The organism is Kitasatospora purpeofusca, assembly GCF_042691725.1.
Taxonomy (GTDB): domain Bacteria; phylum Actinomycetota; class Actinomycetes; order Streptomycetales; family Streptomycetaceae; genus Kitasatospora; species Kitasatospora purpeofusca_B.
Window position 1 is genome coordinate 1934212 of record NZ_CP170483.1, and the last position, 115343, is coordinate 2049554.

Consider the following 115343-nt stretch of genomic DNA (forward strand, 5'->3'; position numbering starts at 1 on the left):
GCGTTCGGCGCCCGCGGCCGCGGCGGCCGTCTCCAGGGCCCGGACGTTCTCGGCGACGGTCGGGATCCGGTGCGCCTCGGCCGTCGTCTTCACGATCAGCCGGGCCGCGCCGGTGCGCACCGCCAGCCGGGCCGCGTCCTCCAGCAGCAGCCGGGCTCCGCCGGGGGTGCGCGGGAAGACGCCCATGTAGGCGTAGAGCACGAGGTGGCGGTCGACGTCGGGCAGCAGCTCGTCGGCGAGCCGGCCGAGCACGGTCAGCGCCTCCTCGTCCTGGCGCGGGTCGGGCTGCTGGGCGTAGCTGAGCGAGATGCTGCGCAGGCCGTGCTGGCGGAAGAACAGCGCCTCCAGCACGCTCACCGCGATCAGCAGGCTCGGCGGGCAGAGCTGGCCCATCAGGCAGCCGCCGAACGTCTCCAGGTGCGGTTCGGCGCCGAACTCCCGGATGGATGCGAGCAGTTCGCAGCTGCGACGCCAGCTCTCCACCGCCTCGCGCAGCGGCGTGCGGCTGTACGGCAGGCAGTACGAGACCGGGCCGCCCTCGGTGGCGTCCAGGCCGACCGCTAGCAGTGCGCGGACGATGTGCTCGGGCCGCGCCGAGCCGTGCCGGACCTGCACCGGGAAGCCCCCGTCGGCGACCCCGCGCAGCACCGCCCGGGTGACGTCCACCGGGTGGCCCGCGATCGGGTAGCCGTTCAGCCCCACCCCGTCGGCCAGGGCGCGGCGGGCCGCGGCGAGGTCGCCGGTGCGGGTGTAGCTGTCCAGGGTGATGGTGCCGACGGTGACGGCGTCCGCGCCCCGGGTGGCGAGCAGGCCGTCGCGCATCCGCAGCGGGTCGGCCATGCCCATCCGGGGCTGGACCACCAGGGCGCCGGCCGTCCGGGCCCGGGCGACGAAGGCGCCGAAGCCGGATCCGGCGGGCAGCCGGCCGCCCGGTGCGGCGGCGAGGGCGCTCATCGCGAGCCCCGGGCCAGCGCCGCGGCCGGAGCCGGGAGCGAGCCCACGAAGGAGCGGAAGTCGGCGACCGAGCGCCCCTCCTCGAAGACCCCGTCGAACCCGGCGGCCAGCAGCGAGCGCTGCCGGTCCGGATCGCCGCTCCCGGCGATGGTGAGCTTGCCGCCGATCACCGTGGGCGTGCCGGCCAGTTCGGGACAGGCCCGCAGCGCGCGGATCACCCGCAGGCCGTCGTGGTGGCCGTGCCCGTTGACGCTGCTCAGGACGATGAGGTCCGGCCCGATCCGGCGGCACTCGGCGACCAGCAGGTCGTCCGGCACGCAGGCGCCCAGGTTGCTGACCCGGTGGCCGAGCTCCTCCAGCAGCAGTTGCAGGAAGACCAGGTTCCAGGTGTGCGAGTCCGAGGCCGTGGTCGTCACGACGACCTCCAGCCCGGCCGGTCCGGCCTCTTGGCGCTGCTGCTCCAACTGGTCCACGGCGCAAACCCTCTGTGTCGGTGAGTTCGGTGAGTGCTGAACAGAACGTTAGGGAGGATCCGGCGGGCGGACCGGCAGCTCACCCGGCAAGTGACGGGCAGTATCGGCGGGGCGGGAACCGCGGACGGGCCGGGGCCGCCTCAGCTCGCGGTCGCCAGCACCGGGTACGCCCCGGCGGCGCCGAACAGCCGGCGGCAGAGGTTCAGCACGGTGAACCGGACGCCGTCGCGGGCGGGGACGCTGCGGATCAGCCCGCGCGCCAGCAGCTCGTGCACGGCGGCCAGCGACTCCTGCGGGGGCCGGCCGCTCAGCTCGACGGCGTCCTCGCCCGACCAGTCCCCCGGCTCGGCGGCCAGCCGCGCCAGCAGGTCGCGCTGGCCCAGCGTCAGCCGGTCGAGCGCCGCGTCCAGGGCCTCGCCGACCCCGCCGCACCCGCCGAACCCGGCCGGGGGCGGCGCCAGCTGGAACGGCCCCTCGGCCAGCCGGGCCACCAGCTGGCGTGGGGAGAGCACCGTCGACCAGCCGGCGGCCAGCTCCAGCGCGCCGGGCAGGCCGTCCAGCAGGCGGCAGAGCGCGGCCACCGCCGGCGCCTCCTCCGGCTCCAGCCGGTAGCCGGGGCGCAGCCGGCGCAGGTGCGACAGCAGCAGCCGCACGGCGCCCACCTCGGCGAGCGCGGCCGGGTCGTGGTCGAGGTCCGGGCCCGGGGTGGGCAGCGGGGCGAGCGGGATCACCTGGCCGCCGGGCAGCGGCTGCGCGACCCGGGCGGTGATCAGCACCCGCAGGCCGGGGCAGCGCTGGAACAGCTCGTCCAGCAGGGCCGGCTCCACCCCGGTGTCGGCGCCGTCCAGGACCAGCAGGGTGGGGCGGCTGCCGATCGCCCGGACCAGCTCCGCGCGGCGCTCGGGGCCCATGCCGGGCTGGCGGGCCCAGTCCGTCCAGCGCACCGACCAGCGGGCCGTCAGATGCAGCCGGCGGGCGGCTTCCAGCACCAGTCTGGTCTTGCCGACCCCGCCGAGACCGGTCACGGTGACCAGCCGGTCCCCGTGCACGGCGAGGGCGTCGGTCAGCGCGTCCACCTCGGGTTCCCGGCCGACGATCGCGCCGCGGGCCACCGGCGGGGCGGCCGGTTCGTCGCGCGGCTCCTCGGCGAACGCCTGGCGGCGCGCCGCCGCCTCGAACACCGAGCGGCTGCGGCCCTCCAGGCGCAGCGCGTCGGCCAGCAGCCGGACCGTCTCCTGCCGGGGGCGCTGCACCCGTCCGCTCTCCATGTCGCGGATCGCCCGGACGCTCAGGGTCGCGTGATCGGCCAGCACCTGCTGGGTCAGGCCGATGCGCTCGCGCCGGATCCTGAGCAGCTCTCCGAAGCCCGCCGTCGACTGCAGGGTGTGAACGCCGTCCATGCTCCGTCCGCCTTCCGTGGGTTGGCCAACTACCGGGGACCAGGGGCTCGGGGCGTCAGTGCGGCGCACCCGAGGACGGCGCCGGGCGGTGGTGACCGCCGAGCCGGGTTCCCCTGCTCGCAGATGGTCCACGGCCGTGTTCTACGGTCGATCAACGGCCGATCACCACAGGTTCACGACTCCTCCGCATCGTCCACGAACCCTCCCGAGGAGGAGCTGCCGCTCCCGGGGGCGGACCCGGGGCGGGCCTGGGGCCGACGTGCGGCCGACGTGCGGCCGGCGTGCTGCGGACATGGGCCGGCCCGGGCGTACCGCATCGGGGAGCGGTACGGCCGGGCCGGTGATCGGGAGCCGGGGCGTCAGGCGCGCTGCATGCCCGGGTTGTAGGCCTCGGTGACGAAGGAGGCGGCGGTGCTCACGGTGCCGCCCGGGCGGGTGATGTGCGAGATCACCCGGTAGTCGGCCCGCGCGTGCTCCTCGTTGAGCGTGATCGCGGTGTAGCCGCGCCGCCCGTCGTAGAACTTCATGTGCGGGTTGGCGGCCGTCAGGGTGCCCCAGTTGCCCGGGTGCTCCTCGCCGTCGCCGTCGCTGGCGATCGAGGTGCCGACGATCTCGACGCCGACGGTCCGCGAGTCCGGGTCGTCGAAGTTGCGCTTGACGTCCATCGCGTAGGCGACGTGCACATCACCGGTGAGGATGACGAGGTTCTCGACGCCGATGTCCTCGGCGCCGGCCAGGAACCGCTCGCGCGCCGCCGGGTAGCCGTCCCAGGCGTCCATGGACAGCTTGGAGGCGGCCGCGGTGGTGTTCTTCCGGCGGGAGAAGACGACCTGCTGCGGGACGACGTTCCACACCGCCTTGGACTTGCGGAAGCCGTCCATCAGCCAGCGCTCCTGGGTGGCGCCCATCAGGGTGCGGGCCGGGTTCTCCGACTCCGGGGTGGGGAACTGCCAGCCGTCGCCGTTGGCCTGGTCGGAGCGGTACTGACGGGTGTCCAGGATGTCGAACTGCGCCAGCTTGCCGTAGTGGTGGCGGCGGTACAGCTTGAGGTCGGTGGCGTCCGGCTTGGGCATGCGCAGCGGCATGTTCTCCCAGTAGGCGCGGGTGGCGGCGGCGCGGCGGGCGACGAAGGCCTCCACCGACTGGTTCTTCTCGGGGATGCCCGCGGCGTAGTTGTTCTCGACCTCGTGGTCGTCCCAGGTGACGTACCAGGCGTGCGCGGCGTGCGCGGCCTGGAGGTCGGGGTCGGTCTTGTAGAGGGCGTACCGCAGGCGGTAGTCCTCCAGGGTGGTGGTCTCGTGGTTGAACAGCGAGGGCAGGGTGCGGTCGGTGTACTTGCGGTCGCCGCCGACCGCGTCGATGCCGTACTCGTAGATGTAGTCGCCGACGTGGAAGACGGCGTCGAGGTCCTCGTTCGCGAGGTGCTTGTAGGCGGTGAAGTAGCCGTCCTCGTAGGCCTGGCAGGAGACCAGGCCGAAGCGGACCTCCTCGATGTGGCGCCCGCGCGCCGGGGAGGTGCGGGTCCGGCCGACCGGGCTGACCCAGCTGCCGACCTTGAAGCGGTACCAGTGGACGCGGTCGGCGTCGAGGCCGTCGACGTCGACGTGCACCGAGTAGTTGAACTCGGCGTGGGCCTTGGCGGTGCCGCGGCGGGCGACCTTGCGGAACTTCTCGTCGCGGGCGATCTCCCAGTCGACCTTGACCACGCCGGTGGGCGGCAGGCCGTTGCCGGGCTCCAGCGGGCGGGGGGCGAGGCGGGTCCAGAGCACGACGGCGTCGCTGAGCGGGTCGCCGGAGGCGACGCCCAGGGTGAAGGGGTTCTCGGTCAGCGTGCGGGGCGCGATCTCGGCGTCCGCGGCGTGGGCGCTCGGCAGGTTGGTGGTGAACGCCAGCGCGGCGGCGGCCGAGGTGACGGTCAGGAAGCGGCGGCGGCCGATCCCGAGCCGGGTCGCGGCGTCCCGCAACTGCTGGTCGTGCGAGGCCTGGTCGTCTGTGCGGGCCATGGGTCTGGGCTGCCTTCCGTACGCTGGGCTGAACCGGCGGAGGACACCGGCTGTGTACGGAGGGGATTGGACTGGACCGTGCGGTACGGGGGGCATCGCGTTCTCGGCCGACAAGTGATCATCAGGTGATGACACCGGCCGAATCGGGCAATCGGACGATAACGCGCCCTCCCCTCAGCGGGAGAACGCCGCGAGGCTGAGCAGCAGGTGGGCCGACTCCGGGTGCAGGAAGTCCGCGTGCGCGCCCGCCGGCGCCAGGCGGCGCCCCGTCGCACTCCCCCGGAACACCCGGCCCGCGTCGACGTTGACGATCGGATGGTCCAGCGCCCGCCGGGAGTACGGCGTGTCCGTCGCCAGCAGCGCCGTGGAGTACTGCCCGACCGGCGCCGCCCCCACCCCCGAGTGCCCGATCCCGGGCGCGCCCTCGGCCCGCAGGTGCCAGAAGCCGGCGGCCCGGTCCCACCGCGAGTGCGTCAGCACCAGCGGCCCTCGCAGCGGCGCCCCCGGCCGCCCCGGCGCCGGGAACAGCCGCGGGAAGAGCCGGTCGAAGGCGTCCCTCGGCGCGGCCAGCTGGAACACCAGCGCGCTGTCCGCGGTGAACGGCCGCGCCGGGTCCGCCCGCCCGCGCCACCCCGGCAGCCGCGGCTCCGCGGCCGGCCGCTCCGCCGCCCACTGCACCGCCTCGCACAGGAAGCGGCCGCCGAACGAGTGCCCCACCAGGTGCAGGTACCGGCCCGAGCGGTTCGCCGGCGCCCCGGGGGCGTCCGGCCGTCCGCGCGCCGCGTCCAGGTGGCCGAGCAGCTGCCCGATCACCGACTCCGCCTGCCCGCCCCCGGGCCCGCTCATCGCGTGCGCCCGGTCCCGGATCCGCCGGTACCCGGCCGGCGAGGGCGGGCTCGACGACGGCCAGCGCACCACCACGCACCACGGCCGGTAGCCGCGCGCCGCCAGCCCCGGGTACGCCGTCGGCGCCGACCGCCCCAGCCCGACGGCCCGCGCGATCAGCGCGTCCGCCGTCTGTACGGCCGCCCGCGCGCCGGTCTGCCACCCGTGCACGTACACGTACAGGTCGGTGGCCCGCGCCGGCACCTGAAGGTGGCGCGCCAGGTGCTCGGCCACCCGTCCCTCCGGCACCGGCGTGCGGGTACCCGGCACGAGCAGCCGCCCGTGCTCGTCGAGGTCCACCACGGCATGGATCACGGCGTCGGCTCCAGCATGCTGTCGATCCCGCAGTGCAAGATCCCGCCCCCTCGGGTTGTCCGGCTGCCCGATCGACCGTAGCCGCCCGGAGCCGTGTTGTCCCCGACTTCGGCCGATTGCGGGCGGCGGCACGCCGTGCCAACCGAATGGGGCGGCCGGCGCGGACCCGCCCGCCCCACTCGGCCCACTGGTCATGCCCGCTCGAAGGCGGACGAGCGCCGCCCGTCCCTCCACCACGAGCGGGTCGGCCGTCTGCGAGCACGGCCTTCCGGCCTGTACAGACGCCGACCAGCAGGTCTTCGGGCGCCGACGGCCAGTGCCGCCACGCGTCCCTCTCGCCCCCGCCCACCGTAGCGCGCCCCGCCCACCCTGTCAGGGCATCTCACCGCTGTGGCGGGCGAGTTCGGCCGGATCCCGGGGGATGATCACGACAGCAACCGGGCGGCAGCCAATCACGCCGCACCACCCGCCCGCAAATCGGCCGCTCAGACGATCCGACGGACCGTCACGCACCTGAGGTGGCAACGGACTTCGACCGCCCGCGGCAGGGCGACGGCGGTGCGGGCCCCCGGATTGGCCGCCCCGGCTTGCGGCGGTGCACGCCCGCACCGATTCCGCCCGCGTGCGAACACCCGCCCCGGCGGCCGCTTTTCCGGCAAACGGCCGGTATCGTTCCGTTTATTAAAAACGACTTCATACGGCCGCAACAGCACACGCTTTCTTCGCGACCGACCGGGTGCTAGCCTCACTTCAATCTCGCGCCGCTTGAACCGTCCTTTACCCGGGCGATTCTCACCGCCGGAAAATCCCGGACCGCCATGCACGCCACCCCGTTTCGGTAATCCTGAAAGGGTTCAGCATGTCCGCTCCCGCCAGCGCCCCCGCCACCCCCACCGGCCCGGGCCTGCTCACGCCCCGGCCGATCGTCGGGCTGCTCACCGACTTCGGCCTCGTCGACGACGCCGTCGGCATCTGCAAGGGCATGGTGCTCAGCATCGCCCCGCACGCCAACATCGTCGACGTCACGCACGACGTCACGCCGTTCGACATCTACGAGGCCGGCCTGTACATCCGGGACTCGTTCCGCTACTTCCCGGCCGACGCGGTCTTCGCCTGCGTCACCTTCCCGCACACCGGCGTCCAGGACAACGCGATCGGGGTGCGCACGCCCCAGGGGCACACCTACTTCGCCCCCAACAACGGCCTGCTCACCCGGATCGTCCGGGAGGCGGGCGTGGCCGAGGTCCGCCGGATCACCGCCGAAAAGGTCCGCCGGCCCGTCGTCGACCCGACGTTCTACGGACGCGACATCGTGATTTCGGCCGCCGCGCACATCGCCAACGGCGTGCCGTTCAGTGAAATCGGCGAGGAAATCGAGGTCGCCGATATCACCTTGCTGGAGGTCGCCGAACCCGTCGTCGAAGGAGACTGGATAATCGGCGAGGTGGCGATTCTCGACAAGAACTACGGGAACGTCTGGACGAGCATCACCCGGGAATTCCTGGACGCCCGGGGCATCGCCTTCGACGCCGAGCTGGAGATCGAGATCGGCGGCACCCGGATCACCACCCCGCTGCGCCGCACCTTCGGCGAGACCGGCGAGGGCGAGCCGCTCGCCTACATCGCCAGCCGCGACCAGCTCGGACTCGCCCTCAACCAGGGCGACTTCGCCGCCCGGTACGGGGTGGAACGCGGGCACGCGGTCCGCGTGAAGGCGCGCTGAGCCCAGCGTGCGCGCGCAGGGGTACGCATTCGCGCTGCTGACCGCCGCCTTCTTCGGCGCGGGCGCCGTGCTGGCCAACCGGGTCACCCGCGAGATCGACCCGCTGCTGACCACCGAGCTCAACCTGTCGATCGGCGCCGTGCTGCTGGCCGCCCACCTCGCGGTGCGGCGCCGGCCGCTGGTCCCGCGCGGCCTGACCGGGCGGGACCGGCTCCGGCTGGGCTTCGTCTCGGTGGTCGGCACCGGCCTCTCGCTGGTCCTGGTGATCAGCGGGCTGAGCCGGACCAGCCCGGTCAACGGCGGCTTCCTCATGCAGCTCCAGGGGCCGACGGCCGTGCTGGCCTCCGTGCTGCTGCTCGGCGACCGGCTGCGCAGGCGGCAGTCGGCCGGGCTCGCGGTCACCCTGGCCGGCGGGGTGCTGGTGGTGCTGCGCGACCCCGGCGCGGGCTTCACCGCCGTCGGCACCGGTGACCTGCTGGTGCTGGCGGGCGCGGTGCTGGCCGGTCTCGCCTTCCTGCCCGCCAAGACGCTGATGGCCAAGGTGCCGCCGCTGCAGCTGGCCCTGTGGCGGCTGGTCCCGGCGGCGGTCGTCCTGCTGCCGGTCCTGCTGCTCACCCCCGGCCCGCTGCGGTGGCACCCGACGGCCGGCACGCTCGGCCTCCAACTCCTGCTCGCCGTCACCAACTTCTGCCTCGCCTACGTCACCCTGCACCTGGCGCTGGAGCGGCTGCGCCCGTGGGAGACGGCGAGCGTGCTCCAGCTGGAGCCGGCGTTCACGGTGCTCGTCGCCCTGCTGGCGCTCGGCCTCGCGCCGACGCCGCTGCAACTGCTGGGCGGCGCGCTGATGATCCGCGGCGGGCTGCTCGCCAACCGCCCGGCCCCCGAACCGGCGCCGGCACCCGAACCGCCCCCCGAACCGGCACCGACACCCGAACCGGCACCGACGCCGGCGCCGGCCCATGACCCGGGCGGCGGCAACCAGCCGCCGCCCGCTACCACCAACCCCCGACCCGCCTACCAGAACAGCCGAGGTACCACCCCATGAAGGCGATCCGCGTCCACGCCCCCGGCGGCCCCGAGCAGCTCCAGGTCGACGACGTCCCGGTGACCGAGCCCGCGGCCGGCGAGGTCCGCATCCGCACCGAGGTCATCGGCGTCAACTACGTCGACGTCTACCACCGCCAGGGCGTCTTCCCCGTCGCCCTGCCGTTCGTCCCGGGCATGGACGCCGTCGGCACGGTCGACGCCGTCGGCCCCGGCGTCACCGAGCTGGCCGTCGGAGAGCGCGTCGCCTACGGCGAACTCCCGGGCGCCTACGCCGAGTTCGTCACCGTCCCGGTCCGGCTGGCGACCACCGTGCCGGACGGCCTGGACTCCGGGACGGCCGCCGCCGCGATGCTCCAGGGGCTCACCGCCCACTACCTGGCGCACGACTCGCACCCGATCGCCAAGGGCCAGACCGTCGTGGTGCACGCCGCCGCCGGCGGGGTCGGGCAGTTCCTGGTCCAGTTCGCCAAGCGGGCCGGGGCGCACGTCATCGCCACCGTCTCCACCGACGAGAAGGCCGAGCTGGTCTTCGGCCTCGGCGCCGACGCCGTCGTCCGCTACGACCGGGAGAACTTCCGCGAGGCGGTCCGCCGGATCACCGACGGCGCGGGCGCCGACGCCGTCTACGACTCGGTCGGCAAGGACACCTTCCTCGACAGCCTCGACTCGCTGCGCCCGCGCGGCACCCTGGTCGTCTACGGCCGGGCCAGCGGCACGCCCGACCCGATCGACCCGTTCGTGCTGGTCCAGAAGGGCTCGCTGAAGCTCACCTGGCCCAGCCTCACCCAGCACGTGCTCACCCGGGAGGAGTTCACCGCGCGTACCGGCGACCTCTTCGCCGGACTCCTCGACGGCACCCTGCGGGCCCGGATCGACCGCACCTACGACTTCGCCGACGCCCCCGCCGCGCACACCCGGCTGGAGCGCCGCGAGAGCCTCGGCAAGATCCTGCTGCGCCACCCGTAGCCACCTGTAGCCACCCGACCCGCCCGACCCGCCCAGTACCGCCCGACCGACGCCCCGCCGGACTCCGCCTTCGCCGGCGGGGCGTCACCCCCATGACAGGTCCGAACGCCAAGCACGGGAGGACATCACCCATGGCTCCCCACTCCCCCGGCCCGACCGCCGCCCGCCACCGCCGGATCGCCGTGGTCGGCGCCGGCCCGCGCGGTCTGTCCGTCCTCGAACGCCTGCTGGCCAACGAGCGCTCCCGCCCGTCGGCCGCCGCCCTCACCGTCCACCTCGTCGACCCCTATCCGCCCGGCGCCGGCCGGGTCTGGCGCACCAACCAGTCCCGGCTGCTGCTGATGAACACGGTGGCCTCGCAGGTCACCGCCTTCACCGACCCGAGCGTCACCATCGACGGCCCGGTCGAGGAGGGCCCCAGCCTCTACGAGTGGGCCAAGTCGGCCGTCCCGCAGGGCGGTCCGGGCGAGTTCGACGACCAGGTGCGGGCCGAGGCCCGCGCCCTCACGCCCGACACCTACCCGACCCGCGCCTTCTACGGCCGCTACCTGCGCGACGTGCACCGCCGGGTGCGCGCCGCCGCCCCCGCGCACTGCCGGATCGTCGAGCACCGCACCCGCGCCGTCCGGCTGACCGACGCCGACTCACTGCCCGGCGCCGCCCAGGTGCTCGTGCTCGCCAACGGCCGCCGGATCGCCGACCTGGACGCGGTGGTGCTGGCGCTCGGCCACCTGGCGACCGGCCCGACCACCGCCGAGCGCACCCTGACCCGGGCCGCCGCCACGCACGGCCTCGTCCACCTGCCGCCCGCCAACCCCGCCGACCTCGACCTCGCCGCCCTGCTGCCCGGCCGCCCGGTGCTGGTCCGCGGCCTCGGCCTCAACTTCTTCGACCACCTCGCCCTGCTCACCCGCGGCCGCGGCGGCCGGTTCGCCGAACGCGGCGGCCGGCTCGTCTACCACCCCTCCGGGCAGGAGCCGCTGATCCTGGCCGGCTCGCGGCGCGGCGTCCCCCACCACGCGCGCGGCGAGAACGAGAAGGGCGCGCACGGCCGGTACCACCCCCGGCTGCTCACCGAGGCGTACGCGGCCCGGCTGCGCGAACGGGCCGCCGCCGGCGAGCCGGTGCGCTTCGTCCGCGACCTGTGGCCGCTGGTCGCCCGCGAGGTCGAGGCCGTCTACTACGCCACCCTGCTCGCGGCCGCCGGCCGCCCGGAGGACGGCGAGCGGCTCGCCGAGCAGTACCTGGCCGCCCCCGGCCCCGACCGCGCCGCGGCCGTCCTCGACCGGCACGCGATCCCCGCCGGGCAGCGCTGGGACTGGCAGGCACTGGCCCGCCCGTACGCGGGCCGGCGCTTCGCCTCCCGCGCGGAGCACCGCGCCTGGATCGTCGACCGCCTGGAGCACGACGTCCGCGAGGCCCGGGCGGGCAACCTCAGCGGCCCGCTCAAGGCCGCCCTGGACGTGCTGCGCGACCTGCGCAACGAGATCCGGCTGGCCGTCGACCACGGCGGCATCGAGGGCTCCTCCTACCGCGACGACCTGGAGTCCTGGTACACCCCGCTGAACGCCTTCCTGTCCATCGGCCCGCCGGCCTCCCGGATCGACGAACTGCGCGCCCTGGTCGAGGCCGGGGTGGTCGACCTGCTCGGCCCGGACGTGCGGATCACCCTCGACCCGCGCGGCGGCCGGCCCGCCTTCACCGCCCACTCCCCCGCGATCGACGCACCCCCGCTGCGCGCCGCCGTGCTCGTCGAGGCCCGGCTTCCCGAGCCCGACCTGCGGCGCACCGGCGACCGGCTGCTGCGCGGGCTGCTGGACGACGGCCAGGCCGGGGTCTACCGGATCCCCGACGCCACCGGGCCCGGCTACGAGACGGGCGGGCTGGCGGTCACCGAGCGCCCGTCCCGCCTGCTGGACGGGGCGGGGCGGGCGCACCCGCGCCGCTTCGCCTACGGGATCCCCACCGAGGCGGTGCACTGGGTCACCGCGGCCGGCATCCGCCCGGGCGTCAACTCGGTGATCCTGGGCGACTCCGACGCCATCGCCCGCGCCGTCCTCGCCCTGCACCCGCTGCGCCCGGCCGTCGCCGTGGTCCCCGCCCAGCGCCGGCCCGCACCCCGCACCCCCGTCCGCCCCGGCTGACGCCGCACGCCCCCCGGCCCCCTGCGTACCATCGGACGGCAGGGGGCCGGGGCTATCGCCCGTCAGAGCCCGTCAGAGCCCGCTCGTCCCGCTCGTCCCGCCCCGGGCGCCGGGGCGCTCCACCCGCCGCTGACCTCCTTCACCGGCTTGTGCGGGAAGCGGCGCTCGGCGTACTCCTTGGCGCGCGAGCCGGGCAGGACGTAGAGCGTCTCGGGCTTCTCCTGGAGCGGGCGCAGCACGGTGTCCATGAACTGCCGCCGGTCGTCGAGGTAGGGGCCGAGGACGTCCTCGCCGGCCGGGCAGACGGCGAGGCAGTAGGCCGCCTTGTAGCTCGGTTTGAAGGCGAGGCTCTGCCACATGGAGGCGTTCTCGGCGTCGGTGACCCGGCCGCGGAAGTCGGCGGCGTCCTCGCTGTCGGCCACGGTCTGCACCCAGTCGGTGAAGCCGGCCATGAACTCGCGGTAGTTGTGGGTGGCGCAGGCGAGGAAGTCGAAGTCGCCGTCCTTGGTGATCGCGCCCACCGGGCAGGCGGCGACGCAGAGCTTGCAGTCGACGCAGGGGTTGTAGTCGAGCGGTTCTCCGTGCGCGCTCACCTCGGCGTCGAGCAGGAGGGTGGCGAGCAGCACGAAGCTGCCGTAGCGGGGGTGGATGACGTTGCGGTGCAGCCCCATGACGCCGAGGCCGGCGGCCACCGCGACCGTCTTGTGGGCGACCACCCAGATCCGGCCGGGGAAGTGCTCCATCTCCATGGGGAAGGTCGCGGAGGGGTTGACGGCCCGGTGGCCGGCGTCCTCCAGGGCGCGGACCACCGTGCGGGCGGCGTCGTTGACGAGTTCGCCGGCCCGGTGGAACTCCTGGTTGGCGACGCTGCGCGCGGCCGAGCGGACGTCCTCGCGGTTCATCCGGACGACGAGCGAGACCAGCGTCCGCGCGCCGGGCAGGGCGTGCAGCACGTGCTCGCGCTCCCCGGCGAGGTCCGGGTGGTCCAGGCCGACGGCCGCCGCGTCGTCCGCCCCGGCACGCAGGCACAGCTCCCGCAGCCAGTCGGCGTCGATCACCGGCGGCGGGGTGTCGGCGGCCCCGGCCCCGGCCTCGGCGCGAGCGGCCAGGACCGCCCGCACCGAGGGGTGCTCGGCGAGCCTGCGCGGCAGCTTGGATCCCATGGACGGCCTCCGAATGCCTGTTAGTTCGATTTTCCAACCAGCTGGGCGCCCAGTCTACGCAGGGATAGTTTGAAAACAAGACTCACCCCAATGGAAAGGGCCCCCGCCCCTCCGAACGGAGGAGCGGGGGCCCGGGAACCGCAGGTGTCAGGCCATCAGGGCGAGCACCTCACGGTCCGGATCCGCGGCGTCGTACAGCGTCTCGACCGCCGTCCCGTCCAGCGGGAGCGAGCAGACGCGCGTGGCCCTGGGCAGCTCCCCGCCCGAGGGGCCGACCGCGAGCAGCAGCCGGTCCCCCGCCACCGCCGTGTCGGTGACGACCGCACCGGGGGCGTCGGGGAACAGCCCGCGCAGCACGGGCCGCAGGTCCGAGGACGTCCACCGGTGGCTCTTCCGCGGGTAGCGCAGCAGCCGCCCGGCGGCCGAGACGGCGGTGACACCGTCCGGCGTGACCGAGGGACGCCCCGCCAGGCCGTCGTGCGAGAGCCGGAGGAACGACCACGACCGCGCGGCCGTGTCCGCCCCGTAGAGCAGGGAGTGCTCCCACCAGTCGCCGAACTCGGTCACCGCGCACCAGAGGCCCGCCGTGCCGGCCGCCGTGCCGAGCGCGCCGGAGCGCGGATCGACCAGGGCCCCGCCGAGCTTGCGACGCAGGCCGACCGACGGCCGGCCCCACCCGGTGAAGTCCAGCTCACGCCACCCCTCCCCGGCGGGCGCCGGGGTGAGCAGCACGGGCCGCCGACCCGGCTGCTCGCCGGAGCGGTCGGGCGGCGACAGCCTGCCGCCGACCAGCACCAGCGGCTCCTCCGCAGTACTGGTGGCGCCCTGGATCAGGTACTGCTCCGGGACCGTCAGTTCCTCCCAGGCCGTCGCCCCCCAGGGAAGCCGGTGCACACTGCGCAGGTTCCCGAGGGCCGTCTCCCGGTGCGTCGCACCGACCAGCACGGTCGTGCCGTCGCGCAGCACGTGGTACTGGCCCGGCTGCGGATCGGTGGCCGGCGAGGCCGGGAGGGTGGTGAACTCCCCGCCCACACCGTCCGCGACGTGTACGGGGGCACCGCCGTCGGCGGCCGGGGCGACCACGCAGACCCCGCGGTCGTGCCGCACGATCCGCACCGGGTACGCCCGGAGCTCACGGATCTGGCACCCCGGCAGCCGGGACCGCCGGACGAGCGAGCCCTCCCGCAGCTCGGCGACGACCAGGTCGTCGCCCTCCCGGAGCACCGCCGTCGGGGCGGCCCGCATCGGTTCCGTCACTTGAACAGTCCTCCCACCCAGCCGCCGATCTTCCGGCCGACGTAACTGCCGGCCGCCGCGCCGATGACGCCGCCCGCGACCGCCCCGATGGCCGTCCCGGGGCCGGGGAACAAGCTACCAATGGCCGCGCCGACCACGGCACCGCCCTTGGCCCCGGCGATGGCTCCGCCGATGCCGCCCGCCTCCCGGGTCGCGGTGCGGACCTTCTCGCCCTCGGGGGCCGTGGCGACCTCGTAGACCCCGAGGCCGATGTCGACGCCCAGCAGGACCCGTCCGCCGATCTTGGACGCTCTGGCCAGCTGGTTCGCCCGGGGGTTGGTCTTCGCCGCGCTCTCGATGATCTCGACGTCCGACTTGCGCTGTCGCAGCGCGTCGTAGGTGGGGAAGTCCCGCTCGCCGCGCTTGCGCGGCAGGTACCAGTCCTCGAACGGGCTCCGGTAGTACTTTCGCAGCGCGTTGCGCTCGTCGGCCACCCACTGGGCGGCCGCCTTGTCGCCGTAGGCCGACCGCATCTCCTGCGCGGTGTCCCTGGCGATGCGGTCGGAGGCCCGGTACTGGTTGCGGCGGCGGTTGGCGTCCTCGGTGTAGGAGTACGTGTAGGCGCTCGCGGTGTCGGCGCCCGTCCGGCGCCAGTCCACGTCCCAGGTCGACGAGGACGGTGCGGGCGTCGACGGGGCCGGTGCGGTCGCCTCGTGGAAGGTGCCGTTCGAACTGACCCAGGCCTCGCCCGACGCGCAGCTGTCCGCGCACATCTTCTTGCCCGTCGGGTCGCTGAAGGTGACGGGGTTGTTGTTGCCGTACGCGTAGGCGTGCAGCTGCTGGGTGTCCTCGGTGGTCAGCAGCGGGTCGACGCTGACGAACCGGCCGGTGGCCGGGTCGTACTCGCGCGCCCCGATGTGGGTCAGGCCGGTGTCGGCGTCCTGGGTGCCGCCGACGAAGGTCCGCTGTCCGGCCCAGGCCGTGGCCTGCGGGCCGCGCGGGCCGCCGAAGACGGTGGTCTTGCGCCGCGTCACCGCCTGGGTCTGCGCGTCCACCTGGACGGTCGCCGTCCCCTGGCGGTCCGCCAGCAGGAAGGTGAGCGCGCCCCCTGTCCGCACGGCGACCGTCCTGGAGCCGACGGAGTAGTAGCGGGTGCCCACCGCCGGGCCGCTCTTCGGGAGCAGCAGTTCGTTGCCGCCCGGGAGGTAGAGCGTGGTGCCGGTGGAGTCGCGGCGGAGGAAGCGGGCGCCCTCGGCGTCGTACAGGTAGCTGCTGACGGCCGCGCCCTGGGTGACCTTGGCCAGGTGGCCCTCGGCGTCCCACTCCAGGGTCTGGGACCCGCCCGCGGTCTGCCGGGAGGTGGTGTTGCCGGCCGCGTCGTAGCCGTACTGGTCGGTCCTGGTGCCGCCCGGCCCGGTCTCGGAGACCGAGGTCAGCGCGTGCGGACGGGCCGCGCCCGCCGCCGGGGTGGTGTACGTCCTGCTCACGTCACCGGCGGCGCTGTCATGCCGCACCTCGGTCTTCCGGTTGCCCAGCGTGTCGTAGGTGTAGGACGTCCAGTAGGCGTCCGGCCCCGCCACGTTGCCCTGCGGGCCGGCGGTGCAGGCGTCCCGGGCCGTCCAGGCCTCGGTGATCCGCCGCAGCCCGTCGAGCGTGAAGCACTGCCGGTCGGTGACCCGGGCGGCGTCCTGGCCGCTGCCGGTGGTGATCCCGGTGACGTTCCCGGCCGGGTCGTAGCTGTAGCCGGTGTCGTCGATGCGCTGCGGGGCGGTCTCCCGGTCGGTGACCGCCCGGGTCAGCGCCCCGGTGTGCTCGTCGTACTCGTACGAGGCCCAGAGCTGCTTGCCGAACGCGCCGAACTCCTCCCGGGTGGTGCGCCCGTAGTGGTCGTACGTGGCGGAGGAGAGGATCGCGTCACTGCCCGCGTAGACGGTCGCGGCCAGGCCCATGGTCGGCGTGTAGGCGTTGGTGACCCGTTCCTGGGGCAGTCCGCCGGCGGCGGGCTGCTGGGTCCACATCGCCTGGCCGGTGTTGGCGTTGTAGGAGGTGGTCCACTTGTAGGTGCCGGCCAGGGCGCCTTCGGTGGTGGGGACGGTGATCTGGTTGGCGGTCGGCTTGTACAGGCTGTTGTAGGCCGTCACCTCCACCACGTAGTCCGCGCCGTCGACGTGCCGGACGGTCTTCGACAGCTGGCCCTTGGCCACGGTGTCGTAGACCCACTCGGAGAGCGCGGCCGTGCCCTGCTTGAGCGCGGTGCGCCGGCCGAGCGCGTCGTAGTCGGTGCGCAGGGTGGTGTTGCGCGCGTCGGTGGTCTCCACCGGCCGGTCGCCCGCGTCGTAGACGGTGGTCGTCCGCCCCTTGTCGGGGTCGTCGGTCTGCACCACGCGCCCGCGCACGTCGTAGCCGGTGGTCCACCTGTTGCCGGCCGGGTCGCTGACCTCGGTCAGCCGGCCGCGCTTGTCGTAGCCGTACTTCACCGACTGCGCGGTGGTGCGGGCCGGGTCGGTGTACTCCTTGACCTCGGTCTTGCGGCCGCGGCCGTCGGTGTAGGTGGTGGTGGCCACGGCGCCCTGCGGGGGGACGACCGTGGTCGCGTCGCCCTGGTAGGTGGTCGTGGTCCGCTTGGTCTCGTCGCCGAACCGCTTGGCGATGACGGCGGTCGGACGCGCCGCGCCGTCGAACAGGGTGTCGGTGGAGGCCGGGTACTTCAGCTCCTGGCCGAGCACCAGGACGCCCTCGGCGGCGCCGTCGGCGTAGAACTTGCCGGAGTCGCGCCAGGCCAGGCCGCGGGTGTCGTAGAACACCTCGGAGACCAGGCGGCCCGTCCCGCTCGGCGAGGGCTCCTGGGTCTGCCGGGTCCGCAGCAGGCCGTCCAGCAGCACGTACCGGGTGAGGTAGGTGGAGTCGTGCTGGAGGGTGGCGGTGCTGATGACGTTCACACCGTCGTTGCGGACCTGGTAGCCGTAGGAGTAGTTGGGCGAGTCGGGGTAGGTGGTCGCCGAGCGGGTCGGCAGCCACACCTTGGTGACCCGGCCCAGCGCGTCGAACGCGCTGGCGGTGACCTTGTTGTTGGCGTCGGCGACGGCCAGCTCCTGGCCCCGGCGGTCCAGGGTGGTGGTGCTCGTGTGGCCGAGCGGGTTGGTGACCACGCTCTGGGTGGGCACCTCGCCCGCCGCGGGGGTGTAGGCGGTGGTGGTCTGCTTGCCGTAGGCGTCGAAGGACGAGACGGCCCGGCCGTAGGCGTCGTAGCCGGTGCGGGAGACCGTGTCGTAGCCGGTGCCCGCCCCGTTGATCCCCCGGGTCTCGGTCACCAGGCCCTTGGTGGGCGCGGTGTCGGGAGCGGTCGCGCCGTCGTAGAAGGTCTGCTGGTCGGAGATGACGTCGGCCGGGCGGCTGACGGCGCCGCCGCACGCCGCGGCGACGGTCTCGACCCGGGCGACCCGGTCGAGCAGCCAGGCCGCGGTGTTGCGGGCGTACGTCGTCGTGGTGCACGTGTCGTCGTTGCCGTTCGCCTCGTCGCCGAGGTCGGAGACGGTGCTGACCATGCCGTACGCGTCGAAGGTCCGGGACAGCGAGGTGGTGCGCTCGCCGCCGCTCACCACGGTGCGGGTGCGCTCCTTCTCCACGCCGGTGAAGTACGCCTCCAGGGCGGGCAGGCCGGCCCGGCCGCGGGTCGCGCTCGCCGCGGCGGAGCGCCAGGGCGTGTACGAGATGGCGGAGACCAGCGCGCCGCCGTCGCCGTTGTAGGTGCTCTTCTCGCGCGCCTGGCCGGCGAACTGCGGGCGGTCGGTGACCGCGGCGCCGGTGGAGTCGGCGACCTGGGCCCCGTCGATGCCCCGGAAGTAGCGGGTCTCGGTGAGGGTCCGGGCGTCGTACCCGGCACCGGTGCGGGTCTGCACCCGGCCGTAGCCGCGGAACACGGAGTGGACGCGGTCCTCGGCCTTGGTGAACTCGTCCTCGTTCTTGGCCCAGGCGGCGCCGTCGAGGTAGGAGTACTCGGTGACCTTGTCGGGGCTCTCCACGACGTTGTCGCTCTCGACGACCTTGGTCACCACGTAGGTGTTGAACCAGTCGAGTTTGGCGGTGGTGCCCTCGGCGGCCCACTTCACCGGGTAGCAGCGGGTGGTGTTGCTCCCGTCCGAGGGCGGGAGGGTGGTCGGGGTGCAGTCCTGCTCCGAGTAGTACGCCCCGATGGTGCCGCCGGTCTCGGTGGTGACCTGGTTCAGGCGCAGCCGGACGAACGGGGCCAGCCCGTCGCCGGTCTTGTCGACGCGGTTGGCCATCTGCTCGCCCGCGAAGGTGACCGCAGGGAGCGTGATACTGCCGTTGCTCCTGCCCGTGCGGGCGACGGAGGCCAGCCACATCGGCGTGGAGATGCCGTCACCCGAGGGCGGGAAGCTCTGCGCCAGGTTCCAGGTGTCGATGTCCTGGTGGGCGCCGCCGGTGAGCACCCTGGTACTGATGGCGGTCAGCCGCTTGCGGGACCAGAAGGTCGGCGAGGCGTTGGACTTGCAGTCCGCGTTGTCGGCGCAGTACTGGTCGAACGGGACGTCGGGCCAGTTCTTGGCGTGGGCCTCGTCGAAGGTGCCGCAGTCGGCCAGGCAGCGCTCGTCGACGTCGAACTTGACGACGCCCGTCGGCTTGGCGCTGTAGACGGTGTCGGCGCGCAGGCCGTACTCGACGCGGTCGAGCCAGCCGCCGCGCACGTACGGCGTCGCGGTGCCCTTGCCGGTCGTGGAACTCCAGTTGCGGGCGTAGTTGTTGGACTCGGTGTTCCAGTAGTACGCCATCGCGTTGCCGCGCGGGTCCACCACGTAGTCCAGCTGCCAGCGCCAGGCCTGCTGGCACCAGGCGTTGGCGAAGGAGGCGTTGTAGCAGGGCTCGCCGGACTGGTTGCCGAACACCGGGACGGTCCAGGCCGACTTCGTCTCGGCCGAGCCGGCGGTGTGGCCGGGCAGGCGGTTCAGGCCGAAGAAGTACTGGGTGCCGTCGACCGTGGTGATCTTCCAGTACTCGCCGTCGTTGTCACCGTTGACCGCGCCGGTGAGCCTCTCGACCTTCTCGCCGGAGTCGGTCGCCGGGTGCCAGCCCTTGCCGGCCTCGTAGACCAGCTCGGTGTGCTTGTCCCCGAGGGAGAGCACCGCGTTGTCGTTGTACCAGCACAGGTCGCCGACCTTGGCGGTGTTGGTCCCGCCGGACTGGTCGTCGTTGCAGCCCTTGTAGCGGCGCTCGATGAAGCCGGGCTCGTAGGACCAGCCGTCACCCAGCCAGCCGGGCTGGTTGTTGGAGGCCGAGGTGCGGCCGTCCACCGAGGACGAGGAGTACCCGAGCGCCACGGTGGGCTGGAGCGCGCCGGGCACCGAGGGCACGCTGATCGGGTAGGACCAGTCGAAGCTTCCGGTGGAGCCGCCGGCCGTCCAGGCACCCGAGGGCTGGAGCGAGGTCGCCTTGTAGTCCCCGGACGGGCCCGACGCCGCGGCGGTGGCCGCGAGCACCATCGGCGCACCGGCCGCGGCGACGGCCGGGGCGGCGAGCAGGGCGCCCTTCGCCGCGGCGGCCGGGCCGGCCGGCGCGTCCACGGAGGCCGAAACGGTGCCCTTCACGGGCTCGTTGACCGACGCCAACGGCTCCGGCGTCCGGCACTCGGCGTTCTCCGGCGTGGTCAGCACACAGCCGGGAAGCCGCACCAGGGTGAGCCGTGACGCCCAGTCACCGCCGTACGCCCGGGCGAAGGACGAGTAGTCGACGGAAACGTCGACCTTCTCCGCCGTATCCGGTCCGGAGGCGGCCACCGAGAACAGTACGCCGTCGATCCCCGCCGCCCGGGCCTTCTCCCGGTCGGCGACGGTGACGCCGAGCCGTCCGGCCGGTACGTCGTCGGACTGCTTGCGCAGTGAATTCGCTTTCGGTCCCGGCGATTTGTCGGCCGCGCCGCGCACCCGCGCGGAAATGCGGTCGGATCCCGGCCAAACGGCCGCGGGCGCCGGCCCCTCGGTCACCGCGGCCTGGTTCGGCCGCTTCTCCTCGCCGAACCGTACCGGTTCGACCGGTACCGGCTTGGCGTCCTGCAAGGCCGGCAGGTCGGGCCGTGAGCTGCGGGAACCCGCAGCGACGGCCGAACCCGGAAGCGCCCCTATCAATGCGGTGGTGGCGATGGCTGTCGCCAACCAGCGAACAACGGAATGTCTCACTCCGGTCCCCTCCGAAGATTCTGAATGAGCCGGGGAAGGCTAGCAAGGGTTTCCGGCAGATCATTTGCCACCACTCACCTGCGATGCGAGCCGGAATGTCCGGTTGTGCGGCCAATGATCGCCCTCGCGCGCATTGCGGGTGAATGCCACTCAACGTTCGTCCGAATACCGGTTCATGAGGGCCGATCACTCTTACGACCAGTCGGAAACGCCGCCCCGGAGGGGGGTTGACCGGCCGGTATAGTCCTACCGCTTCGTGCAAGGAACCCCATCCCGAAGGAATCAGCGTGACCATCCTTTCCCAAAACGGCCGCAGAGGCTTGCGGCCGAACGGGGCGATAGCCCTGGCACTGGCAGGGGGGCTCGCGGTCGGCCTCGCCGTCGTGCCGCCCACCGTCGCCCGGGCGCTGCCGGCCGCCCCGGCCGTCGCCGGCACCACGCCCGCGGACGACGGCTCGGTCAGCCCCGAGGAGAAGGCCCTCCAGCAGGCCAAGTCCACCGGCGCCCCGGCCGAACTCGTGAACGCCCGCACCGAGTTGTCGGACACCTGGGCCAACCCCGACGGCACCTTCTCGGTGCGCCACTACGGGACCCCGGTGCGCGTGCTGCGCGGCGGCGCCTGGGTGGCCACCGACCCGACGCTGCAGGTCTCGGCCGACGGCTCGGTGCGGCCGAAGGCCGCCTCGGTCACCGTCGCCTTCTCCGGCGGCGGCACCGGTCCGCTGCTGACCGGCGTGAAGGACGGGCGCACGCTCTCGCTCTCCTGGCCGAAGCCGCTGCCCGCGCCCACCCTTTCCGGGAACGTCGCCACGTACGCCGAGGTGCTGCCCGGCGTCGACGTCCAGCTGAAGGCCGAGGTCGAGGGCTTCTCGCAGCTGGTGGTCGTCAAGACGCCCCAGGCGGCGGCCAACCCCGAGCTGGCCACGCTCAAGTACACGATGTCCACGGTCGGTGTGACGGTCGCCACCGACCCGGCCACCGGAGCCGTCCAGGCCACCGACCCGGCCGGGCGCCCGGTGTTCACCAGCCCGCCGCCGATGATGTGGGACTCCACCACGGTCAGCAGCGGCCAGCCCGCGGCCCCGGCCGCGAAGTCCGCGGCGGCCCCCGCCGCCGGAACCGCCCAGACCCTCGGCGGGGCCGCCGACCCCGCGAGCGGGTTCGAGCAGCCGGCCGGCGCCAAGGACGCCGTCATGCCGACCACGGTCAGCGGGAACACCCTGCAGATCACGCCCGACCAGGCGCTGCTCACGGCCACGGACACCCGGTACCCGGTCTACATCGACCCGTCCTGGGCGTGGGGCGGGCGGCAGAACTGGACCCGGGTCTACAAGAAGTACCCGAAGTCGAGCTTCTGGAACGCCAACGAGGTGGCCCGGGTCGGCTACGAGAACGAGACCAACGGCCTCTCCCGGTCCTTCTTCCAGCTGGACACCAGCAACGTCAAGGGCCGCAAGGTGATCTCCTCCACCTTCCGGATCAACAACGTCTGGTCCTGGTCCTGCCAGGCCCGTCCGGTGCAGCTCTGGCACACCACCGGCATCGACAAGAACACCACCTGGGAGCACCAGCCGAACAAGATCGACTGGCTGCGGACCGTCAACGAGTCCAAGGGCTGGAACTCGAGCAGCTGCCCCGGCGGCAACCTCGAGTTCGACCTCACCTGGAAGATGCAGCGGGTCGCCGCGGCCGGGGACCCCAACATCACGCTCGGCCTGTACGCCGAGAACGAGAGCGACACCTACGGCTGGAAGAAGTTCGACTCCAAGTCGGCCTACCTGGAGACGAAGTACAACGACCCGCCGCTGACCCCCTCGGGCCTGGGCACCAACCCGCGCACCGACTGCGCCACCGGCGGCCTGATCGGCAACACCACGGTCAGCCTCTACGCGCTGGTGGACGACCCCAACGCGGGCAACCTCTCGGCGCAGTTCCAGGTCTTCCGCGACGGCGCGCTGGTCGCCGACAAGTGGATCCCGGCGCTCAAGGGCCGGGTCTCCACCCTGGTCGTGCCGGACGCCGAACTGCCCACCGGCGACTACACCTGGCAGGTCCGGGCGTACGACCAGAGCGAGTACTCCGGCTGGAGCACCACCTGCCGCTTCACCGTCGACCGGACCCGCCCGGCCAAGCCGCCCAAGATCGACTCCGCGGCCTTCCCCAACGGCGAGAACGGCTGGCCGGCCGGCACCGGCAAGGCCCGCAACCCCGGCGACTTCACCCTTTCCGCCAACGGCATCGGTGACGTCGTCCGGTACGGCTACTTCACCGACTGGGACCAGTCGGTGAAGTCCAGGGACGTCCCCGCCGGCGGCTCCGCCACCATCTCCCTCACCCCCTCGGGCGTGGGACCGCACTTCGTCCACGCCTTCAGCCAGGACGCCGCCGGAAACCGCTCCGACACCGCGACGTACCTGTTCTACGCCGGCCGCTCGCAGACCAGGGACCTCCCCTACGACCTCAACGGCGACGGCCACAAGGACATCTGGAGCGTCGACTCCAACGGCACCCTGCTGACCTACGCGGGCCAGGGCGACGGCCGGTTCTCCTCCGCCACCAACGGCGGCCTGAGCTTCACCGACCCGCGCATCACCTACTCCGGCGACTGGGGCGAGGACGGCTACAACGACCTCGTCAGCCTGGAGTACGACAGCGTCGACAAGCGCCGCAAGCTCTGGAGCTACCCGAACAACGGCCTCGGCACCGCGAGCGTCAACTTCGGCAAGCGCAAGCAGGAGCTCAAGGTGTTCTGCCCGGTCGCCGACGAGGAGGGCACCTGCCCGTCCGGCAACGACCACTTCCAGAACCCGAACACCCAGATCCTCTCGCCCGGCGACCTGAACGGCGACGGCGTCCCGGACCTGCTGGTGCGCGACGGCAAGCTGCTCTGGGCCTACTACGGCGCACGCAACGACTACCTGGACAACTCCGACCCGGTCCTGGTCGGCGGCAACGACTGGGACAAGTACACCGTGATCGCCCCCGGCGACCTCAACGGCGACGGCGTCCCGGACCTCTGGCTGCGCGACGAGGTCGGCGGCGACATCCTGCGCTCCTACGGCAGCAAGGACGCCAACGGCGTCGTCGACCTGGCGACCTGGGGCACCAAGGACCGCACCAAGGTGGGCTACGGCGTCACCAAGGACCTCTGGCCGACGGTCGGTTCGGTCGGCGACATCAGCGGCGACGGCGTCCCGGACCTGTGGGCGCGCAAGGCCGACAACACCCTGTTCGCCTGGTACGGCCAGGCCTGGAACGGCAGCGTCAACTCCTTCTCCGGCGGCTGGACGATCGACGGCGTCGTCGGGGCCCGGATCCCCTCCGGCACCAACCTGGCCTCCGGCCAGGAGTACGCCACCGGCACCGCCAAGCTCACCATGCAGGCCGACGGCAACCTGGTGCTGACCAAGGCCGGCAAGACCTTCTGGGCCTCCAACACCGCCGGCAACCCGAACGCGTTCGCCCGGATGCAGGCCGACGGCAACCTGGTGGTCTACAGCGCCGACGGCTCCAAGGCACTCTGGAACTCCCACACCAACGGCAAGCCCAACTCCTACGCGATGGTCCTCGAACACGGCGTCCTGGTGATCTACAACCCGGCCGGCCAGGGCCAGTGGACCAGCGGCAGCCAGAGCCGGCCCGACTTCAACGCGGACGGCAGGACCGACATCCTCACCCGGGACGCCAACGGCGACGTCTGGGTCTACCCCGGCACCGGCGGCACCGGCACCGGCACCTTCGGCGGCGGCCGGTACTTCGCCGGCAACGGCTGGTGGCGCGACTACTGGACCAGCATCTACGCCACCGATCTCAACAACGACGGCCACACCGACATCGTCGGCGTCAACCGGCTGGGCGAGATGTGGCTCTACCCCGGCACCGGCCGCACGGACCGGACGGTCGGCGACCCGAGCCTGATCGGCGTCGGCTGGTCCTACACCACGCTGGCGTTCGGTGACGTCACCGCCGACGGCAAGACCGACGTCGTGGCCCGCGACAGCGGCGGCGACCTCTGGATCTACCCGGGCACCGGCGGCACCGGGACCTCCACCTTCGGCGGCCGCAACTTCGCCGGCAACGGCTGGTGGCCGGACGGATGGGTCACCATCCGGATCGCGGACGTCAACGGTGACTTCAAGCCCGACCTCATCGGCCGGCTGAACACCGGCGACCTGCGCGTGTTCCCGAACACCAGCACCTACGGCAGCACCAGCTTCGGTGCGCACTACTTCTGGGGCAACGGCTGGTGGGTCAACGAGTGGAACCCCTTCGTGAGCGACTTCGACAACGACGGCGCGGCGGAACAGGTCGGCGTCTACAACACCGGTGACATGTACGACTACCTTCCGGGCGGCCGCACCCTGGTGGGCACCGGCTGGACGTCGTTCTTCGACGTCGTCCTGTAGCACCACCAGCAGCACCGCTCCCGGTTCCGGACCCGCGCCGGACCCGGCCGGACCCGCAACGGCGTTCGCCGTTGCGGGTCCGGCGTTTTCGCGGGCCCGCCCACCCTCGGGACCCTTGTTCCCCCCGCCCGGGACCTACGGCCCGCAGCGGCGCCGGACCCGGCACGGCAAGCTCTACCGCAGATGAACCGCACCGCGGGGCCTCGCCCGCCGCTGGGCCGCCCTCCCGGTCGTCCGCGACCACGCCTCCCCCGCCGACCCCCCTCCCCCGACAGCCGGGGCCGGTCGCGATCTCCCCCCGCGACCGGCCCCGGCCCCGGAGCCACTGAGAGACTGGCGCCATGTCCAAGAAGCGCCCGCGCGCCGCCACCCTGGCCGAAGTCACCGCCGACCTTCCCCCGGTCGAGCACCCCTACCGCGAGGGCGTCCTGTCGCCCGCCGGCCGCACCGAGTTCGTCGACGACCGGGGGCAGCGCTGGCGCAAGGTCCGCGGGCCGCTCCAACCGCGCCTCGTGAAGCGCCTGCTCACCGCGGCCGACGCGGTGATCATCGGTGTCGGCGCCGGTTTCGAGTACCGGCACATCGCCCCGGAGGACCGCGCCGACACCTGGCAGACCGTCAAGGACCGGCTGAGCGACACGGGCGAGTCCCCGACCTACCGCCCCTTCGAGTTCGCCTCGGCCGACGGCCGGACCCTCCTCTACCTGGACGAGTGCTGCTGAACCGCTCCCCGTCTCCCTCATCTCTCACGGCAGTGCCGTCTCGGCACCTGCGGAACGCATTCGGATTGGCCGATTCCCCTGCGAAGCCGAGGTGGCGCGGCTAGAGTCGCGCCCGTAACGACCGCCGCCCCGACCGCCGGCGGAGCACACGGCGCACCCCGTACCACCGCACGCACCAGCGGCCCGTCCACCACGAACACCTCCGCGACCGGGCCGACTTGCCGCCGAGCAGACAGGGAACCCGTGCCATGACCGTCCGACCCGGCCGACGGGCGGCGACCGCCGTCGTCGCCGCCGCGCTCAGCACCGGAGCGCTCCTGGGCGCCGCCCCCACCGCCTCCGCCGTCTCCACCGCACCCACCATGACCGTGCTGCCCACCGGCGTGCCCGGGAAGTCCTCCAGCGACCCGACCGGGGTCAACAGCGCCGGCGTCGTCGTCGGCTACGCCTACGCCTCGGGGCAGGGCGTCGAGGCCAGCGCGATCCGCTGGGCCGCCGACGGCACCCCCGCCACCCTCCCGCCACTGCCCGGCGCGGCCTACGCGCAGGCCCTGGGGGTGAACGACGCGAACCTCGCCATCGGCATCTCCTGGCCCGCCGCCGGCGGTTCCTGGCAGTCGACCGCCGTCCGCTGGGCCGCCGACGGCACCCCCACCGCCCTGCCCCCGCTGCCCGGCGACCTGTACAGCAGGCCCGCCGCGATCGGCGGCAGCGGCATCGTGGTCGGCACCTCCTACACCAGCTCCGTCGACACCCACGCGGTGGCCTGGCGCCCGGACGGCACCACCGTCACCCTCGCCCCGCTGCCCGGTGACACCACCAGCGAGGTCCTCGGCGTCAACAGCGCCGGCCTCGCCATCGGCCGCTCCTACACCGGCATCGGCGCGTTCCACGGCATCGTCTGGCGCCCCGACGGCATCCCGGTCCGGTTCCAGACCGGCCCGACCGCCGGACGCGGCGACTGGCCGGTGGGGATCAACGACGCCGGCACGGTGATCGGCGTCGCCGACCGGCCGCAGGGGATCGGCAGCAGCCGGCACGGCCTGGTCCGCTCGCCCGGCGGAACCCTGCGCGACCTGGGCGCGTACACCACGCCGACCGCGGTCAACGCCTCCGGCACCGTCGTCGGCCAGTACCAGCCGGACCCGGGCCAACTCGCCACGCACGCCGCCCGCTGGAGCCCGGACGGCACCCTCACCCCGCTGCCCCGGGAGCCCCTGACCGGCGGCAACTCGATCGCCGTCGGCGTCAACGACTCCGGCACCGCGATCGGCTACCAGTGGGACGGCATCCCGGCCCGGCAGTACCAGTCGGGCCGGATCTGGGCCCCCGACGGCACCCTCACCGACCTCGCCCCCCACAGCTCCGACAACACCACCCTGTTCGTCAACAACGCCGGCCTGGTCGTCGGCCTCTGGCTGCTCCGCTCGCCGGGCAGCCTCTACCCCTCCCACCTGACGGCGGTCTGGCGCCCCTGAGGCCCGCCCCGCCGGCTCACACGCTCATCGCCTAGCCGGGTTGGAACGCGGTCTCCTCGGCGACCGCAGCAGCAGCTTCGTCGTCCAGGCCGTCACCCGGGCCGTCGTACGCGGCGGCCTCGGTGGCGGCCGCCGCCTCCGCGCGGGTGAAGCCGCCGACACCGGCCGCCCCGGCCGCTTCCACCAGGACCAGCGTCCCCGTGCTGCCCGGCCGGACGGCGTGCCGGGCACCCGCCGGGACCAGGTACAGCTCGCCCGGGCCGACCGCCACCTCGGCGCCGTCCACCAGCAGTTCGAGCCGGCCGTCGAGCACGAGCAGCAGTTCGGCGTCGTCGTGCGCCTCGGCGGGCAGCGGCCGTCCGTCCATCCGCAGGACCTTCACGGTGGCCGTCCCCACCCGCCCGAGCGCGAGGGAGTTCCACGGCGTCGGCAGCGCGGACGCCGTCGTGTACAGGTCGACCGGGTTCATGGCAGGCCTCCTCGGCGGACCCGCCCGCCGGGGAGGCGGGCGGGACGCGCGGTGGTGTTCGGAAGGGACGGCTCCGGACGCTACCCGAGGACACTGGGCGATTGGTCGACCGTTCGGTAAAACCTCGCCGACTCCGACTCCGACCCCGACGCCTGCTCCGGCTCCGACTCCGCCCCCGGCTCCGGCTCCGGCCCGAGCCGGCGCCGCAGCAGCACGGCGGCCAGCGCCGCCAGCGCGAACGCCGCTCCGGCCCAGGGCAGTTGGCGCGTCCCGGCGGTGGCGACGACGAGTCCGCCGACCGCGGTGCCGAGGGTGATGCCCAGGTTGGAGAAGGAGATGAAGAGGCTGTTGCCGAACTCCGGGGCGTCCCGGGCGTCCCGGGCCAGCCAGGTCTGGCTCACGACCAGCCCTCCCGAGTGCACCGCCCCCCACAGCAGCACCCCGAGGACCATCGGCGCGGGCCACGGGCCGACCACCCGCACCAGCGCGTAGACGAGCACGTAGAGGACCGGGAAGGCGGTCACCGTCCGGACCGGGTGGCGCTCCAGCAGCCGGCCGAAGACGAGGTTGCCGAGCACCATCACGATGCCGAACGCCATCAGCAGGGCGCCGATCGTGGACCCGCCGAGGTGGGTGACCCGCTCCAGGTACTCGGCGAAGTAGCCGTAGACCGAGAACATCGCGGCGAAGACCAGCACCACGGCCACCAGGGCGAGCCGGACCCGGGGGCGGCGCAGGATCCCCAGCTGGCTGCCGTAGGACAGGCGCCGCTCGGCGGGCATCGCCGGGAAGAGCGCCAGGATCCCGATCAGCGCGAGCAGGTTGGCTCCCGCGCCGAACCAGAACGCGGCCGCGAGGGAGAGGTGTTCGGCGAGGTAGGAGGTGATCGGCACACCGAAGGCGAAGCCGAGCGTCACCCCGGCGAAGACGGTGGTGGCGGCCCGGGTCGCCTTCTCCGGGGGCACCAGCCGGGCGGCGGCGGTGAGCGCCACCGCGAAGAACACCGGGTGGAAGACCGCCGGCACAATCCGGAAGACGAGCATCACCGAGAACCGGTCGGTGAGCGCGTAGACCGCGTTGGAGGCGGCGAACACCGCGAGGGCGGTCGCCAGCACGGTCCTGCGCCGGATGCCGGAGGCCAGCAGCGTGGCGAACGGGCCGGCCACGGCCACCACCAACGCGAAGACGCCGACCAGCCAGCCGGCCGTGGACGGCGGCACGCCGAGCTCCTCGGACACCCTGGGCAGGACGCCGACGACGCCCATCTCCGTGGTGATGATCCCGAACACCCCCAGGGAGAGGGTCAGGACGACAGGACCGGTCTTTCCCATGGCAGACCAACCTACAAATCTAGATAGTTAGATGAATTTCCCCGAAAAACGAGGGTGCGCCCACACGGCGCACCCTTGCCCGGGCGTCAGAGCTCGTCGCGGACGTACGCCGCGAAGGCGGCGATCGTCTCCTCGTCACGGCGGTAGAAGGTCCACTTGCCGACCCGCTCCGAGACCAGCAGTCCGGCGTCCCGCAGGATCTGCAGGTAGCCGGAGACCACCGACTGGGCCAGCCCCGAGCGCTCCCGGATCTCCGTCACGCACACGCCGATGTGGAACCCGACGCCGCGCTCGAGGTAGTACTCCTCGTCGAAGTAGCGCTCGGGCGTCTTCAGCCAGTGCAGGAACTCCGCCCGTGCGGGGTTCGCGAGCGCCTTGTGAACGGCCAGCGGATCCACCGTCCACCTCCTTCCGCGAACCCCTCATGACGTATCCAATATTCTCGATACGAAGAAGCGTGTCAAACCCGCCGGGAGATCACCGGGACAGGCCCGCGTGGTGGGCGAGGATCGCGAGCCGGACCCGGTCGCGGGCGGCGAGCTTGTGCAGCAGGCGGCCGATGTGGGTCTTGGTGGTGCCCTCGGTGATGTGCAGGCGGGCGGCGATCTCGGGGTTGGTGAGGCCGTCGCCGACCAGGGCGAGGACTTCGCGCTCGCGGCCGGTCAGGGCGGCGACGGCCGCGCGGGCCCGGGTCCGGGCCGGGTCCTCCGGAGCGGCCGGCGGACCGTCGGCGAGCAGGGCGGCGATCAGCCGGCGGGTGACGCTGGGCGCGAGCGCGGCCTCGCCGGCGGCCACCGCCCGGGTGGCGGCGAGGAGTTCGGCCGGTTCGGCGTCCTTGAGCAGGAAGCCGCCGGCCCCGGCGTGCAGCGCGCCGCGCACGTACTCGTCGAGTTCGAAGGTGGTCAGGATCAGCACCCGGCTGCCGGACGGTCCGGCGGTGATCCGGCGGGTGGCCTCGATGCCGTCCAGCCCGGGCATCCGGACGTCCATGAGGACGACGTCCGGCCGTTCGCGGTGGGCGAGTTCGACGGCCTGGGCGCCGTCGGCCGCCTCGCCGGCCACCGTGAAGCCGGGGGCGAGGCGCAGGATTCCGGCGAACCCGGCGCGCACCAGGGCCTGGTCGTCGGCGACCACGACGCGGATCGTCACGGCCGGACCACCTCCGCCGCACGCCGCGGGACGGCCGCCGCCTCCAGCGGCAGGCCGGCCGTGACCCGGAACCCGCCCGCCGGGGTCGGCCCGGCGACGCACCAGCCGCCGTACGGGGCCACCCGCTCGCGCATCCCGGCCAGGCCGGTGCCGCCCGGCGGCGTGGCGACGCGGGCCCGGCCCCCGGCGGGACCGTCGTCGGTGACCTCCAGCCACAGCGCGCCGTCCCGGTACTCCACCTCCACCCGGGCCGACGCGGCGCCCGAGTGGCGGACCACGTTGGCGAGCGCCTCCTGGACGATCCGGTAGCCCGACAGACCGACGCCGGACGGCAGTTCGCGCTCCCGGCCGCGGATCCGCACCCGCACGGCGACACCCGCGGCGCCCGTCCGTTCCGCCAGCCGCTCCAGGTCCGCCGCCGCCAGACCGGGCGCGGGCGCCGGCGGCGGCGCTCCGTGTCCGGTGTCCTCGCGCAGCACCGCCAGCAGCGCCCGGGTCTCGCGCAGCGCCTCCGCGCTCGCCGTCCGGATCGCCGCGAACGCCTCACCGGCCGGCCCGTCCTGCTGCGCGGCGCGCTCCAGCGCGTACCGCCCGAAGCCCGCCTGGACGCTCACCACCCCCAGGCTGTGCGCCACCACATCGTGCAACTCCCTTGCCAGCCGCAGCCGTTCCTCCGAGGCGGCGGCGCGCTCCAGGGCGGCCCGCTGGGCGGCGAGCGCGGCGGTGTGCGCGCGGTGGCGGCGCACCGCGTTCCCCACCGCCCAGGCGAGCGCCTGCCCGATCACCGCGAGCAGCACATTGCGGCCCACCTCGGCGGGCGCCGCCAGGGTGACCGCCCAGCCGAGGGCGGCCGCGCCGAGCGCCACCCGCGCCGCCCGCCGGTCGTGGGCCGCCGCCGTGTACGCCACCAGCAGCCCGACCAGCACCGCCCAGAAGCCCGCGACCACCCCGATCGCGGGCTGCCGGCAGCCCGCCACCACTCCCGCCCAGGCGAGCACGGCCAGCAGGCACGCCCCGGCCGGGTCCCGCCGCCGGGCGGCCAGCGCCATCCCGAGCACCACAGCGGCGAGCAGCGCGACGGCCACGGCAGCGGGGCCGTCCGGCGGCGGGTTGCCGCGCCCGTGCGGGTCGAAGTGCCGGGCGGCTTCGAGTACCCGGGCGGCGGTCACGGCCGTGCCGGCCAGCGCGGCCAGCGGGTCCGTCCACACCCGGTGCGCGGGCGCCAGCCGCTTGGTCCACGGGACGGGCGCGACCCGCTCGTCGTTCAGCATCCGGCCAGGCTAGCCACGGCCGGAGGGACCGGCATCCGACCACGGTCGTATGCCCACGGCCGGACGCGCCGGACGGAATCCGGCCGCCACGGTGGGGACCGCACCACCCGACCCGATCCCCGGAGGAACTCCCGCATGCCCCACCGCCCTTCCCGGCCGGTCACCGCCGCGCTCGCCGTGCTGCTGGCCTCCGGCGCCCTCGCCGGCACCGCCGCCTCCACCGCCTACGCCCAGGCCCGGCCCCCCGCCGTCACCGCCACCGCTACCGCCGCCACCGCCCCGATCCCGCTCACCCTCCCCGCGCCGACCGGCCCGCTGCCCGTCGGCACCACCACCCTCCACCTGGTCGACCCGCAGCGCCCCGACCGCTGGGCGCCCACCCCGCGTCCGCGCGAGCTGATGGCGCAGCTCTGGTACCCGGCCGCCGCCTGCGGCACCTCCGCCCACCGGCTCGCGCCGTGGACGGGAGCCGCCGAGCGGGCCCACCTGGAATCCGACTACCTCGGCGCCGCCCCCGGCAGCCTCCTCTGGCCCACCACCCACTCCCGCCAGGACGCGCCCGTCGACCGCACCGGCCGCCATCCGGTGGTCCTCTACTCCCCCGGCTCGCGCGCCGACCGCTCCTTCGGCACCCTCGCCGCCGAGGACCTCGCCTCCCGCGGCTATGTCGTCGTCGTCCTCGACCACACCTTCGACGCGGGTGAAGTCGCCTTCCCCGACGGCCGGTTGGAGGTGCGCAACAAGCCCGCCGTGTTCGCCATGACCGACCAGGAGATCGTCGCCTACCGCACCGCCGACACCCGCTTCGTCCTCGACCGCCTCACCGACCTCGCCGCCGGCACCAACCCCGACGCCGAGCACCGCCCCCTCCCGCCCGGCCTCGGCGCGGCCCTCGACCTCGCCGCCGTCGGCATGGCCGGCCACTCGATGGGCGGCGCCACCGCCGTCCAGACCCTGCACGACGACCCGCGCGTGCTGGCCGGCGCCTCCCTCGACGGCCCGGTCTTCGGCACCGTCGCCACCGACGGCCTGGACCGCCCGCTGCTGCTGTTCGGCGCCTCGGACGCCCGCCCGGCCCGCGACGCGATGTGGGACGCGCTCTGGCCGCGCCTGACCTCCTGGCGCCGGCAGCTCCTGCTCGACAACTCCGGGCACGGCAGCTTCGCCGACCTGGAGGTCCTGCTGAGCGCCGCCCGCCCCGCCATGGCCTGGCCCGCCGACGAGGTCGACCACCTCCTCGGCACGATCGACCCCGGCCGCGCCGTCGCCGCCCAACGCGCCTACCTGGCCGCCTTCTTCGACCTCCACCTGCGCCACCGGCCCACCTCGCTGTTCACCAGCCCCTCCCCGGCCGTCCCGGAGGTCCACCTGGTCCGCTGACGGCGGCGGCCCGGCGCCGTTCGCGCCGGGCCGCCGGGCCGTTTACCGGGCCGGGATGCCGGGCCGCCGGGCCGTTTACCGGGGCGGGACAGCGTCCGGGCGGCAGGACAGGTCCCGCTCGGGCAGCACACCGGTACTCAGGAACCGGTCGGCGGCCGTGACCGCGCAGGAGGGGACGGACCGGTCGTAGGCACCGTGGTTGCCGCCGTCCACCGTCACCATCCGGGCCCGCCGGCCGAGCGCCGCCCGCATGCCCAGCGCGCCGACCAGCGGCGTGGCCGGGTCCCGCGTGGTCTGCAGCAGCAGGATGTTCGCGGGCCCCCGGTCGGTGACCCGGACGGCGGGCTCCAGCGGGGCGGGCCAGAAGGCGCAGGGCCAGATGTTGGCGCCCATGCCGGCCACGATCGGGTTGCGCTGCCGACTGTCGGTCACCTTCCGCTGATACTGGGCGAGGTCGCGCGGCGCCGGGGTGTCGCCGCAGAGCACCGCCACCAGCGCGGCCACGTCGTTGTCCTCGGGAACGCCCGGGGTGCCCTTGACCAGCCACCAGTACGGGACCGGCCCGGCTCCGTCGTCGGCGAGGTAGCGCCACCAGTCGGCGATCTCCTGGAACAGCGACTCGTGGTACGAGTCGAAGCGGTAGATCGCCCGCCACAGGTTCCCGTTGACCGGCCCGGCGACCGGGTGGGTCACCGGCACACGGTCCAACTCGGCCGCCAGCGCGAGGTAGTTGGCCCGCACGGCGGCCGGGGTCGCACCGAACCGCAGGGCGGCGTCACGCTCGGCCGCCCAGGCGGCGAAGTCCTCGAAGCGCAGCTCGCTCGCCCCGTCCCAGGACGCCAGCCGGTCCTGCCAGGTGACGTTCGGGCTGACGTTGGCGTCGAGCACGAAGCGGTCGGTCCGCCCGGGGAACAACTCGGCGTAGACGGCGCCCAGGTAGGTGCCGTACGAGGCGGCGCGGTAGGAGATCCGCTGCTCGCCGAGGGCGGCGCGGATGCGGTCCAGGTCGCGCGCGGTGTTGGCGGTGGTCAGATGGCGGATCAACTCGCCGCCGTTGGCCAGGCAGTCGCGGGCCAGCCGGCGGGCGAAGCCCACGTTCTGGTCGATCGAGCCGTCCGGGGCCGGGAAGGGGAAGACCAGCTCGTTGGGCAGCGAGGCGGCGCTCCGTCCGCAGCCGACCGGGGTGCTGCGGCCGACGCCGCGCGGGTCGAAGCTCACCAGGTCGTACCGGTCCAGCACCTCCTGCGGGTAGCCCGCCTCCTGCGAGCTGGGCAGGTGCAGGCTGGCCACCCCCGGGCCGCCGCCGTTGTGCACCAGGATCCCGCGCCGCAGCCCCGGCTTGGCGGTGGCGAGCTTCGACACCGCGATCTCGATGGTCCGCCCGTGCGGGGCGCGGTAGTCCAGCGGTACGCGGACCGTGGTGCAGCGCAGCCGCGGATCCACCGGCGCCCCGGACGGGTCGGCCGGGCAGTCCGTCCAGACCGGCCGCTCCGCCGGCGGCGCCGGTGCGGCCTCGGCCACCCCGGCGCCCGCGAGCACCAGGGCGAGGGCGGCGACGGCGGTTCTCAGCGGTCCGGTCACGCGTGCTCTCGTCAGCATAGGTCTGGACCATAGGGGCGACCCCGCCGCGTGTCACCCCCCTCCGGGGGTACCTCGCAGCCCAACCATCGCCCGGACAGCGCCGGTTCGGGCCGAGGTCGGCCGGACTCCTACCATCGGCACCGGGACACGCGGCCGGGAACCGTCGAAATCGCGGCAGCCGGGCAGATCGTCGCCCACAGTGGATCGCATGGACACTGACAACACCCCCACGCCCCGCCGCGAGATCTACGACGCGGGCCACAAGGACAGCCTCCCCGGTTCCCTGGTGCGCTCGGAGGGCGAGGGCCCCGGACAGGACGAGCTCGTCAACGCCGTCTACGACGCGCTCGGCACCACCTTCGACTTCCTCCTGACCGCCTACGGCCGGAACTCCCTCGACGGCGAGGGCGGCCCCCTGCGGGCTTCCGTCCACTACCGCGAGAAGTTCGCGAACGTGTTCTGGGACGGCGAGCGGCTCGTCCTCGGCGACGGTGACGGCGAGTTCTTCCGGCTGCGCCCGCGCGAGCTCCTCGACGTCGTCGCGGCCGGCCTGGCCCGGCAGATCGTGAAACCCGAACTCCTGTACGTCCTCCAGTCGGGTGCGCTCTCCGAGTCCGTCGCCGATGTGTTCGCTTCCCTCGTCAAGCAGTACGCGCTCGGCCAGAGCGCCGACCAGGCCGACTGGCTCCTCGGCGCCGGCATGCTCGCCCCCGGCAGCAAGGCCGGGGCTCTGCGCTCGCTGGCCGCTCCCGGCACGGCCTACGACGACCCCCGGATGGGCAAGGACCCCCAGGCGGCCCACATGGACGACTACCACGACCTGCCGGTCCACCGCGACAACGGCGGAGTCCACCTCAACTCCGGTATCCCCAACCGCGCCTTCCACCTCACCGCCACCGCCATCGGCGGCAACGCGTGGGAGAAGGCCGGCCGGATCTGGTACGACGCCGTCACCGGCGGCAAGCTCACCGAGGAGGCCACGTTCGCCGACTTCGCCGAGCTGACCGCGGCCGTCGCCGAGGAGCTCTACGGCACCGGCAGCGAACTGGACGCCGTCAACAAGGCCTGGAGGACCGTCGGCGTGCTCTGACCACTACCGCCTCACCGTTCGGCCGCACCGCCCGGCGTTCCCGAGATCGCGTGCCACGTCGTCCCGTGCGTACGTCAGTCGGCCGTCGTGGCCGACGCTTCCCGTTCCCTCCGGCCCTGCTCGTACCGCGAGGGCGCGCCGAGTATCCAGGACCAGACGGCGGGGATGCGGATGTACTGGTCCTCTTCATCGAGCAGACCGGCCGGGGTGTCCCCGACGACAGCTTCCGGATCCATGCTGGACGAGGCTCCTAGGCGGTCCGGCCGGCGCAGGCCGCGGCGGTCACCAGGCTGGTGAAGGCGGCCTCGGCGGCGGGCAGGCCGGCGGGGTCGTACGGGTTGCGGGAGAGCACGACCTGGCGCCGCCCGGTGTCGTCGCCGAGCATGATGCTGCTGTAGCCGAGGCTGTCGCCGCGATGGCCCCAGAAGTCCCCGCACGGGGTGGGTGTGCGCTCCAGGCCGAGGCCGTAGTCGGCCCCGCGTCCGAGGCCCGTGGTGCGCTTCATCTCGGCCAGTTCGGCGGGCCCGAGGAGCCGTCCGCCGAGCAGGGCGGACATGAAGGCGGCGAGGTCGGCGGTGGTGGAGATGCCGGCGCCGGCCGGGCCGGCGATGGTCGGGTTGAACAGCGTGATGTCCACCGGGCCGCTGGGCAGGCTGACATAGGCGCGGGTGTGGTCACCGGGGACGGTCGGGTCGTTCTCCGGCATGGTGGTCTCGCTCAGGCCGAGCGGCCGGATGATCCGGCGCTCGACCTCCTGCTGCCAACTGCGGCCGGTGGTCTTCCCGATGAGCATGCCGAGCAGGATGTAGTCGGTGTTGGAGTAGTGCCAGTCCTGCCCCGGCGGGAAGTACACCGGGTGGCCCTCGGCGACGGCGACGAGTTCCGCGAGCGTCCGCGACTTCCAGCGGTCGGTGCTGAGCCAGGTCTGGAACGAGGCGTCGTCGGCGTAGGCGAAGGCCGGGTCCGAGGTGTAGTTGTAGAGGCCGCTGGTGTGGTTGAGCAGTTGGCGGACGCTGATGCCGGCCCCGCCGCGCACGACGCCGGGCAGGTGCGTCTCGACCGGGTCGTCCAGGCCGATCCGGTGCTCCGCGACGAGCTGGAGGACGACGGTCGCCACGAAGGTCTTGGTGGCGCTGCCGATCCGGAAGCGGTCGCGGGCCGCGGCGGGGGCGCCGGTGGTGAGGTCGGCGGTACCGGCCGCGCCCTTCCAGAGGGTACGGCCGTCCTCGCGCACCCGGCCGAGCGCGGCGGTGGCACCGCCCGACGCCACCACCGCTCGCAGGCCGGCGTCCAGCGCCGCCCGGTCGACCCGCCGCGCCTGGTCCGCCACCGCGCTGACGGCGGTCGCGGCGCCGGTGTCCTGCGCGTTCGCCGCCGGGACCACACCGGCCGCCAGGCCCGCCCCCGCCAGCACGACCGCCGCCACGCGGACGGCCCCGCCCCTCGACGTCCCCACCATGCCAACCTCCGTGATCTCCACCGGAAGCCGTCTCCAACTTCCGCCGCTTGTTCGGTGGTTGCGACTCTCCCAGTGCCCGGGCGGCGGATCGTCAGACTCAGGTCCGACCCCTTCTCCCCACCAGGTCGCACCCCCCGACCGGGAGGCTACGACCTGGGCAGGGGCCCGACCCCGACGGCTCCCGGAGGCGGTACCCCGACCCCCGCCGCCGGGGTCAACGGGGCGTGGCCGTGGAGGTGGGGACCGGGAAGGGGACGGGGTGCGGGTGGTGGCCGTGGTGGTGGGTGGTGAGGGGGTAGGCCCACGCCAGCAGGGCGAGGAGCAGCACGAACGGGAGCACGGTGCAGAGCGCGGCGCTCCCGACGGCGGGCGGCGGCGGCCCGCCGTGGCGGGGCTCAGCGGGCATCGGCGAGGTCGAGTTCGGCCCAGACGGTCTTGGCGTTGGGGTGCCGGGGAACGGTGCCCCAGCGGTCGGCGAGGGCGTCGATCAGGACCAGGCCCCGGCCGGACTGGGCGCCCGAGGTGCGGGCGGCGGGGAGGGTGGAGAGGACGGGCAGGCGGTCGCCCCGGCAGTCCGAGATCTCGATCCGGAGGGTGGCGCCCCGGCGCACAAGGGTGGTGAGGCAGAGGTGCAGCTCGAATCCGCGCCCCGCAACGCGACCGTGCCTGATCGCGTTCGACGCCAGCTCCGCGACGATGATCAGCGCGGAATGGAACGGCTCTCCGAACGTGGAATCGACTCCCCAGAGGCCGAGTTGGCGTCTGGCGATGGCCCGGCAGAGACAGGCGCCCTTCGGTGTGGCGGCGAGCGTGGAGGTGTGCCGCTGGGGGTTGTCGAGCGGAATTTCGGTCGTCATGGAGAAAATCTTGCTGGCCCGGACGTACGCTGACCACGAGTCGGCCAGGCACGGAGCGTGCTTGTGCGGACGCGGAGGGTCGACCGGTCGGGGCGGCTCGGATCATTCGGTCGCAAACACGTGTGAGCAGGGGTGATTCCCATGGTTAGTGGTGTCGAGCGTACGGTCTTCGACGACGGCGAGACGGCGGAGAACTCGGACGGGGTCGCGGAGTTCTACAGCGCCGTGGGCAAGTTGATGAAGATGTTCCGCGAGCGGGCGGGGCTGACGCAGCGCGAGCTGGCCGACATCATCGGCTACAGCGAGGACATGCTCGGCGCGGTCGAGCGGGGGAAGCGGACGCCGAGGATCGAGATCCTGGCGAAGGTGGACGACGCCGTCGGCGCGGGCGGGGCGCTGAAGCTCATCGCGGACGACGTGATGAAGGCGAAGATCCGGATCAGTGAGCGCCACCCGGCGTTCTCCAAGGCCTTCACGGCCGAGGAATCGAAGGCGATCGAGATCCACGAGTACAACAGCCTGCAGATTCCGGGACTACTCCAGACCGAGGCGCACGCCCGGGCTCTGTACGACATGCGACGGCCGTGGCTCTCCGTCGAGGAGGTCGACGGCTGGGTGGCCGCGCGGATGGCCCGTCAGGAAATTCTGAACCGCTGGCCGTTGCCGCTGATGAGCTGGGTGATCGACGAAAGCGCCCTGCGCCGCCCCCTGGGCGGCCGGGACGTTCACCAGGCCCAGCTGCGCCACCTCCTCAAGGTCGCCGAAATCCGGGGCGTGGAGCTCCAGGTCATGCCGCTCGATCGTACGGAGAACGCGGGCATGGGCGGATCGTTCATCCTCCTCACCCCAAGCGGCCGCGCGCAGATCGCCTACGTCGAGGTGCAGCACGTGAACAGGCTGATCACGGATCCGGCGGAGGTCCGTAAGATGGCTGCACGGTACGGCACCCTGAGGGGCCAGGCGCTCACCATGCGAGAGTCCTTGGCCCTGATCGAGCAGATTCTGGGAGAGCGGTAGGCATGGCCGAACTGGCGTGGTTCAAGAGCAGCTACAGCAGCAACGAGGGCGCCGCGTGCGTCGAGATCGCCGAGACGCCCGGCACCGTCCACGTCCGTGACTCCAAGGACAAGACCGGCCCTCAGCTGGCCTTCGACCCGGCCGCGTGGAAGGCGTTCGTCAACTTCGCCGCGAACGCCGACGTCTGAAACAGCACCCCACCGACGGCCCGCCGCTTCCCTGCGGCGGGCCGTCGGCGCATCCTGGACCCATGACCGAGCTGACATGGTTCAAGAGCAGCCACAGCAGCAACGAGGATGTTGCGTGCGTCGAGATCGCCAAGACCCCCGGCACCATCCACGTCCGCGACTCCAAAGACAAAACCGGCCCCCACCTCACCTTCGACCCTCCCACCTGGCAGGATTTCGTCAACTTCGCGGCGAACGCCGACATCTGATGACCCATCTGGCCTGGTTCAAGAGCAGCCACAGCAGCAACGAAGGAGCCCAGTGCGTGGAGGTCGCCGAAACCCCCGGCACCATCCACGTCCGCGACTCCAAAGACCAAACCGGCCCCCACCTCACCTTCGAGCCGGCCGCCTGGCAGGCGTTCATCAACTTCGCCGCCACCACCGACCTCTGACACTCCACCCACCGACGACCCGCCGGGGTTGCCATGAACACTCGGACCAGGGAGAAGAGGCCTCCGGCCCGTCCCCAGTTCCCCCGATCCGCCAACCGTTCACTGGCACAGGTCCTGCTCGTCCTGGCAGGCCTGGCCACCACCGTCATCGGCTTCCTCTGGTTCGCCGACGCCGACATACGCGTGTACGCCTACCGCAACGCCCCGGCGTGCGGCGCAACGGCGCACGGGCCCGGCACGGAGTGCGTGCGGCACGAGACGGGCGTGGTGACGGCCAAGTCCGTCCACCCCGGGGCTGGTCCCGGCGCCGCCAAGCCGGCCGGCGGTCACACGGTGACCGTGGCGCGCGAGGCGGCCCCCGCGCGGGGCTACGAGGTCACCGAGGCCTTCTACGACAGGGTGAGGATCGGCGCGGACATCGACCTGACGATCTTCCGCGGGCGGGTCGCCGCGCTCGCCTACCAGGGGCACCGCGTGGACAACCAGGACGTGTCCTACCTCGTCTCCTTCGGAGTCCCCTTCCTGATCGCCCTGGGGTCGGCCCTCACCACCCACGGCCTGACCTGGCCACGGCTGGGCCCGGAACTGCCCCGCTTCGCCGCCGTCGGCGTAATCGCCCTCACCCTCGCGCTCATCTCCTCCCTCGTCTTCGTGGCGCTGCCGATGCCCCCCGCCCTCATCCTGGCCATCGCCATCCTCCTCTGGCTGACCGCAACCGCCGCCTCCACAGCCTTCACCTGGAACTTCTGACCCGCCCGAGAAGCCTCGCCGGAGCGGTATCCGGCAAGGCTTCTTTGGGTCTTGACGGCAACGGCGGCGGCGAAACAACCACGGGCTTCAGCGCACATCCACGAATGCCGACGGATCGTCGTCTACACCCACGTCAGACTCCGCGTCCAACGCAACGCCATCGACCTCCTCGACCGGCCCTCCGTAGCCCCAAGGCCGGGCCCGCCGACCACGACGGTGACGACGATCCGTCCGGAAATGGGATCTTGGTCCCCGCCTGGTGACGTCAACTGGTGACGTCAATGCCTCCGGGTCCCTGCATCGATAGTCATATCGATGCAGGGACCCGGAGGCATTTCTTCGAGTTCTCTAATAAGTCAGTCGCTATGCAAGGCTAGTGGGAATGTTCCATCCGGCACATTCGGCTACGACCCGTGCGATTTGTCGGCGCTTTGGGAAATTTGAGCGAATCTTAGAGAGGCGCTCCTCGAATACTTCCGAGAAGTCTCCGAGAGGTTCAGGAAAAAGGTGAACGTCTCCATCGTGCCAGACGTCTTCAACTCCTCGTAGGGTCGTCTTGATCCCTTGGAACTCGCTCCTGGAGTATCCATCGGCGGCGTGAAGAGCGTCATCGCAGGAATCCCAGAAATTTCCCACACTTGATCCAATATTCCATCCTCGATCACCTGGCGAGAGACCGATTGAGGCTACAAGGATGGCCACGCCGGCGGCAGTCGATTGAAAATATCCCGGGGTGGATGAATCCTCTAGCGTGCCGATTTTACTCCTCCAGGACCTCAGTGCATCAATCTCCCGCGCACACTTAGGGCCAGTTGGGGAGGCGCACGCAGTGACGATACTGTCGATCTCTGCCAGAAACGGAGTTTCCGCAACCTCAAGGATGGGGCGCATCCTAGTGAGGGACAGTGCCCCTGTCAGACTGATCGAATCCACTAGCCACCATTCCCTAGAACTACTCGCCAAGGCGTATTGCCAGTCCTTGAAACTCCGGCTCCCTTGCCGATGGAACTCGGACTGAGACCTGCGTCTGCTGGAGCCTTAAAGGCCTTTGGAGTTTCCGGTGGATTGCCTCGGTGCGCCGTCTCCCCAGGCAAGTAAACTACCTAGCGTGACACTTGTGGATCTGATTTAACACCGAGTAGCCTAGTTTGAGAAGTGCGACTGGGCTGCCTTTGGGGCCTGGGCGAGCTATGCCTTCAGGTGTGACCCAAAGCCGGACTGCGCAGGTGCCCGATAGACCAGCTGGCCGCTATCGGGCATAATGTCGATCCATGGACAAGAACCTTGAGAGCCTGGAACAATTCCTCGGCGAATGGTACGGTCCGCCCGCCCGCAGCAAACCTCCACTGCTGATGCAGAGTGCCGCCCCAGAGGTCCTTCTGGGGTGGAACTCAATTCGACTTCAGTGGGATCACGAGATTATTGCGCAGAACTATCCTATTCCACTGGATGAATTGACCTCGGATGGCGATTTGACGCCATTCTGGGTTGAGAATCAGGGGGGTTGGATGTGGGCCTTTGATTCGCATCTAGAAAATTTTGTATATGATCGCGATATGTCCAATCCATCGAATGATTGGGAGCCGACGGGGGAAACCTTGGAGGAGTTTTTGGTTCACGCGACCGTAGTTGAGGCCCTTTTGGGGGCACCGGCCCAGAAGTCCGCAACGGCGGGATCCGGGCAGTGGATTTTGTCGCATCGCGAGTGTCGAATTCTTTCATTCCGCCCATGGGGTTGGCCAACTCCGGGCGCAACTTTGGCCCGGGGCGAAAATTGGCTTTGCATGATTCGCCCCAGTCAGACCTCAGTAGATTCACAGGTTATTCTACTGGGTGCAAATGCGCTGGAAGATCTGGCTTGGGTGGACCATGCGCCTGAGACAATCTGGAGCGTTTTCTTGGCGGCGGAAACAATCCCGACTTAGCCTCTTCCCTGGTGAGATACTCCAGGCATTGATCTTAGATCTCCGGCTCGGCTCCCCAGTGCGCCGAGCCGGATATCCTTGCTGATTAGTCGGCTAGTCCGACGAATGGTCCCTCGGATTTCACTGGAGGTCTGACCCAGAGCTTCACCCCTTCTGGGAGCATATTGGGGAGTGAGCTTCGGCAGGCCGAGCAGGTTCCGTTCCTGTGGTCGATATATAGTACCGCGCCCTCGTAACTCCTGGGTTTGCTCGCAGAGATGCAGATGCGTGTGCCTCCACGTGGTCCTCAAATCCTTCTACTACCCCCGGAAGGCGAATATCTTTTGCGAAGTCAGGATTTCCCTTGGATGCCTGCCCTAGGGGGCCGCTGACCATGGGCAGCTGGTCGGTTCCGGTGTCCAGAATTCCTGCTGTGCGACGCGGATAGTCCTTCGGAAGGTCGCCCAGCGCCGGACCGCATCCCAGAACATTCTTGTCATTGTTGTGAACAAGGACCGGCGTGGTCCCCACCAGCACATAGTACGTGTGGAGGTTGGAGACGGTGAGGTCGCGGGCTTCGGTCGGGGGGAGTTCGTAGTTGCGGACGGACTGGAGGGTGACGGTGGTGCCGTCGTCGCTGAGGAGGGTGTGGCCGGGCTGGAGGTCTGCGGCGGGGGTCCAACGGGAGGTGGTGGTGTCCCAGTAGGGGTGGTGCTGGGTGGAGGTGAGGGTGCTGGAGCCGGTGGCGGTGGTGAGGGTGAGGGTGAGGTCGGTGAAGAGGGTGTCGTCGGGGGTGACGATGGTGTTGAGGACGGTTTCGGCGGAGGTGGTGTTGGTCTGGGGGTCGGTGGCCAGGACCTGGTCGCCGGCGGTGATGTCACCGATGGGTTTGGTGTTGCCGTCGGCGAGGAGGACGGGTGTGGTCGGTGGGAAGCTGTGGGGCGCGCGTATGGGGAGCGGGCAGGCGGCGGCTACGGCGTCTTCGGCTTCCTTGGCGGCCTTGGATTCGCGGCGCCAGGTCTTCAGGCCGTCGAAGAGTTCACCGGCGAGGGTCTTGAGGGTCTTGGCGAGTTCGTAGGCCTTGCCCCAACGGAAGGCGTACTTGGCGAGGAGCTTGGTGAGGGGGCCCCCGCTGAACATGCTCGTCACGACATTGAGGGCAGTTTCGCCGCAGGAGCCGAGGTCCCCGGTGGTGACGCAGTCGATGGCGTCGGTGATGCCCAGTTCGTCGGCGACGATCTTCGCCAGCTTCTTGCCGGCGTTGAGGACCTTGCCCTTCGCGTCGGAGGCCTTCTTGACGCTGGTGTTCATCGGGTTGGTAGGCGTGCCGCCACCGCCACTGCCATTGCCGGAGCCACCGTCCCAACCGCGGCGGCGACCGCCAAGCCAACAACGACTTCCACGCGATCGCCCTGGTCCGATGCGCTACGACGACCGGACCAAGGACTACGTTGCCCGACGAGTCGCCGAGGGCATGTCTGAGAAGGACATCCTCCGCTGCCGCAAACACTTCATCGCCCGCGGGGTCTACAAGCACCTCACCCGCCCATCAACCACACAGAACCCGCTCCTCTAGGCCGCTTGACGATCTATAGGAGTCAGCCGTTCACCTGCGGGTGACGCCTCGCGGGCGTGAAAATCGGTGCGGGGGCCGTCCGCTGACGCCGCACGATGTTTGGGTCTCGAGTCCGCATAGGAGTCTGGTGAGGGGGCCGTCCGAGGGACCACGCACTGTCGCCTTGAGCACGCCGTTCAGCTTCTCCGCCTCCCTCGGGCCTCCCGGACGGCCCCCGTCCCAACAGCGCGCACGAAGGGAGGACGACCGTGGAGGAGACGAGGGAGGACCTGTCCGACGGGGCGGTGGCCCGGGTCGCGGCGATCGACATCGCGAAGGCGTCCGGAGTGGTCTGCATGCGGCTGCCGCACGAGGAGCGCGAGGGGCGGCGGGTTCAGCAGGTCTGGACGGTGGCCTCGACCACCAACGCGGTCCTGGAGCTGGGCGACCGGCTGCTCTGCCAAGGCGTGCAGCGGGTGGTGATGGAGGCGACCGGCAACTACTGGAAGCCGTTCTTCTACCTTCTGGAGGCCCGCGGCCTGAAGTGCTGGCTGGTCAACGCCCACGAGGTGAAGAACGTCCCGGGACGCCCGAAGACCGACAGACTGGACGCGGTCTGGCTGGCCAAGCTCGCCGAGCGCGGCATGGTCCGCGCCTCGTTCGTCCCGCCGAAGCCGGTGCGCCGGCTACGGGACCTCACCCGCACCCGCATCGCGTTCACGCAGGACCGCACCCGCTACAAGCACCACGTCGAGAAGGCCCTCGAAGACGCACAGATCAAGCTTTCCAGCGTGATCTCCGACCTCTTCGGCGTCTCGGGCCGGGCGATGCTCGACGCTCTGGTCGCCGGCGAGCGCAACCCTCGCACGCTGGCCGACCTCGCGCGCGGGAGCCTGGTCAGGAAACGGGATGCCCTTGTCGAGGCGCTGACCGGCCAGTTCGAGGAGCACCACAGCCATCTCCTGCGGATCCTGCTGGACACCGTCGACCATTTCACCCGGCAGATCTCCGAACTCGACCGACACGTCTCGGCGCTTCTCCGCGAGCTGGCCGGCCCGGCCGCCGCCGGCGAGCACGACGGCGCGCCGACCGCCGCCGGACGCCCCGGGCCCGAGCTGGTCGAGCGCCTTGACGCTATCCCCGGAGTCGGAGCAGCCACAGCGCAAATCATCCTCACCGAGATCGGCCTGGACATGAGCCGCTTCCCCAGCCCGGAACACCTGGTCTCCTGGGCCAAGCTCTGCCCCCGGACCATCCAGTCCGGGACGAAGAACACCACCGGCCCGGCCGGCCGGGGCAATCCCTGGCTCAAAGGCGCCCTGGGCGAAGCGGCCAACTCCGCCGCCCACACGGACACCTTCCTCGGTTCGCGCTACCGCCGGATCGTCAAACGCCGGGGCCACGCCAAAGCGCTGGTCGCCGTCGCCCGCTCGATCCTCGTCATCGCCTGGCACCTGATCAACGACCCCGACGCCCGCTACCAGGACCTCGGCGCGGACTGGCACCAGCGTCACCTGAACAGCGCCCGCAAGACCCGCGACCTCGTCCGCCAGCTCCAGGCCCTCGGCCACCCCTGACGCGATCGCAACCCTCGTAACAGGCCTCCCGCTCGAACTCAGCGGCCTCGCCGTCACTCCTGGCCGCACTGTCGTTGCCGCCCATCAGGCGCCAAGCTCTGAGTGGGCGTTTTGGCATATCTCATCCTGTAAATGGCTTATGGTCGTGCCACTTTGGTGACGTTATGCCTGATAAATCAGCAACGTCCTTCCTCCGGCCAGAGGGTCGACTGTCCGTCTCGCCCGTATCCATGCCTTGAAGTCGCCTGGTTGAAGAAATCACAGAAACGCCCAACGGGCAGTGGAACGGGATCCTCCACCCCATCCGTGCTGACGCCGTGTCATGGCCGAGCGCAAGCCGTACCCAAGCGATCTGTCGGACGCCCGATGGGCCCTCATTGAGCCGATTCTGACGGCATGGAGAAAGGCCCGGCTCGACCGCCGGCCCACCGGCCAGCTGGCGAAGGTCGACCTGCGGGACGTCTTCAACGCGATCCTCTACGTCAACCGCACCGGAATCCCCTGGAAGTATCTTCCGCGCGACTTCCCAAATCACGGCACCGTCTACGCCTACTACGCCGCATGGCGCGACGAGGGCATCTTCGCCCAACTCAACTATGACCTCGCCGGATTGGCCCGGGTAAAGGAAGGTCGCAAGCCCGGGCCGACTGCCTCGGTGATCGACACCCAGAGCGTGAAGACCTCCACCAACGTGCCCTTGGCCAGCCAGGGAACCAACGCTGCGAAGAAGATCGTCGGCCGGAAGAGAGGCATCCTCACCGACACCATCGGACTCGTTCTCGCCGTCACCGTCACCGTCACCGCCGCAAGCCTGTCCGAGAACGCCCTGGGAATACGCCTCCTCAACCAGGCCAAGAAGACCTACCCGAGCATCTCCAAGAGCTGGGTCGGCACCGGCTTCAAGAACGCCATGATCGAGCACGGCGCAATCCTGGGCATCGATGTCGAAGCCGTCCACCGGAAGTCAGACGTCCCCGGATTTCACGTCGTGAAAAGGTGGGTCGTCGAACGAAGCCTGGGGTGGCTCATGCAGCGCCGCCGCCTTACCCGCGACTACGAGACCCTCCCAGCCAGCTCCGAAGCCATGATCTACATCGCCTCGATCGACAACCTCGCCAAGCGCATAGCGGACGAGACCACACCAACCTGGCGAGGGACCTACTAGGAAGTAAAGGGCAAATTACGCTCACCAAATGCCCTCTGACAGACTGTCAACGGTGACGAACACACGTACGCGTGATCGTCACCGTTGACCTTGCCTCACGCAGTCACTGCGCGACGCAGTCGCGCGGGGTGATGCCAGGTCACCCAGCGCCTTCGCCCCTTGCGCGCACGAGGATGGCCGTAGCCCTCAGGATCGCCTCCTTGAGGGAACTCGCCTCATCGCCCATCTGAAGGATCCTCCCGCCTGCCGAGCTGTATGCCAGCTCATATGCAATCCAAGACTCGTAAACGATTCTCAGCGCATCCGAAGCCGCCCGACCCACGGCGAGATTCTGCTCGAACGTCAATGGCGGCTGACGGCTCCCCGCCCACAGCTCAACTCGCGCCTTGGCAGAGACAAACCCCGCAACGGCCTCGATGAGTTCGTTTCCGATGATATTGCTGCCCATCATCTGAACAGCCAGATTGACCGTTGTCGAAGCCGTAGGGGAACGCAATCGGTCTGGAGCTTCCCAATTCATCGGTTTCCCCTTGAGCGACTCCCAGCCTTCACGTGTCACGATTAAAGCCTCCTCTGCGGGTGCGAAGAATTCAGTAGCCATCCCGAGATATTCTGGGAATCATTTACTGGCACCTTGAAGCCGCCAATCTCAAGAATCCGAGCACAGTAGGTCACGCAGTTATTCGTATTTTCGTCATAAGGCCCCATGCTGAATTCATCCATGGCCCTCTGGGCATACTGCGCCCTCTCAGCATTGGGAAGAGGGACCCTGACAACAATTGTTCCAGGTGCATGCGAAGCGCTTTCTGGGCGAATTCCTGCGACGGAATGGTCTCCAGAATTCGCCCTCCACCCAGCCTCGCTGTGGACCGTATTTTCTCCATGTGTCACTGCGATAGAAGCATGCTCCTCGACGTCGTCAAAATAGACGTCCGCGTACCCCTCGCCGCAATTGTGGACCAGGACCGGCGTGGTCCCTGCCAGCACATAGTACGTGTGGAGGTTGGAGACGGTGAGGTCGTGGGCTTCGGTCGGGGGGAGTTCGTAGTTGCGGATGGACTGGAGGGTGACGGTGGTGCCGTCGTCGCTGAGGAGGGCGTGGCCGGGCTGGAGGTCTGCGGCGGGGGTCCAGCGGGAGGTGGTGGTGTCCCAGTAGGGGTGGTGCTGGGTGGAGGTGAGGGTGCTGGAGCCGGTGGCGGTGGCGGTGGTGAGGGTCAGGTCGGTGAAGAGGGTGTCGTCGGGGGTGACGATGGTGTTGAGGACGGTTTCGGCGGAGGTGGTGTTGGTCTGGGGGTCGGTGGCCAGGACCTGGTCGCCGGCGGTGATGTCACCGATGGGTTTGGTACTGCCGTCGGCGAGGAGGACGGGTGTGGTCGGTGGGAAGCTGTGGGGCGCGCGTATGGGGAGCGGGCAGGCGGCGGCTACGGCGTCTTCGGCTTCCTTGGCGGCCTTGGATTCGCGGCGCCAGGTCTTGAGGCCGTCGAAGAGTTCACCGGCGAGGGTCTTGAGGGTCTTGGCGAGTTCGTAGGCCTTGCCCCAGCGGAAGGCGTACTTGGCGAGGAGCTTGGTGAGGGGGCCCCCGCTGAACATGCTGGTCACGACATTGAGGGCAGTTTCGCCGCAGGAGCCGAGGTCACCGGTGGTGACGCAGTCGATGGCGTCGGTGATACCCAGTTCGTCGGCAACGATCTTCGCAAGCTTCTTGCCGGCGTTCATGACCTTCGTCTTGGCGTCCGAGGCCTTCTTGGCGCTCTCGTTCACCGGGGCAGGAGCGCCTGTTCCCCCTCCGGGGGGGCTAGCGCCTTCTCCGCTGCCGCTGGTGACGCCGACCGTGCTGTAGGGCTTGTCAACGAACGGCGGCGGCGTGACACCAGGCATGTTGTGCGCGGTGGTCTCCGCCGCGTTGCTCATCGTGATGGTGCCGGCGGAGCCGCAGGCGTAGAGAGTGCCGCACTCCTCGGAGCGCAGGCCGCTGGGGTCGGACTTGTTGACCGGGTCGTTCTCGGAGTAGGCGTAGCCGTTCCACTGCTGGGGGTCGCCGGCGTCGAGGACGGGGTCGAGGCTGAGGAAGCGGCCGGTGGTGGGTTGGTACTGGCGGGCGCCGAGGTTGGTGAGGCCGGTGACGTCGTCCTTGGTTCCGTTGACGAAGCCGTGGTCGCCGGCCCAGATGGAGGGCTGGGTGCCGCGGGGGTTGCCGAACGGATCGGTGGGGCGGCGGTTCTCGGTCAGGGTCCTGGCGTTGATGGCCAGGGTGTTGCTGCCGTGGTGGTCGGAGAACTGGTAGGTGAGTTCGTTGCCGCCCTGGCGCACCAGGGTGATGCCGCCCGGGACGGAGTAGTAGCGAGAGGCGGTGAGGGTCTTGGTGGCGGTGTTGTAGACGAGTTCGTCGCCGTTGGCGAGGTTGATGGTGGTCTTGCCGGGGTTGCGGCGGACCAGCTGGTTGCCGTCGGCGTCGTAGACGTACGTGGTAGTGCCGGCGCTGGTGCTGTTGAGGGACTCGAGCCGGTCCTCGCCGTTCCAGGTGAGGGTGGTGGTGCCGGCGGTGTCGGTGACGGCGGTGGTGTGACCGGCCGCGTCGTACTGGGTGGTGCTGGTGGTCGGGGTGTTGGTGCCGACGCGGTTGGTGGAGGTGAGCAGGGCGTGCGGGCCTCCGGTGCCGCCTCCGGTGCCGGGCACGGTGGCGTTGCGGGTACCGGGGGCCGGGAAGGTCTGGGTGGTGGTGACGTCCTTGGAGGTGTCACCGCCGGGGTTGTGGGCGACCATGCCGGTGCGGTTGCCGGTCAGGTCGTATTGGTAGCTCTGCCAGTAGGGGGCGGAGCCGCCGACGGTGGTGGCCGGGGCCTGGGCGCCGCTGGTCGGGGTGGCGTTGGCGCAGCGGCCCTGGCCGCCGACGGCGGGGCTGGGGTCCTGGTTGAGGCGCCCGGTGTCGCTCCAGGCCGTGGTGAGGCGGCCGAGGTAGTCGTAGCTGAAACACTGCAGGTCGGTGGCGGAGGGGGTGTTGTTGGGGATGGTGCGGATCGCCGTGATGCGGCCGACCTGGTTGTAGGCGTAGGTGGTGTGCTGGACGGTGCCCGTGGTGGCCGTCTGCTTGTCGACGAACTGGTTGATCTGGCGGCCAGTGGATTCGTCGAAGGTGTTGGTGGTGACGATCTGGGTGCCGTACGGGTTCATCGTGGAGCGGATGGTGCGGCCGTAGGCGTCGTAGTCGGACTGGACGTCGTAGGCGACGCCTCCGAGTCCGCCGATGTCGTGCAGGAGGCCGTAGGCCTCGTAGTTGTAGGTCACCACCTCGGCGAACAGGTCACCGGCGGCGGGCAGGCCCTGCTTGGTGGGCGCGCCGGTGATGGGGTCGAAGACGGCCTGGTAGGTGAAGGTGAGCGGGTCGGCCTTTCCGACCTCGCTACCGGGGATGGTGACGGTGCTCTTGGTGGGCCGGTAGGCGGTGTCCATCGCGGTGATCGCGGTGGTGTAGGCCGCGCCGCCCTGGCCGCCGACATAGCGGGTGGAGGTGGCGGGCTTGCCCTTGGCGACGGTGTCGTAGGTGTTGCCGGTGAGCCTGTTCGCGGGGGCCGCGGAGTCCTTGTAGGTGCCGGTGCGACGGCCGAGCAGGTCGTAGGTGGAGACGATGCTCTGGCCGCGGGCGTCGGTCGTGGTGGCCACGCGTCCGGCGGCGTCGTAGGTGACGGTGCTGGTACCGGCGTCAGGGTCGCTGGTGGTGGTGCGGCGGCCGCGCTGGTCGTAGCCGTAGGTCCAGGTGTTGCCGGCGGCGTCCTTGCGGGAGGTCTCGGTGCCGAGCTGGGAGTAGGTGTAGGAGGTGACGTCCGCGTCGGCGGGGTTTCCGGTGGGCGCAGGCGTGCGGTACTGCCACAGTTGCAGGGTGCGTCCGCGCGAGTCGCTGACGGTGGTGATGGCCCGGCCGCCGGGCGGCGGGGTGACGTCGACCCGGTCGGCGCCGGGGTAGGCGGTGGCGGTGGTGGTCTGCAGGGCGCCGTACGCGAGGGACTGGCCTGCGATCACGCGGCCCATGCCGTCGTAGACGTTGCGGGTCTGGCTGGGGACCTTCGAGCTGTCGGGCTCGAAGCGCAGGGTGGTCGGCGGGTTGAGGCTGTTGTAGTAGGTGTTGTTGGTGGCGGCGGGACGGCCGTGGGTGTCGTAGAAGGTGTCGGTGACCATCCGGCCCGCGTAGGCGGAGTTCGCCGGGTCGCTCTGTGTCTGCACGACGCGGGCCAGGGGGTCCAGGATCTGGATGGACCGGTGGTAGCTCTTGTTGGCACGCAGCGTCTCGGTGGTGATGGAGGAGGCCGTGTCGTTGTTGAGCTGGTAGGTGAACTTGTAGTCGGCGGGCTCGGCGGTGGCACGTCCGGCCTGCCAGACGGCCGTCAGGCGCCCGAGGGCGTCGTAGGTCTGGGTGACGGTGCGGCCGTTGGCGTCGGTGGTGGTCAGCGGCAGGGACCGCGTCGGGTCGAGGGTGACGGTGGAGGTCCAGCCGGTGGCCGCCTCGGGGGTGCCGGCCGGGGCGGGGGCGACGACGGTGTTCTTGTCGGGCAGCTCTCCCGCCGCACCGGAGGTGTAGAGCGTGGTGGTGGCGGCGCCGTTGGGGTGGGCGGCGTCGGTGGTGGTGGGGTCGGTGACGGTGGTGGGGCGGCCGTAGGCGTCGTAGGCGCTGGTCCCGGTGGTGGTCCACTGGGCGGTGCCGTTGGCGTCGTACTTCTCCAGCACCTGGAGGCTGGAGGCGGACGCGGTGGCGCCGAGCGTGCCGAAGGGCTGGTTGTCGTAGAGGGTGCGGCCGCCGGAGACGGTGTTCGCGGCCGTCGGAGCGGCCTCGCAGGCGTTCGGGCCGGAGACGGTGAGGGTCTGGGAGACGGCGTTGATGATCGGCGAGGCGGGGCCCGCGGCGTAGGTGGTGCGCACGCACACGTCGGGGGTGCCGTCGGCCTGCTGCAGTGCCTTCGCGGGCCGGTAGGGAGCGCTCGCGTCGGTGAAGGTGGTGTCGGTGGTGGTGCGCCAGGAGCCGTCGGCCTTCTTCGCCCTGGCCGTGACGGTGCTCTGGGCGGGCGCGGCGTAGCGGGCCTTGAGGGCGGGCAGGCCGGTGCCGCGGCTGTGGGTCGCGCTCTCGCCGGGTTCGGTGCTGGTGTTGACGCTGCTGGCGGCGGGGGTGGTGGCGGTGGCGTCGGCGTAGGTGTCGGATTCGAGGACCTGGCCGGCGAGCCAGTCGTGGTCGGTGACGGGGCCGCTGGTGGGGCCCTGGAGGGTGCGGTTGCGGGGGTTGCCGGCGGCGTCGTAGTCGCCGTGCATGCCCTGGTGGTAGTAGGTGGCGGTCTTGGTCTGCGGTTCCTGGGGGTGGTTGGGGGCGCCGGTGACGGCGGTGACGGAGGCGAAGCCGCGGAACTGGTCCCAGGTACGGGCGGCGGTGTCGATGCCTTCGGCGTCGTTGCGGTGCCAGGCGGCGGGGCCGTAGGTGTAGGTGGTGGTCTGGCCGATCGAGCCCTTGATGAAGTCGCGGGGGTCGACGGTGACGGTGTTGACGGGGTAGCGCAGGAACCAGTCGTCGACGGGGTTGTTGGTGTTGGGCTCGTACCACTTGACGTTGTAGCAGGCCAGGGTGTTGTTGTCCGGCGCGGCCGGCATGGTGTTGTTGACGCGGGAGCAGGACTGGCGGATGTACTCGACGCGGATGGCGCCGCCGGTCTCGGTGGTGATGGCCGCCATGCGAAGGCGGAAGAAGTCGGACCTGGCGGGGACGGTTCCGTCGACGCGGTTGCGCAGGAGCATGCCGGCGAAGGTGACCGGCTTGAGGGTGACGTCGGCCTGGCCGGCACTGTGGCCGGTGCGCTGGATCGAGGCGAGCCAGGGAATGCGGGGCGAGGTGGTGCTGGTGTCGTGGGGGTCTTCGAGGGTGCGGGTCAGCTGGTAGGTGTCGACGGGGCGGTAGTCGCCCTTGACGCGCACCTTGGTGGTGATGGTGGTGAGCCATCGGGTGGTCCAGTAGCTGGGGCCGGCGTTGGCGCACGGGTCGGTGGCGGAGCACTGCTGGTCGATCGGGACGTCGGGCCAGTTGCCGGCGTTCGCGGCGGTGCGCTGCTCGGGCCGGCAGGCGTCGGTGCCGGCGAGGCAGCGCTCGGCGGTGTCGAAGACGACCTGGGAGGCACTGGGGTGGGTGCCGTTGGCGGCGAGTTGGTCGGACAGGAGCTGGCCGTAGGCGATGGACTGCAGGCTGCCGGCGCGGGTGTAGGGGGTGTTCGTGCCGGTGCCGTGGTTCTGGCCCGCGCCGAGCGCGTAGTGGTTGGTCTCGGGGGCGTAGGTGAAGGTGGTGAGGTTGCCGTGGGGGTCGACGATCTGGTCGAGGTTCCAGCGCCAGGCGCTGCGGCACCAGGAGGCGTTGCCCTTGGCAGGGTCGTAGCAGGGGTCGCCGGGCTTGGGGGAGAAGACGGGGACGGTCCAGGCGGAGCGGGTCTCGGGCCCGGTACTGGTGGGGGTGCCCTGGGCGGAGGGGAGGTGGTTGAGGCCGAAGTAGTAGGCGGTGCCGGCGGTGTCGGTGACCTTGAGGTAGGAGCCGTTCCAGGTGCCGTTGTCGGCTCCGGTGAGGAACTGGACCTTGGTGCCGTCGTCGGACTGCAGGCGCCAGGTGCAGTTGGACAGCTCGGTGCGCGGGTCGGTGGTGTCGCAGGAGCCGTCGTTGGGGATGAGCTGACCTGAGTGGCCGACGAGCGACATCGTCAGGTTGGCGCCGGCCCAGCACTGGTCACCGGAGTTGGCGATGCCGGCCTTTGAGCAGGGCTGGTAGGAGCGTTCGACGAAGCCGGAGCCGAGGTCCCAGCCCTCGCCGATCCAGGAGGCCTGGGAGTTGGTCGCGGAGGTCTTGCCGTCGACGGACGCGGAATCGTAGGAGAGGCCGATCTGCGGGACGCCGCCGCCCAGGCTGGGGGGCATCTGGACGGGGTAGTTGTAGGTGAAGGAGCCGGAGGATCCGCCGGCGGACCAGCCCTGGCTGGGGTTGAGGCTGGTGGCGCTGTAGGTGCCGGCGCTTCCGCCGGTGGTTCCCTGCAGGGCGAGGACGATCGCCGGCGCAGTGGTGGTGCTGGAGTCCTGCGCGGAGGCAGTCGCGGTCTTCGCGAAGGGCGAGGTGGTGCTTTGGGCGGCGGGCAGGTCGACGTCGGCGACAAGCCGGTCGGTCTGCGCGTCGTAGTGCGAGGGGACGGGGGTGCGGGTGCGGCACTGCTCGGCGCCGGGGCTGGTGAGCGCGCAGGCGGGCAGGGCGACCAGGGTCGCACGAGTGGCCCAGTCGCCGCCGTAGGCGGGGGCGAGGGCGGCCGGGTCGAGGCCGACGCGCGCGGTGGTCACGGGGTGCTGGTCGGCGAGGGAGAGGGCGACGAGGGCTCCGCTGACGCCCGCGGCCTTGGTGGTGGCGGCGTCGGCGACCGTGACGTTGACCTTCGGGTTCTTCGCTTGGCCGCTCGTGGTGTCGGTGCGCCGTTCGGGCGAGGGGGTGTCGCCGCCGGCTATGGAGGACACCCACACAGGGAGGTCGCCGGCCTTCGCGGCGGGCGCTGCGGCCGATTCCCCGAGCGTGTTGCTGCGACCGTCGGGACGGCTGGTGGTCGCGTCGGCGGCGGGCGCCGGTGCGAGGTCGAGCGTCGCCGTACCGAAGGGGGCGGTGCGGCCGCTCCTGTCCTCGGCGGGCTTGGCGGGCTCGGTCTTCACTGCGGGCCGCGCGGGGGGCGGGGCGTTCTCGCCGGTGACCGAGGCGGTGCCGGGCAGGGGCGTGTTCGGCGGCGACCAGACGCGGTGGTAGTCGGGGGCAGCGGCGAAGGCCACTCCCCCGGCAGGCACCACGAGTGAGCCGACGACCGCCAGGGTGGCGAGCAGGGCGGTTCGCGAGCGTCGCAGTTTGGCGGCCCGGTTGCGGGCCGAGCGAGCACGGTGAGAGAACACCGTCACCCTCCACTTGGTGACCGCGCCCGGGGACACGGCGAGTTGATCAAAGGCCAGCCGACCTTATGGGTCGTTTACATCCGATGTCGAGGAATCGATAGAGACCCAGGGGGTGTGATTTAAATCACTTGACCAACAAATGGTATTAACTGACGCTAGATCAACCCGTCGATGTGAACGAACTATTGACGGTGCGTCATGGATCGCGACAGGTTGCGTCTGTCCTGCGCTCAGCGCCAACCCCGGCCGCGTCCGCACCCATCTCTCCTCGTCGGGAAGGCTTCGCCATGCCCACACTCCCCAGACCACGCCCCGCCCGACGCCGAACGCGAGCCATGGCCCTGCGCCTGCCCGTGCTCGGCCTCGGACTCGTTCTGTGCGCCGGTCTTCCGGCACCCATCGCGCTCGCCGACTCCCCGCCCGGCTCCAAGAGCCTGGCCGAGGTGATGGCCGAGGCGGACGCCGAGCAGGCGAAGATACGCCCGCCCGCGACGGACGCCGAGAAGGCGATCGAGAAGGCCAAGGCCACCGGTGTGGCGGAGCCGGTCGAATCGCTGACCGACGACTTCAGCGAGACCGTCGCCACCCCCCAGGGCCACCTCCGGAAGACCCAGCATCTGGAGCAGCAGCGGGTCGAGCAGGACGGCGCGTGGGCGGACCTCGACGCGACCCTGGTCGCCGACCCGCAGGGCGGCTTCCGGCCGAAGGCCGCCGGCGCCGGCGTGCACCTGTCGGCCGGCGGTCCCGGGGCGTTGGCGACTCTCACCAGCTCCGACGGGAAGCAGCTCATCCTCCACTCGCCCTTCCCGCTGCCCCAGGGGCACGTGGACGGGGACGGCGACGGCGTGCTCTACCCGGAGGTCGCCCCCGGCATCGACCTGAAGGCCACCGCCACCAAGTTCGGCGGCCTCAGCACCGTCTTCGTCGTGAAGACCGCCGAGGCGGCCGCGAACCCGGCGCTGCAGTCCGTCACCTTCCCCGTGACCACCGTGGGTGTAAGCGTGACGTCGAACGCCGACTACAGCCTCACGGCCGCCGCCGAGGACGGCACCGTGCGCTGGCACGCCCCCGCCCCCCGGATGTGGGACAGCACCACCACTCCCCCGGCCCAGGCTCCCCAGACCGCCCCGCCCGCGCAGAACACCCCTGCCTCCCCGGCCGCACCGAAGAGCGGTGCCGCCTCCCCGGCTGTACCCGCCGCCGGCGATCCGGAGGGCCCGGTCACCAGCACCGTCGACGGCCCGGGCAGCAACGCCCGGGTATCGGTCATGCCCACCAGCACCGCGGCGGGCACCATCACCCTCACCCCCGACCAGGACATCCTCGCCAACGGGCAGGGGCCGTGGTTCATCGACCCGGGCTGGATCTACGAGCACCCCATCGCCAACGCCTGGACCTGGACCCAGTCCGCCTACCCCAACACCAGCAACTACATGAAGGCGGTCTCGGCCCAGGAGCCCTACAACCGGCCCGGCGTCGGCCTGCAGGACTACCAGGTCAAGACCGGCCTGGAACGGGCCTTCTTCAAGATCGACACCAGCAGCCTCGGCGGCGCCTACATCAACTACGCCATCATGACGATGTCGCAGTCCAAGTCCTCCAACTGGGACTGCACCAAGCAGTACCCGCTCAACCTGTTCCTCACGGACCGGCCGATAGACCGCGACACCACCTGGAACAACTCCCCCCAGCACTACGGCGGCCAGGTCGGGGACACCGCCTGGGTCGGCGGGTCCGGAAACCCGGGCTGCTCCAATCCCCTCGAGTTCAGGTTCAACGTCACCGACGCCTACCGCGTGCACGCGGTCGCCAACCCCAACCTGACCTTCACCGTCGAGGGCAACGAGAGCGACAAGCTCGCCTTCAAGCGCCTCGACTACACGCCGAGCGTCATCGTCGAATACGACCGCACTCCCAACATCCCCACCAACCCCTACTCCTACCCCGCGCCGCGCACCGTCTCGCCGGACCGTGCCATCCAGGGCTGCGACGGCAACGGCTGGGGCTGGCTGGGCGCCGGCACCAACCTGAGCGGAGTCACCCTCAACGCCACCGTCAGCAGCCCCGTCCAGCAGAACCTGTACTCCTGGAGCCACATCTGGGACTACATGCTGCCCGGCGCCCCCGGCGCCGACGGATACAGCAGCCTCGTCGACAACAACAGCACCGCGGCCTTCCCCGTCCCCAGCGGTGTCCTCAAGGACGGCCACGTATACGGCTACAGCATCATGGCCAGCGACAAGCTGATCGGCATGTCGGCTTCCACCCCCACCTGCCACTTCGGTGTCGACCAGACCCAGCCCACCGTGCAGGTCCCCTCCCTCTACGAACAGCTGTCCGACGACGCGCTCACCACCCAGTTCCCGCCCTCCGGAAACGGCCAGACCACCAAGGTGCGCCTCCACCAGGAGGGCTACGTCCCCTACACCTCCGCCGACCCGACCCCCTCGGGCGGCCAGGCCTCCGGCGTCGTCTGCGCCCGCTGGGGCTCGGACCCCCTCCTCGAAGGGGCATCCTGGCAGTGCGGAAGCAACATGCCCGCCGGCGGTGTGCCCGTCACCCCCACCGCTTGGGGCACCAACCTCCTCCACATCCAGGTCCAGGACAACGCCGGCAACGTCTCCCCCATCGTCCCGTACGCCTTCTACGTCCCCTGGAACCCCGACGGCCCGCAGCCCGTCTTCGGTGACGTCACCGGTGACGGCGCCGCCGACATCCTCACCGCCGACCAGGCCGGCAACCTGCGCACCTACAGCATCCCCGGCAACACCAACGCCAAGAGTCCCACCGCCGCCCTCGCCGCCCGGCCCGCCGACACCCCGAACGGGCAGACCTGGGCCACCGATGCCATCCAGTACAGCCACCGCGGCGCGCTCACCGGCGGCAAACACGTCGACGACCTGTTCGTCCACGTCAAGGACGACCCCAACCTCTACCTCTACGGCAACCCCGGCAACAGCCGCTCCGTCGGCCGCTACGACAGCAAGCTCACGCTCGGCCGCCCGGCCTGCGTGACACCCCCCAACGACTCCGCCTACTGCACCGGCTACGCCGGCACCTGGTCACGCACCCTGCGCGTCGCCGCCCTCGGCGACCCCGCCCACACCGACCTCGACATCAAGCTCGAGTTCAAGAACAAGACCGGACTGGTGACCGTCGAGGCCAACAGCGACGGCAGCGACGCCGCCCTGTGGTTCTTCCCCGCCACCACCACCAATCGGCTCGGCCAGCCCGTGCGCCTCGCCGCCGGCGGCTGGAAGGACAAGGAGCTCATCACCCCCGGCGACTGGGCGAGCCAGACCCGCCCCGGCCTGTGGGCCCGCGACCTGCGCCCGCTCGGCACCTCCAGCACCTCGGGTGACCTGACCGCCTACACCTTCACCCCCGGCACCCTCAACGTCGTCGACCCCGACTTCGGCGACCCGGTCCTCGACGAGAACGGCAACCCCCTCGTCGTCCCGACCCTGACCGCCATCGCCGGCACCACCCGCATCGGCAATGTCCCCCTCGACTCCTGGCCCGCTCTCGGCTCCGACGGCGACCTCCTCGGCAACGGCGCCCCCGCCCTGTGGAGCGTCAACAAACACTCCGGCGACATCCAGATCTGGTGGGGCCACCGCACCGGAGACGCCGCCAACCCCGGCATGACCTGGGACATCGGACCCGTGGCGGTCGCCAACACCCGTGTCACCCCCGACTGGTACACCCTCGACCGCCAGAACACCATGCGTCCCGACCCCGGCGCACCCGTGACGGACAGCAGTGCCACCAATCCGCTGACCCGCAGCGGCAACCCGGTCTTCACCGCCGACCGCAACGCCACCGCCAACAACGCGACCTTCCTCGACGGCGGCAGCTACTACCGCACCTCCCAGGCCCCCGGCATCGACACCCGCCGCAGCTACAGCGTCGCCGCCTGGGTCAGGCTCGACAGCGCCACGGACTACGAGACGGTGCTCTCGATCAGGGGCAACGAACGCAGCCCCTTCTACCTCCACTACTCCGCCGCCACCGGCACCTGGGCCTTCACCGCCCCCGAGGAGGACCGGATCAACACCGGCACCTACTACGTCGCCGGCGGCTCCCAGGCCGCCCAAGCCCAGATAGGCCGCTGGACCCACCTCGTGGGCACCTACAACGCCCAGAGCAGCACCATGACGCTCTACGTCAACGGCCGGGCGGTCAACGCCGTCAAGAACTCCAAGCCCTGGTACAGCGGCGGCCCCCTCACCATCGGCGCCGAGACCACCGTCTTCCGCCCCGACGACAAGGGCTTCAACGGCTCCATCAGCGACGTACGCGCCTACCCCTACGCCCTCACCGACCCGCAGGTCAGCAACCTTGCCATCAGCAACACCACCATCTCCGTCAACAGCGCCCTCAACAGCGGCAAATGCCTCGACAACCTCGGCGGCGGAACCGAGATCGGTGTCTGGGACTGCTGGGCCGGCCCGAACCAGCAGTTCAAGTTCAACACCGACAACCACGCCCTGATCATCCAGAACAAGTGCGTCACCGTCCGCAACGAAGGCACCGCCAACGGCACCCCCGCCGTCCTCGCCGACTGCGACAACCTCAAGGGCGGCCAGAAATGGCTGCGCCGCGCCGACAACAGCCTCTACAACCCCCACTCCAACCGCTGCCTCGAACTGCCCGCATGGAACACCACCAACGGCACACGCCTCGGCATCTGGGACTGCAACGCCGGCGCCAACCAACGCTGGATGCTCAACCCCACCACCTGACCCCCACCAACCCACCCACCAACCAACCGGGCCCCCGCCGCACCACCGCGGCGGGGGCCCGCCCGTACCCACCACCAACCCGACAAACCCACCGACAGGTCCGACCTCAACACCGCCAACGAACCACCGCCGCGAACTCGCCCCGGCGCAGCGAGACGGTGTCCTTGAGACCGGCGGACCGTCAGCCGGTCCGCCGGCCCGGGTCAGCGCCGACAGCCTCGGCTTCCGCCGTGTCCTGACGCTGTGCCGGCACCTGGGCGGGCCGGCCAACAGAGCACAGCAGTATGGCTCCCCGCCGGTACCGTGTCGGGTCAGGACGCAGACCTACAGGTAGACCCCGGAGAGCTCGAAGGTCTGCACGGTGCGGGGGTTGAAGTAGGACCAGAACTCGTTGCCGTGCAGCACGGTGTCCGCGGGGTAGTGCTGGTAGCGCTCGCCGCCGACGTCCGTCCCGGTGGCCCACCTCGGGATCACGGAGCCGTCCTGTCCTGGGTTGCCGAAGCGGGACAGGTCGAAGTTGATCCACTGCCCCTGCCCGTAGTTCACGGCGACGATGACCAGCTTGTGGTTCACCGCGTCGTAGGCCGCGACGGCATCGGGGTGGCCCGCGTCGATGATCGTCATGCCCGGACGGATGTGGCGCATGTAGTGGGCGAGCACGAAGAACTTCGGGTTGACCGCGCCGATCACCCCGCCGGTGAGGGTGATCGGCCCGTAGTTCTCCCAGTCGAGGATCTGCCAGGCCACCCATGCCGTGGGGTGCAGCCAGCGCAGGTCGTAGTGGAGGTTCCGGACGAGCGTCAGGCCGCTGGTGTCACCGTCGCCGTACTCGGACATCCAGATGTTCTTGCCGTCCGCCGCCACGGCCTGGTACAGCGCGTCGCGGTCGCCGTTGAACTCGTAGCCGTGGACGTTCACCCGTCCCACGGCCGCGCGGGTGGCGGCGTCGAAGTCGGGGTTGTTCGTCCAGTTGAAGACGGCGTCGCCGACGCCCCAGTCGTCGAGGCCCGCCACCATCATCCACTGCAGTCCGCGGGCGTCCAGCTGACCGCGGGTCAGCCGGACGAGCTCGGCCACCTGGGCCCGGTCGAAGTGACAGCCCTCCTGCGCCTGGCTGTAGCCCGCGTGTCCGCCCCACTTGGCCCCCGGCTCGTTGACCGGCTGGACGGAGGTGAAATCGATTCCCCAGTGGTCGTGGGCGTACCGGGCCACCGTCGCCAGGTACGCCGCGTGGCGGCCGAAGTTGTCGTCCCGCAGGTTGCAGGTGTAGCCGTCCGTCGATCCCTGTGGATCGTCGTTCTTCAGCATCCACCACATCGGCGAGTTGCTGAAGAGCTCGAACCTGTCGGCGCCGCGGTCCCGGGCCAGCCACATCATGTCGCGCTGGTGCGCGTCCGCGTTCCAGTTCCAGCTGGACGAGCCCGGGTCCGCCGAGTACCAGTCGAGCTGGTAGCCCTCGATCTTCTTGAAACCGTCCAGCGCCGCCACGGGCTGCATCGTCCTGCCGCCGATGCTGTTCGTCCCCGAGGCGCCGGCGTTGTAGCGGACCACGTTCATGCCCAGCCCCGGCACCGTCTGCCCCTGGAACTGGACGGTGTTCCGGCTGAACAGGACGTCGGCGAGGTCCTCCCGGGGGCCGAGCTGGTTGGCCCACCAGGCCAAGGAGGTGCCCCACCCTTCCCAAGTCCCCCATTGATTCTGGGGATTCACCGTCGTGGTGAAGTCCGCCCAGGCCGGCCGGGCGGCGGAGACGACCGCCATCGCTCCGACCGGCAGACCCACCAGACCACGCAGAACCGTACGGCGTTCCATCTAGCCCCCCTCGACAGAAACCACACATCCGGACTGGGATGCGTACGAAGCGAAGTCTGCACCACCGGTGGAGGCGTGGCCAGACCCCCTCCGCGCGTGGAACATCCACAATCGGCAAGGTGACGGAACCACCTACATGGTGGGGGTGGCACGCGAGACGGGCCGCGCATCCCGCTACTCGGCCAAGGGGAGCTTCTACGCCGCCACGGAGGTCGGCCCGGACGTGGACCTGACGATCTCCCCGTGACGACCCGGCCATGACCGGAGTGGGAAGTCGACCGGCCCGACTTCCCACTCCCACCACCCCTACAGAACACGCCTGTCGGCGCCCCGCCCGCAGGGCGGGGGCGGTCGGGCCGTCCGGAGGCAGCACCCTCCCGAGGGCCCGCTGACCAGGCAACTCCCGGCGATCTTCACGGTTCTGACACCCTGCTAGGGTCCGATCCCATGACGGACAGGGTGCAGAAGCAGTACGAGGCGATGCGCGGGCACTTCCACCGGGCCGCCGGGCAGGGCGGGTTCACGCTCGATCCCGCCCAGGAGCCTGCGGTCGAACGGCTCAGCCGGCTGGCCGGCGAGCTGGCCCACCCGGCCTGGCGGCTGCGCCGCAGTCCGCGGCACCTCTACCTCTGGGGCCCGGTCGGCCGGGGCAAGAGCTGGCTGGTGAACACCTTCCTCGACGGCCTTCCCACCCCGCGCAAGCGGCGGCTGCACTTCCACGACTTCTTCCGCCGGCTGCACGAGGGCGTCGCCCAGCACGCCGGGCATCCGACCGCGGACGGCGCGGCGGTGGACCAGGCTGTGGACGAGCTGCTCGGCGACTGCCGGATCCTCGTCTTCGACGAGTTCCACGCCCACGACGCGGGGGACGCGATGCTGGTCGCCCGCCTCCTCGGCACCCTCCTGGAGCGTCGGATCACCCTCATCACCACGTCCAACTACCCGCCCGCCGGGCTGATGCCCGATCCCCTGTACCACCATCTCTTCGAGCCGACGATCAGGCTGATCGAGGAGCGGATGGACGTGCTCGACATCTCCGGGCCGGTCGACTTCCGGCAGCGGCCCCGCCCGGACCGTGCCCACGGGTTCGGCCTCGGTGCCCGTCTCCACCCCGGCGACGAGACCTCGGCCGGCCTCACGCCGCCCGGCCCCGCGGAGGCGGGCACGGTGGCCGCCCACCACCGTGAGCTGCCGGTCCGGGCGGTCCGCGACGACCACGTGTGGTTCGGCTTCCGGGAGCTGTGCGAGGGCCTCACCGCCGTCGCGGACTACCTCGCGCTCGCCGACCGCTTCGCCACCATCGTCGTCGACGGCGTCCCACCGCTCACCGAGGCATCCCCCGACGGCCGTCGGCGCTTCGCCAACCTGGTCGACGTCTGCTGCGACCGGGACGTCCGCCTGGTCCTGATCGGCGCCGACCCGCTCGCCGGCCTGTCCGACGGCTCAGCCCTCATGCGCGACCTCGACCGCACCGCCAGCCGCCTCGCCCTCCTGCGGCGGCCGGCTCGGGAGGCCGCCCGCTGAGTGACCGCCGGGCCGCCGGAGGGTCTCGGCGACGGTCAGTGTCCCCGGTCCGGCCGCCGGGCCCGGCCGACACGGTGAGCAGGTCTCCGGGTCGGCAGTCGAGGACGTCGCACAGCGCGGTGAGGGTGCTGAACCGGATCGAACGCGCCCGGCCGTTCTTGAGCACGGACAGGATCGGCGACGTTCACCTCGACGACCGTCTCCGGGGTGATCGCGGCGCCGTCGGGCAGCCCCCGGTCATTCCCCTGAACCCGGCCGCCGAGTCGGCCGTCAGTCGGACGACCACGGGGTCGTCACCGAAGACGGCTCTCGCGACGGGCACCGCGGCCGCGAGCCCCGCCCCCGGCGAACACGCCATGTCCGCGATTCACTCACAACTCGGCCGTCCATCGTTCACCTTCACGCCCACCCGAACTGCTATCCGAAGCCCCGCCGAGCATCAGCAACTACGACAAAATCTCGCCATCCAAGGTCATTTTCCGGACTTGATCATCGTTTCCTGCCCGAAGACCCCACTTGACATTCAAACCTGAGCCACACTTGTGCCATTGCACATGTGACATGGCACAAGTGCAATGGCATTACCCGATCCGGCAATGTCCCACGCCGGACCCCACCAAGTGAAGGAGTACGCACGATGAACCGACGTCCGCTCAAGGGCCTGACCCTGCTCGCAGCGAGCGCGGCCGCCGCCGGCACGCTGATGGCCGTTCCCGCCCAGGCCGCCACCACCGGTACCGCGACCACGACCGCCACCACGGAGACCTGCAGCCCGTGGTCGCTTCAGGCCGGTCTGATGACCCAGGTCTGCGCCGCGATCACCGGCACCAACGTCCAGTTCCTCGGCCGGGTCGCCCTGGCCGGCCCGCCCACCCCCGACTTCCCGCCGCAGCCCCAGGTGCTCTCCACCACGATCTCCGGCCAGGTCGTCGGCGGCGCCTCGCTGGGCTCCGTCAACCAGAACGTGAACTTCCTCGCGAGCACGGTCACCGTCAACGGCCCGAGCAGCACCGTCCCGTGCAACAACGTCGTCAGCGGCACCTTCAGCGTGTCCAAGTTCGGTTGGTTCCCGTCCCCGGTCTCCGTCAGCACCCCGGTCCCCTGCTGACCCGAACACGCTGAACCCCGGGGCCGGGAGCTGCACACCTCCCGGCCCCGGCCCGCTCCCCCACGGCGCTCGCCGTTCGCCCACTCGCCCGTTCCCGGCCACCGGCATATCCATTGACTACGGACTTTCCGCTGACGCACCATCTTGGGCGCGAGGCGTGATCATCGAGGATCTGCCGCGGAGGATGCCCGCCAGGGGCATCGGTTAGGGGAGGACATGCGAAAGACCGTGCTGCGCGTGACCGTCGCGGGGGCGGTGGCCCTGAGCGGGCTCGCCGCCACGGCGGGACAGGCCACCGCCACCACCACGAGCGTCTGCAACGGCAGGTTCGCCTACCGGGCACACGTCCAGGACCTGGGCTGGCAGCCGTGGAGCTGTAACGGCCAGTGGGCGGGCACCCAGGGGCTCGCCAAGAACATCGAGGCCATCGAGTTCCAGATCAACCCCGGGGACCAGGACACCTTCTGCGCGAGGGCCCACCGGACCAACTACGGCTGGGACAGCAACTTCGTCTGCAAGACCTCGGGGAACTTCCAGATCGGCACCACCGGGATCAACAGCCCCATCGAGGCCATCCAGGTCCAGCCCCACGCCAACGGGATCAACGGCAACGCCTACTCCCGGGACGTCGGCTGGCTCGGCGGCATGACCTACGAGGGCAACAAGATCGGAACGATCGGCACGGTCAACCAGGCCCGCCCCATGGAGATGTTCTGGCTCAACCTCGTCTACGTCGCCTGACCAGGCGACGAAATCCCGACGAGGCCGGTCGATCCGACGTTCGGATCGACCGGCCTCGGGCGGCCTCCCCCACACCGCCACACGCCCAGCTGCTCGGCGGCCTTGTTCGCGGTGCGGTCTGTGGTGCTTCGGCACTCCGTCCTCATCGTGCGACAGGGCACGGCGCCCCGCGCTCAGCTGATGACCCATCAGTTCTGTTGGATGAACTTCTTGTTGCCGCTCCTCTCACTACGTGAGGCCGCCCCGGGGAAGAATTCCCGCAATCGAGGGGAAGGGGCGAGGGATGGGGATCTTCGGCCGCAAACGCCGCAACCGGTCGGCCACACCGCAGGACGCACCGCCGCGCGGCACGATGCGCCCGGTCGGCCCGCAGGACCCGCCGCTGCCGCCCGGGCGGGAGGGCGGCACCTGGATCTACGAGGTGGCCGGGGAGTACTCCGCCGAGAACTGGGCGCCGCAGGAGGCCATCCGGCGCTGGTGGCAGCTGGACCGGGACGGCAACGTCATCGGCGAGGCCGTCGAGAACGAGAACTTCGGTCCGCCGCAGGACGACCTCGCCCGCGCCACCGACCCCGACGGGCCGCTGAGCTGGCTTCCCGACCCGGAGGCGGCGGTGCGCGGCTGGCTGGCCGTCGCGCTCGACCGGATCGCCGACGGCCTCGAAGTCCACTGGCTCAAGGTGATCGAGACCCCCGTCGTCCTGGCCGGCGAGGACGCCTCGGACTTCGCCGCACCCGACTTCGACCGGCCCCCGCCCTCCCGGATCGGCGTCGCGGTGCCGATCGGCTTCGGCGGCCAACTCGACGGCTACGCACCGACGGTGATCTGGGGCCTGCTGCTCTGGGTGCGGGTGGAGGACGGCCCGGAGGAGGACGCCGTGCAGAACGTCTGGCTCCGCCCCGAGGTCGAGGCGGACCGCGCGGACGAGAACCTGCGCATCGTCCTCCAGGCCCCCGACATCCGGCTCTGAGCTCCGACCCCCGATCGGCGACCCCCGGCCTCCGACCGGCACAGGAAGTCGGCCGGGCCGACTTCCCGCGCCGGACGGCGGCCGGGTGCCCGCACGCCCCGGGTGCGCTTCCGCACTCCTCTGCCGCTGCCGGGGCCCCGCGGCGAGGATGGGCGCGTGGATCTGGCGAAGCGGCGGGCGTCGCTCGACGAGGCGATGGACGCGCGCGGGGACTGGCCCGAGCGGGCCCCGTGGCTGCGCGAAGCCGTGGCCGAGCTGCCCCGCGACCTCTTCGCGCCGACCCGGCTGTGGCGCTGGGACGGGCACGCGTACGCACCGGTGGACCGGCGGACGGACGCGGAGGGCTGGGCCGACGAGCTGTACGGCAGCCAGGACGCGGCCGCCGTCACCCAGGTGTCCGGCGGGCTGCCGTCCTCCAGCCTGTCCGCCCAGGGCGTGGTGGTGGACATGCTGGACGCGCTGCTCCTGGAGCCCGGGCACCGGGTCTGGGACGTCGGCGCCGGGCAGGGCTGGAACGCCGCGCTGGCCGCCTGGCGCACCGGGCCGGGGCGGGTGGTGTCCACCGAGATCGACCACGGCCTCGCCGCGTTCGCCCGGGACCGGCTGGCGACCGCCGGCCTGGGCGTCGACGTCCTGACCGCCGACGCCACCACCACCCCGCCCGGCGGCGGGCGGTTCGACCGGGTGATCGCCACCTACGCCGTCGAACGCGTGCCGTGGACCTGGATCGAGGCCACCCGGCCGGGCGGGCGGATCGTCCACCCCTGGGGGCGGCTGGGCCATGTCGCGCTCACGGTCGCCGAGGACGGGCGCAGCGCCTCCGGGTGGGTGCGGGGCCTCGGCCGGTTCATGGCGGACCGCAACGACCCCGCGCCGGCGGCGGTCCCGGCCCGGGGGCCGGCCGACGTGCGCGAACTCGTCGCGCGGGATCCGGCCCCGCTCCAGGAGGACCGGCACCTGCGGTTCGCGCTGCGGGTGGCCGTACCCGACGCGGTGCTCGCCACCGGTCACGACGAGCACGGGGTGACCACCTGGATCCACGACGGCGCCGCCTCGTGGGCCTCCTTCTCCGCCGTGGACGGCGGCAGGGCCGTCCTCAGCCAGGGCGGTGCGCGGCGGATCGGCGACGAGGTGCTGCTCGCGTGGTCGCAGTGGGAGTCGCTGGGCCGCCCGGAGCCGTGCGCCTACGGGCTGACCGTCACCCGGGAGGGTCAGTTCGCCTGGCTGAACGACCGGCACGAGGGCGTGCGGTGGCCCGCGGGCGGGCCCGCCCCCGAGGAGCGCGGCGCTACGGTGCGGGCGGGCAGACCAGGGAGCTGACGGCGGGCGTGGCGGGGAGCTCGCCGCCCTGGTAGGTGCCCTGGGCGTACTCGTAGTAGAAGTAGTAGACGTGGAAGCCCACCAGGGCCCCGGCGGTGCAGTCCGAGTCCGCGGTGAAGCGGAAGGGCAGGGTCACGGTGCGGCTGTCCCCGGGCGCGATCGGAACCGAGGGTGAGACCAGGTTGAAGCGGACGCTCATCGGCGCCACGTCGCACCAGCTCGCGCCGGAGCACCCGGTGAACTCGCGGTGGACCGCCGTGGAGGGCGGCGAGCCCCACTCGGAGGCGTACAGCGACACGTAGAGGAAGGTCACCGGGGTGGCCTGGCGGTTGGTGAAGGTCACGGACAACGTGGCGGCCTGGCCCGGCGTGAGCGTCGTGTCGTCGACGCTCAGCGCGAAGTACTGCGGCACGGGATCGGCCGCGGCGAAGGCCGGCCGGCCGAAGCCCAGCAGGCTGAGGAACAACGTCAGTGCGGCGACGAGGCGCACACGCCGGATCGCCCAGGTGGTCATCGACATGGACGCCCAGCGTAGGCACCCGCCTCCGGCCCGTCTGCCCCGCGCCCGGGAAACCGGCCATGATCGGATCCGTACGCATGCAGCCCCGAGTGAAGGGTGATCACGGATGCTGCTTCGCGATGTCGGGTACGGCGACGTCGACGCCTACGCCCGGATGCGGTGCGACCCGGCCATGATGGCCGAGTTGGGCGGGCCGCTGCCCCGGGAGGGCATGGCGGCGAAGGTCGGACGCGACGTCCGGCGGGCGGCGGCGGACACCGACTGGATCAAGATGATCGTGCCCGACGGGGCCGCGCCCGGGGTGGTCGCGGGGACGGTGACCCTGTGGGCGCACGAGGACGGCGGCGAGCGGATCTCCGAGATCGGGTGGATGGTCCTGCCGGAGTTCCAGGGCCGGGGGCTCGGCAAACGGGCGGTTCGCGCGCTGCTGGAGCTGGCCCGCGACGACGGCCGGTGGGGGCTGGTCCATGCGTTCCCGGCGACGACGAACGCCCCGTCCAACGGCATCTGCCGCGCCCTGGGTTTCCGGCTCCTGGGCGAGCAGGACGTCACCTTCGCCGACCGGGTCCTCCGCACCAACCACTGGCTCCTGGACCCGCGCACCGGTCTGGGTTGAGGCGGGCGGCGGGTGCGGCGTCCTGGCAACGAACGCACAGGCCCGGGCCGCACGGCGGGCCGACAGCGGAGGGTGAGCACGAACCGCGAGAGGCCTCCCGCACATCGGCGAGGGCCGGGCCCGGTTCCGGTGGGGCGACGAGCCGTTCGGGGCAGGGCTGAGCCCGGGACGGTTTGCGGGGGCGGGGGTGGTGTGGTCCATTGGGAGGAACACCGCGACGGCCGACGTGCCGCGTGAGCGCCGGTGCCCGGGTGGCCGCCGGTGAGGAGGTGGTGGGCGATGGCGGAGTTCGACCGGGGGCCTTCGGACGCGTTCGCGGAGCTGTTCGGGCGGGTGCCCGATCCGCCCGACGCGCAGGCGTTCTGGTTCGACTGGGGCCCGGTCTTCTACCGGGGCCGGCTGGACGGCTCGGCGCGGGTGCTGGTGGTGGCCTCGGATCCGGGGCCGACCGAGCGGATCGCCGGGCGCAGCCTGGTCGGGGACGCCGGGCAGCGGGTGCAGGGGTTCCTCGGCAAGCTGGGCCTGACCCGGTCCTACGTCTGCCTCAACGCGTGGGCGTACGCGGTGCATCCGTCGCGGGCCGAGGCGATGAAGGAGCGGCTCGCCGATGCCGCCCAACTGCAGTGGCGCAACGAGGTGTTCGGCGCCGCGGTCGGCGCCGGCCTGGAGGCCGTCGTGGCGATGGGGTTCATGGCGCAGGAGGCGGTGCGGCTCTGGGACGGCCGGCCGCAGCAGGCGGTGCTGGTGAAGGTGCCGCACCCGTCGAGCCACGACCCGGTGGCGCTGCTGGACGGCTGGCGCGCGGCGATCACGACGCTGCGCCCCGTCGTCGGGCCGGACGAGGACGGTGACAACACCGGCCCGAACTACGGCGACGCCTTCGAGGAGGCCGACTACCGTCCGGTCCCCCGCCGCGACCTGCCGTTCGGCGCGCCGGTGTTCCTGGGGGACGACGCGTGGGTGCGCGCCAAGGGGACCGGGCTGCAGAACTCGGTCGGCCGCCCGACCCCGGACGACGGGCACACGCTGGTCTGGAAGGCGCCGGGCTGATGGCGCTCGTCCTGCGCGGCACCGTCGTCACCTTCGACGAGCAGCACCGGGTCCTGGACCCCGGCGCCGTGTACGCGGGGGACGACGGCCGGCTGGACGCCGTCCAGCCGGCCGGGCAGCCGCCGCCCACCGGGTTCGCCGCCGCCCCGGTGGTCGACCTCACGGGGACGGGCGCGCTGGTGCTGCCCGGCCTGGTCGACCTGCACGGCCACCTCGCGTACCACACGCTGCCGCTCTGGGAGGCGGTCGGCGTCCCGTACCTGCACCACGACCGCTGGGTGGACGAACGGCGCGCGCCCGACTACGCGAGCACCGTCACCTGGCCCGCCAAGGTGCTCGGCCACGCCGCGCCTGCGGCGCTGCTCGCGTACGTCGAGGTCAAGGCGCTGGTCGGCGGGACGACGTCGGTCCAGGGCGCGCCGCACTCGACCCGCCCGCTGGACGGCGGGCTGGTGCGGATCGTCGACACCGAGAGGCTGCCGGCCGGGCGGGACGTGATCCTGACCTCGGCGCTCCAGCAGGACGCCGAGGTGCTGCGCGAGGAGACGGCGCCGAAGCTCGACGGCACCCGGGTGCTGATCTACCACGTCGCGGAGGGGCGGCGCGCCGTGGAGCAGGACCCGGCGAAGCCGGTGTCGCACGTCCACCGCGAGTTCGCGGACCTCACGCCGTGCCTGCGGCCGGGCCTGGTCGGCGTGCACGGCACCGCGCTCACGCCCGCCGAGTTCGCGGCCTGGCAGGGCGCGGTGGCGGCGGTGGACCCGGCCGAGCGGGGCACCGTGGTGTGGTCGCCGTTCTCCAACCTCTGGCTCTACCGCGAGACGACGGACGTGGTCGCGGCCGCCGCGCAGGGACTGCGGATCGTGCTCGGCTCCGACTGGTCGCCGTCGGGGACCAAGCACGTCCTGGGCGAGCTCAAGGTGGCCGACGGCCTCAACCGGCACGAGCTGGAGGGCCACTTCGACGACCGGGCCCTGTGCGACCTGGTCACCGCGGGCCCCGGCGACGCGCTGGCCACCGCCTGGGGGCCGCAGGTGGGACGCCTGGCGGCCGGCAGCGCCGCCGACCTGCTGGTGCTGGCGCGCCCCGACCCGGCCGGGGACGTGTACCGCGCCGTCATCGACGCGACCGAGCGCCACGTCCTGCTGGTGGTCGTCCGGGGCCGGCCGTGCTACGGGACGCAGCCGCTGATGACCGCCGCCGGGGCCGCGGCCACCAGCGCGATCGAGCCCGCGCCCGGGCTGCGCCGCCGGGTGGCCCTGACCGATCCGGACTGGCCCGCCGTCAAGCGGGCGCTGGCCGGGGTCCGCCGGGACCCGCAGGCCGCCTGGCGCGGCGCCCAGGAGGCGCTGGCGGCCTGGGGCGGCCCGCTCGACGACCCCGACGCGCCGCTCGCCCTGTTCGGCGACCTGCCCGAGGGCGAGGCGGCCGCCTTGGCCGGCACCGACGACGTCCCGGCCGCACTGGTCGTCCCGGAGCCGGACGCGCTGACCCACGACGCCGCCTTCTTCGCCGCCGTGGACCGCGGCGCGATCCCCGAGCTCCAGCGGCTGAAGGCGCGCTACCCGTGAGCCCGCGGGTCTCGGCCCCGGCCCGCGCGCTGCCGGACTCCACCGGGCTGGACGTCTTCCTGGCCCGGGCCGCCGCCGACCCGCTGCCGCTCGCCGACCGCTACCGGCTGCTGGCCGCCGCCCGCGTGCTGCTCGAGGAGCTGTACGTCCACCTCCCGCTCAAGCGGGCGCGCTACGCCACCGATCCGGTCCAGCGGCTGCGCCTGCTGGAGCGGCGGGTGCCCGACCTCGGCGAGCTCCAGTTCCACGGCGAACTCACCGCCGTCTTCCGGGACCTGCGCGACCTGCACACCGTCTACCAGCTCCCCGACCCGTACCGGGGACAGGTCGCCGTGCTCGGGTTCCTGGTGGAGGGCTACCGGGACGAGGACGGCGCGCCGCACTACCTGGTCTCCCGGACCGACGACTCGCTGCGGCACGCGGACTTCGACGCCGGCGTCGAACTGGAGCTGTGGAACGGGGTCCCGGTCGAGCGCGCCATCGAGCGCAGCGCGGCCGCCCAGGTGGGCTGCAGCCCCGACGCACGCCTCGCCCGCGGTCTGGAGTCGCTGACGCTGCGCCCGCTGCGGACCGCTCCCCCGCCCGACGAGCGCTGGGTCCAGCTCACCTACCGCACCCCCGACGGACGGCTGCGCGAGAGCCGGGTGCCGTGGCGGGTGCGCGCCGCCGACCGGCACCGGGGGCGGGACCAGGACCCGGTGCCCACGCTCGGCAGCCACCTGGGCATCGACGCGGGCAACGAGGCGACCCGCCAGGCCAAGCGCGCGCTGTTCGCGCCGGCCCCGGCCCGCCGTTCGGCCGCGCGGGCGCCCCGGGACGTCCTCGCGTACCGCAGGACGCGCGGCCGCCGCCCGTACGGGTACCTGCGCGTCTTCTCGTTCAACGTCGCGAGCGCGCGGCGGTTCGCCGAGCAGGTGGCGGCGATCGCGGCGGCCGCGCCGGCGGACGGCCTGATCGTCGACATCCGCGGCAACCCGGGCGGCAACATCCTGGCCGCCGAGGCCGCCCTGCGGGTGCTGGGCGGCGCGGGGCCCGTCGCCCCGGTCCGGTTCGCGCTGCCGACCACCCGCACCGCGCTCACCCTGGCCCGCGCCAACCCGGCCTTCCGCCCGTGGGCGCGCTCGATCCGGGACGCGGTGGAGAGCGGCGAGCCGTACTCGCAGGCCTTCCCGCTCACCGATCCGGAGGCGGTCGCCGACGGGCTGGCGCGCTACGCGGGGCCCAAGGTGCTGATCGTCGACGCCCTGACCTACTCGGCCGCGGACATCTTCGCCGCCGGCTTCGCGGACAACGGGCTCGGCCCCGTCCTCGGGACGGCCGCGACGACCGGCGCGGGCGGCGCCAACGTGTGGACGTACGAGCTGCTGGGCGTCTGGCTGCCCGGTCTGCCGGCCCCGCTGCCGCGCGGCGCCGGCTTTCGGGTCGCCCTGCGCCGCGCCACCCGGGCCGGGGGCAACGCCGGTGTCCCGCTGGAGGACTTCGGCGTGGCGGCGGAGCCGCTGCACCGGCTGACCAGGCGCGACGTCCTGGGCCACAACCAGGACCTGCTGGCGGCGGCCGCCGCGCTGCTGCGCTGAGGTCCGAAGGGGGCGTGTCGGGCCGGCCGGTCCATGGGTGATCGTGGTCTCCACGAGCGCGAACAGAAAAGCTCGGCCTCGCCGACGCCGCGCGCTACGAGAAGGCCGCCTGGGCGCCCATCCCCGGGTACAGCCACATCGCGGTCGTGCTCACCTCCCTCGCCCCACGCCGGACGGACTGATCCCCACCCGCCAGGCCTCATGAACACCCCCGCGTCGCCCCTGTATTGACTTATCGTCAGATCACCGGAACACATTCGCCCCGAAGGGGTGGTTTGCGGCTGCGCGCACCGCGGATTCCGGGAATCGGGCACCACGATGATTCCGGCGCTTCGCTCCCGAAGCACCGCATCACCGACCGATTCCCGAAATCACCTGCGAGGAACGATGAAGCTTCTGCGCGCCCTTTCGGTGGCGGCCTCGGCCGCCGCGCTGAGCACCCTCTCCCTGGCCGGACAGACGGCGCCGGCCTCCGCCGCCGGCTCCTTCGTGGTCAGCGAGTCCCAGTTCAACCAGCTCTTCCCGAGCCGGAATTCGTTCTACACCTACGCCGGGCTGGTCAACGCGCTGAACGCGTACCCGAAGTTCGCCGCCACCGGCGACACCGCCACCCGCCGGCGCGAGGCCGCGGCCTTCCTCGCCAACGTGAGCCACGAGACCGGCGGGCTGAAGTTCGTCGTCGAGCAGAACACCGCGAACTACCCCCACTACTGCGACACTTCGCAGTCGTACGGCTGTCCGGCGGGCCAGGCCGCGTACTACGGGCGCGGACCGCTGCAGCTGAGCTGGAACTTCAACTACAAGGCGGCCGGCGACGCGCTCGGCATCGACCTGCTGCACGACCCGTACCTGGCGGAGCGGGACTCCGCGGTCTCCTGGAAGACCGCGCTCTGGTTCTGGAACACGCAGAGCGGCGCCGGCCGGACGACCCCGCACGACGCCATCGTCAACAACAAGGGCTTCGGCGAGACGATCCGCAGCATCAACGGCGCGCTGGAGTGCGACGGCAAGAACCCGGCCCAGCGTGACGACCGGATCAACCTCTACAAGAAGTTCGTCGGAGTCCTGGGCACCGATGTCGGCGGCGGCAACCTGTCCTGCTGACGCACGGCCAGGAGCGGGGCGGGGGGCCGGTCGCACCGGCGCCCCGCCCCGTTCGCGTCACCTCCCGTTCACACCACCTCCCGCGCGCGACGGGACGGCGGCGCGAAATGGCAGCGGAGTCGGATCGTGTGCGATCTCCGGGGGAAAGGCGCCGCCGCCGCCCCGGGGCGAGCAGTCACCGCCCGGACACCCTCCGCAGTCACCCGGGCCACAGCGGCCCGCCCGAATAGCGCCGGCCCCGTTCACATGTCAACCACACATCCTTGAAGCGACATCCTCAACAACCATTGTGGCTCCGCAGGTTCGGCGGGTAGAGTCCCGGTCCGCCGAGTACCGAACACGTGCTCGCACGGCATTCTCTGGGGCGGGCATGACAAATAACCGCAACATCCACGGAGCCACTTCCGACCTGATTGACGCGTTCACGGAAACCGTGCGCCGATATCCCGCACGACCGGCGATCGTCCACCAGGGGCAGGACGTCAGTTATCGCCAACTGCACGAATTGGCACGCGCTTTGGCCGACCGGATCGGCCCCGCACCGGGCGTGGTGGCGGTTCCGGCGGTCCATGCGCCGGACACCGTCGTCGGGCTGCTCGGCATCCTGGCCGCCGGCGGGGCGTACTGCCCGGTCGACCCGGCGTTCCCGCCGCAACGGCGGCGGGACATGCTGGCGGCGGTCGGGTGCCGCACGGCCCTCGGGCTCGACCCCGGACCCGGCCCGGACACCGCCGGCGGGTCAGCGCGATCGGCCGGGACGCCCGGGGACGCCGCGCAGCGGCCGGCCTATCTGCTCTTCACGTCGGGTTCGACCGGGCAGCCGAAACCCGTCGTCACACCCCGGCGCGCGATCTCCGCGGCCGTCGACTCGCTGCGCACCCTGTTCGGCCTCACCGTCGAGGACCGGGTGCTCCAGTTCGCCTCGCTGAACTGGGACACCTGCTTCGAGGAGATCCTGCCGACGCTCACCACCGGCGCCGCGCTCGTCCTGGACCGCGAGGCCCACAGCGGGTCGTTCCCGCGCTTCCTGCGGATGATCGAGCGCGAGCGGATCACCGTGCTCGACCTGCCCACCGCCTTCTGGCACGAACTCGTCCTCCACCTCGCCGAGGAGCGCGCCGCGCTGCCCGGCCGCGTCCGGCTGGTGGTGATCGGCGGCGAGGCGGCCAACCCCGCGCGGCTGGCCGACTGGGCCGCCCTCGACACCGGGCGGATCCGGCTGCTCAACACCTACGGGTCCACCGAGACCACGCTGATCACCCATGCTGTCGACCTGCACGGCCCGCTGGCCGCCGACCGCGACCGGCCCTGGGCGCCCGGCGACCGGGTGCCGATCGGCCGGGCGCTGCCCCATGTGCGCGAACGGATCGACGAGCGCGGCGAGTTGCTGATCGGCGGGCCCGCCGTAGCACTCGGCTACCTCGGCCTGCCGGAGGCCACCGCCGCCCGCTTCACCGAGGACGCCGAGGGCCTGCGCTGGTTCCGCACCGGCGACCGGGTGAGCCGCGCGCCGGACGGCGTGCTGACCCACCAGGGCCGGTTGGACGGCGAGTTCAAGGTGCGCGGGATCCGGGTCGACCCGGCCGAGGTGGAGGCGCACATCGGCGGGCACCCGGGCGTGCACGCGGTGGCGGTGACGGGCGCGACGGTCGCCGGCCGCTCCGCGCTGGTCGCGTACGTGGTCCCGCGCGCCGGGGCGGCGGCCGGGACGCTCGACGCCGAGGTCCGCGCGTACCTGCGCGAGCGGGTGCCCGGCCATCTCGTGCCCAGCCGGATCACCGTCGTGCCCGCACTGGTGCTCACCGCGAGCGGCAAGGTCGATCGCGCCGCCTCGCACCACCGCCACTCGGCGCCCGTCCCGGCACCGGCCCACCCCTGACGCTTCCCCCCTCACGCGCCCGGGCCGGCGCACACCAACGGTCCACCCTCACCCGGTGCTGCCCCGGCGCACCGCACCACCCGACGGTCCTAGGAGAGCCTCCTTGAGCAGCGTAGACACCACTCCCCCCGACACGGAGGGCGTGGCGGCGATCTTCCGCCGCGTCCTGGAGACGGACGACGTCGCGGCGGACTCGGACTTCTTCCTCCTCGGCGGCGACTCCCTCATCGCCACCCGCGTGCTGAGCGCCCTCGCCCGGACGTACGGCGTCGAGCTGTCCTTCGAGGACTTCGTGCTCGCGCCGACCCCGGCCGGCCTCGCCGAGCTGATCGCGACCGTCGGATGACCGGCGGCAGAGCGCGCTCCGCCGTCGTCGTCGGCGCCGGACCGGCGGGGCTGACCGCCGCCGAGGGGCTGGCGGCCCGCGGGGTGGACGTCACCGTGCTGGAGGCACGCGAGCGGGTCGGCGGGCGCACCCACGGGATCGAGGTCGCCCCCGACGCCTGGATCGACGCGGGCGCCGCCTACCTCGGCGCCCGGCACACCGAACTCCTGAACCTCATCAAGGAGTTGGACCTCCACACCACTCCCACCACGATGCTCGGCGCGAGCCGCTTCGCGCTCGGGGGCCACCGGGGCGACGGCCCCGAGCACGCCACCCGGGACGGCCGCTTCCCGCCGCTCAACGCGGTGGCGCTCGGCGAGCTCTTCGACCACCTCGCCGAACTCACCGCCACCGTCCGGCCCGAGGCTCCCTGGCTCACCCCGGACGCCGAACGGCTGGACACCCTCACCGCCGCCGAGTGGGCCGAGCAGTACCTCACCCACCCGGACGCCCACCTGTTCTTCCCGCTCTTCCTGGGCGAGATGATGGCCGCCGACCCGGCCGACATCTCGGTCCTGCACATGGCCTTCTACCTGCGCTCGGGCGGCGGACTGCGCTACCTCAACGCCTTCGAGGGCGGCGCCCAGCAGGACCGGATCGCCGGCGGCGCGCACCTGCTCTGCGAGCGGCTCGCCGCACGGCTGGCCGAGCGGCACCGCGGCACCGTCCGGCTCGGCGAGGCGGTGCGGGCCGTCGCGCAGGACGCCGACGGGGTCACCGTGCACACCGAGCGCGGCGCGGCCTACCGGGCCGACGCCGCCGTGGTGGCGCTGCCGCCGCTGCTCGCCGACGCCCTCGACCTGGGCCCCGAGCCGCCGGCCCGCCGGGCGGGCGAGCGGACCGGGCGCGGCTGCGCGGTCAAGGTCAACCTGGTCTACCCCTCGCCGGTCTGGCGCGAGCACGGCCTCTCCGGCTGGTCGGTCAACGCGCAGGGCCCGCTGCTCTCCACGGTGGACGACTCGCCGGCCGGCTCGGCGGTCGGGGTGCTGACCGGCTTCGTCACCGGCGCCGAGGCGCACCGCTACGCCGCCCTGGCGCCGCGCGAGCAGCGCGCGGCCGCCGTCGGGCAGGCCGCGCGGCTGTTCCCGATGCTCCCCGAGCCGGTCGGCTTCCATGTCACCGACTGGGTCAACGAGCCGTACAGCAAGGGCTGTTACGCGGCGCTCTTCGGGCCGGGCGACTGGCTGCGGCTCGGCCCGGCGCTGACCGCGCCGCACGGCCGGGTGCACTGGGCCGGCACCGAGACCAGCACGGAGTTCTTCGGCCTGCTGGAGGGCGCGATCCGCTCCGGCCACCGGGTCGTCGCGGAGATCCTCGACGGCGAGGCCTGATCCGCCGCCCCGCCGCCGGCACCACCCGGCACCGTTCCCCCCGCAGCCCGTGCTCCCGTTCCACAAGAACCGCGGGCCACCCCTCTCAGGAGACGCCATGAGCGACCCGAGTTCCCCCCTGGGCAGCACCCCGCCCTCCCCGCCCTCCCCGATCGCGCCGCTCGCCGCCCGCGAGCGGCTGATGGCCGAACCCGGCCTCGGGGCGGGCAACTTCCTCGACCACGCCCTCGCGGTGAACCCGAACCGCGCGGTCCCGTTCGCCTACAGCCACCACACCGACCACCGCGGCGCCGTCGTGCTGCGCGGCCACAGCCTGCTCGACCTGGCCACGCTGCGCGACCGCTACGCCGCCTGGTACCACGCCAACGGCGTGCGCCCCGGCGAGCCGGTGGCCGTGGTGATCGCCGAGGGCCTGGAGCCGCTGCTGCACTTCCTCGCGCTCACCGCGCTGGGCGCCGTCCCGGCGCTGGTCAACGACGCCATGCGGCACGACGTGATGGTCCGCTACCTCCACCACGTCGGCGTGGTCGGCGTGGTCGCCGACGACACCACCCGGCTCGCCGCCGCCTACCGCCAGGACCCGCAGCGCCGGCCCCGGTTCCTCGCGCTCGCCGCCGAGGTCCAGGCCTTCGACGCGGAGGCCTCCGGCGCCCTGCCCGCCGAGTACCCGTACCGGCACGCGCCGGACGACGTGGTCGCGCTGATCCACTCCTCCGGGACCACCGGCACCCCGAAGTCCACCATGCTCGGGCACCGCCAGTTCTGGGACGGCAAGCAGCCGCGCATGGTGCGCTTCCCGGCCGAGCCGTACGACCGGCTGATGTCGCTGATGCCGCACACCCACGCCGGCGGCCTGAGCTACTTCCTCACCGCGACCCTGCTCGGCCTGCCGACCGTGGTGATGGCCGACTGGCGCCGCGCGGTCGTCGAGCCGGTGATGGAGGCGTTCCGGCCGACCATGGTGGCCTCCTTCCCGCGCACCTTCGTCGAACTCGCCACCGGGGAGGCACCGGTGAAGGCCGCCGCCAGGGTGCACTCCTGGTTCAACACCGGCGACAGCGCGCACTACGGGCACATCCGCCGCCTGGTCCAGCTGGGCGAGCGCCCGGCCGGGCTGATCCGGCCCTGGCTGCTGCCGCAGCAGAAGGCGGAGCAACCCGCCCTGCCCGGTTCGCAGTTCGTCGACGGCCTGGGCTCCTCGGAGATGGGCATGGCGCTGTTCGGCCAGGTGACCACGCCGGAGTCGGCCCGCGACGACCGGTGCGTCGGCAAGCCGCTGGAGGTGGTGCGCCGGGCCGCCGTGCTGGACCAGGACGGCGGCGAGGTGCCGGACGGCACGGTCGGGCTGCTGGCGATCGACTCGCCCTCGCGCACGCCCGGTTACTGGAACAACGAGCGGCTGACCGGCAGCTTCGAGCTGGCCGGGTACTGGCTGACCGGGGACGTCGCCCGGCGCGACGCCGAGGGCCGGTTCTACCACCTGGACCGGACGGTGGACGTCATCGACACCGCCACCGGACCGGTCTACAGCCTGCCGATCGAGGAGGTGCTGCTCGCGGACTGCGCCGAGCTGGTCCGGGACTGCTCGGTGGTCGGCGTGCCCGGAGCCGCCGGGGAGGGCCAACGGCCCATCGCCGTCGTCCAGTTGCAGCAGGACGCGGCGCAGGCCACGGAGGCGGACGTGCAGGAGGCCGCCAACAAGGCGCTCGCGCAGGCGGGCCTGGCCGCGCTCGCCGCCGTCCGGATCGCCCGCACGGCGCAGGAGTTCCCGCTCGGGCCCACCGGCAAGGTGCTCAAGCGCGAACTGCGCACCCGCTTCGCCACCCTCTTCACCGGCCAGTAGCCCCCGGATGGACGACCAGCACGCTGCCGCCGCGCACCCCGCGCCCGCGCAGCCCTACCAGTACGTCCGCACGCCCCTGGTGGAGCCGGACTGGCGCCGGCTGCCGGGCTGGCGCGACGTGACCGAGGACCAGTGGCGCGACGCCCAGTGGCAGCGCGCCCACTGCGTCAAGAACACCCGCCAACTGCGGGCCGTCGTCGGAGATCTGCTCACCCCCGACCTCTACGCCCAACTCGACTCCGACCAGGAGCAGTTCGCGACCATGCCGCTGCTGGTGCCGCCGCAGCTGCTCAACACCATGGCCGCGCACGCCCCGACCACCCCCGAGGCGTTCACCGCCGCGTTCCTGGCGGACCCGGTGCGCCGCTACATGCTGCCGGTGCGCGCCGACCGGCTCCCGCACTGGCCCAGCCACCCCAAGGCCGAGCGCGACTCGCTGCACGAGGCCGAGATGTGGGTCGTCGAGGGCCTCACCCACCGCTACCCCACCAAGGTGCTGGCCGAACTGGTCGCCACCTGCCCGCAGTACTGCGGCCACTGCACCCGGATGGACCTGGTCGGCACCTCCACGCCGCAGGTCGCCAAGACCCGCCTGGCGCTGCGGCCCGAACACCGCCAGGAGCAGATGCTCGACTACCTCAAGCGCACCCCGACCGTGCGCGACGTGGTCGTCTCCGGCGGCGACCTCGCCAATGTGCCCTGGCCGCAGCTGGAGTCGTTCCTGCGCCGGCTGCTGGAGCTGGAGTCGGTGCGCGACATCCGGCTCGCCAGCAAGGCGGTGGTCGGACTGCCGCAGCACTGGCTGCAGCCGCAGGTCCTGGCGGGCGTGCACCGGGTGGCGACGATCGCCGCCCAGCGGGCCGTCAACCTCGCCGTGCACACCCACGCCAACCACGTCCGCTCCATCACCCCGCTGGTCGCCGAGGCGGCCCGGGCGCTGCTCGACGCGGGCGTGCGGGACGTGCGCAACCAGGGCGTGCTGATGCGGCGGGTCAACGACACCCCCGAGGACCTGCTGGACCTCTGCTTCGCCCTCCAGGGCGAGGCCAACATCCTGCCGTACTACTTCTACCTCTGCGACATGATCCCCAACGCCGAGCACTGGCGCACCAGCCTCCACCAGGCGCAGCGCCTCCAGGAGGCGATCATGGGCTACCTGCCCGGCTACGCCACCCCGCGCCTGGTCTGCGACGTGCCGCGGCTCGGCAAGCGCTGGGTGCACCAGGTGGTGGCGTACGACCGCGAGCGCGGCATCTCGTACTGGACGAAGAACTACCGCACCGGGCTGGAGGTCCGCACGGCGGACGCCGCCCCGGCCGGGCACGACGCGCTGGACCGCCTCCACCCCTACTACGACCCGGTGGACACCCTCCCCGAGGCCGGCCGCCGCTGGTGGGCGGACCGGGCCGGGCACCCCGCACCCCAGGAAGGAGCAGCACGGTGAACCCCGCCGCCCCGCAGCGACCCGATCCCGCCGCGCACGACCCCGGCCCGCTGCGCCGGATGTGCTGGATCTTCCCCGACCGCGAGTCGACGCGGACGACCGCGACCTGGCGCCACTACTTCTGGGACCTCTACGCCGAGGTGGCCGAGGAGCTGGGCCTGACCTGGTGCCGGCACGCGCCGGACGCGGTCACCGTGGACGCCACCGACCCGGCCCGCCCGCTGGTGTACGTCGACGAGGAGCCGGTAACCCCGCAGGACACCCTGTTCATCACCGCGCTCTACTCGCTGCCGTACCAGTCGATGGACGTCTTCAACCAGTACGCGCTGTACGCGGTGCTGGAGCAGGCCGGCTTCTACCTGCCGTTCCCGCCGCAGGTCTCGCTGATCGGCAACGACAAGCTGGCCACCGTGCTGCACCTCGCCGACTCGCCGGTGCCGCCGATCCCCTCGATCCGGATCGGCACCGGCCGGGACGTCGCCAAGCACCACTACGAGGTGGCGCTCGGCTCCCTGACCTACCCGGCGATCGTCAAGCCGGCCGGCTGGTGCGGCGGCGGCGGGATCAACCTGGCGCGCGGCCCGGAGGACGTCCGGGGCCTGGCCAGCCTCGCCCAGGGCGGCGACACCACGCTCATCGCCCAGCCCTACCTCGGCGACGGCACCGTGGACTACCGCGTCTACGTGATCGACGGCAAGCCGTACGCGGCGCTGCGGCGGGTGCCCGAAGCCGGTTCGCCGGTGGCCAACGCCAGCCGCGGCGGCTCGATGGACTTCCCGCCGGTGCCGCCCGAACTGGCCGAGGCCACCGCGTACTTCGCCGAGAAGCTGGCGATCCCGTTCTTCTGCGTGGACTTCCTGTACGACGGCGAGCGGTACTGGTTCTCCGAGCTTGAGCCGGACGGCGTGATCGCCCCGGACTTCGACGACCCGGGGCGCACCCTGCAACGGGACATCACCCGGGCCCGGTTCACCGCCTACCGGGACGCCCACGCCAAGTGGCTCGCGAACCGCCCCCTCGCCCCCACCCCCCGATCGGAAACCCGATGACCGACGCCTTCTCCCTGCCGCCCGAGGCGGCCGAGGCCCGACTGAACGTCGCCGCACGGACCTTGGAGCTGCTGCGGACGGTGCCCGCGCTCGCGCCGCGCTACGCCGGCCACCCCGAGGGCCTGCGCCGCCTGGACGAGCTGGCCGCCCTGCCGCCGCTGCTCAAGGACGATCTGAACACCGCCCTCGTCCACCTGGAGCCGCGCTCCGGCACGGCCGCCACCTGGCTGTTCCAGAGCGGCGGCTCCACCGGCGCGCCCAAGGTCGGCTACGCGCCGACCGGCTTCTACATGGCCGCCGTCCAGGACCACTGGCAGGCGCTCGACCGGGACGACGTGTTCGCCAACGCCTGGGGCGCGGGCCGGATGTGGGGCGCGCACTTCCTCGCCGCCGCGCTCGCCGACCGGGCGGGCTGCCGGGTGATCGCGCTCGGTTCGATCACCCGCGAGGAGTACCCGGACTGGCTGGCCTTCCTCGCCGACCGCCGGGTGACCGCGATCGGCGGCACCCCGAGCGTGCTGCGCCTGTGGTTCGCGCACGCCCGCGCCGCCGGGATCGGGCTGCCCGCCCTGCGCAAGGTGCTCTGGCTCGGCGAGGCCTGGCAGCCGCAGCTGGAGGAGGACCTCGCGGCCGTCGCGCCGCAGGCCCGCCGCTGGGGCATGTTCGGCTCCACCGAGACCTGGGTGGTCGGCACCAACACCCCCGACTGCCCCGCCGACACCTTCCACCCGCTGCCCGAGCAGCTGGTGCACGCGGGCCCGGACGGGCTGCTGGACTTCACCACCCTCGACCCGGAGATGCTCAACCCGGTGCTGCGCTACCGCACCGGCGACGCGGGCGAGTTGACCACCTGCCCGTGCGGGCGGCCGGGCCGGGCGATGCGGGTGCTGGGGCGGCGCGACAACGTCGTCCAGGTGCGCGGCCTCGGCCTGCACGTGGACGAGCTGGTCGCCCGGGCGGAGCGCGAACCGGGCGTCTCCCGGGCGCAGGTGGTGATCACCGAGGACGGCGGCCGGGCCACCGGCGTGGACGTCCTGCTGCTGGCCGACCCCGGCGCGGCGGTGGACGCGGCGGCCCTGCGCGCCGAACTGCTGTCCGGCACCTTCACGTTGAGCACCGCCTTCCAGCACGACCCGGAGCGCGTCACGGTCCGGGTGGCGGAGGCGCTGGTCGGCAACGACCGCACCGGCAAGACGGCCTCCCTCGTGGTGCGCGAGGTCCAGCGGGTCACCGGGGAGGCCTCGTGAAGCCGCGGCGGCCGGAGGACCTGGGCCGCGGCTTCAACCTGTTCTGGGCCGGCCAGACGGTCAGCGTGGTCGGCGACCGGATCACCGTGTTCGTCGTCCCCACCCTGATGATCTTCGTCCTGCACGCCTCCGCCCTCCAGGTCGGCGTGGTGGCGATGGCCCAGTACCTCGGCATCCCGCTGCTCGGCCCGGTCGCGGGCGTGCTCGTCGACCGCTGGGACAAGCGCCTGACGATGCTCGTCTGCGACCTGCTGCGGCTGGCCGCCGTCCTGGTGATCCCCCTCGCCTACTGGCTGGACTTCCTCTCCACCGCGCTGCTGTTCGGCTGCGTGGCGGTGATCAGCGCAGCGACCATCTTCTTCAACGTCGGCTATCTGATCGCCGTCCCCGCCGTGGTGCCGGAGGACCGGATGGTGCGCGCCTACTCCCGGCTGGAGGGCAGCAACTCGGTCTCCGAGGTGGCCGGCCCGTCGATCGCCGCCGGACTGTACAGCGCGCTCGGGGTGGGCGCGCTGCTGGTGGACGCGGCCAGCTACCTGGTGTCCGCCGCCTGCTTCCGGTCCATGCCGGCGTGGGGCGAGCGGACCGTCGTCGAGGGCAGCGTGTGGGAGCGGCTGACCGCGGGCTTCCGGATGAACTGGGCCGACCCGGTGCTGCGCCGGGTGGTGCTGGCGGCCGTCACGCTCAACTCCGGCGGGCCGATCTTCGTCACGGTGCTGCCGGTGCTCGCCTACCGGGGCCTCGGCGTGTCGGTCGGCGTGCTCGGCGCGGCCATGTCGGTCGGCGCGGTGGGCGCGCTGATCGGCGCCGTGGTCGCGCCGCGGATCGGCGCGCGCCTGGGCCTGGGGCGGACCCTGGCCTGGTCGCTGCTGCTGCACTGCCTGGTCGGACTGGGCGTGCTGGCCGCGCCCGCGCTGCCCGCCGGACCGGTGATCGCGGTGACCATGGGCTGCTACGGCTTCTTCATGTCCTGCATCAACGTGTGCAGCGCGCCCACCCGGCAGTCGCGGATGTCCGCCGAGCACCAGGGCGTGATGCACGCGGCGTTCCGCACCGTCACCTGGGGCGTGATCCCGCTCGCCGCGCTGGTCGGCGGCCTCGCCGTGTCCGCGCTCACCGAACCGCTCGGCATCCGGGACGCGGCGCGCTGGGTGATGGCCGGCGGCACGCTGCTGGCGGCCTGCTCCTTCCTGCCCGCGCTCGGCATCCAGGCCCGGCTGGACGCCGCCGCCCGCTCGGAGAAGCCGCAATCCACCGACACCGCACCCGAGTTGTCGGGGAGCGCGTCGTGAGCGCGCACGGCGTCCTGCTGATCACCGGCTGCTCCTCCGGCATCGGCCTGGCCACCGCCGTGGCCGCCGCCCGCGCCGGGTTCAGCACCGTGGCGACCCTGCGCGATGCGGCTCGCGCCGGGGCCCTGCGCGAGGCCGCCGATCAGGCCGGCGTCGCGCTGGACGTCCGCCCGCTCGACGTCACCGACCCCGCGTCCGTCACCGCCTGCGTCGACGGCGTGGCCGCGACGTACGGGCGGCTGGACGCGGTGGTCAACAACGCCGGGGTCTCCAACTTCGACCCCACCCTGGAGATGTCCACCGACGCCGCGCTGCGGGCGAACCTGGAGGTGAACTTCTTCGGCGTGATCGCGGTCAGCCGCGCCGCGTTGCCGCTGCTGCGGGCCTCCGGCGGCCGGCTGGTCACCATCGGCAGCGTGCACGGCGTGGTCGGCCAGCCCTTCAACGAGGCCTACTGCGCCGCCAAGGCCGCCGTCGAGGGCTTCATGGAGAGCCTCGCCCCGGTGGCCGGCGCGCACGGCGTCCGGGTCTCCGTCGTCGTCCCCGGCTTCGTGCCCGACACCGGGTTCGGGGTCTTCCCGGACATCGACCGGCGCACCATCGCGGCCGCCTCCGGCCCCTACGCGCCGACCTTCGCCGACTACCTGTCCCGGGTCGGCGGCCAGGGCTGGGAGGCCGCCGGGCAGCCGGCCCGCGAGGTGGCCGAGGTGGTGGTGCGGACGCTGCGCGCCGAGCGGCCCGCCTTCCGCGTCCCCACCAACGCCTGGGCCGCCGCCCACCTGGCGCAGAAGCTCGCCGACCCGGACGGCTCGGCCGTCCAGACCCTCGCCCGCACCTGGATCGGCCGCGCCGACCAGCACTGATCAACCGTCAGGAGCCGTTCGCATGCCCGCCAAGCCCCTCCCCGAGCTGGTCGACTTCGCCCGCCGCAACTCCCCCTTCTACGCGGAGCTCTACCGGGACCTGCCGCCGCGCGTCGAGCACCTCACCCAGCTGCCGCTGATCGAGCAGAGCGCCTTCTGGGCCGCCAACTCCTGGCCGGACAACCGCCTGCTCACCGGCCCGCTGACGGACGCCGGCGTCTACAAGACCGGCGGTACCAGCGGCGTCCCCAAGTTCTCCCCCTGGTCGCGCACCGAGCACACCGACTCGGTCACCGCCTTCGGCGCGGGCCTGGTCCAGGCCGGCCTCAAGCCCGGCCACCGGGTCGCCAACCTGTTCTGGGCCGGCGAGCTGTACGGCGGCTTCCTCTACATCGAGAACGCCCTGCACCACGCCCCGGTCGACAACGTCCGGCTGCCCGTCGGCGCCGCGCCCGACGCCTACGTGGCCGGGCTGATCCAGGACTTCGGCGTGGACGTGCTGGCCGGCGAGCCGATGAAGCTCAGCTCGGTCGCCGAGCACCTGGTCAAGGAGGGCAAGGTCGCCGAGCGGATCGAACTGCTGCTGTTCGGCGGGGACCTGCTCTTCGCCGACCTGCGCCCGATCCTCTCCCGCGCGTTCCCCAACGCGGCCATCTCCTCGATCGGCTACGCCTCGGTGGACGCCGGCCTGGTCGGCGCGCCGGTGCCCGGCGACGACGTCCGGGTGCACGAGGCGTTCCCGAACCGGACCGTGGTGGAACTGGTCGACGACACCACCGGCGAGCCGATCACCGAGCAAGGGGTGCCCGGGCGGGTCGTGGTCACCAACCTGTTCCGCACCCTGATGCCGATCCTGCGCTACCCGACCGGCGACCGCGCCGAGTGGGTCGACGTGGAGCGCGGACGGTTCCGGCTGGTCGGCCGGTCCACCGAGGGCGCCCGGGTCGGCACGGTGGCGATGCCGACCGAGGAGATCCGGGCCGTTCTGCTCGCCCACGACCCGGAGCAGATCATCTCCGGCATGCAGATGGTGCAGCGGCGCTGGGACGGCAAGGACGGGCTGATCCTGCGTCTCGGCTACACCGAGGAGCCGCCGGCCGGGCTGGCCGGGCAGCTGGTCGAGGCGGTGTACAAGGCGCGGCCGCTCTACCCGGACGACGTCGCGGCCGACGTGATCCACGACCTGGTGGTGGAGTGGGTGCCGCGCTCGGAGCTGGTCACCAACCCGCGCACCGGCAAGCTCCAGCAGGTCATCGACGAGCGCCCGCCGGCCTGACCCGGCGCACCGCCCGGGCGGGTGTCCCCCCGCCCGGGCGGCCGCGACCGGTCCGTGCGCGGCGACCGGCCCGTGCGCGGCGGTCAGCCCTTGTGCGGCGTACCGGCCAGCATCACGCTCTGGCCGCGGAACTCCGCGATCGCCTTGCCGGCCGCGTTGCGCACCGTGACGTCGTACACGCCGGTACGCCCGGCGCGGGTGCGTTCCACCGCCTCGGCGGTCAGTTCGTCCCCCACCGCCGCCGGCGCCAGGAAGGTCACCTGCGCGGCCTGGGCGACCGTCACCGGGCCGTAGCTGTTGCAGGCGTAGGAGAACGCCGCGTCGGCGAGCAGGAAGAGGAAGCCGCCGTGCGCGATGCCGTGCCCGTTCACCATGGCCGGGCCGATCGTCATCCGCATCACCGCGTGCCCGGTGGACACCTCGTCGAGCGCGATGCCGAGCCCCTGGCAGGTCCGGTCGCGCTCGTACAGCGCGGCCATCCGGGGCTGCGGCACGGTGGCGCCCGTCGACTCTCCGGAGTCCGCGACGGCCGCGGTGTCCACGCTCATGACGCCCTGCTTCCCCGGGAACAGCCCGAAACGGTCGGTGTGCCGTGCACATTGCCCCCGCATTACACCGAGGCCCGCTCCGGGCTGTCAACGGTCATCAGACGTGGACGGAACGTCCGTCAGGGGAACTCAGAGCAGCCGCTTGATGTCCCCCCGCGCCCGGTAGAACGAGCCGCTGCCGGACTCCAGCACCTCCGCCACCAGGTACCGCGCGCCCGGCACCCGGATGTCCTTCGGGAACTGCACCCGGCGCAGCGGGTCGTAGCCCGGCGACACCACCCGCACCCGCAGCCGGGTGCCGTCCTGCACGCACTCCACCTCGATGCCGCCCGCCGCGCCCGCCGAGCCGACGGTCACCGACTCGATCGCGGCGCCGGCCACCGCCGCCGTCCAGCCGCTGCCGTCCACCTCGGCGGCCTGCGGCAGCCGGCCCTCCTCGGCCGCGCGCACCGCCGCCTCGCTCGCGTCCAGGCAGACCAGTGAGCCGTCGGTGGTCACCAGGTAGAGCCGGCCGTCGCGGTACTGCATGCTGTACGCCGAGCCGCAGCCGGTGCCGAGCTTCCACAGCCGGGTGCCGTCGGCCGCGAAGCAGTACACCGAGGAGTGGTTGTCGCCCGCGAACACGTAGCGGCCGTCGGGCGAGGCCGCGCAGGAGAACACCGGGGCGTCGCAGCGGTAGCGGGCCGCCTCGGAGCCGTCCGCCTTGCGCAGCCGGTGCACCGAGCCGCGCGAGGTGCCGGCGAACACCTCGTCGCGCTCCTGCCAGCCGAACAGCACCGCGCCGTCGGTGGCGGTGTGCCAGACCGGGGCACCGCCGCGCGCCGCGTACCGGGCCACCCCGCGCGAGTGGCCGTGGTAGACGCCGTCGCTGTCGCAGCGCACCATCCAGCCGTCGGTGCCCTCGGCCTTGCGGCGCCACTGGAACTCGTCCTCGTGGTCGACGGTGGTGATCCCGCCGCGCGCGTCGGCCACGCCGAGCACGCCGTCGTGGATGTCCAGCCAGTAGATGTCGACGTCCTCGGCTATCTCGTACGCCACCCGCGGCACCTTGCCGCCCAGGTCGTACACCTTGCCGTCGTCGCAGCCCGCGTAGATCCACCAGTCGTCGGCGACGATGCACTTGACGCCGTCCGGCAGGCCGAAGCGGCCGGTCACCTCGCCGTCGTGGGTGAGCGTGTAGACGTCGCCGCTCTCGTTGCCGACCCAGGCGTGCTCCTCGCCGACGAAGATGCCGAAGGCCGCGGCGCCCGAGCGGAAGCGCCACAGCACCGGCGCCTGCCGGGCCGTCGAGCGGCTGCTGACGATCGCCCGGCGCGTCACCTCCCGCCGCTGCCGCACCCCGCGCACCGCCGGGGCGTAGCCCTTGCGGACCTTCTCCCCGATCTTCTTGGCCGCGGCCGACGCGGCCTTCTCCGGCGAGGGGTAGCTGGTGGTCCTGACCTGGCCTCCCTCGCCGATCCGCCCGTAGGTGACGGTGACCTCCACCCCGCTGACCCGGACCTCGTAGAACTTGTGCGCGCTGCCGCTGTCCTCGGACAGCTCCAGGTAGGTCGACTGCTCGTCGGTGGCGGTGGCTGACATGGCGTGGGTCCCTTCCGGGCACGGCGTGACGGGGGTGCGGGGCGCGGCGGGCGGCCTCGTGTCCAGGCGCCCGGCGACACCTCAGAACCTAGCCGCCCGCACCGACAACGGTCCGACCGGGCCCGGGCCGCGCGGACTCTGCCCGAACGGACCTTCCGCCGCGGGCACCGCTCTGGCAGCATCGTCCGCTATCCGGTCACCAGGCACCGGCGGCCCGGGGGGAGCCGGCAGATGCAGGACCCGGCGCCACCCGCCGCAGCCGCCGCGCACCGCGGCCACCGGCCCGCGCGGTGGGTGCGCACCCGGCTGCGGGCCGCGCCCTGGACGGCGCTGCTGAACGCCGTCCTGGTGTTCGCGGTCGTGCTGCTCGCCGCCGGCCTGCCCCGCGGCGTCGACCGCGGCGAGGACGCCGCCCTGCGCGACTTCCTGCGCGACCGCGGCATCGACGCGACCAGCCTGGTCACCCACGCCGCGCTCCGCCCGGACGACACCGCCGCCCGACTGGCCACCGCCGCCGAGCAGTTGACGGCCCGCACCGGCGGGGAGTTCCGCGTCTCGGCGAGCGGACCGGTCCACGGCGTGCGGAGCAACCAGCCGCGGACCCTCACCGACCCGCAGCTGTCCAGGCCCGACGGCCCCTCCCCGAGACTCCAGCTGCGCTACCTCGCCGGGCTCGCCGAGCACGCCACCCTGACCGAGGGCCGGTGGCCGGCCGCCGCCCCCGCCGACCGGCCGCTGCAGATCGTGGTGTCGCAGACCACCGCCGAGAAGCTCAACATCCGGGTCGGCGACGTCCTCTCCCAGGAGCCGCTCCCCCGTCTCCCGCCCTCCCCGGGGACGGAGGTGGTCGGCACCTTCCGGGTCCGGGACGCGGCCGACCCGTACTGGACGGACGTCCACTGCCTCGACCGGCCCTGCCTCAGGATCCCCGACACCTTCGAGTGGAAGCGCTGGTGGGAGGCCACCGGCCTGACCAGCGGCGACGACCTGCCCCGCCTGCTCACCTGGGCGGACGGCGGACAGCTCTACTGGCGGCTGCCCGTCGACCCGGACTCGCTGCGCGCCGACCGGCTGCCGCAGGCCGAGCGGGAGCTCGCGAGCTACCTGACCGGCCCCACCGCCGCCCGGCTCGCCACCGAGACCGGCCGCGCCGACCTGCGCACCTTCTCCGACCTGCCCGAGCTGTTCGCCCTGGCCACCGCCCGGCGGGACGCCGCCGCGCCGTCGGCGGCGCTCGGCCCGGCCGGGCTGGCCGGCGTCGTCGTGGTCGTCCTGTGCCTGGCCGCCGCGCTGGCCGCCGACCGGCGCGGCCCCGAACTCCTGCTGCTCCAGGCCCGCGGCGGCTCCCGCCGGGGCGTGCTGCGGTGGCTGCTCGGCGAGGGCGCGACGCTCGTCCTGCCCGGCGCCGCGCTCGGGACACTGCTCGCCCTCCTGCTGCTGCCCACCCCGCGCTGGGGCGCCGCCCTGCTCGCCGGGACGACGGCCACCGCGTTCGCCCTGCTCGCCTTCCCGGCCCGGGCGCTCCTGCTGCTCGGCCCGCGCGCGGGGGCCGGCCGGGGCGCGCGGGGCGGCGGCGCGCGCCGGGTGGTCGGCGAACTCACCCTGCTCGCCGTCACCGCCGCCGCCGTGGTCGAGGTCCGCCGACGCGGCGCCGCCCCGCCCGGCGCCGGGATCGACCCGCTGCTCGTCGCCGCCCCGCTGCTGATCGCCCTCGGCACCGGCCTGCTGCTCGCCCGGCTCCAGCCGCCCCTGCTCGGCGCCCTCGCGCGGGCGGTCGGCCGGCGGCGCGGCACCGTCGGCTTCCTCGGGCTCGCCGGTGCCGCGCGGGGCACCGGCGGCCGCCCGCGCCCCGCCGTCCTGCCGATACTCGCGCTGCTGCTCGCCGTCACCACGGCCGGGTTCGGCGCCGACGTGCTCGCCGCCACCGACACCGGCCGCACCCGCGAGTCCCGGTACGCGACCGGCGGCGACGCCATGGTGAGCGCCCCCAAGGGCTACGGCCTGGCGGCGTCCTTCGCCGAGGCGGCCGGCCGGCTGCCGGGCGTGCGGGCCGCCACCGCCGTCACCCTGCTGACCGACGCGGCGGTGCTGCGCCCCGGCCAGCGCCACCTCACCATCAGCCTGGTCGTCGTCGACCCGCAGGCCTACGCCGAGATCTCCCGCTCCGTCGGCCGCGGCGCCTTCGACCCGGCGCTGCTCGCCGCCCCCGACGGCCCGCTCTGGCCGGCCGGGCGCGAGGTCCCCGTCCCCGCCCTCTACTCCCGCGGACTCGTCGAGCAGCTCGGCGGCCACGCCGGGGCGGAGCGGATCTACCTCAGCAGCACCGGCGAACTGCGCGCCCAGTACGCCGGCACCATCGACGCCACCCCGGCGCTGCGCGACTCCACCCATCCGTTCGTCGTCCTCCCGGCCGGCCCGGCCACCGCCCGCCTGCCCGAACTCCGGGACCACGGCCACTGGTTCGCCGTCGGCGACATCGACGAGCCGGCCGTCCGACGCCTGCTGCACGACCAGCCGGTGCACCCGCTGCTCGCCGACACCGCCCGGCTCACCGGCGTCCCGGTCGTCGGCCCGCGCCCCGAGGACATCCCGGACGGCTACCTGCTGAACACCTCCGCCGGCCTCACCGCCTCGCTCGCCGGCGACCCCCTCCAGCGCGCCGCCGACCGGGTCTTCCGGGCCACCACCGCCGGCGCGGGCGTGTTCGCCCTGATCGCCGCCCTGCTCACCCTGCTGCGCGCCGCCCCCGACCGCGCCGCCGCCCTCGCCCGGCTTCGCACCATGGGCCTGCGCCCGCGCCAGGGGCTGGCGCTCATCCTTCTCGAGGCCCTGCCGCAGACCCTGCTGGCGGCGGCCGGCGGCGTCCTCGCCTCCCTCGCCGCCGTCGCCCTGCTCGGCCCGGCCCTCGACCTGTCCGCCCTGATCGGCACCCGCGTACCGCCGGGCCTGCCGCTCCACCCCGCCGCCGTCCTGCCCCCGGCCCTCGCCCTCACCGCCCTGGTCGCCGCCGGCGTGCTCGCCGAGGCCCTGCTGACCGGCCGCCGCCGGATCACCACCGACCTGCGGATCGGCGACGCGCCCTGACGGCAGCCGGGCCTCCTACTGGCCGCCGAGCAGGTCGAGGACCCGCTTCACCGCCTCCAGGACGGGCGTGCCCACCGCGCCGATCGTCGCGGCGATCCCCGCGACGGCCAGCAGCGCCCGGTGCCGCTCGCCCGGGACCGCCTGCGGACCGACGGTGATGGCGGGCAGCACCTCGTCGATCGACTCCGCGGTCCTCGGCGCGGCCCCGTCCCGCAGCTGCCGCATCAGGTCCGTCAGCTCCCGGACCGCCGCCACCAGTTCCGCCGAGACCGGAGCTTCCGGCGTGCCCGGCGCATGGTGGTGCACGATGCCGGTGTTCCCGGTGCCGCCATGCATGTTCACCACGTCGCCGTGGAAGTGGTCGCCGCTCATCCGTTCACCTTCCCCGTGTTCCCGCTGCCGCCGTACATGTTCACGTTGTCGCCGAGGTGGTAGTTCCCGGTGTTGACCGTCAGCGACTCCACCCGCAGTTCGACCTCGGTCTCGGGGTTCTCCAGCGCGTACGACAGGAGCCGGACCGCCTCGCGGAGCCTGGCCTGGTCCGCGGTCCCGACCAGGGCGGTCGCGGAGCCGGCCGTGTCCACCGCCAGCACGGGCATCGACGGCGCGCGAAGGACGACGCCCAACTGCACGAGCCCGTAGCCCGCCCACCCGAGGGCGACCAGCCAGCCCAGTCCCCTGAGCGGTTCCACCTTCTCCCCGACGCCGAAGGGGAACGCGGCGCCGACGACGAGCAGCACGGCCAGCGTCAGCGACTGGACCAGGCTCCGCCCGAACTGCAGCACCGCCTCCTTGCGCTTGGGCAACAGCACGAAGCTGTACACCCGCACGATGGTGTGCAGCGGGTACACCGCACCGCCCACCCACAGCAGCCGCTTGCTCACCCGCAGGTCGACCGAGGCCGTGAGCACCGCCGACGGGCCGGTCGCCATCGGCAGCCGGCCCCGCTCGGAGCCGACCGTCGGCGGCCTGGACGGCGGCGGCGGCACCTGCCGCTCCGGGTCCCGCCAGGGACGGTCCGGCCCACCGCTGTTCTTCACGCTTCCCCCTCGCGCGTCGTCCCGTGTCCCGCCTCTCGCGGCGCCCCAAGGATGCACGATCCCCGGCGGGTTGACGAGGGTTTCGGGCGGACTCAGCCGACGGTGGCCAGGTACGCGCCGACCAGCTCCGGTGTGGCGAGCCAGGCGGCGTGGTCGGCGGGCTCGGCGTAGGTGTTGGCGAGCCGCCGGGCCACCGCCTCGTGCTCGGCGGCGGCCGCGAACACCGCCTGGAGGTGGTCGGGCATCGTCAGCAGCGCCGCCGTCAGCGCCACCCCGTGGCGGGCGTGCCGCTCCCAGAACTCCTCGAAGACCCCGGCCATCCACGCCGCGGTGAACGGCCCGTCCCCGCGCTCGACGATCGCCCGCAGGTACGCCTCCGCCGCCCGCGCCGCGCTGTTGGCGCCCTGCCCGGTGATCGGATCGTTCACCACCACCGCGTCCCCGATCCCCCACACGGCCACCCCGCCGCCCAGCTCCGCCACCGGCCGCCGCACCACCGGCGTCAGCGCGCCGTACAGCGAACCGCCGGCGTCGGTGGGCTCGGCCCGCGCCCACAGCTCCGCCTCCCAGGGCAGGTGCTCCGCCATCAACTCCCGCATCCGCCGCAGCTGTTCAGCGCCGTCCGGCCGGTCCGCGAAGCAGTCGAAGCCACTGCCCGGCAGCGCCTCCCAGAGCAGGATGTCGCACGGCCCCGAGAGCGTCAGCGCCGGCTGCAGGTACAACTCCCCCACCCCGGGCACCGCGTGCATCCGCGCCCGCGGCCCGGCCGCCGGGTCGGGCGCGCCCACCCCGTGCGCGTACAGCGCCGCCAACCGCCGCTGCGGCGCGTCGAACGGCGAACGGGCGGCGTCCCGTTCGAAGATCCCGGCCAGCTCGCCGCGCCCCGCCGCGACCACCGTCAGCTCGTTGGCCGCCGCCAACTCCCGCAGCCCGGCCAGGTCCAGCTCCCGGTACTCCACCCGCCCGCCGCGCTCCTCCACCAGCTCCAGCCAGCGCGCCGTCTTCACCCGCTGGTCCACCGACTGCGCCGGATCGTCCAGCGTCATGGTGAACTCCAGCGCCCGCAGCCCGGGTTCGGGCACCAGCACCGCGTCCACCGACCGCACCCCCGGGGCCTGCCCCTCCCACAGGTCCAGCCCCGCCGCCCGCTCGACCCGCAACGCCGGCCCGAACATCGCCTGCGTCGACATCACCGCCCCGCCCCGCACCTGCGCCGGCGTCCGCGCCGCCACCACCGTCACCTCGTACCCGCCCGCCCCCAACAGCCCCAACGCCACCTGCAACCCGGCCTGCCCCGCCCCGACCACCGCGATCCGACGCACCACGCATCCTCCATGTCCGCCCGGGCATCCCGGCAACGCCGCCGACACGCCCACCAGACGAGCAGCTTCCGCCGAACGCTCCCGCCGTGTCCAGACCGAGGCCCGCCCGCCACCCCCCTTCAGGGGCGCGGCGATTGGCGGGACGAGCTGGGGCGGACGATCAGCTCCGCGCGCAGTTCGACACCCTCGGCGGGGGTGGGTTCGCCGCGGACCTGGGCGAGGAGACGGGTGACCAGGACGGTGGCGATGGCACACCCACCAGACGAGCAGCTTCCGCCGAACGCTCCCGCCGTGTCCAGACCGAGGCGCGCCCGCCACCCCCCTTCAGGGGCGCGGCGATTGGAGGGACGAGCTGGGGCGGACGATCAGCTCCGCGCGCAGTTCGACGCCCTCGGCCGGGGTGGGTTCGCCGCGGACCTGGGCGAGGAGACGGGTGACCAGGGCGGTGGCGATGGCACGCAGGGGCAGGCGCAGCGAGGTGAGGGGCGGGCGGAGGTGGCGGGCGAGGGGGGTGTCGTGGAAGCCGGTGACGGCGAGGTCGCGGCCGATGTGCAGGCCCTCGGTACGGGCGGCCTCGTAGAGGTCGAGGGCGGCGAGGTCGTTGTCGGCGGCGAGGGCGGTGGGCCGGTCGGGGGTGCGCAGCAGGGTGCGCAGGTCGCCGTCGGCGGGTGGGGGGACCAGGGTGAGGCCGAGGCGGGCGGCCTCGCGGTGGAAGCCCTCGCGGCGGGCGGCCAGCCAGGGCAGGGGCGTGGGGGCGCCGACGAAGGCGACCCGGCGGTGGCCGCGTTCGGCGAGGTGGCGGGCGGCCTCGGCGGTGGCGGCGGCGTTGTCGATGTCGACCCAGTGCGGCGGGAGGTCGGGGCCGGTGCGGCCGAAGGCGGCGAAGGGGATGCCGAGGCGGGCGGCGTGGGCGGCGCGGGCGTCGTCGGGCAGGACGTCGGCGAGGACGAGTCCGTCGACCTGGCGGGCCGCCACCACGGCGTCGATCGCCGCCCGGGCGTGCTGCTCCCCCGCCGCCGGGCGGAGGAGCAGCACGTGGTGGCCCTCGGCGCCGGCGGCGTCGACCAGGGCTTCGAGGAAGCCGGCCATCAGCGGGTTGGGGTCGTGCGGGTCGTCGACCGGGGCGAGGTAGCCGAGGGTGCGCCGCTCGCCGGTGCGCAGCGACCGGGCGGACTGGTCGGGCCGGTAGCCGAGCCGGTCGATGGCGGCGGTGACCCGGGCGAGGGTGTCCGGGTGGACGCGCTGCGGGGCGTTGAGCGTGTTGGAGACGGTCTGCCGGGACACCCCGGCCGCGCGGGCGACGTCCGCGACGGTGGTGGCGCGGCGGGCCGGACGCGGTCCCGGGGTGGTCATCGGCGCTCCTCGGACAGGGGCGGGGCCGCTCAGACCCGGCGGAGGGTCAGCAGGCCGCCCCGGGGGACGTGGACGGTGGCCCCGCCGTCGAGTTCGACGGTCGAGGTGCCGACGGTCCGGCCGCGGGCGTCCTGGACGGTGGCCTGCGCGCTGCCGTGGCCGCCCGCCAGGCGGACGTCCGGGTCGGCGTCGGCGTTGGCGACCAGCAGGGTACGCCACTGGCCCGCGGCCGCCACCGGCAGCGCCGCGTAGCGGCCGACGACCACCTCGCCGTCCCCGACCGCCGTCACCATCGGGTAGCCGAGGTCCGGCCGGGCCGGGCGCAGCGCGCCGAGCTGCAGGGTGTCGGTGTGCGCGCGGGCGACGCCCAGCCAGAAGGCGAGCGCCTCCCGCTGCCCGGCACTCTGCGCGGCGAGGTCGACGGAGATCTGCGGCACGCCGAACAGGACGTTGATCAGGTGGCAGGCGACCTGTTCGGCCGGTTCGGTCGGGTGCCACATCAGCATGTCGGAGTGGACGGCGAGCGGCCCGGCGATCAGCCGGGTGTCGACGATGCGCTGGCGGTTCTCGTGCGGGCTGAGCGGGCAGTCGGTGGCCCGGACCATGGTGGCGTAGGGCCACAGGCCGGGGCTGACGTAGGGCTGGCGGTGTTCGATCACCGCCTCGGGGTTCACGGCGTCGATCCGGCGGCGGATCTCGCCGAGCAGCCGGCGCACGCCCTCGTCGACGGTGGCGCAGTCGGCCTCGGGGCCGGGGGCGGGCGGGTCCTGGACGCCGAACCAGTCGACGAAGTCGACCTTCAGCCCGTCCATGCCCCACTCCTCGGCGGCGCGGGCGAGCCGGTCGGCGAGGTGGGCGCGGACCTGCGGGTAGCGGGGGTCGACGACGACGGCGCCGAGGTGGCCCGCGTCGGCGAGCGCGTACGGGGAGAGGGCGTCCCAGGCGGCGCTGTCCTTGCCGATGAACGGCAGGGCGTACCACAGGAGGTAGCGCACGCCGAGGTCGTGGACGCGGGCGACGTGGGCGGCGGTGTCGGGCAGCGAGCGGGGTTCCCAGTCGCCGCAGTGGGCGTAGCCGCGGGTGCGGTCGGTGGTCATCCAGCCGTCGTCGACGATGATCGTGTCGAGGCCGAGGTCCTTGCCGAGGGCGGCCTGGTGTTCGACGGCCTCGGGGGTGATGTTCTGGTGCAGCGCGTACCAGGTGGAGTAGGCGGGACGGCGGGCGGCGTCCGGGACGTGCGGCGGGCGGTCGGCCCCGGCGGCACCGGCGGCCCACCAGTCGGCGAGGTCGGCGAGGCTCTGGGCGAAGTGCCGGCCGGAGGTGTCGATGCGGACGGTGAGCCGCCCGGCGGCCTGGACCCAGAAGCGGAACTCCCCGCTCTCCTCGACGACGCCGGCGCTGGCCAGGGCGTCCTCGCGGTCGGCGGCGAACGCGCAGCGCGCGGTGTCGCCGGTGCCGACCAGGGCGGCGACGGGGGCGCCGCGGGAGAGGGTGGTGCGGCGCGGGGCGCTCCAGGCGGCGGGCAGCCAGCCGGTGCCGCGCGGTTCGGGGGTCCAGAAGGAGGTGACGTCGGTGCAGGGCAGGCGCCATTCGATCCGGACGTCCCCCGGAGCGTCGTGGCCGGCGTCCTCGGCGGTGGCCGCGGCGGTCACCTCGACGACGTCGGCGGCGATGGTGCGCACGCTCGCGGTGCCCGTGACCAGCAGTTCCAGCCGGCCGGCGGCGAGGCCGGGCACGGCGAGCGGACGCGGGCGGGCGGTGGTGGCGGCGGCGTGCGGCTCCCAGATCTCCGCGGCCGCCGTGCCTTCGGCGTTCTCCGTCATGGTTCGGTTCAGCCTTTCGTGGCGCCGGCCAGCAGGCCGGAGATGAACTGCCGTTGGAGGACCAGGAAGAGGACCATCATCGGCAGGGTGGACAGCGCGGTTCCGGCGAGGATCAGGCCGTAGTCGGTGTTGGCCTTCATGCCCTGGAGGGTCGCGAGCGCGACCGGCAGGGTGTGCATCTCGGGGGTGCGCAGGGCGATCAGCGGCCAGACGAAGTTGTTCCACGAGCCGAGGAACAGGAAGATCCCCAGCGCGGCGAGCACCGGCCGCATGACCGGCACGACGACGCCGAACAGCACCCGGATCTCCCCGGCGCCGTCGACCCGGGCGGCGTCGAGCAGTTCGTCGGGCATGCTCGCCAGCGCCTGGCGCATCAGGAAGATGGCGAACGGCACGCACAGGCCGGGCAGGATCAGGCCCTGGTAGCTGTCGAGCAGGCCGAAGGACATCATCATCTTGAACAGCGGGACGAGCATCACCTGGTCCGGTACGACCAGCGTGGACAGCAGGACGGCGAACAGCGCCGTGCGGCCGCGGAAGCGGAACTTGGCGAAGGCGTAGCCGGCGAGCAGCGCCACGACGAGCGCGCCGACGGTCTGGATCCCGGACACCAGCAGCGAGTTGAGCACGACCCGGCCGATGCCCACCCGGTCCTGGAGGTGCCGCAGGTTCTCGCCGAGGTGGGAGCCGGGCAGCAGGTGGGGCGGCCAGTCGAAGATCTCGGTGTCGCTGTGGGTGGCGGCGACCACCAGCCAGTAGAAGGGGGCGACGGACAGGCCGGCGACGGCGGCGAGCAGCAGGGTCGTCGGCCAGCCGCGCAGCCGGCGGCGCCGACCCGCGGGGGCGGCGGGCGTGACCGGCGCGGCAGGGGCGGCGGTCGTCATTCGCGTTCTCCCATCAGGCGCATCTGGACCGCGCCGAGCACCGCGACGAGCAGGGTGAGTGCGTAGGCGATGGCGGAGGCGTAGCCGAAGTCGAAGTAGCGGAAGCCGTTGTCGTACAGGTACATGGACACGGTGAGGGTCGCGTTGTCGGGGCCGCCGCGGGTGAGGACGTACGGCTCGTCGAACAGCTGGAGGGTGCCGATGGTGGAGAGCACCACGGTGAACAGCACCACCGGCCGCAGCGCGGGCAGGGTGACCGAGAGGAACCGGCGCACCGGTCCGGCGCCGTCGACCATCGCGGCCTCGTACAGCTCCTTGGGGATGCCCTGCAGGCCCGCGAGGTAGATGACGGCGTTGTAGCCGGTGTAGTGCCAGGTCAGGACGAGGACGATGGCCATCTGGGACCAGAAGCCGCTGCCGAACCAGTTGACGGCGGGCAGGCCGATCGCGGCGAGCGTCTTGTTGACGGCGCCGTTGTCGGTGTTGAGCAGGAACGCGAACAGCACCCCGGTGGCGACCAGGCCGGTGACGGAGGGCATGAAGACGCCGAGCCGCCACACGGTGCGCCAGCGGACCAGGGCCGCGTTGAGGCCGACCGCCAGCAGCAGGGCCAGCGCGAGCATCACCGGGACCTGCACGACGAGGATCCGGCCGGTGTTGCGGAGCGCCGTCCAGAACAGCGGATCGTCCAGCAGCCGCCGGTAGTTGGCGAGTCCGGCGCTGTGGGTGGCGCTGCCGGAGCCGCCGGTCAGCGACAGCAGCATCGAGGAGACGATGGGGTAGGCCTTGAAGACGCCGAAGAGCACCAGTGCGGGCGCGAGCAGCAGGTAGGGCACGGCCCGGCGGCGCAGCCGGGCGCGGCGGACCCGGGCGTTCGGGAGCGGGGTGCTCGCGAGCGGGGTCCGGTCGGCCACCGAGGGGACGGCGGAGGTCACTTGAGCTTGCGCCCGGTCTGCTGGGCCAGCTGCTTGGCGGCCTCCTGGAGCGCCTCGGCCGGGTCGGCGCCCTTGGTGAGCACCTTGCTCTGGGCGTCGCTGACGAGCTTGAGCGCGCGGGCGAAGTCGCCGGAGTAGTTGGTGGCGTCGCCGCCCTCGGCGAGCAGGTCGGTGAAGGTCTTCAGGACCGGCTGGCCGCCGTAGTAGGCGCTCGGCTCGCTGTAGACCGGGTCCTGGTAGGCGGCGGTGAGCGCGGGGAAGACGCTGCCGGCCTTGAACATGGCGTTGACGGCGTCGGGCCGGGTGAGCGCGTACTCGACGAACTTCCAGGCGGCGGCCCGGCGCGGGCTGGAGGCGGCGACGGCGAGGTGGGTGGAGTTGACCAGGGCGGTGCGCTTGCCGCCGGGGGTGACGGCCGGGGGCCGGGTGAGCCGCCAGTTGCCGCTGAGGTCGGGGAACTTGGTCTCGATGAAGTGCGCCGCCCAGGAGGGCTGCGGGCCGGCGCCGAGCTTGCTCTCCTTCATCTGGGCGCGCCAGACGGTGGAACCGGGGGTCTCCAGGACGAGGCCGGCGTCGTTGAGGCGCTTGACGACGGTGAGGGCGCGGACGCACTCGGGCGCGGTGAGGGTGATGTCGCCCTGGAGGTCGAAGAAGAACACGCCCTGCTGCTGCATCAGGGCCTGCAGGAAGTCCACGTCGGGGCCGGGAGTGCCGGTGCGGTTGAGGCCGACCAGGCCGACGCCGGGGTTGGCGGCCTTGAAGGCGTCGGCCGCGGCGATCACGTCGTCCCAGGTCGCGAAGGTGGTCGGGTCGAGGTTGGCCTTGTCGAACATGTCCTTGCGGTAGAAGAAGCCCTGGGCGTTCACCTCCCAGGGCAAGGCTCGGGCCCGTCCGGCCTTGTCGGTGACGACCGGCCACAGGCCGGGGGTGAACTTGTCCTTGTGGGCGTCGGCGCCGAGGGCGGAGAGGTCGGCGAAGCCGTTGGGGAACTTCTCCAGGTAGCCGGGCAGGTAGTCGCAGCCGATGTGCAGTACGTCGGCGAGGCCCTGGCCGCCCGCCGCCAGGCCGACGGTGATCTTGTCCCAGATGGCCGGGTTGCCGACGTCCTGGACGTCGACCTTGATGCCGGGGTTGTCCTTCTCGAAGGCGGGGACCACGCCGCGCAGGGCCTCGGCGGCACTGGTCCAGGACCAGACGGTGACGGTGCCGGTGGCGGCGTCCCCGCCGGAGGAGCCGGCGCCGTCGGAGCTGCCGCAGGCCGAGAGGGCTCCGCCGGCGGACAGGGCCAGCAGGCCGGCGCCGGAGGCGCGCAGCAGGTCGCGGCGGGTGAGGTGTGACATGGCAGGCCTTTCCAAGGGGGGTGAAGGGCGGAGGAAGAGGGCGTGCTGGTGGGTGGCTGGTGCGGGGGTGTCCGCTCAGGCGACGCGGACGCCCCGCCGGACGCGGCCGAGCGCCTCGGCGAGCGGCTCGGCACTCTCGGGGTCGGTGCTGGCGTGCGGCGACAGCCGGATCCAGCCTCCGCGCAGGGTGGTGGCGAGGCCGGCGGCGGTGAGTGCGCCGTGGACGGCCGCCGGGTCGGCGCCGGGCAGCCGCAGCCGGCCGATGCCGCTGCCACCGCCGTCGCCGGACCCAGGAGCGTTCGGACCCTCCGGCCCGCCCGGCCCGTCCGGCCCGCCGTCGGTCTCGGCGCCGGCGGCGCGGGCGGCGGCGAGCAGTCCGCCGAGCACCTCGCCGATCCGGGCCTCGATCCGGGCGGGGCCGGTGGCCCGCACCAGCGCGAGCGCCGTGCCGAGGGCGGCGACGGCGGGGCCGTCCGGGTTGGTGAGGGTGTGGGCGACGGCGCCGGGCCGGGGCGGGCACGGATGGGCGGGGGCCTCGATCGGGTCGAGGACGCCGGACCAGCCGCCGAGCCCGGGCCCGAGGCGCCCGGCGACCCGGTCGCGGACCATCAGCACGGCCGCGCCCCAGCCGGCCCGCAGCCACTTCTGGCCGCCGGAGGCGAGCACATCGGCCGCGTCGGCGGCGATGTCGACGGCGCCGAGGGCCTGGACGGCGTCCACCACCAGCACCCGGTCCGGGCCGATCAGCTCCTTGAGGCCGGCCAGGGGCGCCCGGAAGCCGGTGGCGGCGTCCACCGCGCAGACCGCGACGGCGCGCACCCGCTCGTCGAGGTGGGCGCGGACGGTGTCGACGGTGAGCGGGCCGTCGAGCTGGCGCACCGACAGTCCGCCGTTCTCGGCGGCGCGCAGCCACGGGTAGAGGGCGCCGGGGAAGTCGGTCCGTGCCACCAGCACGGTGCCGTCCGCGCCGCCGGACCCGCGACCGAGCGCATGGGCGGCGGCGAAGAGCCCGTGCGAGGTGGAGCTCACGAAGGCCACCTCGTGGGGCGCGCAACCGAGCAGCTCACCCGCCGTCGCGGCGGCCGTGACGGCCTCCGCGTCGAGGCGGTCCAGCGCGGCCCAGCCACGGCGGTGGAGCCGGTCAGCCTCACGGACGAGCACCCGGCGGACCCGCTCCGACACCGGCCCGAACCGGGCGAAGTCCAGGTAGCCGAACGGTTCGGCGAACTGCGCCAGGTAATCACGCATGACTCTCCCCCACCTTTGGGGCGATTTGAACGTTCAAATCACACACAAACAAACAGAACCGATCAACACCGAACGAGCGGGAGCCAGCAAACGCCCCTGGTCGAGTCCGCGTCAAGACCCGTGCGGCCGAAACGGGCCGGTCGAGACCCTCTCGTTACCCGCGCCCTACACCCACCCGACGCCCACCGGATGCCCGCCCGAAAGCCTCTTGCGCAATGCAATTTGACATTACTATTTTACTGATGACGGGTCGAGAGCAACCCACGCCGATCCGTTGCCCGCTCAACTTCCGCGCGACTCTCCGCGGTCCTGGTGCTCCCCCACGCCCTCGGCCCGTACCACACCCAGTGCCGCGCACCCCCACACCCTCACTGGAGAACTGGTGTCAGCCACCCCACGTCTGCGCACAGTCCTGCTCGCGGCGGCCCTCGCCGCCACCCTCGCGGCCCCGCTCGTGCAGAGCGCCCAGGCCGCCACGCCCGGCTCCGTCCCCACGGCGGCCACCGCCCCGTCCACCTTCGGCGAGGCCGCCGGCCACCAGGCCGGCCCGACGGGCGACGTCGCCCACGGGGCCTCCTCCACCGGCCTCCCCGGCCCCGAGGGCGCGCCGGGCAGCGAGACCCGCCAACCGACGACGACCGCCGGGCAGCCGGTCGCCGACCCGTCCGACCTCACCACCGCGACCGCGGCGCCGGCCCCACTCGCCGCCGACACCGGCGCGGCCTGCTCCCTCGCCTCCTTCACCGCCCTCTCCCCCGGCGCCCTGGCCGACTTCCTCGCGGACCGGTCGCACAGCTACGAGGGCTGCCTGCTCCCGCTGCTGCGCAACTGGAGCCCCGAACTCACCAAGGTCCTCACCCCGGCCCACGTGCGCGCCGTCGCCGAGCGGATCACCACGCTCGCGCCGCGCGTCGACAGCGCGAACACCCTCAACCAGCAGGAACTCTGGTACTTCCTGCACGTCGCCGTCCTGTTCGACTTCGACCACGCCGAACTCGACATCAACGACGACACCACCATGGACGCGATCGAGGGCGCGATCGCCGCCTACACCGCCAACCCCCGGGTCTTCGAGCCGACCGAGGCCGCCGGCTACGCCATGGGCGAGCTGCTCCAGACCTCCACCGCCCCCAAGCTGCGCCCCGACCGCCTCCCGCTCACCGAGCGGGTGCTGCGCCAGTACGCCACCGCCGGCAGCCCGTACATCGGCAACCGCGGGTGGAACTGGGCGCTGCAGAGCTCGCTCCAGATCAACTTCCAGGGCGTCAACAACGCCAGCGAGGACGGCGGCGACTTCCAGACGGCCGCCGCCGCCAATCCGGGCTACCGGCACGCCATCCGCGACTTCGCCACCTACACCCACCTCAAGGGCACCGACACCGAGTGGGCCGTCGGCGACGCCATGAACGAGTACGCCCGCCTCGCCACCGTCGCGGCGCTCAAGCCCGAGATGAAGGCCGAGGTCGGCGGGGTCATCACCACCGTCCGGAACAACTTCGGCCGGCTCAGCCGCCCGTGGCTCAACGTGGCCGTCCCGGTGAACGACTTCGGCCTCTGCCAGCCGTACGAGGCCTGCCGGGCCGACCTGATCCAGCACTACTTCCCGAACACCTACAGCTACGACAACGGCACCCTGGTCATCCGCACCGCCCTCGACAAGGCCACCGCCGACCAGCTCTACTACGCCACCAAGCAGGTCAAGGCCCAGTTCTTCCGCACCATCGGCACCGACCAGCCGCTCGCCGACGACACCCACCCCGTCCTCACCGTGCAGCTGTACGACACCAAGACCAACTACAAGTGGCTGCAGTACCTGCTGTTCGGCATCAGCGACGTCGAGAACGGCGGCATGTTCATCGAGGAGAGCTCCACCTTCTACACCTACCAGCGCACCAGCGACGAGTCGTACTTCAGCCTGGAGGAGCTCTTCCGGCACGAGTACACCCACTACCTCAACGCCCGCTGGGCCATCCCCGAGAGCGGCTACACCACGCGCTGGCCGAGCGACGCCACCTTCGCCATGAACGAGGGCACCGCCGAGTACTTCGCCGGCGCCACCGCCAAGGACGGCGTCAAGGCCCGCAAGTACATGGTCCGCCAGATCGCCTGGGACGACCGCGACGGCAACCCGCGACTGACCGTCGACCAGATCCTGCACGCCAGCTGGCGCGGCCTCGGCTTCCGCGTCTACCCGTACGCCGCCACCTTCTTCAACCTGCTCGGCGAGCGCCACCCCGACCAGCTCGCGGAAATGTACCGCCTGCTGCGCGCCGACGACCTCGACGGCTACAACGCCTGGCGCGACCGCCTCGGCAGGGACGCCGGCCTCCAGCGCGAGTACACCGCCTACCTCGACGCCGAGATCCCGCGCGTCGACGACCTCTACGTGCCGGACACCGGCTTCACGCCCAACGGCCAGCTGCGCTTCGCCTACGCCTCCGAGGTGCAGGACGCCTTCGCCCGCGCCACCCAGAACGCCCCGGTCTGCAAGGACAACGCCGACTGGAACAACACCATGCGGTTCACCTGTACCGGCCGGATCACCACCAACCTCAACAACACCCTGGGCGCCGGGCGGATCCGCGAGTCGATGGCCGACACCGTCGACTACTTCCTGCTCACCCGCGCCGGCACGGCCGCCAACAACCTCGCCGACATGAACTGCTGGTTCGGCAAGATCGACGTCTGGCCCACCGGCCAGGCCGGCACCGCCGACTACACCTGCGAGGGTCCGCTCCGCCGCTGACCTCGCCCTCTCGCCGGAGAACCGAGCCGCCCCCCACCGGCCCGGTTCTCCTACGGGCGGCACACCCTCCGGGCTCAGAGGCCGGCGCCGCTGCCCGTGGGGCTGACCGAGGTGCCGCAGTTGTTGATCGGGATGAACCCGTAGGCGATGATCACGGCCGGGTGGGCGCAGATCCACCCCCCGACGCCGAAGACGGCGCGCAGGGCGGCGCCGTGCGGGTTGGCGCCGGTGAGCTCGGGGGTGCGGAAGATGTGCCAGAGCAGGCGGCCGTACGCGGTCGCGGCGAACGCGGGGTTGATGCTCTGCGAGGTGTTGAGGGGCGCGATGCCGTTGATGCTGCGGAGGGTGAGCGGACCGGGCGACTCCACCACCGTGCCGTGGCCGCGGTACACCTGGTCGACGTAGACGCCGATCGAGTAGGGGAACACCACGTCGACGTCGTTGAGCAGCGGGTCGGTGCCGCGGTCGTTGCGCGGGCCGGAGATCACACAGGCACCGGGGATGATCACCGTACTGCCGCCGAGCGCCCTCAGGAACGCCGTGCGGGTGTCCGAGCCCGCCTGCGGCAGCACCGGCTTGATGGCGGCGTTGCCCAGCGACGGGTCGATCTGGGCCCAGTTGGTGATGGTGCACTCGTAGATGCCCTTGAGCTGGGCGGTGCTCAGGTTCGCCGGCGCGTGCCCGCCCGCCTTCGCCGACCAGCCGACCGCGTCCCGCGCGAACGGCACGAAGCTGTACGACGTCGGGTCACCGACCACCGTCCCGCGCGAGGAGCGGGAGTAGTCCAGGGTCGCGCCGGTGTTGTTGATCAGCGCGTTGAACCCGGCCCCGCTGCCGTCGGGCCGCGCGATGGTCGTCGCACCGGCCTTGGGCGTGATCGGGCTGTACCCCGTCGCGTCCCAGCTGTAGAGCCGAGGCTGTCCGGCGGTGAGGGAGGCGTTGTAGTCACCGGACGTCTGGTTCATGAACCCCTGCGTGGTGTCGACCCCGACCCCCACCATGTCGGTGGCCGCCGGGACCACCCCGAACGGCGGATCGGCCACCGCCACCGGCGCCAGCACCCCCACCGCACACACCGCAGCCGCAAGCCCCGTCGTCACACGGGCAGCCATCGAACGCATCGAAGATCCCTCCCGGACATCACCCACCCGACCCCACCGGCCGGAGGTGCGCCCATCTTCACCACCCACCCACCCCCCGACAACACCTCGGCCCACCCAACTCCTGGCTCCACCACCTCAGTTGGAGGCAGCTACCAGCCCACATCCGGCCCTTCCCGCGCTCCTGGCCGCCAAGAGTTCTTCCCCCGGCCACCCGGCCCCGGGGGCCGACCGGCGAACTCCCGGGCCACGGCGTCCCGTTCGGTCGTCTCCGCCCCCTTCCACGAAAGCCCTTTGCCGCCGCTTGAACATCCGGGCACCGGCGGTGCCAGACTGGAGGCAGGGCTTCAGGGGCGGATGGCCACGGCTCCGTAGCAGGAGGCCTCTGCGTCCGTGATGTGTTCGGTGTCGCCGGCGAGTTCCGGGTACCAGCGCGGAGTGGCGACGACGCCCGGTTCCATGAGGTCCCAGCCCGTGAAGAACCGCGTGACCTCGTCGCGGGTGCAGGCGGCGACGGGGGTTCCGGCGGCGGTGTAGACCTGGATGAGCCGGGCGGTCTCCTCGGGCGCGAAGTCCGGGGTGACGTGACTGATCACCAGCGCGGAGCCGCTGGGCAGTTGCGCCTTGAGGCCCTCGGTGATCCGGTGGGCGTCGGACGGCACGAAGTGCAGCAGCGCGTTCATGCTGAGCGCGATCGGCCGGGTGAAGTCCAGGATGCCGCGGGCCGCGTCCAACAGCTCGCCGGGCGCGCGCACATCGGCCTGGACGTAGGCGGTGACGCCCTGTTCGGTGCCGCGCAGCAGCGCCTGGGCGTGGAGCAGCACGATCGGGTCGTTGTCGGCGTAGACGATCTTGGCGTCCGGTGCGGCCGACTGCGCGACCTCGTGCAGGTTCGGCGAGGTGGGGATGCCGGTGCCGATGTCGAGGAACTGCCGGATGCCGGCCTCGGCGAGCAGCTTCGTCGACCGGCGCATGAAGGCGCGGTTGGCCCGCGCGGCGGTCCGGGCGTAGGGGAAGACCGCCAGGGCCCGCCCGGCGGCCTCCCGGTCGGCGGGGAAGTTCGTCGTGCCGCCGAGGTAGTAGTCGTACATTCGCGCCGAGTGTGCCAGGTGGATGTCGAGATTGACCTCGACGTCGTCGATCCGGGCGGTGCCGTCCGTCATGTGCTTCCCCCTGAGTCCGTCATGTGCTTCCCCCCTGATAGGTCGTCGACCCGCCGCGCGCCGGGACAGGCCCGATCTGTGTCCGCGCCACCGTGGCGAACGGGTGGCGAACCCCCTGGCGCGGCCGCATCCACTATGCCCACACGTCCGAACGGCCAATCAAGACCGCCACCGGCGGCGGCGCGCCTGTACGGGAGGACGACTGAAACAGATCATATGGCAGCCCACTTCGACCGTGTTCGAGCAGAAACCCATCGTCATCCGCCGCGCCTTCTGTCTGATCTTGAAACCCTTTGCCCCTCCTTAACATCTCGGCACCTAATACGCCTTAATGTTCCTACGGGGGACGCGAGTTCCCGCTGTGACCGCCGTACGGCCGTGGGCGCCCCCACAGTCGGCGGCCTGTGCCGGGCGGCGACCGACAGGGTGCCGCGGGGGAGGAATGGGACGTGACCGAGAGCGACTGGGTGGTCGGCGACCGGGACCGCCTGACGTTCGACGCGTTCTGCGACACACACGGGAAGGCCTGGATCGGGTTCGCCCGCGCGCGCCTTCGCGACGACGACGCCGCCCACACGGTGGTGGAGCTCGCGAAGGTCCGCGTGTGGGGGGAGTGGGCCCGCATCCTGCGGGAGAAGATCCCGCCGTTCCACGCCTGGGCGATCCTCAAGGAGGAGATCGGCGCGTCCCTGGCGGGAATGATGATGAACGGCGAGCCGCTGCCCACCCAGGCGAGCGCCCCGGGGTGGGTCTACGCGGTGCGCAGCGCCGCCGAGCGGGCGCAACACCTGATGGAGACCTCGGGCAGCAACGAGCAGCTGTACGCTGCGCTGGGGCGGCTGTCCGAGCGGCGCCACGACGTGATCGTGCTGCGGTACCTGCTCGACCTGCCGGACGAACAGATCGCCGACTACCTGGGGACGACGGAGGCCAACGTGCGCTCGACCGCGAGCCAGGCCCTCGACCGGCTGGCCGCGTCGCTCGGCGGCCGGCGGGGAGCGGGCCGGTGACCATCGAACACGACCGCGCCCTGCACCCGAACATGGCCGGCGTCCACCCGCCCACCCGGTCCCCGCGACCGCAGCCCGGCGGTGCCGGCGTGTCCTGGGACCGGCTGCTGACCGCCCCGACCCCGCTGTCCTCCGACCACCAGCAGGCCGCCCACGAACTCGACCTCGCCGCCTCCCTGGTCCTCGCGATGCCGTCCGCCGCGGCCTCCCTGGGCCTGCTCGTCGACGGCGAACAGATCCACCCCGAGGGCGCCCTCGTCCTCGGCGCGCTGCTGTACGTCGCGGGCCACCGCGACGGCGCCCAGTTCTGGTGGCAGTTCGCGGCCGGCGGCGGCTCCTACACCTCCGCGTCCTTCCTCAGCCTGTTGCACCGCAGCCTCGGGGAGTTCCTGGACGCGGAGGTCTGGCGCCAGCAGGCCGAAGCACTGGCCACCACCCCCCGCACCCCGCAACGCGTCCTGGGCTCCACGCGCGCCCTGCTGCCGGCCAAGGTGCTCACCGACATCCTCGCCCGCTGCCACTACGGCCTCGACGTGAAGCTGCCGCCCCGCCTCGCGGCCGTGATCCACCAGCTCCCCGTCGCCGGCGACGACCCCGACTACGGCGAACTGCCCCAGCCGAGCGCCACCCTCGTCCGCGACCTGACCGGCGAGCCGTAGCGCCCGTCCGACCCCGCCCCCTCGTCCACGACCCGCTCGCGGGCGGGGAGTGGACACAGGCGATCCCACTCCTCCCCGTCCTCGGCGACCTGGCCGTCGCACACATCTGCCGTGACGGCTCGTCCCCAGGTCAGCGCTCCCGCCCCCGGGACTTCAGCGGGACGTCGGGCAGCTCCGGCGCCCTCAGCCGGGCGCCGTCGTAGCCGTGGACTTCGCCGAAGCGGGTGCCGGTCTCCCAGTCGTTTCGGGCTTGGAGGATCTCCTCGCCGGTGCGGCCGATGAAGTTCCACCACATGACGAGTTTCTCGGCGAAGGGTTCGCCGCCGAGGAGGAGGAAGGTGGCGTCGGTGTCGGCGTGGAGGGGGAGGTGGTGGCGGCCGGTGCCGAGGTAGAGCATGGCGCCGGGGTCGAGGGGGACGGAGTCGACGGTGAGGGTGCCGGACATGGTGAGGACGGCGTACTCGAAGTCGGGGTCGAGGGGGAGGCGGAGGTTCGCGCCGGCGGTGAGGGTGAGGTCGGCGCCGACGAGGGGGGTGTGGGTGGTGCCCGGGGAGGTGGCGCCGTCGAGGGTGCCGAGGATGACGGTGGCGGTCAGGCCCGGGGCGGTGACGGTGGGCAGGTCGGGGTGGTGTTCGAAGGCGGGTTCGCGGTGGCGGTGGGCGTCGGGCAGGGCGACCCAGAGCTGGGCGCCGTGCAGGAGGGGGGCGTGCGGGCGGGGGGACTCCTCGCTGTGGGAGATCGCCCGGCCGGAGGTCATCAGGCCCAGCTCGCGCGGGCGCACGGTCCGCAGGCTGCCGAGGCTGTCGCGGTGCAGCACCTCGCCGGCGTGCAGCCAGCTGACCGTCTGCAGGCCCATGTGCGGGTGCGGGGGGACCTGCATGCCCGGCTCGTCCGCGATGTCGTCCGGACCGTAGTGGTCCACGAAGCACCACGCCCCCACCATCCGCCGGCCCATGTTCGGGAGGAGGCGGCGCACCACCGTGCTCTCGCCGAGCTGGACCCGGCGGCCGGTCAGCAGGTCGCGGACCGGACCGCGGTCGGCCTCGCCGCCGCAGGTGGTCGGGGCGGGCCTGACGTCGAGGTTGCTCATGGGGCGGTCACCACCGTGCGCGTCGGGCCGGGGCGGGTCGGGGTCGGGGAGCGCCGTCCCCGGCCGGAGGGGTCGTCGCAACGATCCTCCACCAGGGCCCGGCGATCCTCCACCCGGGGCCGCCCGGCCGGGGCCCAGTGCCAGCGGGCCCAGTGCCGGCGGACCCAGTGCCGGCGGGTTCAGTGCCGGCAGGCCCACCAGGCGTCGGCGCTCGCGCCCTCGGCGAGCGTGCGCAGCTTGGCGACCGCCTCGGCCGGGTCCTCGGCGCCGTACACCGCCGAACCGGCGACGAAGACGTCCGCGCCGGCCTCGGCGCAGCGCTCGATGGTGCTCGCCGAGACGCCGCCGTCGACCTGGAGCCACAGCTCCAGCCCGTGCTTGGCGATCAGCTGCCTGGCCCGGCGGATCTTCGGCAGCATGATGTCCAGGAACGCCTGGCCGCCGAAGCCCGGCTCGACGGTCATGATCAGCAGCATGTCCAGCTCGGGCAGCAGGTCCTCGTACGGCTCGATCGGCGTGGCCGGCTTGAGCGCCATCGAGGCGCGGGCACCCATGGCCCGGATCTCGCGGGCGAGGCGGACGGGCGCGGCGGCGGCCTCGACGTGGAAGGTGACCGAGCCGGCGCCCGCCTCGACGTACTGGGGGGCCCAGCGGTCCGGGTCCTCGATCATGAGGTGGCAGTCGAGCGGGGTGTCGGTGGCCCGGGCCAGCGACTCGACGATCGGGACCCCGAGGGTGAGGTTGGGCACGAAGTGGTTGTCCATCACGTCGACGTGCAGCCAGTCCGAGCCCCGCACGGCCTCGGCCTCCTGGGCGAGCCGGGCGAAGTCCGCGGACAGGATGCTGGGGTTGATCTGCGCCATGGGGCCTGTTACCTCTTCTTGCCTTCGTGCCGTCTGCGAGGGATCGGGCGTGCACGGGGCGCGCCCCGGTCATCATCTCGTGCACCGTCGGCCGCGTGTCACCACCGAGACCTCCTCGTGACCGTCATCACACCCCTGGCAGGGTTATCGTGACCGCCGCCGTGGTCATCAGCCAGTACGACTACCTGCACAAGAACACCCGTACGGCGCGCCCGCTCCCTCCCCTCCCTGAGGAAGGTTCTCCCTTGGCCGATCTCGTCCACCCCGCCCGGGCCCTGTGGTGGCTCTTCGAACCCGTGCACGCCGTCACCTACTTCACCCCCGAGGGCCTCGGTGCGTTCGAGGCGGTGGGCCTGCGCGGTGTCGCGCGCAGCTACTTCGCCGGCCGCGCCGCCCCGCTCGGCCCGGTGGACGCGACGCCGGTGATCGCCGCGTTCTTCAACTTCGCGCCCGCCCCGATCGAGCGCGCCCTGCCCGCGGTCTGGAAGCTCGCCGACCCGGAGACCGCGCTCGCCGCCCGGGCCGCCGGCGCCTCGGCGGCCCTGGCACGGCTGCTGGAGCACGTCGACCCGGCGCAGGTCGAGCTGGCGACCGACCTCCTGGAGGACGCCGTCACCCGGCTGGACTGCGCCGGGCGGGTCCTGGCCGCCGCCAACGCCGCCCTCCCCCGCCCGGCCGACCTGCACGGCCGCCTCTGGCAGGCCGCCACCGTGATGCGCGAGCACCGCGGCGACGGCCACATCGCCGCCCTGGTCTCCGCGGGCCTCGACGGCTGCGAGGCGCTGGTCGTCCGCTGCGCCCTGGACGTGCGGCGCGAGGCGCTGCAGCCGATGCGCGGTTGGACGGACGAGGAGTGGGACGCGGCCGCCGCCCGCCTGGTCGAGCGCGGCTGGCTCACCGAACGCGGCACCATCACCGAGTGCGGCCGCATCCGCCACCAGTCCCTGGAAGCGGCCACCGACCTCGCCGCCGCCCGCGTCTGGGAGAACCACCCGCGGGCCGACCTCGACCGGCTCGCCGCCGCCCTCAAGCCGATCTCGGCGCTCTGTCGCACGGCGCTGCCCCCGATCAACCCCATCGGCCTGCCCGCGACCACCACGGCCTGACGCCCCCGGCCGGCCGCCGTCCCCCCGCCGGGAGGCACGCGGGACGGCGGCCGGCCGGCTACTCCCCCGACTCCGGCCCCGGCTCCGGCTCCGGCTCCGGCTCCGGCGAGCGGAAGGCGAGACGCTGCTTGGCGCTCCGCCCCCGGCTCTCCACCGGCAGCACCCCGGTCGCACCCGCGAGCCCGAACGGCGGCATGTCGAAGTACACGCACTCGTAGGAGCCCTCCGGCACGACGTACGTCTCGTGCCAGAGCCCGACCAGCCCGCGCAGCCGACCGTCCTTGAGCTTCCCGTTGGCGATCTTCCACGCCCGGTGGTGGAAGGCGTCCGGCGCGGTCGCGTACCGGTACAGCTTCTCCTTGGACTCCCAGTACTGGACGACGTAGTAGGTGCGCGGCGAGGCGGTCAGCAGGACCTTCCCGCGCAGGCCGCGCTCCGGCTCCCGGCCCAGTTCGTGGAGCATCCGGAACATCGCCAGCATCACCGGCACCCACTGGTGGACGGCCCAGAACCGGTTGACCCGCATGCCGATGAGCAGCACGACGGTCTCCCCGGTGGCGGCCGCGGTGGTGAAGCCCGGCGTCGGTTTCGCGAACACGTCTGCCCCCAGCCAGTCGGCTCTTCCGGCCGTCCTCCCGCCGCTTTGGCTACCCGCGGGTAGAGGCCGATGTAAGCGGTGATTACATCAGCGCGCACCGACCCGGTCAACCCTTCGCGCAAGCGAAGTCCCCTCCGCTCAGCGGGGGTTGGCGACCCCCCGGCCGAAGGTGTCGATCACCTGCGCGGCCACCTCCTCCGCCTTCTCGGCCGGCAGGTACCCGTCCACGATCATCTGCGCCAGCCCGTACACCAGCGCCTGCCCCGCGAGCCCCACCAACGCCGGGTCGCCCGGCCGCAGCAGCCCCGCCGCCTGGTCGGCGACGATCACCTCGGTGTACGCGCGATCGATCCCCGACAGCCGCTCGCGCAGCTCCGGTTGCGGGGACGGCACGAACACCCGTGACCGCACCAGCTCGAAGCGGTGCGGGTGGCGGATCGCGTACCGGACGAACCCGAGCCCGACCGCGCGCAGCACGGCCCGCTGGTCCCCGGCACCCGCACCCGCGCCCGCACCCACCCCCGCGCCCGCGCCCGCTGCCGCCATCTCCGCGTTCTGCCACCGCTCGAAGTCCGCCAGCACCCGGTCCGCCACCGCCGTCAGCAGCGCCCGCCGGTCCACGAAGTGCCGGAACGGCGCCCCCGCCGACACCCCCGCCCGCCGGGCCACCTCCCGCATGGTGACCTTCTCCTGCCCCAGCTCGTCCAGCAGCTCGAACGCCGCCCCGACCAGCGCCTCGGGCAGCGCCCCGTGGTGGTAACTCCCGCGCTCCGCGGGCCTCTCCGTCATGCGGGCAGTGCTATCACACCGCCGCCGGCTCCTCACCCCGCCGCCGAGCCCCGCACCGGAGTTCCCCACCACCGGGTCAACGCGGCCGCCAACTCCCCCTGGTCGCCGCCGACCCAGGCCACGTGCCCGTCCGGTCGCAGCAGGACGGCGGGCGCGTCCAGCTCCGCATCGGCGTCGGCGACGTGGTCGACGCGGTCGGCCCAGCCGTCCACCGAGAGCCGGCCGCCTGTGCGGTCGAGGAGCAGCCCGCGGCCGCCGTGCATCAGCGTGTAGAGTCGGCGCTCCCCCGACAGCCGCACGTCCCGCAGCCGCCGGCCGACGAGTGCGTGGTCCCCGTCGCCGAGGTCGTAGCGGACGTCGACGGCGGTGATCATGCCGGTGACATAGCGGTTGACCTCCTCGACCTCCATCAGCCGGGCGAACAGCTCCCGCAGCGCGGTCGGCCCCGGCTCGCTGCCGAGCAGGGTCATCTGCGCGCGCGTGTTCGTCAGCACGCGGGCGCCGACCGGGTGCCGCTCCGTGTGGTAGCTGTCCAGCAGCCCCTCCGGCGCCCACCCCGCGACCTCGGCGGCGAGCTTCCAGCCGAGGTTGAACGCGTCCTGCACACCGAGGTTGAGGCCCTGCCCGCCGGTCGGCGGGTGGATGTGCGCCGCGTCGCCCGCCAGCAGCACCCGGCCGGCCCGGTAGCGCTCGGCCTGCCGGGTGGCATCGCCGAACCGGGAGAGCCAGTGCGGCGTGTGGGCGCCGAAGTCGGTGCCCGCGACGGCGCGCAGCCGCTCCTTGAACTCGTCGAGCGTCGGCGGCGTCGCCCGGTCCTCGGCGACGCCGGCCGCCGGCACGATCACCCGCGCGACCCCCGGCCGGCCGTCCACGTCCGGGGCCACGCCGAACCGCAGCTCGGTCCGGCGCACCCGCTCCACCACGGCGGCCACCTCCGCCGGCTCGGCGGCCAGCTCCAGGTCACCGATCAGCGTCTCGACCGTGGCGGGCTCACCGGGGAAGCCCACGCCGAGCGCCTTGCGGACCGTGCTGCGCCCGCCGTCGCAGCCGACGAGGTAACGCGAGCGCAGCCGCGTGCCGTCCCCCAGTTCGACGCTCACGCCGTCCGCGTCCTGGCCCAGGCCGGTGACCTCGCAACCGCGCCTGATCACGGCCCCGAGTTCGAGGGCGCGCTCCTCCAGCAACCGCTCGGTGACCGCCTGCGGGGTGGCCAGCCCGTACGGGTGGGCCGTGTCCAGGCTGTCCGGCCAGGTCGTCATCACGCCGCCGAACAGCCCGCCCACCTGGAACTTCTCGCTCACCGCGAGGAACCGCTCCAGCAATCCGCGCTGGTCCATGATCTCCACGCTGCGCGCGTGCAACCCGCGCCCGCGCGACTCCCCGCCCCGCTCCCCCAGCCGCTCCAGCACGACCACGCCGACCCCGTGCAGCCGCAGCTCGCACGCCAGCATCAACCCGGTCGGCCCGCCGCCGACCACGACCACATCCAGCACCGAAGGCCCCGTTCCGTCGCTCCCGCACATTCGCCGATACGGGCGAAACGTCATGGACTCCGCGAATCCTGCCGTTCCGCCCCGTCCCGGCCCAGGCCGACGATTCTGCGCCTGCCCCTCCCCCTTGCCGCAAGGCCCCCCGTGCGCTATACGTTGAGAGTGGCAACGAGTGAACATCCTCGTTGCCACTGCTGTTTCCGCCCACAGCCGGCCACAGCCAGCCGCCGACGCCCGCAGCCCGGCCGCCCTCCGACGCCGCAGCCCGCCTGCTCGCCTGCCCGCCTGCCCTCCCGCGCCCGCTCGTCGGCGGGCACGGGTGGTTCACAGCCGCGGACGGCTCCTACCAGGCGTAGTCCTCCGGGGCCGGCTTGCGGCCCGGGAAGAGGATGTCGAGGCGGGCGAGGACCTCGTCGTCGAGCTTGATGTCGAGGGCGTGCACGGCGGCGTCGAGGTGGGCGGCCGTGCGCGGGCCGACGATGGGGGCGGTGACGGCGGGGCGGGAGAGCAGCCAGGCGAGGGCGAGGTCCGCGGGGTGCTCGCCGACCTCGGCGGCGAGGTCCTCGTAGGCCTGGATGCGGGGCCGGTTGGCCTCCAGGATCTCGCCGGCGTGGGTCATGGCACCCCGGACGAGGCCGCCCTCGCGCTCCTTGCGGAGGGCGCCGCTGAGCACGCCGCTGCGCAGCGGGGACCACGGGAGCAGGCCGAGCCCGTAGTACTCGACGGCGGGGATGACCTCCAGCTCGATGGTGCGGTCGAGCAGGTTGTAGAGGGACTGCTCGCTGACCAGGCCGAGGAAGTGGCGGCTGCGGGCGGCCTCCTGGGCCTGGGCGAGGTGCCAGCCGGCGAAGTTGCTGGAGCCGACGTAGATGATCTTGCCCTGGGCGACCAGGACCTCCATCGCCTGCCAGATCTCCTCCCAGGGCGTGTCCCGGTCGATGTGGTGCATCTGGTAGAGGTCGATGTGGTCGGTGCCGAGGCGGCGCAGGCTGGCCTCGACGGCGCGGCGGATGGCGAGGGCGGAGAGCCGGCCCTCGTTCGGCCACTCGCCCATCGGGGCGTAGGCCTTGGTGGCGAGCACGGTGCGCTCGCGGCGGCCGTCGCCCTTGGCGAACCAGCGGCCGATGATCTCCTCGGTGCGCCCCTTCTGGTTGCCCTCGGCGTCGCGGCCGTAACTGTTCGAGGTGTCGAAGAAGTTGATGCCCTGTTCGTGGGCGCTGTCCATGATCAGGTGGGCGTCGGACTCCTCCGTGTGCGGGCCGAAGTTCATGGTGCCCAGGCAGAGTCGGGAGACGGTGAGGCCGGTGCGGCCGAGGTGGGTGAACTCCATGGAGCCACCCTGAGCCGCACCGGCCGTGCTGTCCAGCACATTCCGCCCCGTGGGACACGGGTCGCGCAACCTCGGAGGGTCAGCGCCCGCGGGTGCCGTGGGTGGCGAACTTCCGTACCGCGAGCGGGCCGCAGAGCAGCAGCAGGAGCGCGCACCAGAGCAGGGTGACCGGGGCCGCGTGCTGCATCGGCCAGGCGGCGGCCGGGGCGGACGGATTGCCGAACAGCTCGCGTCCGGCCTGGACGACCGCGCTCATCGGGTTCCAGTCCGCGAGCGCGGCCAGCCAGCCGGGCATGCCGCCGGTGGGCACGAAGGCGTTGGTCACCATCGCCAACGGGAAGACGGCGACGGCCAGTTGTCCGGCCGCCTCCTCCTTGCCGACGGCCAGGCCGAGCAGCAGGCCGACCCAGGTCATGGTGAACCGGAACAGCAGCAGCAGGCCGAACGCCGCCACGGCGTCGCCCGGTCCGCCGCGGATCCGCCAGCCGACGGCCAGGCCGACCGCCGCCAGCAGGGCCAGGACGACCAGGCTGACCAGCAGGTCTGCGAGGGTCTGGCCGAGCAGCAGGCCGGTACGGGAGACCGGCATCGAGCGCAGCCGGTCGGTGACGCCGCGCCCGACGTCGCGGGCGGCGCCGACCATGGTGGGCATGACGCCGTTGACGGCGACCATGGCGAACAGGCCGGGCATCAGGAACTCCCGGTAGCCGCCCCCGGCCCCGTTCCCGGCCCCGTCCCCCGGCCCGGCCCCCGACCCGGG

At 72.7% G+C, this 115343-nt stretch carries 88 protein-coding genes and 1 pseudogene (2 of these 89 only partly in view); 44 read left to right on the forward strand and 45 right to left on the reverse strand.

The window, feature by feature from the left end:
* The 5 genes from ACFCLZ_RS07650 to ACFCLZ_RS07670 all read right to left on the reverse strand — a co-directional run.
* Positions 1-954, reverse strand: partial view of a methylaspartate mutase gene (locus tag ACFCLZ_RS07650; RefSeq protein ID WP_380284013.1) — the 5' portion only. 393 nt of this gene lie to the left of the window's left edge; only the first 954 of its 1347 coding nucleotides appear in the window; the start codon lies at positions 952-954; the stop codon falls past the left edge of the window.
* Positions 951-1427: a cobalamin B12-binding domain-containing protein gene (locus ACFCLZ_RS07655; RefSeq protein WP_380284014.1), complete on the reverse strand. Its 477-nt coding sequence runs from the start codon at positions 1425-1427 to the stop codon at positions 951-953. Before ACFCLZ_RS07655 ends, ACFCLZ_RS07650 begins: the two co-directional genes overlap by 4 nt.
* 140 nt (positions 1428-1567) lie before the next feature.
* Positions 1568-2827 (reverse strand): helix-turn-helix domain-containing protein, encoded by a 1260-nt coding sequence (locus ACFCLZ_RS07660; protein WP_380284015.1) that lies wholly within the window; start codon positions 2825-2827, stop codon positions 1568-1570.
* Between the two features lie 359 nt (positions 2828-3186).
* Entirely contained in the window at positions 3187-4830 is a 1644-nt protein-coding gene (locus ACFCLZ_RS07665) for an alkaline phosphatase D family protein (protein WP_380284016.1), read from the reverse strand.
* 174 nt (positions 4831-5004) lie between these two features.
* Positions 5005-6030, reverse strand: a complete 1026-nt coding sequence (locus ACFCLZ_RS07670; RefSeq protein WP_380284017.1) for a hypothetical protein — start codon at positions 6028-6030, stop codon at positions 5005-5007.
* 859 nt (positions 6031-6889) lie between these two features.
* Between ACFCLZ_RS07670 and ACFCLZ_RS07675 the strand changes: the two genes are divergently transcribed.
* The 4 genes from ACFCLZ_RS07675 to ACFCLZ_RS07690 all read left to right on the forward strand — a co-directional run bounded on the left by ACFCLZ_RS07675 (position 6890) and on the right by ACFCLZ_RS07690 (position 11910).
* A complete protein-coding gene (locus ACFCLZ_RS07675) occupies positions 6890-7753 on the forward strand; it encodes an S-adenosyl-l-methionine hydroxide adenosyltransferase family protein (RefSeq protein ID WP_380284018.1) in 864 nt (287 codons plus the stop codon).
* Positions 7754-7760: 7 nt separating this feature from the next.
* On the forward strand, positions 7761-8798 hold the full coding sequence (locus tag ACFCLZ_RS07680; protein ID WP_380284019.1) for a DMT family transporter: 1038 nt from the start codon (positions 7761-7763) through the stop codon (positions 8796-8798).
* A complete protein-coding gene (locus ACFCLZ_RS07685) occupies positions 8795-9766 on the forward strand; it encodes a quinone oxidoreductase family protein (RefSeq protein ID WP_380284020.1) in 972 nt (323 codons plus the stop codon). Before ACFCLZ_RS07680 ends, ACFCLZ_RS07685 begins: the two co-directional genes overlap by 4 nt.
* Positions 9767-9897: 131 nt before the next feature.
* Positions 9898-11910, forward strand: coding sequence for an FAD/NAD(P)-binding protein (locus tag ACFCLZ_RS07690; RefSeq protein WP_380284021.1), 2013 nt, complete (start codon positions 9898-9900; stop codon positions 11908-11910).
* Positions 11911-11972: 62 nt separating this feature from the next.
* Here the strand turns inward: ACFCLZ_RS07690 and ACFCLZ_RS07695 are convergent, their stop codons facing one another.
* From ACFCLZ_RS07695 to ACFCLZ_RS07705, 3 genes are all read right to left on the reverse strand, one after another.
* Positions 11973-13073, reverse strand: a complete 1101-nt coding sequence (locus ACFCLZ_RS07695; protein WP_380284022.1) for a 4Fe-4S binding protein — start codon at positions 13071-13073, stop codon at positions 11973-11975.
* Positions 13074-13220: 147 nt separating this feature from the next.
* Complete coding sequence (locus ACFCLZ_RS07700; RefSeq protein ID WP_380284023.1) at positions 13221-14330, reverse strand: hypothetical protein; 1110 nt, start codon at positions 14328-14330, stop codon at positions 13221-13223.
* Positions 14327-20380 carry an RHS repeat domain-containing protein gene (locus ACFCLZ_RS07705; protein ID WP_380284024.1) on the reverse strand — a complete coding sequence of 2018 codons (6054 nt, stop codon included), beginning with the start codon at positions 20378-20380 and terminating at the stop codon, positions 14327-14329. Before ACFCLZ_RS07705 ends, ACFCLZ_RS07700 begins: the two co-directional genes overlap by 4 nt.
* A gap of 407 nt (positions 20381-20787) precedes the next feature.
* On the opposite strand from ACFCLZ_RS07705, the gene ACFCLZ_RS07710 reads away from it, so the two are divergent.
* The 3 genes from ACFCLZ_RS07710 to ACFCLZ_RS07720 all read left to right on the forward strand — a co-directional run bounded on the left by ACFCLZ_RS07710 (position 20788) and on the right by ACFCLZ_RS07720 (position 27106).
* On the forward strand, positions 20788-24906 hold the full coding sequence (locus tag ACFCLZ_RS07710) for an FG-GAP-like repeat-containing protein (RefSeq protein WP_380284025.1): 4119 nt from the start codon (positions 20788-20790) through the stop codon (positions 24904-24906).
* A gap of 341 nt (positions 24907-25247) precedes the next feature.
* Positions 25248-25628 carry a hypothetical protein gene (locus ACFCLZ_RS07715; RefSeq protein WP_380284027.1) on the forward strand — a complete coding sequence of 127 codons (381 nt, stop codon included), beginning with the start codon at positions 25248-25250 and terminating at the stop codon, positions 25626-25628.
* A gap of 248 nt (positions 25629-25876) precedes the next feature.
* Entirely contained in the window at positions 25877-27106 is a 1230-nt protein-coding gene (locus ACFCLZ_RS07720; protein ID WP_380284028.1) for a hypothetical protein, read from the forward strand.
* Positions 27107-27137: 31 nt separating this feature from the next.
* Here ACFCLZ_RS07720 and ACFCLZ_RS07725 read toward each other — a convergent pair whose 3' ends face one another.
* From ACFCLZ_RS07725 to ACFCLZ_RS07745, 5 genes are all read right to left on the reverse strand, one after another.
* Positions 27138-27575, reverse strand: coding sequence for a cupin domain-containing protein (locus tag ACFCLZ_RS07725; RefSeq protein WP_380284029.1), 438 nt, complete (start codon positions 27573-27575; stop codon positions 27138-27140).
* A gap of 80 nt (positions 27576-27655) precedes the next feature.
* Positions 27656-28906: an MFS transporter gene (locus ACFCLZ_RS07730; RefSeq protein WP_380284030.1), complete on the reverse strand. Its 1251-nt coding sequence runs from the start codon at positions 28904-28906 to the stop codon at positions 27656-27658.
* A gap of 86 nt (positions 28907-28992) precedes the next feature.
* Positions 28993-29304 (reverse strand): ArsR/SmtB family transcription factor, encoded by a 312-nt coding sequence (locus ACFCLZ_RS07735; protein WP_380284031.1) that lies wholly within the window; start codon positions 29302-29304, stop codon positions 28993-28995.
* Positions 29305-29383: 79 nt separating this feature from the next.
* On the reverse strand, positions 29384-30055 hold the full coding sequence (locus ACFCLZ_RS07740; protein WP_380284032.1) for a response regulator: 672 nt from the start codon (positions 30053-30055) through the stop codon (positions 29384-29386).
* A complete protein-coding gene (locus ACFCLZ_RS07745; RefSeq protein ID WP_380284033.1) occupies positions 30052-31326 on the reverse strand; it encodes a sensor histidine kinase in 1275 nt (424 codons plus the stop codon). Before ACFCLZ_RS07745 ends, ACFCLZ_RS07740 begins: the two co-directional genes overlap by 4 nt.
* A 135-nt stretch (positions 31327-31461) precedes the next feature.
* Here ACFCLZ_RS07745 and ACFCLZ_RS07750 point away from each other — a divergent pair, with 135 nt between their 5' ends.
* Positions 31462-32706: an alpha/beta hydrolase family protein gene (locus ACFCLZ_RS07750; protein WP_380284034.1), complete on the forward strand. Its 1245-nt coding sequence runs from the start codon at positions 31462-31464 to the stop codon at positions 32704-32706.
* Positions 32707-32781: 75 nt separating this feature from the next.
* Here ACFCLZ_RS07750 and ACFCLZ_RS07755 read toward each other — a convergent pair whose 3' ends face one another.
* Positions 32782-34287 carry an alpha/beta hydrolase gene (locus ACFCLZ_RS07755; RefSeq protein WP_380284035.1) on the reverse strand — a complete coding sequence of 502 codons (1506 nt, stop codon included), beginning with the start codon at positions 34285-34287 and terminating at the stop codon, positions 32782-32784.
* A 208-nt stretch (positions 34288-34495) separates the two neighbouring features.
* Here ACFCLZ_RS07755 and ACFCLZ_RS07760 point away from each other — a divergent pair, with 208 nt between their 5' ends.
* Entirely contained in the window at positions 34496-35377 is an 882-nt protein-coding gene (locus tag ACFCLZ_RS07760) for a M4 family metallopeptidase (RefSeq protein WP_380284036.1), read from the forward strand.
* A gap of 74 nt (positions 35378-35451) precedes the next feature.
* Here the strand turns inward: ACFCLZ_RS07760 and ACFCLZ_RS07765 are convergent, their stop codons facing one another.
* The 4 genes from ACFCLZ_RS07765 to ACFCLZ_RS07780 form a co-directional block, all read right to left on the reverse strand.
* Positions 35452-35613 (reverse strand): hypothetical protein, encoded by a 162-nt coding sequence (locus tag ACFCLZ_RS07765; RefSeq protein WP_380284037.1) that lies wholly within the window; start codon positions 35611-35613, stop codon positions 35452-35454.
* Between the two features lie 14 nt (positions 35614-35627).
* On the reverse strand, positions 35628-36836 hold the full coding sequence (locus ACFCLZ_RS07770; protein ID WP_380284039.1) for a serine hydrolase domain-containing protein: 1209 nt from the start codon (positions 36834-36836) through the stop codon (positions 35628-35630).
* A gap of 214 nt (positions 36837-37050) precedes the next feature.
* Positions 37051-37242 (reverse strand): hypothetical protein, encoded by a 192-nt coding sequence (locus tag ACFCLZ_RS07775; protein ID WP_380284040.1) that lies wholly within the window; start codon positions 37240-37242, stop codon positions 37051-37053.
* Positions 37232-37693 carry an ATP-binding protein gene (locus ACFCLZ_RS07780; RefSeq protein ID WP_380284041.1) on the reverse strand — a complete coding sequence of 154 codons (462 nt, stop codon included), beginning with the start codon at positions 37691-37693 and terminating at the stop codon, positions 37232-37234. The genes ACFCLZ_RS07775 and ACFCLZ_RS07780 overlap by 11 nt, the downstream gene beginning before the upstream one ends.
* A 141-nt stretch (positions 37694-37834) precedes the next feature.
* On the opposite strand from ACFCLZ_RS07780, the gene ACFCLZ_RS07785 reads away from it, so the two are divergent.
* The 6 genes from ACFCLZ_RS07785 to ACFCLZ_RS07810 all read left to right on the forward strand — a co-directional run bounded on the left by ACFCLZ_RS07785 (position 37835) and on the right by ACFCLZ_RS07810 (position 42006).
* Positions 37835-38710, forward strand: a complete 876-nt coding sequence (locus ACFCLZ_RS07785; protein ID WP_380284042.1) for a helix-turn-helix domain-containing protein — start codon at positions 37835-37837, stop codon at positions 38708-38710.
* A 2-nt stretch (positions 38711-38712) separates the two neighbouring features.
* On the forward strand, positions 38713-38898 hold the full coding sequence (locus tag ACFCLZ_RS07790; RefSeq protein ID WP_380284043.1) for a DUF397 domain-containing protein: 186 nt from the start codon (positions 38713-38715) through the stop codon (positions 38896-38898).
* A gap of 62 nt (positions 38899-38960) precedes the next feature.
* Entirely contained in the window at positions 38961-39146 is a 186-nt protein-coding gene (locus ACFCLZ_RS07795) for a DUF397 domain-containing protein (protein WP_380284044.1), read from the forward strand.
* Complete coding sequence (locus tag ACFCLZ_RS07800) at positions 39146-39331, forward strand: DUF397 domain-containing protein (RefSeq protein WP_380284045.1); 186 nt, start codon at positions 39146-39148, stop codon at positions 39329-39331. The genes ACFCLZ_RS07795 and ACFCLZ_RS07800 overlap by 1 nt, the downstream gene beginning before the upstream one ends.
* 33 nt (positions 39332-39364) lie before the next feature.
* Entirely contained in the window at positions 39365-40081 is a 717-nt protein-coding gene (locus tag ACFCLZ_RS07805) for a hypothetical protein (protein ID WP_380284046.1), read from the forward strand.
* Positions 40082-41352: 1271 nt separating this feature from the next.
* The gene (locus ACFCLZ_RS07810) at positions 41353-42006 is read left to right on the forward strand and encodes a hypothetical protein (RefSeq protein WP_380284047.1); all 654 of its coding nucleotides are present in this window, start codon (positions 41353-41355) and stop codon (positions 42004-42006) included.
* A gap of 144 nt (positions 42007-42150) precedes the next feature.
* Here the strand turns inward: ACFCLZ_RS07810 and ACFCLZ_RS07815 are convergent, their stop codons facing one another.
* Positions 42151-43296, reverse strand: a complete 1146-nt coding sequence (locus ACFCLZ_RS07815; RefSeq protein WP_380284048.1) for a polymorphic toxin-type HINT domain-containing protein — start codon at positions 43294-43296, stop codon at positions 42151-42153.
* 513 nt (positions 43297-43809) lie between these two features.
* Here ACFCLZ_RS07815 and ACFCLZ_RS07820 point away from each other — a divergent pair.
* Both ACFCLZ_RS07820 and ACFCLZ_RS07825 read left to right on the forward strand, forming a co-directional pair.
* Positions 43810-45117, forward strand: coding sequence for an IS110 family transposase (locus ACFCLZ_RS07820; protein WP_380284049.1), 1308 nt, complete (start codon positions 43810-43812; stop codon positions 45115-45117).
* Positions 45118-45439: 322 nt separating this feature from the next.
* Positions 45440-46282 carry an IS5 family transposase gene (locus ACFCLZ_RS07825; protein WP_380284050.1) on the forward strand — a complete coding sequence of 281 codons (843 nt, stop codon included), beginning with the start codon at positions 45440-45442 and terminating at the stop codon, positions 46280-46282.
* 139 nt (positions 46283-46421) lie between these two features.
* Here the strand turns inward: ACFCLZ_RS07825 and ACFCLZ_RS07830 are convergent, their stop codons facing one another.
* Together ACFCLZ_RS07830 and ACFCLZ_RS07835 are read right to left on the reverse strand one after the other, a co-directional pair.
* Positions 46422-46883: a hypothetical protein gene (locus ACFCLZ_RS07830; protein ID WP_380284051.1), complete on the reverse strand. Its 462-nt coding sequence runs from the start codon at positions 46881-46883 to the stop codon at positions 46422-46424.
* Positions 46844-54214, reverse strand: coding sequence for a polymorphic toxin-type HINT domain-containing protein (locus tag ACFCLZ_RS07835; RefSeq protein WP_380284052.1), 7371 nt, complete (start codon positions 54212-54214; stop codon positions 46844-46846). Before ACFCLZ_RS07835 ends, ACFCLZ_RS07830 begins: the two co-directional genes overlap by 40 nt.
* A 335-nt stretch (positions 54215-54549) precedes the next feature.
* On the opposite strand from ACFCLZ_RS07835, the gene ACFCLZ_RS07840 reads away from it, so the two are divergent.
* Positions 54550-58959, forward strand: coding sequence for a LamG-like jellyroll fold domain-containing protein (locus tag ACFCLZ_RS07840; RefSeq protein WP_380284053.1), 4410 nt, complete (start codon positions 54550-54552; stop codon positions 58957-58959).
* A 324-nt stretch (positions 58960-59283) separates the two neighbouring features.
* Here ACFCLZ_RS07840 and ACFCLZ_RS07845 read toward each other — a convergent pair whose 3' ends face one another.
* Entirely contained in the window at positions 59284-60771 is a 1488-nt protein-coding gene (locus tag ACFCLZ_RS07845; protein ID WP_380284054.1) for a glycoside hydrolase, read from the reverse strand.
* A 447-nt stretch (positions 60772-61218) separates the two neighbouring features.
* Here ACFCLZ_RS07845 and zapE point away from each other — a divergent pair, with 447 nt between their 5' ends.
* Positions 61219-62295, forward strand: coding sequence for a cell division protein ZapE (gene zapE, locus ACFCLZ_RS07850; protein ID WP_380284055.1), 1077 nt, complete (start codon positions 61219-61221; stop codon positions 62293-62295).
* A 55-nt stretch (positions 62296-62350) separates the two neighbouring features.
* On the opposite strand, the pseudogene ACFCLZ_RS07855 reads toward zapE, so the two are convergent.
* Positions 62351-62479, reverse strand: a pseudogene (locus ACFCLZ_RS07855) (helix-turn-helix domain-containing protein); the annotation flags it as partial.
* Between ACFCLZ_RS07855 and ACFCLZ_RS07860 the strand changes: the two are divergent.
* A complete protein-coding gene (locus tag ACFCLZ_RS07860) occupies positions 62421-62828 on the forward strand; it encodes a hypothetical protein (RefSeq protein WP_380284056.1) in 408 nt (135 codons plus the stop codon). The pseudogene ACFCLZ_RS07855 and the gene ACFCLZ_RS07860 overlap by 59 nt on opposite strands.
* Before the next feature lie 104 nt (positions 62829-62932).
* Positions 62933-63403 (forward strand): hypothetical protein, encoded by a 471-nt coding sequence (locus ACFCLZ_RS07865; protein WP_380284057.1) that lies wholly within the window; start codon positions 62933-62935, stop codon positions 63401-63403.
* Positions 63404-63564: 161 nt separating this feature from the next.
* On the opposite strand, the gene ACFCLZ_RS07870 is transcribed toward ACFCLZ_RS07865, so the two are convergent.
* Positions 63565-63711 carry a hypothetical protein gene (locus ACFCLZ_RS07870; RefSeq protein WP_380284058.1) on the reverse strand — a complete coding sequence of 49 codons (147 nt, stop codon included), beginning with the start codon at positions 63709-63711 and terminating at the stop codon, positions 63565-63567.
* Here ACFCLZ_RS07870 and ACFCLZ_RS07875 point away from each other — a divergent pair.
* The 3 genes from ACFCLZ_RS07875 to ACFCLZ_RS07885 all read left to right on the forward strand — a co-directional run bounded on the left by ACFCLZ_RS07875 (position 63659) and on the right by ACFCLZ_RS07885 (position 66434).
* Positions 63659-64144, forward strand: coding sequence for a hypothetical protein (locus tag ACFCLZ_RS07875; RefSeq protein WP_380284060.1), 486 nt, complete (start codon positions 63659-63661; stop codon positions 64142-64144). The genes ACFCLZ_RS07870 and ACFCLZ_RS07875 overlap by 53 nt on opposite strands.
* 283 nt (positions 64145-64427) lie before the next feature.
* Positions 64428-65114, forward strand: coding sequence for a hypothetical protein (locus ACFCLZ_RS07880; RefSeq protein WP_380284062.1), 687 nt, complete (start codon positions 64428-64430; stop codon positions 65112-65114).
* 156 nt (positions 65115-65270) lie between these two features.
* A complete protein-coding gene (locus ACFCLZ_RS07885; protein ID WP_380284063.1) occupies positions 65271-66434 on the forward strand; it encodes a methyltransferase domain-containing protein in 1164 nt (387 codons plus the stop codon).
* Here ACFCLZ_RS07885 and ACFCLZ_RS07890 read toward each other — a convergent pair.
* Positions 66403-66954, reverse strand: coding sequence for a hypothetical protein (locus ACFCLZ_RS07890; protein ID WP_380284064.1), 552 nt, complete (start codon positions 66952-66954; stop codon positions 66403-66405). The two genes, ACFCLZ_RS07885 and ACFCLZ_RS07890, sit on opposite strands and share 32 nt — an antisense overlap.
* Before the next feature lie 106 nt (positions 66955-67060).
* Between ACFCLZ_RS07890 and ACFCLZ_RS07895 the strand changes: the two genes are divergently transcribed.
* The 15 genes from ACFCLZ_RS07895 (at position 67061) to ACFCLZ_RS07965 (ending at position 85481) form a co-directional block, all read left to right on the forward strand.
* On the forward strand, positions 67061-67570 hold the full coding sequence (locus ACFCLZ_RS07895) for a GNAT family N-acetyltransferase (protein WP_380284065.1): 510 nt from the start codon (positions 67061-67063) through the stop codon (positions 67568-67570).
* Between the two features lie 279 nt (positions 67571-67849).
* Positions 67850-68620, forward strand: coding sequence for a uracil-DNA glycosylase family protein (locus ACFCLZ_RS07900; protein WP_380284066.1), 771 nt, complete (start codon positions 67850-67852; stop codon positions 68618-68620).
* Positions 68620-70191, forward strand: a complete 1572-nt coding sequence (locus tag ACFCLZ_RS07905) for a hypothetical protein (protein ID WP_380284067.1) — start codon at positions 68620-68622, stop codon at positions 70189-70191. The genes ACFCLZ_RS07900 and ACFCLZ_RS07905 overlap by 1 nt, the downstream gene beginning before the upstream one ends.
* Positions 70188-71768 carry a S41 family peptidase gene (locus tag ACFCLZ_RS07910; RefSeq protein ID WP_380284068.1) on the forward strand — a complete coding sequence of 527 codons (1581 nt, stop codon included), beginning with the start codon at positions 70188-70190 and terminating at the stop codon, positions 71766-71768. Before ACFCLZ_RS07905 ends, ACFCLZ_RS07910 begins: the two co-directional genes overlap by 4 nt.
* 387 nt (positions 71769-72155) lie before the next feature.
* Complete coding sequence (locus ACFCLZ_RS07915) at positions 72156-72872, forward strand: chitinase (protein ID WP_380284069.1); 717 nt, start codon at positions 72156-72158, stop codon at positions 72870-72872.
* Positions 72873-73242: 370 nt separating this feature from the next.
* Entirely contained in the window at positions 73243-74751 is a 1509-nt protein-coding gene (locus tag ACFCLZ_RS07920; RefSeq protein WP_380284070.1) for an amino acid adenylation domain-containing protein, read from the forward strand.
* 103 nt (positions 74752-74854) lie between these two features.
* Positions 74855-75097 carry a phosphopantetheine-binding protein gene (locus tag ACFCLZ_RS07925; RefSeq protein WP_380284071.1) on the forward strand — a complete coding sequence of 81 codons (243 nt, stop codon included), beginning with the start codon at positions 74855-74857 and terminating at the stop codon, positions 75095-75097.
* The gene (locus ACFCLZ_RS07930) at positions 75094-76467 is read left to right on the forward strand and encodes a flavin monoamine oxidase family protein (RefSeq protein WP_380284072.1); all 1374 of its coding nucleotides are present in this window, start codon (positions 75094-75096) and stop codon (positions 76465-76467) included. The genes ACFCLZ_RS07925 and ACFCLZ_RS07930 overlap by 4 nt, the downstream gene beginning before the upstream one ends.
* A gap of 97 nt (positions 76468-76564) precedes the next feature.
* Complete coding sequence (locus ACFCLZ_RS07935) at positions 76565-78310, forward strand: class I adenylate-forming enzyme family protein (protein ID WP_380284073.1); 1746 nt, start codon at positions 76565-76567, stop codon at positions 78308-78310.
* 7 nt (positions 78311-78317) lie between these two features.
* Positions 78318-79754 (forward strand): KamA family radical SAM protein, encoded by a 1437-nt coding sequence (locus tag ACFCLZ_RS07940; RefSeq protein WP_380284074.1) that lies wholly within the window; start codon positions 78318-78320, stop codon positions 79752-79754.
* Positions 79751-80803, forward strand: a complete 1053-nt coding sequence (locus tag ACFCLZ_RS07945) for a RimK family alpha-L-glutamate ligase (protein WP_380284075.1) — start codon at positions 79751-79753, stop codon at positions 80801-80803. Before ACFCLZ_RS07940 ends, ACFCLZ_RS07945 begins: the two co-directional genes overlap by 4 nt.
* Complete coding sequence (locus tag ACFCLZ_RS07950) at positions 80800-82050, forward strand: phenylacetate--CoA ligase family protein (protein WP_380284076.1); 1251 nt, start codon at positions 80800-80802, stop codon at positions 82048-82050. Before ACFCLZ_RS07945 ends, ACFCLZ_RS07950 begins: the two co-directional genes overlap by 4 nt.
* A complete protein-coding gene (locus ACFCLZ_RS07955) occupies positions 82047-83342 on the forward strand; it encodes an MFS transporter (protein WP_380284077.1) in 1296 nt (431 codons plus the stop codon). Before ACFCLZ_RS07950 ends, ACFCLZ_RS07955 begins: the two co-directional genes overlap by 4 nt.
* Positions 83339-84205, forward strand: coding sequence for an SDR family NAD(P)-dependent oxidoreductase (locus ACFCLZ_RS07960; RefSeq protein WP_380284078.1), 867 nt, complete (start codon positions 83339-83341; stop codon positions 84203-84205). Before ACFCLZ_RS07955 ends, ACFCLZ_RS07960 begins: the two co-directional genes overlap by 4 nt.
* 22 nt (positions 84206-84227) lie before the next feature.
* On the forward strand, positions 84228-85481 hold the full coding sequence (locus ACFCLZ_RS07965; RefSeq protein WP_380284079.1) for a phenylacetate--CoA ligase family protein: 1254 nt from the start codon (positions 84228-84230) through the stop codon (positions 85479-85481).
* Positions 85482-85564: 83 nt separating this feature from the next.
* Here the strand turns inward: ACFCLZ_RS07965 and paaI are convergent, their stop codons facing one another.
* A complete protein-coding gene (gene paaI / locus ACFCLZ_RS07970; protein WP_380284080.1) occupies positions 85565-86029 on the reverse strand; it encodes a hydroxyphenylacetyl-CoA thioesterase PaaI in 465 nt (154 codons plus the stop codon).
* Positions 86030-86158: 129 nt separating this feature from the next.
* Entirely contained in the window at positions 86159-87610 is a 1452-nt protein-coding gene (locus ACFCLZ_RS07975; protein WP_380284081.1) for a WGR domain-containing protein, read from the reverse strand.
* Between the two features lie 231 nt (positions 87611-87841).
* On the opposite strand from ACFCLZ_RS07975, the gene ACFCLZ_RS07980 reads away from it, so the two are divergent.
* Positions 87842-90694, forward strand: a complete 2853-nt coding sequence (locus ACFCLZ_RS07980) for a hypothetical protein (RefSeq protein ID WP_380284082.1) — start codon at positions 87842-87844, stop codon at positions 90692-90694.
* 15 nt (positions 90695-90709) lie between these two features.
* Here ACFCLZ_RS07980 and ACFCLZ_RS07985 read toward each other — a convergent pair whose 3' ends face one another.
* The 9 genes from ACFCLZ_RS07985 to ACFCLZ_RS08025 form a co-directional block, all read right to left on the reverse strand.
* Positions 90710-91066 carry a hypothetical protein gene (locus ACFCLZ_RS07985; RefSeq protein ID WP_380284083.1) on the reverse strand — a complete coding sequence of 119 codons (357 nt, stop codon included), beginning with the start codon at positions 91064-91066 and terminating at the stop codon, positions 90710-90712.
* Positions 91063-91734, reverse strand: a complete 672-nt coding sequence (locus ACFCLZ_RS07990) for a DUF6232 family protein (RefSeq protein WP_380284084.1) — start codon at positions 91732-91734, stop codon at positions 91063-91065. Before ACFCLZ_RS07990 ends, ACFCLZ_RS07985 begins: the two co-directional genes overlap by 4 nt.
* Before the next feature lie 92 nt (positions 91735-91826).
* On the reverse strand, positions 91827-93059 hold the full coding sequence (locus ACFCLZ_RS07995) for a styrene monooxygenase/indole monooxygenase family protein (protein WP_380284086.1): 1233 nt from the start codon (positions 93057-93059) through the stop codon (positions 91827-91829).
* 321 nt (positions 93060-93380) lie between these two features.
* Positions 93381-94409, reverse strand: a complete 1029-nt coding sequence (locus ACFCLZ_RS08000; protein ID WP_380284087.1) for a LacI family DNA-binding transcriptional regulator — start codon at positions 94407-94409, stop codon at positions 93381-93383.
* A gap of 29 nt (positions 94410-94438) precedes the next feature.
* Complete coding sequence (locus ACFCLZ_RS08005; protein ID WP_380284088.1) at positions 94439-96232, reverse strand: glycoside hydrolase family 36 protein; 1794 nt, start codon at positions 96230-96232, stop codon at positions 94439-94441.
* A gap of 8 nt (positions 96233-96240) precedes the next feature.
* The gene (locus ACFCLZ_RS08010) at positions 96241-97116 is read right to left on the reverse strand and encodes a carbohydrate ABC transporter permease (RefSeq protein ID WP_380284089.1); all 876 of its coding nucleotides are present in this window, start codon (positions 97114-97116) and stop codon (positions 96241-96243) included.
* The gene (locus tag ACFCLZ_RS08015) at positions 97113-98051 is read right to left on the reverse strand and encodes a carbohydrate ABC transporter permease (RefSeq protein ID WP_380284090.1); all 939 of its coding nucleotides are present in this window, start codon (positions 98049-98051) and stop codon (positions 97113-97115) included. Before ACFCLZ_RS08015 ends, ACFCLZ_RS08010 begins: the two co-directional genes overlap by 4 nt.
* Positions 98048-99391 carry an ABC transporter substrate-binding protein gene (locus ACFCLZ_RS08020; RefSeq protein WP_380284091.1) on the reverse strand — a complete coding sequence of 448 codons (1344 nt, stop codon included), beginning with the start codon at positions 99389-99391 and terminating at the stop codon, positions 98048-98050. Before ACFCLZ_RS08020 ends, ACFCLZ_RS08015 begins: the two co-directional genes overlap by 4 nt.
* Positions 99392-99466: 75 nt before the next feature.
* The gene (locus ACFCLZ_RS08025; protein WP_380284092.1) at positions 99467-100639 is read right to left on the reverse strand and encodes an aminotransferase class V-fold PLP-dependent enzyme; all 1173 of its coding nucleotides are present in this window, start codon (positions 100637-100639) and stop codon (positions 99467-99469) included.
* 382 nt (positions 100640-101021) lie between these two features.
* On the opposite strand from ACFCLZ_RS08025, the gene ACFCLZ_RS08030 reads away from it, so the two are divergent.
* Complete coding sequence (locus ACFCLZ_RS08030; RefSeq protein ID WP_380284093.1) at positions 101022-103385, forward strand: collagenase; 2364 nt, start codon at positions 101022-101024, stop codon at positions 103383-103385.
* 74 nt (positions 103386-103459) lie between these two features.
* Here ACFCLZ_RS08030 and ACFCLZ_RS08035 read toward each other — a convergent pair whose 3' ends face one another.
* Together ACFCLZ_RS08035 and ACFCLZ_RS08040 are read right to left on the reverse strand one after the other, a co-directional pair.
* On the reverse strand, positions 103460-104497 hold the full coding sequence (locus tag ACFCLZ_RS08035) for a substrate-binding domain-containing protein (protein ID WP_380284094.1): 1038 nt from the start codon (positions 104495-104497) through the stop codon (positions 103460-103462).
* Between the two features lie 335 nt (positions 104498-104832).
* Positions 104833-105648, reverse strand: a complete 816-nt coding sequence (locus ACFCLZ_RS08040; RefSeq protein ID WP_380284095.1) for an SAM-dependent methyltransferase — start codon at positions 105646-105648, stop codon at positions 104833-104835.
* 449 nt (positions 105649-106097) lie between these two features.
* Between ACFCLZ_RS08040 and ACFCLZ_RS08045 the strand changes: the two genes are divergently transcribed.
* Together ACFCLZ_RS08045 and ACFCLZ_RS08050 are read left to right on the forward strand one after the other, a co-directional pair.
* Entirely contained in the window at positions 106098-106658 is a 561-nt protein-coding gene (locus ACFCLZ_RS08045; protein WP_380284096.1) for a sigma factor-like helix-turn-helix DNA-binding protein, read from the forward strand.
* Entirely contained in the window at positions 106655-107317 is a 663-nt protein-coding gene (locus ACFCLZ_RS08050) for a hypothetical protein (protein ID WP_380284097.1), read from the forward strand. Before ACFCLZ_RS08045 ends, ACFCLZ_RS08050 begins: the two co-directional genes overlap by 4 nt.
* A gap of 130 nt (positions 107318-107447) precedes the next feature.
* On the opposite strand, the gene ACFCLZ_RS08055 is transcribed toward ACFCLZ_RS08050, so the two are convergent.
* Complete coding sequence (locus ACFCLZ_RS08055; protein ID WP_380284098.1) at positions 107448-108407, reverse strand: pirin family protein; 960 nt, start codon at positions 108405-108407, stop codon at positions 107448-107450.
* A 179-nt stretch (positions 108408-108586) separates the two neighbouring features.
* Entirely contained in the window at positions 108587-109270 is a 684-nt protein-coding gene (gene rpe / locus ACFCLZ_RS08060) for a ribulose-phosphate 3-epimerase (RefSeq protein WP_380284099.1), read from the reverse strand.
* Between the two features lie 245 nt (positions 109271-109515).
* Here rpe and ACFCLZ_RS08065 point away from each other — a divergent pair, with 245 nt between their 5' ends.
* Complete coding sequence (locus ACFCLZ_RS08065; RefSeq protein ID WP_380284100.1) at positions 109516-110376, forward strand: hypothetical protein; 861 nt, start codon at positions 109516-109518, stop codon at positions 110374-110376.
* Between the two features lie 58 nt (positions 110377-110434).
* Here the strand turns inward: ACFCLZ_RS08065 and ACFCLZ_RS08070 are convergent, their stop codons facing one another.
* From ACFCLZ_RS08070 to ACFCLZ_RS08090, 5 genes are all read right to left on the reverse strand, one after another.
* A complete protein-coding gene (locus ACFCLZ_RS08070; protein WP_380284101.1) occupies positions 110435-110974 on the reverse strand; it encodes a DUF4188 domain-containing protein in 540 nt (179 codons plus the stop codon).
* Positions 110975-111112: 138 nt separating this feature from the next.
* Positions 111113-111763: a TetR/AcrR family transcriptional regulator gene (locus ACFCLZ_RS08075; protein WP_380284103.1), complete on the reverse strand. Its 651-nt coding sequence runs from the start codon at positions 111761-111763 to the stop codon at positions 111113-111115.
* Positions 111764-111795: 32 nt separating this feature from the next.
* Entirely contained in the window at positions 111796-113256 is a 1461-nt protein-coding gene (locus ACFCLZ_RS08080) for an FAD-dependent monooxygenase (protein WP_380284104.1), read from the reverse strand.
* Positions 113257-113596: 340 nt separating this feature from the next.
* The gene (locus ACFCLZ_RS08085) at positions 113597-114583 is read right to left on the reverse strand and encodes an aldo/keto reductase (protein WP_380284105.1); all 987 of its coding nucleotides are present in this window, start codon (positions 114581-114583) and stop codon (positions 113597-113599) included.
* A gap of 79 nt (positions 114584-114662) precedes the next feature.
* Positions 114663-115343, reverse strand: partial view of an ABC transporter permease gene (locus ACFCLZ_RS08090; RefSeq protein ID WP_380284106.1) — the 3' portion only. The gene runs 159 nt beyond the window's last position; 681 of the gene's 840 nt are visible here — the last part of the coding sequence; its start codon lies off the right edge, out of view; its stop codon occupies positions 114663-114665.

What these genes read in the sequence shown, in the direction of transcription:
- ACFCLZ_RS07660 (WP_380284015.1), bottom strand. Translation starts at nt 2,827, where the DNA reads ATGGACGGCGTTCACACCCTGCAGTCGACGGCGGGCTTCGGAGAGCTG.
- ACFCLZ_RS07665 (WP_380284016.1), bottom strand. Translation starts at nt 4,830, where the DNA reads ATGGCCCGCACAGACGACCAGGCCTCGCACGACCAGCAGTTGCGGGAC.
- ACFCLZ_RS07675 (WP_380284018.1), top strand. Translation starts at nt 6,890, where the DNA reads ATGTCCGCTCCCGCCAGCGCCCCCGCCACCCCCACCGGCCCGGGCCTG.
- ACFCLZ_RS07685 (WP_380284020.1), top strand. Translation starts at nt 8,795, where the DNA reads ATGAAGGCGATCCGCGTCCACGCCCCCGGCGGCCCCGAGCAGCTCCAG.
- ACFCLZ_RS07690 (WP_380284021.1), top strand. Translation starts at nt 9,898, where the DNA reads ATGGCTCCCCACTCCCCCGGCCCGACCGCCGCCCGCCACCGCCGGATC.
- ACFCLZ_RS07695 (WP_380284022.1), bottom strand. Translation starts at nt 13,073, where the DNA reads ATGGGATCCAAGCTGCCGCGCAGGCTCGCCGAGCACCCCTCGGTGCGG.
- ACFCLZ_RS07715 (WP_380284027.1), top strand. Translation starts at nt 25,248, where the DNA reads ATGTCCAAGAAGCGCCCGCGCGCCGCCACCCTGGCCGAAGTCACCGCC.
- ACFCLZ_RS07720 (WP_380284028.1), top strand. Translation starts at nt 25,877, where the DNA reads ATGACCGTCCGACCCGGCCGACGGGCGGCGACCGCCGTCGTCGCCGCC.
- ACFCLZ_RS07725 (WP_380284029.1), bottom strand. Translation starts at nt 27,575, where the DNA reads ATGAACCCGGTCGACCTGTACACGACGGCGTCCGCGCTGCCGACGCCG.
- ACFCLZ_RS07730 (WP_380284030.1), bottom strand. Translation starts at nt 28,906, where the DNA reads ATGGGAAAGACCGGTCCTGTCGTCCTGACCCTCTCCCTGGGGGTGTTC.
- ACFCLZ_RS07745 (WP_380284033.1), bottom strand. Translation starts at nt 31,326, where the DNA reads ATGCTGAACGACGAGCGGGTCGCGCCCGTCCCGTGGACCAAGCGGCTG.
- ACFCLZ_RS07750 (WP_380284034.1), top strand. Translation starts at nt 31,462, where the DNA reads ATGCCCCACCGCCCTTCCCGGCCGGTCACCGCCGCGCTCGCCGTGCTG.
- ACFCLZ_RS07760 (WP_380284036.1), top strand. Translation starts at nt 34,496, where the DNA reads ATGGACACTGACAACACCCCCACGCCCCGCCGCGAGATCTACGACGCG.
- ACFCLZ_RS07765 (WP_380284037.1), bottom strand. Translation starts at nt 35,613, where the DNA reads ATGGATCCGGAAGCTGTCGTCGGGGACACCCCGGCCGGTCTGCTCGAT.
- ACFCLZ_RS07770 (WP_380284039.1), bottom strand. Translation starts at nt 36,836, where the DNA reads ATGGTGGGGACGTCGAGGGGCGGGGCCGTCCGCGTGGCGGCGGTCGTG.
- ACFCLZ_RS07775 (WP_380284040.1), bottom strand. Translation starts at nt 37,242, where the DNA reads ATGCCCGCTGAGCCCCGCCACGGCGGGCCGCCGCCGCCCGCCGTCGGG.
- ACFCLZ_RS07780 (WP_380284041.1), bottom strand. Translation starts at nt 37,693, where the DNA reads ATGACGACCGAAATTCCGCTCGACAACCCCCAGCGGCACACCTCCACG.
- ACFCLZ_RS07785 (WP_380284042.1), top strand. Translation starts at nt 37,835, where the DNA reads ATGGTTAGTGGTGTCGAGCGTACGGTCTTCGACGACGGCGAGACGGCG.
- ACFCLZ_RS07790 (WP_380284043.1), top strand. Translation starts at nt 38,713, where the DNA reads ATGGCCGAACTGGCGTGGTTCAAGAGCAGCTACAGCAGCAACGAGGGC.
- ACFCLZ_RS07795 (WP_380284044.1), top strand. Translation starts at nt 38,961, where the DNA reads ATGACCGAGCTGACATGGTTCAAGAGCAGCCACAGCAGCAACGAGGAT.
- ACFCLZ_RS07800 (WP_380284045.1), top strand. Translation starts at nt 39,146, where the DNA reads ATGACCCATCTGGCCTGGTTCAAGAGCAGCCACAGCAGCAACGAAGGA.
- ACFCLZ_RS07805 (WP_380284046.1), top strand. Translation starts at nt 39,365, where the DNA reads ATGAACACTCGGACCAGGGAGAAGAGGCCTCCGGCCCGTCCCCAGTTC.
- ACFCLZ_RS07810 (WP_380284047.1), top strand. Translation starts at nt 41,353, where the DNA reads ATGGACAAGAACCTTGAGAGCCTGGAACAATTCCTCGGCGAATGGTAC.
- ACFCLZ_RS07815 (WP_380284048.1), bottom strand. Translation starts at nt 43,296, where the DNA reads ATGAACACCAGCGTCAAGAAGGCCTCCGACGCGAAGGGCAAGGTCCTC.
- ACFCLZ_RS07825 (WP_380284050.1), top strand. Translation starts at nt 45,440, where the DNA reads ATGGCCGAGCGCAAGCCGTACCCAAGCGATCTGTCGGACGCCCGATGG.
- ACFCLZ_RS07830 (WP_380284051.1), bottom strand. Translation starts at nt 46,883, where the DNA reads ATGGCTACTGAATTCTTCGCACCCGCAGAGGAGGCTTTAATCGTGACA.
- ACFCLZ_RS07840 (WP_380284053.1), top strand. Translation starts at nt 54,550, where the DNA reads ATGGCCCTGCGCCTGCCCGTGCTCGGCCTCGGACTCGTTCTGTGCGCC.
- ACFCLZ_RS07845 (WP_380284054.1), bottom strand. Translation starts at nt 60,771, where the DNA reads ATGGAACGCCGTACGGTTCTGCGTGGTCTGGTGGGTCTGCCGGTCGGA.
- zapE (WP_380284055.1), top strand. Translation starts at nt 61,219, where the DNA reads ATGACGGACAGGGTGCAGAAGCAGTACGAGGCGATGCGCGGGCACTTC.
- ACFCLZ_RS07865 (WP_380284057.1), top strand. Translation starts at nt 62,933, where the DNA reads ATGAACCGACGTCCGCTCAAGGGCCTGACCCTGCTCGCAGCGAGCGCG.
- ACFCLZ_RS07880 (WP_380284062.1), top strand. Translation starts at nt 64,428, where the DNA reads ATGGGGATCTTCGGCCGCAAACGCCGCAACCGGTCGGCCACACCGCAG.
- ACFCLZ_RS07890 (WP_380284064.1), bottom strand. Translation starts at nt 66,954, where the DNA reads ATGTCGATGACCACCTGGGCGATCCGGCGTGTGCGCCTCGTCGCCGCA.
- ACFCLZ_RS07895 (WP_380284065.1), top strand. Translation starts at nt 67,061, where the DNA reads ATGCTGCTTCGCGATGTCGGGTACGGCGACGTCGACGCCTACGCCCGG.
- ACFCLZ_RS07900 (WP_380284066.1), top strand. Translation starts at nt 67,850, where the DNA reads ATGGCGGAGTTCGACCGGGGGCCTTCGGACGCGTTCGCGGAGCTGTTC.
- ACFCLZ_RS07905 (WP_380284067.1), top strand. Translation starts at nt 68,620, where the DNA reads ATGGCGCTCGTCCTGCGCGGCACCGTCGTCACCTTCGACGAGCAGCAC.
- ACFCLZ_RS07915 (WP_380284069.1), top strand. Translation starts at nt 72,156, where the DNA reads ATGAAGCTTCTGCGCGCCCTTTCGGTGGCGGCCTCGGCCGCCGCGCTG.
- ACFCLZ_RS07920 (WP_380284070.1), top strand. Translation starts at nt 73,243, where the DNA reads ATGACAAATAACCGCAACATCCACGGAGCCACTTCCGACCTGATTGAC.
- ACFCLZ_RS07930 (WP_380284072.1), top strand. Translation starts at nt 75,094, where the DNA reads ATGACCGGCGGCAGAGCGCGCTCCGCCGTCGTCGTCGGCGCCGGACCG.
- ACFCLZ_RS07935 (WP_380284073.1), top strand. Translation starts at nt 76,565, where the DNA reads ATGAGCGACCCGAGTTCCCCCCTGGGCAGCACCCCGCCCTCCCCGCCC.
- ACFCLZ_RS07940 (WP_380284074.1), top strand. Translation starts at nt 78,318, where the DNA reads ATGGACGACCAGCACGCTGCCGCCGCGCACCCCGCGCCCGCGCAGCCC.
- ACFCLZ_RS07950 (WP_380284076.1), top strand. Translation starts at nt 80,800, where the DNA reads ATGACCGACGCCTTCTCCCTGCCGCCCGAGGCGGCCGAGGCCCGACTG.
- ACFCLZ_RS07965 (WP_380284079.1), top strand. Translation starts at nt 84,228, where the DNA reads ATGCCCGCCAAGCCCCTCCCCGAGCTGGTCGACTTCGCCCGCCGCAAC.
- paaI (WP_380284080.1), bottom strand. Translation starts at nt 86,029, where the DNA reads ATGAGCGTGGACACCGCGGCCGTCGCGGACTCCGGAGAGTCGACGGGC.
- ACFCLZ_RS07975 (WP_380284081.1), bottom strand. Translation starts at nt 87,610, where the DNA reads ATGTCAGCCACCGCCACCGACGAGCAGTCGACCTACCTGGAGCTGTCC.
- ACFCLZ_RS07980 (WP_380284082.1), top strand. Translation starts at nt 87,842, where the DNA reads ATGCAGGACCCGGCGCCACCCGCCGCAGCCGCCGCGCACCGCGGCCAC.
- ACFCLZ_RS07985 (WP_380284083.1), bottom strand. Translation starts at nt 91,066, where the DNA reads ATGAGCGGCGACCACTTCCACGGCGACGTGGTGAACATGCATGGCGGC.
- ACFCLZ_RS08000 (WP_380284087.1), bottom strand. Translation starts at nt 94,409, where the DNA reads ATGACCACCCCGGGACCGCGTCCGGCCCGCCGCGCCACCACCGTCGCG.
- ACFCLZ_RS08005 (WP_380284088.1), bottom strand. Translation starts at nt 96,232, where the DNA reads ATGACGGAGAACGCCGAAGGCACGGCGGCCGCGGAGATCTGGGAGCCG.
- ACFCLZ_RS08010 (WP_380284089.1), bottom strand. Translation starts at nt 97,116, where the DNA reads ATGACGACCGCCGCCCCTGCCGCGCCGGTCACGCCCGCCGCCCCCGCG.
- ACFCLZ_RS08020 (WP_380284091.1), bottom strand. Translation starts at nt 99,391, where the DNA reads ATGTCACACCTCACCCGCCGCGACCTGCTGCGCGCCTCCGGCGCCGGC.
- ACFCLZ_RS08025 (WP_380284092.1), bottom strand. Translation starts at nt 100,639, where the DNA reads ATGCGTGATTACCTGGCGCAGTTCGCCGAACCGTTCGGCTACCTGGAC.
- ACFCLZ_RS08035 (WP_380284094.1), bottom strand. Translation starts at nt 104,497, where the DNA reads ATGGCTGCCCGTGTGACGACGGGGCTTGCGGCTGCGGTGTGTGCGGTG.
- ACFCLZ_RS08040 (WP_380284095.1), bottom strand. Translation starts at nt 105,648, where the DNA reads ATGACGGACGGCACCGCCCGGATCGACGACGTCGAGGTCAATCTCGAC.
- ACFCLZ_RS08055 (WP_380284098.1), bottom strand. Translation starts at nt 108,407, where the DNA reads ATGAGCAACCTCGACGTCAGGCCCGCCCCGACCACCTGCGGCGGCGAG.
- rpe (WP_380284099.1), bottom strand. Translation starts at nt 109,270, where the DNA reads ATGGCGCAGATCAACCCCAGCATCCTGTCCGCGGACTTCGCCCGGCTC.
- ACFCLZ_RS08075 (WP_380284103.1), bottom strand. Translation starts at nt 111,763, where the DNA reads ATGACGGAGAGGCCCGCGGAGCGCGGGAGTTACCACCACGGGGCGCTG.
- ACFCLZ_RS08085 (WP_380284105.1), bottom strand. Translation starts at nt 114,583, where the DNA reads ATGGAGTTCACCCACCTCGGCCGCACCGGCCTCACCGTCTCCCGACTC.